The sequence below is a fragment of the Streptomyces sp. NPDC046712 genome (assembly GCF_040645695.1).
GTDB lineage: Bacteria > Actinomycetota > Actinomycetes > Streptomycetales > Streptomycetaceae > Streptomyces.
In genome coordinates this window covers 1-112088 of the sequence record NZ_JBEYYW010000006.1, presented here as the reverse complement: position 1 = coordinate 112088, position 112088 = coordinate 1, and the positions used below count along the sequence as shown (strand labels likewise).

Here is a 112088-nt window from a genome sequence, read left to right as displayed (position 1 = left end):
GCGGGCGTGGCCTCCAACAACGGCACGAAGGCCACGCCCGCGCTCTCCGGCGACATCCTCGGCGACTGGCGCGAGGAGGTGGTGTGGCGGACGAGCGACAACACCGCGCTACGGATCCACTCGACGCCGTACGAGACCGGGACGCGGATCACGACCCTGCTGCACGACACCATGTACCGCACGGGCCTTGCCTGGCAGAACACCGCCTACAACCAGCCGCCACACCCGAGTTTCCACATCGGCAGCGGTATGCGAACCGCCCCGCGGCCGCTGATCACGACCCCGTAGTGGCGAGGTGGAGGCCTGATCGGGCGCGAAGGAGCGCGCTCCGGCCGGCGGTAGGGGTGCTCCGGCCGGAGCGCGCGGTGTGGGGGGACCCGGGTGGCTACTTGTAGGCGGCGAACGCCTTGGTGAAGGCCAGCGGCTGCTGGAGGATCGAGGAGCAGGTGGCGTCCGCGTAGTTCACCGCGCCGGCCGCGCACTGCTTGTCGCGGGTCGAGGACCACATCGACAGCCAGCCGATGCCCTTGGACTTCGCGAACTCCACCAGCTGGGTGGCGTCGTCGACCTTGAAGATCTCGGTCGTGACGTCGTTGACACCGATCATCGGCGTGACGGCGACGGCCTTCCAGGCCGCCGCGTCGGTCAGACCGAGGACGCCCTTGATCTGGGCCTGGGTGGCGGTCGCGGCCTGGATCGCGTACTGGCCCATGTCACCGCTGTAGGCCGGTCCGTAGTCCATCGCCATGATGTTGACGGCGTCGACGCGGACACCGTTCCTCTTGGCGTCGGCGAGGAGGTCCACGCCCGGCTGGGTCAGGCCCTCGGGCATGACCGGCAGGGTGAAGGAGACGTTCAGGCCGGGGTGGGACTTCTGGAGCTGGGCGATGGCCTGCGAGCGGCGGGTGTTCGCGGCGGTGTCCGGCAGGGCCGCGCCCTCGATGTCGAAGTCGACCTTGGTGAGCTTGTACTGGTCCACGACCTTGCCGTAGGCGGCGGCGAGTTCGGCGGAGGACGAGCAGTTCAGGGCCAGCTCGTGGCCGGCCGCGCCGCCGAAGGAGACCCGGACGTCGCCGCCCTTGGCCCGCAGGGCGCCTATCTGGGAGGCCACCTTGTCACTGGCGAGGTCGGTGACACCGCCCCACAACGGGGCGCAGGAGCCGCCGGAGGTGATGAAGGCGAGGTTGAACTCCTTCACACCGGTGGCGTCGGCGGTCGCGAGCATGTCGTACGACGGGTAGAGGGAGGTGTCGATGTAGGGCGCGTACTTCGCGGTGGCGCCCGGGGTGCCGGTGGCGGTCGCCGTCGGGGTGGGCGTCGTCGGCGTGGAGGTCGGGGTCGCCGTGGCGGTCCGGCTCGGAGTGGCCGTCGCGGTGGGGGTCGCGGTGGCGGTGGGCTGCTCGGTGGGCCGGCCGCTGGGCGTCGGCGTGGCGCCGCCGACGGAGCAGGTGGCCTTGTTGATAAGGCAGTTGGCCGGGTCGCCCGCCTGGCCGGACGCCGAGGTCACGAAGCCGACGGTGACGGACTGGCCGGGGGCGAGCTCCTTGTTCCAGCTGGCGGGCTTCACGGTGACGTGCCGGCCCGACACGGTGTGTTCGCCGTTCCACAGGGAGCCGATGGTCGTCCCGGCGGGCAGGTCGAACTCCAGCGTCCAGCCCCCCGACTGGACGCTGGAGGTCTCATTGGTGACGACGTACTGACCGGTGTAGCCGCCGTCCCAGGAACTGGTCCTGGTGTACGCGGCGCCGACGGCCGCGGCCTGGGCGGTGCCGGTGAGCGCGAATGCCGCGCCTCCGATCACCGCGGCCGCGACGACCGCGCCGATGACCTTGGTTCTGCCGCTCGCCCTGCGCCGGTGCGAAGTCGTGCCCATCGCGTGCCTGCCTCTGTGTGCCGGGGGTGGGGTGGGGTGCGGCAGCACGTTAGCGAGCGAGAAACAGACAAATGCTCACAAGGAGGCCCGGGTTGAGGATTCTTAGGCTCCGCTTAAGGAAGCCATCGGAACGAGGAAAGGTTCAGACGTCCGCGGCCCGCCGGGAGCCCTGGCCGCTCCGCTTGCGGCGGCCCCGCGGGCCGCGGCGGGCACCCGCCCCGCCGGAGCGGCGGCCGTCCAGGCCGATCCAGATGCGGACCTCCGTGCCGCCGAGCACCGAGTGCCCGATGGCGACGTCGCCGCCGGTGGACTCGGCCATCTGGCGCACGATGTCGAGGCCGAGGCCGGTGGAGCCGTCGCGGTGGCCGCTGTTGCCGCGGGCCAGCGCGGCCGCCGGGTCGGCGATGCCGGGCCCCGCGTCGGAGACCAGGACGATGACGGCGTCGTCGCCGTTGTGGACGTCGACCGAGAAGGCCGTCCCCTCGGGCGTGTGGCGGAAGACGTTGCCGAGCAACGCGTCGAGCGCGGCCACGAGTTCGGGACGGGCGACCGGGATGCGCACCGGGCGTTCGATGCCCGCCACCCGTACCTTGCGGCCCTCGTCCTCGGCGAGCGCGGACCAGAAGTCCATCCGCTCCCGGACGACCTCGGAGGCGTCGCAGCCGGCGCCCGGGCCGACGGCCTGGGTCTGCGGCTTGGCCTCCCGCGCCGTGCGGATGATGGTGTCGACCTCGCGTTCCAGCTGCTCGACGGCGGCCCGGGTCTGCTCGGCCGCAGGACCGGATCCGAGCGAGGCCGCGTTGAGGCGGAGCACGGTCAGCGGGGTGCGCAGCCGGTGGGAGAGGTCCGCGGCCAGCTCGCGTTCGTTGGCGAGGAGCTGGACGACCTGGTCGGCCATCGAGTTGAAGGCGATCGCCGCCGACTTGAGCTCCGGCGGCCCCTCCTCGGGGACGCGCGCGCCGAGCCTGCCCTCGCCCAGATCGTGGGCGGCGCCCGCGAGCCGCTGGGCGGGCTGGACCATCCGGACGCCGAGCCGGTCGGCGACGGCGACGGAGCCGATGATCAGGGCGATGCCGACGCCTGCCAGGACCAGCCAGGCGGTCGCGACCCCGTTGCTGACCTCGCCCTCGGGGACGAAGAGTTCGACGACGGCGACCTGGCCGGAGCTGAGCGCGGTGGGCTGGAGCAGCACGGAGCCGCCCTCCACCTCGGCGATGGTGGCCCGTCCCAGCTCCCGGGTGGTCCGCAGATCCTCCTCGTCGGCCCGGCGGGTGCCGATCTCCAGGGCCTTCGCGCCCGGTTCGTCGGCCGAGGCGGCGGCCGGGACGTGGACGGCCATCCGCCCGGCGGCCCCGTCCTCGGTGGTGGCCACCGCCCGGTCGAGTTCGCCGCGGTCGGTGGTGATCGCGAGCACGGGCGCGAGTCCGGCGGCGCGCCGTTCGGCGTTGGAGAAGGCCCGGTCGCGCGCCATCTCCTTGACGACGAGGCCGAGGGGTACGGCGAAGGCGACGACGACCATGGCGGTGACGGCCAGCGACACCTTGACGAGAGCCCATCTCACGGCTGCTGCTCCCGCGGCGGTTCCAGCTTCACGCCCACCCCGCGCAGGGTGTGCAGATAGCGGGGGTTGGCGGCCGTTTCGCCCAACTTACGACGCAGCCATGACAGATGGACGTCGATGGTCTGATCGTCCCCGTAGGACTGCTGCCACACCTCGGCGAGCAGCTCCTTGCGCGGCACGACCACCCCCGGCCGCCCGGCGAGGAAGGCCAGCAGGTCGAACTCCCGGCGGGTCAGGTCGAGACGGGTCCCGTCGAGCTCCGCCTGCCGACGCAGGGGGTCGATCGACAGGCCACCGACCTGGATCACCCGGGACGGCGGGGCCTCGCCCGCCGCGGCCCGCGAGCGCCGCAGCACGGCGGCCATCCGCGCCGACAGGTGCTCCACGGAGAAGGGCTTGGTGAGGTAGTCGTCCGCGCCGTCGTTGAGGAGCCGGACGATCTCCGTCTCGTCGTCCCGGGCGGTCGCGATGATCACCGGTACGTCGGTGATGCCGCGCAGCATCTTCAGCGCCTCGGACCCGTCCAGATCGGGCAGTCCGAGGTCCAGGATGACCACGTCGAAACGGAAATGGGCGACCTCGCGCAGCGCCTCCAGGGCCGTGCCGACGCTCCGTACGGTGTGGGAGGCCTCGGTCAGATGCCGGATGAGGGCGGAGCGCACGAACTGGTCGTCCTCGACCACGAGCACACTTGCCATGGCCCGCACCGTACGCCATACGGGGGAAAGCGAGGGAAGGTCCACCCTGTCGGAGGCGGTTGGGCGCCGTGGTGCAGTATGGCCCGGATGCGTAGAGGACTTGTTCACGCCATGGCGTGGTCGCTCGCCACGGGCGCGGCGGTCACGCTGTCGTGGTGGGGTGTGCACACCGTGCTTGCCGGCACGGTCTACGACCCGCCGCGCGCGCTGCCCATTCCGGCCGGCACCACTGTCGTACCGGCCGCCGAGGGCAGTGATCCGCTGGCCTCCTCCACGCAGCAGCCGAAGGCCCCGACGTCCTCTCCGTCGGCCACGCCCGGGAAGACCGGCAGCCCTGCGACTTCCCCGCCCGACCCGTCCCCGACTCCCTCGCACAAGCCCACCGCCACGAAACAGCCCGACAGCGGCGGCAATGTGAAGAGCTACACCGTCGACGGCGGCCGGGTCGTGTTCGACCTCGGCGAGACCTCCGCGGAGCTGGTCTCGGCGACGCCGTCCTCGGGCTGGCAGATGCAGGTCTGGAAGCAGCCCACCTGGATCCGGGTCACGTTCACCCAGGACGGCCGCGAGCTGTCGGTGTTCTGCGTCTGGCACGACACCGCGCCCCGGGTGGAGATCGAGGACCGCTAGGGCCTGTCCACCGGGCCTAGGGCCTGTCCGGCCCTAGCGGAAGACCGATGCCGGCGGTACGGGTGAGGGCTTGGCGCTGGCGTCGGTGACGGGGGCCGCTCCTCCGGTGAAGTCGGCGAGCGCCCGGCCGTGTTCGACCCGGCCGGCGTGCGGGTCCGTCGCCACTCGGCGGGTCAGCTCGGCGACGGGCAGCTCCCGGTCGGAGGCGAGCAGCACGGCGTTGCCGAAGCGGCGGCCGCGCAGCACGGTCGGGTCGGCCGTCAGCGCCAGCTCGGGGAAGACGTTGGCGGCGGTGGCGATCTGGCCGCGCAGATGGGTCAGCGGCGGGCCGTCGGCCAGGTTGGCGGCGTAGAACCCGCCGGGCCTCAGCACGCGGCGGACCTCGGTGAGGAACTCGGTGCTGGTCAGATGCGCGGGGGTGCGCGCCCCGCTGAACACATCGGCGATGATCAGGTCCGCCCAGCCGTCCTGGACCTTGGCGAGCCCGGCGCGGGCGTCGGTGGACCGGACCCGTATGCGGGCGGCCGTGTCGAGGGGCAGTTCGCGGCGGACGAGCTGGACCAGCTGGCCGTCGAGTTCCACGATCTGCTGCGTGGAGCGTGGCCGGGTGGCGGCGATGTAGCGCGCGAGGGTGAAGGCACCGCCGCCGAGATGCACGACCTGGAGGGGCCGGTTCGGCGGGGCGGCGAGGTCGGCGATGTGGCCGAGGCGTCGCTGGTACTCGAAGGAGAGATGGGCCGGGTCGTCGAGGTCCACGTGCGACTGCGGGGCGCCGTCGATCAGCAGCGTCCAGCCGCGGGGCCGCTCCCGGTCGGGTATGAGCTCCGCGAGTCCGCCGTCGACGGTCTCGACGACGGCGACGGCGGCTGCCGCCCTCTCACGCGTTCTGTTCCTGGCCACGAGCCCCATTATCGGCGCTCGCGGCAGTGCCTCGCCCGCTCAGCGACAGCCGTCGGCCGCCTCGATCAGACGGGCCGCCTGGCCGAGCGCCTCGCGCAGCACCGCGGGGTCGGTGACCTGGCCGGTGTCCCCGGGCGGCAGGAGCCAGCCGGCGGGGCGGGGAGTGTCACCGGCCGGTTCGGGGAGTTCCGGCAGTTCGGGGATGCGCAGGCCCCGCCCCGAGGTCTGCGTACAGGCGCTGCCCGGCATGTCCCAGCCCTCCGCCGTGCCGGGCGGGACCAGGAAGCCGAGGGTGTCGCAGGCCCCGTCGTGCAGCACGGGGCCGACGACGGGGGCCCCGCCGCGGCGCAGGATGTCGACGGCCTCCAGGCCCTGCCGGACCGGCACGGTCACCAGGTCGCAGGGGGTGTCGTGCGGGGCGCTGGCGTCCGGGGTGGGTACGTGGCGTGCGGTCGACTGCGATCCGATCTCCAACAAGGGACCCTCCTCGCTCCTGAGAAGACACGTTCCGTCTCTCCGCATGGTTCAACGCCCGTGCGCGTCAACGGCTACGGCGGCACGCCGCCGCAAAGGATGGCAGTTCATGGCAGATCGCGCGCGAGATATCCGATTTGTAGCAAAACTCTGCGTACGCGACCGGACACAGCAGGTACGTTCTTGCTCCGCCGGAACACCGGCAGCACCAGGAGAGGGCTCGGCCATGGCGATGTCACGGGCAGTTCCCAATCTCGCCTTCCGCCGGCTCCGCGGACAGCACTCGCCGGCGGAGTTCGCCGCGGCGGTCCGCCGGGCGGCGCGGGAGATCGGCGAGCAGGTCGCCTGCGACGCCCGCTACATCGGACGCGTGGAGGCGGGCGAGATCCGCTGTCCCAACTACGCCTACGAGCGGGTGTTCCTGCACATGTTCCCCGGTCTCGGCCTGGCGGACCTGGGCTTCTCGGCGCGGGAGGCGGTACGCGGCCGACGGCCCACCGCCTCGTCCGGGGCACCGCCCCCACCCGCCGTCACGACCCGGAACGATGAGGAGAGCGACGTGCTGCGTCGCGCATTCATGACGAGCGGCACCGCCACCGTGGCGGCCGCCTCGCTGGGATTCGGCGGCACCGCCGCGGCGATCCCGTCCCCTCGGGGAGCCCACCGGATCGGCGAGGCCGAGGTCCGGGCCGTCGAGGAAGCCGTACGACAGATCCGGCTGCTCGACGACCGGCACGGCGCCGACGGGCTGTACAAGTCGGCCGCTCAGCCGCTGCGGGCGGCGTACGCCCTGCTCGACGCGGGCACGGCGGCACGGCGCTCCACCGAGGACCGGCTGCACGCGGGCGCCGGCGAACTCGCGATCTCCGTCGGCTGGCTGGCCCATGACTCCGGCCGCTTCGACGACGCCCGCTCGCACTACGCGGAGGCCCTGGCCACCGCGCGCGTGGCCGGTGATCCGGCCCTGGAGGCGCACGCCTTCTGCAACACGTCGTTCCTGGCCAGGGACGCGGGACGGTACCGGGAGGCGGTCCGGGCGGCCCAGGCCGGTCTGCGGGCGGCGCAGCCGCTCTCCTCCGACCGGCTGCTCTCCCTGCTCTTTCTCCGGGAGGCGGGGGCCTGGGCCGGGCTCGGCGACCGGACCGCCTGCGAGCAGGCCCTCGGCCGCGCGCACACCCACTTCGCCCGGGGTCAGGCCGACGGGGACCCGGAGTGGATGTCCTTCTTCGGGGAGCCGGAGCTGGAGGCCCTGGAGGCCCAGTGCTGGTCGGCGCTGGGCGAGTGGAGCCGCGCGGCCCGCCACGCCCACCGCGCGACGGTGCTCCAGAACCCGCACTTCGCCCGCAATCTCGCCCTCTACCGCGCCCAACTGGCGAGCAACCTGGCCCACGCGGGCCGTCCCGACGAGGCGGCGGCGGAGGCCCGCCGGGTGGTGGACTCGCTGGACGGCGTGCAGTCCTCCCGGATCCGCACCATCCTCACGGAGACCAGCCGGGTCCTGGCGGCCCATTGACCCCCCGTGGGATGGGGCGACGGCTACTCCAGGTGCCCCGTGTCGTTCCAGCGCGCGAGGGCCGGCTGGCCGTACATCCAGCCCAGCACCGACAGGCTCGTCGGGTCGAGGCCGATGCGGGCGCCGAAGGAGACGTCCTCGCCCAGCCAGCGCGCCGCGATCGTCCGCAGGATGTGCCCGTGCGCGAAGACCAGCACGTCCCGGTCCGCCGACCGCGCCCACTCCACGACCTCGTCCGCCCGCGCCGAGACCTGCGCCAGGCTCTCCCCCTCCGGCACGGCGTCGCGCCACAGCAGCCAGCCGGGGCTGAGCTCCTGGATCTGGGGCGGGGTCAGCCCCTCGTACGCCCCGTAGTCCCACTCCATCAGCGCGTCCCACTCCTGGGCCCGCTCGCCGAAGCCGGCGATGTCGCAGGTCTCACGCGCGCGTGCCAGCGGACTGGTGCGGATCTCGAGGTCCGGCAGCCCGTTCCACGGCGCCCGGTGAAGCCGCTCGCCGAGCAGCTTGGCGCCGCGCCGGCCCTCGTCGAGCAGGGGGATGTCCGTCCTGCCGGTGTGACGGCCGAGCAGTGACCATTCGGTCTGACCGTGCCGGGCGAGCAGGATGCGCGGTGCCATGAAGGCTCCCTGGTTCTTCAACAGGACGACGAATCGGAGTGCACCTCCATCATCGCGCACGTGAATTCACGGCAACGCCCGGGCAACCCCGACCCCCTTCCCGGCGTCCCTCTCCTCGGTCGAAAACGAGGGGGAACCGGGCATGGGCAAGCCACGCTGGTGGACGGAACTGATACTCATCGGCGTCGTGTACGCCGCGTACTCCTGCGGCCGGCTGCTCGCCCGCGGCGATGTGCGGAGCGCCGTCGATCACGGCCTGGCGATCCTCGACCTGGAGAAGTCCCTCCACCTGAACGCCGAGCACCCGCTCAACCGGCTCTTCACGGAGACGCCCGCCCTGGGGGTCCCCGCCGACTTCGCGTACGCCTCCCTGCACTACCTCGTCACACCGGCCGTCCTGATCTGGCTCTACCGCCGCCGGCCCGGCCGCTACCGGGCCGCCCGCACCTGGCTGATGCTCTCCACGCTCCTCGGCCTGATCGGCTTCACCCTGCTGCCCACCTGCCCGCCCCGGCTCCTCGACGCCCGCCACGGCTTCGTCGACACGATGGCGCAGTTCAGCTCGTACGGCTGGTGGGGCGCCGAGGCCAGCGCGCCGCGCGGCATGGGGGCGATGACGAACCAGTACGCGGCCATGCCGAGCCTGCACGTGGGCTGGGCCCTGTGGTGCGGGGTGATGCTGTGGCGGTACGGGCGCACGCCGCTGCTGAAGGCCCTCGGCGTCGCCTACCCGCTGCTCACCACGCTGATCGTCATGGGCACGGCGAACCACTACTTCCTCGACGCGGTCGCGGGGGCCGCCGTGATGGGGCTCGGACTGCTGCTCACCGCGCCCGCGTTGCGCCTCGCGCACCGGGTCCGGACGACCGTGCGCCCCGAGAGGCACGCGCTTGTCAGTGGCGGATGGGAGACTTCCGCGGGTGAGCGAATCCCTGGGCAGCGGAGCTCCTCTCCCTCCGCAGACGACACTCCGGCACCGGCTCGCTGAGCTGCGCGGACCGGCCGCGGTGCCGCATCCGCTGGACGCGCGGGCACTGGCGGCGCTGGCCGCCAACCCCGGCTGCCGGCGGCGTGCGCTGCTCGACGGCGCCGGGGTGGACAAGGCCGCGCTCGCCTCGAAGCTGGGCTCGCCGGCGGCGTTCGGGCAGTCCCAGTTCGCGTTCATGCGGGGCAACGCCTTCGAGGCGAAGGTCAAGGCGGACGGCGGGCGGGAGCTCCTGCGTCTGCTCGGCATCGAGGAGCCCGGGACGGTACGGCTCCCGGATCTGGCCGCGGCCGGCCCCGAGGGCCGCGCGGCCCGCACGGCCCTCGCGCTGCGCGAGGCGACCGCGGCCGGCCAGTGGGCGCTGCTCGACCATCCGATGCTGGCCCTGGAGGTGGCGGGCTCCCCCGCCTATCTGGAGCCCGACGCGGTGGTGGTGCACCCCGACGGCCGGTGGACGGTCGTGGAGATCAAGTCCTTCCCGATGATCGACGGTGCTGCGGACGCCTCCAAGGTGGGCGCGGCCGCCCGCCAGGCGGCGGTGTACGTCCTGGCCCTTGAGCGGGTCGCGGCCCTCACGGAGGGCGCGGAGGTGGCGCACTCGGTGCTCCTCGTCTGCCCGAAGGACTTCTCCAACCTGCCGACGGCCTCGGTCGTCGACGTACGCAAGCAGCTGTCGGTGACCCGCCGGCAGCTGACCCGGCTGACCCGCGTCGAGGACATCGCGGCCGTCCTGCCTGAGGGCGTCACGTTCGATGTGGAGACGTGCTCCGCGGAGGAGCTGGCGTCGGCGGTGGAGTCGGTTCCGCACGCGTACGCGCCGGAGTGCCTGTCCGCGTGCGAGCTGGCCTTCCACTGCCGGGAGCGGGCCCGGCTCGCGGGTGCGGTGGAGGCGCTCGGCCGGTCGGTACGGGGCGAGCTGGGCGGACTGACCACGATCGGGGACGTCCTGGCGGCGGCGCGCGGCGAGGACGGCGACGCGGAGGACCCGACGGTCGACGCGCTGCGCCGCGCGCAGGCGCTGCGGACGGAGGCGCTGGCATGTCGCTGATCTCCACCCTCGCCCGGCTGGAGGCCGTCGAGGCCGGGCGGGCGCAGCCGCTGGCCACGGTGCGGCACCGGCATCTGTCGGACCGGCCGCTCGTGCTCGTTCCGCTGACCACGGCCGGCGAGGCGGGCGCACCGCTCGGCGCATTGGTCGGGACCGATCCCGAGGAGCCCCGGCTCCTGGTCGTCGCGCAGCCGCGCGACCGGGATCTGCGGTTCGCGTTCCTCGCCGACCTGGCCGAGGAGGTCCTGCCGTACATCGACTCGTTCACCGACGTGGTCGAGGCCGCCGAGAAGAACGAGACCGACCCGGAGACGGGCAAGAAGGTCAAGGTCGAGGTCGAACTGTGCGCGGACGCCCCGCAGTTGATCGTTCCGAGCCGGGCGGGCATCGAGTACGTACGGCTCCTCGGGCGCTCGATGCGGTTCCGGCGGACGGCCGAGCAGGATCCGGAGACGCCGTTCCCGGCGCCGCCCCGGGTGCCGCTGCTCGGCCGCTGGCTGACCCACTTCGGTGAGCGGGCCCGGGTGCCGGGATCCTCGCTGCTGCTCGGGGCGACCGATCTGCTGAACCGGCACTGGGCGACGGGCCAGTCCTCCCTGGAGGACCAGCATCTGGGCGCGCTCCTGTCCTGGATCGACCCCCCGGAGGGAGAGTCCGGGGCCGAGGCGGCGCTGCGTGCCGAGCTCGGCCGGGACCGCGACGGGCAGTTGCTGTGCCCGCCCGCCGGTCCCGCGACCGACCCGGCCTTCGACAACCGGCTGCTCGCGCCCGCGATCGAGCGCTTCGACCGGGCACGGCAGGCGCTGGCCGCGGCCGAGGACGGCGAGAGCGCCGACGAGCGGCTCGGCGAACTGCACCGCGCCGAGCGGGAGATCCGCCGGCTGATCGTCTCGCAGCTGAAGCCCACCTGGTACGCGGTGTGGCGCTCGCTCGACCTGCTGCGGGAGCTGCCGGAGGGCGCGCGGGTAGCGGACCGCTGGACCCGCGACCGCTGGTCGTTCACCGGCCACCGCGACCGGGTCGTGGCCGGCGAACCGCCGCAGCCGCGCCGCGACGACGCGGTGACGGCGGCCCAGAAGCTGGCGGCACGGGAGTCCGCGCAGGGCCAGCTGGAGGCGCAGGAGGCGCTGGACGATCCGCTGGTGCTCGCGGGTCGGCGGCTCGCGGGCGAGGCGTTCGTCGCGGAGGTGGTGGAGGTGACGATGGCCTGGTCGGAGTCGAAGCGGCCCTCGCCGCGCCCGCTGCTCACGGTCCGCACGGACGACCGGCCGCACCTGGGCGAGCGGGTGAAGGTGTACCGCTCACTCGAAGGCAAGCCGCAGACGGCGGAGTTCGTACGGTACGAGGAGGACGGCTCGCTCGTGCTGCGGGTCACCGACCGGATGGGCCGGTCCAAGGAGCCCGCGGAGGGCTCGGTGCCGGAGAAGGGTGAGCGGATCGCCTGGACGCTGTTCGAGCACGACCAGCGGGTGGGCGCGAAACTGCCGGACCCGGAGGAGACGCCCTGGACGCACGGCGGGCCCCCGCGCTCCGACGTCGCCGAGCTGCCCGACGCCGTGACCACGGAGGACCTGCTGTGACCGCCGATGTCTTCGATCCCGGCGCCGAGGCCGCGCGGGCGACGCGCGAGATCCTCGAGGACACCCTGCACGGGAACGCCCGGGGCGTCGTCGTCGACTCCCCGCCGGGCGCCGGCAAGTCGACGCTCGTCGTGCGGGCCGCGCTGGAACTGGCCGCCGCGGGGCGGCCTTTGATGGTCGTCGCGCAGACGAACGCGCAGGTGGACGACCTGGTACTGCGGCTCGCGGAGAAGGAGCCGGACCTTCCGGTGGGCCGGCTGCACTCCAACGACAGTGATCCGTACGACAAGGCGCTCGACGATCTGGAGAACGTACGGAAGTCGTCGAAGGCGGGGGACCTGGCGGGCCTGGACGTGGTCATCTCGACGGCCGCGAAGTGGGCGCATGTGAAGAACGTCGAGCCGTGGGCGCACGCGATCGTGGACGAGGCGTACCAGATGCGCTCGGACTCACTGCTCGCGGTGGCCGGGCTCTTCGAGCGGGCGCTGTTCGTGGGCGACCCGGGGCAGTTGGACCCGTTCTCGGTGGTCGGCGCGGAGCAGTGGGCGGGCCTTTCGTACGACCCGTCGGCGAGTGCGGTCTCGACGCTGCTCGCCCACAATCCGGACCTGCCGCAGCACCGGCTGCCGGTGTCCTGGCGGCTGCCGGCCTCGGCCGCGCCGCTGGTGTCCGACGCGTTCTATCCGTACACCCGCTTCCGCAGCGGCACGGACCACGGCGACCGGCGGCTGGCCTTCGGGGTGCCGTCGGACGGCTCGGGCCCGGACCGGGTCCTGGACGAGGCCGCCGAGTCGGGGTGGGGGCTGCTCGAACTGCCGGCCCGCCACACGCCCCGCACCGACCCTGAGGCCGTCGGTGCGGTGGCGCTGGTGGTGCGCCGTCTCCTGGACCGGGGTGGGGCGGCCGTCTCGGAGCGTTCGCCCGATCCGGTCCCGCTGACCCCCGACCGGATCGCGGTCGGCACGGCCCACCGCGACCAGGCGGCGGCGGTCCGCGCGGCGCTCGCGGAGCTGGGGGTCTCGGGCGTGACGGTGGACACCGCGAACCGTCTGCAGGGCCGCGAGTACGACGTGACGGTGGTCCTCCACCCACTCTCGGGCCGCCCGGACGCCACGGCCTTCCACCTGGAGACGGGCCGCCTGTGCGTCCTGGCCTCCCGCCACCGCCACGCCTGCATCGTGGTCTGCCGCGCGGGCGTGGCGGACCTCCTGGACGACCACCCGTCGACGGAACCGATCCAGCTGGGAGTGACGGTGAAGTTCCCTGATGGTTGGGAGGCGAACCACGCGGTGCTCTCCCACCTGGCGGAGCACCGGGTCAGCTGGTCACCGGCCTGACGGGGTGGCGCGGGGCGGGGCGGGCCGCGGAGGCGTGGGCGAGGAGTTCGTCGACCGACCACTGGTCGTCGAGGTGTTCGCCGTACTTCGCGGCGACGATCCGGCCGTCGGTCCCGATCAGGAAGTCTCCGGGCAGTCCCAGCCGTCCGCCCTGCGGGCGGAGCACCGGCGGGCGTTCACGACCGTGCAGCATCTCCCAGGTGCCGACGACCACGGCCCGGACGATCGGCCCCCACGCCCTCGGGCTGAGCAGCGCCCTGGGTGAGGACTCGACGCCGAACGCGGTGTAGAGCCGCTTGCCGGGATCGGCGACGACCGGGAACGGCAGGCCGTCCAGGTGCGGGGCGAGTTCCTCGGGCGGCGAGTGGAAGACGACGACCTCCCGGATGCCGGCCGCCTCGATCTCCTCGTGCCGTCGCGCCACGGACCGCAGGTGCAGATGACAGACGGGGCAGCCGGCGAAGCGCCGGAACTGCAGGTGGACGAGTCGTTCGGGGTCCGGGACCGCGACCGGCGGCCCGAGGAGCGGGTCGAGTGTGCGGACGGGGGCCGAAGAGCCGGGCTGCAGCTGCTTTCCGGGCAGGGCCATGGAACACCTCCACGTAGGCGTACGGTGTACTCCTAACAGCGTAGGCGTATGGCGTACGCTGTCAACCCATGCCACGCCCCCGCTCCCTCACCCAGGACCAACTGGCCGCCGCCGCCCTCGCCGTCATCGACCGCGACGGACTCACCGGCCTGTCGATGCGCACCGTCGCCAAGGAACTCGGCATGAGCACCATGGGGCTCTACCGGTACGTGGCCGACCGCGACGAACTGGAAGGGCTCGTCGCCGAGCGCGTCCTGAGCACCGTCGACCCGACCCCGCCCGCCGCCGGCACGCCCTGGCCGGAGCGGATCGAGGTCATGGTCCGCCGGCTGCGCGACAGCGTGGGCGCGCACCCCGCCGCCGTCCCGCTGACCGTCACCCACCGGCACCGGCTGCCCGGACTGCTGCGCTGGTCGGAGTCGCTGCTCGGGATCCTGGCCGAGGCGGGCATCGAGGGCGAACAGCGGGTCGTCGCCCTGCGCGGCCTGATCTCGTACGTCGTCGGGGCGATCCAGCTCGAACACCTCGGGTCCCTCGCCGGCGCGGGCACGACCGCCATCGCGGAACTACCCGTCGACCGCTACCCGTACATGACGGACGCGGCCCACCACGCCCCCGGCATCGACGCCGAACGGGAGTTCTTCGGCGGGCTCACGGTCTACCTGCGCGGCCTCGGCGACTGAGCGTCCCCGCCCCCTTGCGCGAAGCGGGACAATGGAAGACGGCCCGGGTGTCCGGGCCGCGTGTGTGCGAGGAGGAGAAGGACGATGGCGGAATCCGCGGAGCGGAACGAGCAGCGGCGCCTCCGGCCCGCACCGCTGATCTTCGAGCCTGCCGAGGCGACCGCCGACCCGGAGCACTTCTTCGACCTGGAGTCGATCGAGGACCCGCGGGAGCTGCTGTCCCGCGCGACCGAGCTGACGCTCGCCTTCCGGGCGGCGACGGACCGGGCGATCGAGTTCCAGGCGATCGCGGCGGCGCAGCTCGCCGACCCCCGCCGGTTCGACCGGCTGACGCCCGCGGACGTCGCCGAGCGGGCGGAGTGGACCGAGGACTACGCGCGCCGGATGATCGAGTTCGGCCGAGACCTGATCCGTACGGGCGGTACGTCCCAGGAGGACTGAGCCATGGCCCGGGCGACCACCCCGGGCCACACGGCACAAGGGGCACTGCCACCACCCCGGCCGACGCGAGGGGCACTGCCACCACCCCCGGCCACTCGGCACGAGGGACGCCGCCACCGACCCCCGGCCACACGCCGCGCGGGCGCCATCACCCCCTGGCATATGCCGGGGCGAAAGATACTCCTCCGGCACCCGCCCTGTCCCGGTTTCCGGCAACCCTCGGAAACGGAGCCGTCACTCCCGGTAGATCTGGCTCCATGAGCGCATGGCTGCGAGACGAGACCCCCCTGAGCCCGGCCCAGAGCGACACCGACGAGTGGCGGACGGACCGGCCGGACATCTTCCGCTCCCTGCGGGACCGGGACGAGGGGCGCCATCACACGGCGCACGTCACCTCCGCCGGGGCCGACTGGCTCGCCTCCGCCGCCGCATATCCGCGCTCCACGCTGGCGCTCTGGGAGGCCCGGCCCGCCGCGCCCGCCGTCCTCCCCTGCGGGACCGTGTTCGACGTCGTGAACGTGGACACGATCTTCGGGCGCCGGATGCTCGACCGACTCTGGGAGGAGGGGCCGGGCACGGGCCCCGTCGCCGTGTACCGGGGCCGGATGCTGCTGTTCGCCGCGCCCGGAACGGCTCAGCGGTTACCGTCCCTGCTCGAGTGGGAGGAGTGGGGTGACACCGTCCCGCCGCCGCTCTGTCACGGCACCGGCGACGCCGTGACCATCCCTCCGCTGACCCCGCTCGAGCCCACCGGCCCCCGCTGGGTCGTCGCACCCGACACCCGCCACCCCTGGCTGCCGGGGCCCGAGGTCATGCTCTGGGCCTGCGTCCGGGCGGTCCGGGCCGCATCCGCCGCCGACGTGCGGATATCGATTTTTCCTCCCGCCGATCAGGATGCTAAGGTCTACGACGTCAGCAGGCGCCGCTAGCTCAGTTGGTTAGAGCAGCTGACTCTTAATCAGCGGGTCCGGGGTTCGAGTCCCTGGCGGCGCACAGACGGAAGAAGCCCCTCGCGCAAGCGGGGGGCTTCTTCGTGTGCGCGGTACGGCACGGCGGTGTGCGCGTACGGGCACCTCAGGGGCTGTCCGGCAGCGTCACCTTCACCGTCCACACGCCCGCCCGCGTCCGGTCCGCCACCTCCACCCGCGTGCCCTCCCCCGGCACCGTGAACGTCTCGCCGACCCCCAGCGGTGCGTCCGCGAGCGGCGGGTACACCGAGCGGTCCCAGCAGGCCTCGGTCCGCGGATGGGTGTCCACGACCTCGACCGGGCCGTCCCCGGACGCCGCCTCGTTCCGTACGCGGTAGATCAGCACACCCTCCGTACACGTGTCCCGGTCGTTGCCGGTCGAGCCGCGCGCCTCGATCGCGAGCGCGGTGCCCACTCCCGTCCGTACGACCGCGAGCCGTTTGCCGACCGTGCCGCCGGCCTCCGGCGCCGCCGCCAGGGGCTCCAGGCTGAGCACCCGGGTGCCCGGTCCCTGCACACAGGTCACCTGGCTCCGGTCCAGCCAGCCCAGCTTCCACTTGTGCCAGCCGAAGAGGTCCGGGGCGAGGCCGAACTGGCTGCCCATGACGTCCCAGTCCCCCACATGGGTGTCCCAGTCGCCCTTGCCGTCCGTCGGCCGGTGGTAGAGGTCGGGCAGGTCGAAGACGTGGCCGGTCTCGTGGGCCAGCACGTTGCGGTCCGGCGGATGCCGCTCGAAGACGGTCACGACCCGATCGATCTCCGTGCCGTCCACCGTGAGCGGGTGTTCCAGGTTGACGACCTTCGTGGCGTCGGAGTCCACGCCCGGCGCGTCCGGGTCGGCGACCAGGTAGACGATGTCGTACCGCGAGAAGTCGACCTTCTCGTTCGCCGCCGCGACCGCGTCCCGCAGATACGCCGTGCGCTTCCCCGCGTCCCAGTCGCGCTGTATGGCGTACGAGGTGGAGGCCTTCGGCATCCGGGTCCATTCGCGCTGGGTGTCCGGGCGGAGCGTGAAGCGGCCGTACGAGGCGCGCCGGAAGAACTCGCTCGTGCCCGGGAAGTGGTCGGCGGCCAGCGCGTCGGGGCTGGTCAGCGGGGCGGAGTCGGGGAAGGACAGGAAGATCATGACCGCGTCGAGGGAGCGGACGGGCTGCGGGTAGGAGCTGTTCCAGGTGTCCAGACCCAGGGAGTGATGGGCGGCGGTGCGCGGCAGGGCGCAGGGACCGGCCGCGGGGGCGCCCGCGGCGGGGCCCGCCACGAGCCCGGTCGCGGCGAGCGCCACCAGGGAGGTGAAGGCCGCCGCGGAGGAACGCAGCCGCGGACGTTCCACTCCCTCGGGTGTCTGCTGACCCCTCACGTAGACCTCCGGCTCCGTAATGTGGGACACCTCATCCACCTTGTGATGGTTTGGGAGGTTTCGCACTTTTCCGCTGCCCCAGTCGGGTGAGCGGGCGACATGGCGTCGACGCGACACGCGCGCTCAACGGCTCACGGAACGTCACAATCGGTCAGGCCGCCGCAGTCCCATGTCAGACCCGCGCAGAAACGATCGGCCAGGGGTCCGCGGCAGAGGGACTCACGGCCCCGTCGGGCGGGAGGGCGCCCATGGAGCTGGAATGACCCCCGTGGCTGCCCCTATGATCGGCACACTTTCCAGGCCGACCCCCATCCCGACCACGTCCGTACGACCAACTGCACTACGGGAGCGAGCGGTGAGCGGAACCCCCGAAGGACCGGTGCACACCCAGCTCTCGCCCGCACGGGAGCCCGCGCCTCCGATCACGGAGCGTCATCACGACCCCCAGGTCGACGCCGAACTCCGCGACTACCGCGCCGCCTTCCGGGCCGCCCAGCTCGCCATGGCGGTGGTCGACCAGAACGGCCTCGTCGTCTCCGCCAACGAGGCACTCGGCACCCTCCTCGGCACCGAGACCGACGCGCTCACCGAGCAGGCCGCAGCCGACCTCGTCGACCTCGCCTCCGACGGCCGCACCTGGCACGCGTACCGCGAGGTGCTGCGCGGCCGCCGTTCCCGCTTCCGCTGCACACGCCGGCTCAAGCACCCCGACGGGCGCTCGCTCTGGGCCGAGGTCACCGTCTCCCCCGTGCCCGACAGCCGGCGCGTCCTCCTCTCGATCGCCGACATCAGCGACCGGCGCGAACTGCAGGCACGGCTCCGCCACCTCCAGATGCACGACCCGGTGACCCGACTGCCCAACCGCGCGCTGTTCTTCGAGCGGGTCTCGGCGGCCCTGGAGGCGGCCTCGCAGGAGGAGGAGTGCCCGGACATCCGATCGTCCTACGAGTCCTACGAGTCGTACGGGCATGGCGGAACAGGGCGGATCGGTCTCTGCTATCTCGATCTCGACGGCTTCAAGGCGGTCAACGACACCCTCGGGCACCGGATCGGGGACCGACTACTCGCCGCCGTGGCCGCCCGCCTGACGGAGTGTGCGGACAACGACGGGTACACCAGGAGCGGCGGGCACCTGGTGGCGCGGCTCGGCGGCGACGAGTTCGCGATCCTCGTCGAGGACTCCACGGGGACCGAACAGCTCGCGGATCTGGCCCAGTCCGTCCTCTGCGCGCTCCAGCAGCCCTTCGACCTGGCCGGCCAGCGGCTCTCGGTCTCGGCCTCGATCGGGGTGGTGGAGCGGGGCGCCCACGGTACGACCGCGACGGGGCTGATGCAGGCTGCGGACACCACGCTGTACTGGGCGAAGGCCGACGGCAAGGCCCGCTGGACCCTCTTCGACCCGGAGCGCAACGCGCACCGGATGACCCGGCAGGCACTGTCCTCCACGCTCCGCCCGGCCGTGGAGCGCGGGGAGTTCGCGCTGGAGTACCAGCCGCTGGTGGGTCTGGCGGACGGGTCGGTGCACGGGGTGGAGGCGCTGGTGCGCTGGAACCACCCGCAGTTCGGCTCGCTCCCGCCGAATCGGTTCATCGGAATTGCGGAAGAAGACGGCTCGATCGTCGACCTGGGGCGGTGGGTGCTGCGGACGGCGTGCCGCCAGGCCCGGCAGTGGCAGAAGGACCATCCGCGCGAGCGGCCGCTGTTCGTGAGCGTCAACGTGGCCGTACGGCAGGTCTGGGACTCGGACCTGGTGGCGGACGTGGCGGGCATCCTGGCGGAGACCGGGCTCGCGCCGCATCTGCTCCAGCTTGAGCTGACCGAGTCCGCGGTGATGGGCTCGGCGGGCCGGCCGCTGCAGGCGCTCCAGGCGCTGAGCGACATGGGGGTGCGGATCGCGATCGACGACTTCGGCACCGGCTACTCGAACCTGGCGTATCTGAGCCGGCTGCCCGTCTCCGTGCTCAAGCTGGACGGATCGTTCGTCCGCGGCTTCCAGGACGAGGCGCACGCCAACCCGGCGGACGAGCTGATCGTGGAGGCCCTCGTCCAGCTCGCCCACCGGCTGGGTCTGACGGTCACCGCCGAGTGCGTGGAGACCTCGGGGCAGGCGACCCGGCTGCGGCGCATCGGCTGCGACACGGGGCAGGGCTGGCTCTACTCGCGCGCGGTGGCCCCGGACCGTATCGCCGAGCTGATCGGTTCGACGCCGATGCCCGTCTGAGACGGAGATGGAACTGCCCCCGGCCGGAGGGACATCCGGGCGGGGGCAGTGGTCATTTCAGCGGGGGATCAGCAGGCGCCCTGGTCCTTCCACACGCCCCACTCGCCGGTCGTGCCCGGCTCCTCGTTCTGGGTCCACCACTGGGCGAGCCACTTGTGGCCCTTGTGAGAGACGACCGTTCCGCCGGTGTAGACGGTGCCGGCCACGTACGCCGGGACGGTGCCGCAGCCCGTGGGGGGCTGGGTGGTCGGGGGCGTGGTGGGCGGGGTGGTGGTCGGAGGCGTGGTGGTGGGAGGCGTGGTCGGCGGGACGGTGGTGCCGCCCAGCGCGTCGTTGATCTGGTTCAGCAGCGTGGTGTTGGTGTCCAGGCCGAGGAGCGAGTACATCATCGCGCCGGCCAGACCGCGCTGCTTGCCGTACGCCACCCGGGCCTGGATGGTCCGCTGGTCGAGGCCGGTGAAGAACTCGCCGTCCTTGTAGAAGTAGGCCGACTTCGCCTGGTCGTCCCAGAACGTCGTGGCCGCGTTGTCGACGATGCCGCCGAGCTCCTTGTAGTGCGCGATGCCCGCCTGCTGGCTGACCGGGCGGGCCGCCGAGGCGCCGGTGGCCGGCTGCGCGAGGCCGTTGGCCGAGCCGGCCGGGACGCCCTTCCAGCCGCGGTAGTAGAACTCGTAGCCCAGCGTCAGCTTGTTCGCCGGGAAGCCGCCCGCGATGCCGTAGGCCGGCTTGCCGTCGATCCAGGAGTCGATCGCGTTGTCGATCGAGTACTTCTCGGTGCCCGGCGCGATGGGGTCGGTCGGGTCGTTCGAGCCGGAGTACAGCGGGGACTGGTGGTACGTCGGCCCGTCGCCGTCCCAGGCGCCGTGCATGTCGTACGTCATGATGTTCGCGTAGTCGAGGTACGCGCCGATCTTGTCCGTCTCGATGTTCTTGATCTTGTCCTGGCCGGCCGGGAGGGCCGCGGTCAGCAGGTACTTCTTGCCACCGTTCGCCGCGCCGTGGGCGTCGAGCTGCTTGCGGAACTCGGCGAGCAGGAGGGTGAAGTTGGCCTTGTCCTCGGGGCCGTAGTGGTTGCCGAGGTGGCCGTCGGGCGAGCCCGGGTACTCCCAGTCGATGTCGATGCCGTCGAAGATGCCGGCGGCGGTGCCCGGACCGCCGTAGCCGCCCTCGACCGGCAGGTCGCCCTGGATGTACTGCTTGATACAGGAGGCCACGAACTTCTTGCGGCTCGCGTCCGTCTTGGCCGCGTCGTGGAAGTACTTGGAGTACGTCCAGCCGCCGAGCGAGATGTTGATCTTCAGGTGCGGGTACTTCGCCTTCAGCTCCTTGAACTGGTTGAAGACACCCACGATCGGCTGGTCCCACTTGTCGGCGACACCGTCGACACTGTCCGCGGCCGAGAAGGAGCGCTGGTAGTCGGCGTACGAGTCGCCCGCCCCGTCACCGGCGTTCGGGTTCGCGTCGTCACCGGCCGCCTTGTTGGCCTCGAAGCAGGTGAGTTCGGTCGGGTGGATGTTCCCGAACGAGTAGTTGATGACGTCCAGTTTGCCCGCGATGCCCCGCGTGTCGAGGTGCTTGGGGTAGAAGGCGTTCCCGTACACGCTCCACTGGTCGTAGTACGCGATCTTCACGCCACCGGCCGAGGCGGTGGTGGCGGTGCCGGCCGCCTGGGCGGAGCCGAGCCCGACGGTCGCGGCGAGCGCGCCTGCGGCGAGGGCCGAGCTGACGAGCGCGGCGATCAATGGCTTACGGGGGTGCACGTGCGGCCTCCGAGGGGGTACGAGGGGTGCGCGGTACAGCAGTTGGAGAAGTGATAGCCGCCACGTGAACAGCGAGTCAATGGTCTGAACCAGATTGAGGACTAGACCAATTGACGGATGAAAGCCCTTGTCAGAGCGGTGCAGCACAAAGCGGAACCGCCCGCCACCATTGGTGACGAGCGGTTTAAGGTTCACTTAGGGATGGCGAAGTCGGTGGTTCCGGGGTGAACCAACCGGCCGCGGAAACCCAGGTTTTACTCCGCCGGGCCGACCCCGTCCGGCATCCCGTACGCGTCGGCTATCAACTCGTAGCTCCGCAGCCGGACATCGCCGCCATGCGCGTTGGCCGTGATCATCAGTTCGTCGGCGCCGGTCCGCTTGCGCAGATCGTCCAGGCCCGTCCGCACCTCGTCCGCCGTGCCGTAGTGGATGGTCGCCAGCCAGTTGTTCACGAAGTCCCGCTCCGTCGGGCTGAACGGGTAGGCCTCCGCCTCCTCCGGGGTCGGGATCAGGCCCGGCCTGCCGGTGCGCAGGCGCAGCATCGACAGCGCGCCCGTGAGGACCTGTCGGTGGGCCTCCTTCGGGTCCTCGTGCGCGAGTGCCGCGACGCCGATGAGCGCGTAGGGCGCGTCGAGGACCTGCGAGGGGCGGAAGGACTCCCGGTAGAGGTCGAGCGCGGGGATCGTGTTCTGCGCCGAGAAGTGGTGCGCGAAGGCGAACGGCAGGCCGAGCATCCCGGCGAGGCGCGCGCTGAAGCCGGAGGACCCGAGCAGCCAGATCGGCGGCCGGGCGGAGGACCCCTGCACCGGACCGGGCACGGCGTGGATCCGGGCGTACGGGTGGCCGTCCGGGAAGTCGTCGTCCAGGAAGCGGGTCAGCTCCGCCAACTGCTGCGGAAAATCGTCCGCGCCCTCGTTCAGGGTCTGCGTACGGCGCAGGGCGGCGGCCGTGGCGCCGTCCGTGCCGGGCGCGCGGCCCAGCCCCAGGTCGACCCGGCCCGGGGCGAACGCCTCCAGCGTGCCGAACTGCTCGGCGATGACCAGCGGGGCGTGGTTGGGGAGCATGACACCGCCCGAGCCGAGCCGGATGCGGCGGGTGTGGGCGGCGAGATGGGCCAGGATCACGGCCGGCGAGGAGGAGGCGACGCCGGGCATGGAGTGGTGCTCGGCCACCCAGTGGCGGTGGTAACCGCGCCGCTCGGCGAGTTTGCTGATCTCGACGCTGGTGGCCAGCGCCTGGCTCGCGGTCCGGCCGCTGCCGACGGTCACCAGGTCCAATACGGACAGCGGTACGGGCGAGTCCCCGTGTGCCGTGCCCCGAATCGCGTCGCTCACCGTTGACGACCCTTCTGCCCAAAGACGTACGTACGGAGAAGAAGAACAGGAGGCTGTCTCCGGTTATTCCGCGGGTCCGCAGGAATGACCTGTTCGGCTTCGGGTAGCCGCGCGCCCATGCCTCGAACAACGCAACAGATACGGCGGCGGACGATGCTGTGGGGAACGGCAGCCGCGGCGGCGGTCGGTGCGGCCGGCTGCGCCCGCGTCGCCTCCGGCGACACGCTCGGCCGCCTCAGATCCCAGGGCACCGTCCGCCTCGGCATCGCGGGCGAGGTGCCGTACGGCTACGTCGACGAGCAGGGCGCCTTCACCGGTGAGGCCCCCGAGCTCGCCCGGGTGATCTTCGGACGGCTCGGCATCACGGACGTCCAGCCCGTGGCCACCGACTTCGCCTCGCTCATCCCCGGGCTCAACTCCCAGCAGTTCGACGTCGTCTCGGCCGGGATGTACATCAACAAGGACCGCTGCGCGCAGGTGCTCTTCGCCGACCCCGAGTACCAGATGCTCGACTCCTTCATCGTCCGCAAGGGAAACCCGAAGAAGCTCCGCTCCTACGAGGACGTGGTGCGCGCCAAGGCGCGCTTCGCGACCGGCAGCGGATACGCCCAGATCGCGCACGCGGTGGCCGCCGGGTACCCGGAGAAGGACATCGTGGTCCTCCAGGACCAGGTCGCCGGGCTGAACGCGGTCGAGTCCGGCCGCGTCGACGTCTTCGCCGGCACCGCGCTGACCGCCCGCGCGGTGGTCCGCAAGTCCGCCAAGGCCGAGTCCACCGAGCCTTTTGCGGCCGTCGCCGACGGGAAGCGGAAGATCGACGGGGGCGGCTTCGCCTTCCGCCCCACCGACAAGGCCCTGCGGGACGCCTTCAACACCGAGCTGCACCGCATGAAGAAGAGCGGCGAACTCTTCCGGATCATGCGGCGCTTCGGCTTCACCGAGGCCGAGATGACCACGATGACCGCCGAGGAGCTGTGCCGATGACCGCAGGACTCTGGCAGAACTGGGTCCTGCCCGGCATCTGGATCACCCTCCAGCTCCTGATCGCCTCCGCCGCGCTCGCCGCGCTGGTCGCCTTCACCGTCGGCACCGCCCGTACCCACCGCTCCCGCGTCGTCCGCTTCCTGGCCGGGTTCTACACCGAGGTCTTCCGCGGCACCTCCGCGCTGATCCTGATGTTCTGGCTCTTCTTCGTCCTGCCGCCGCTGGTGGGCTGGCAGCTCGTCCCGATGTGGGCGGCGATCCTCGCGCTCGGCCTCTCCTACGGTGCGTACGGCGCCGAGATCGTGCGCGGCGGCCTGAACGCCGTACCGAAGGCGCAGCGCGAGGCGGGGGTCGCGCTCAGCTTCACGCCCTGGCAGCGGCTGCGGCTCGTGCTGCTCCCCCAGGCCGTGCCCGAGATGATCCCGTCCTTCTGCAATCTGCTCGTCGAGCTGCTCAAGGGGACCGCCCTGGTCTCGCTGCTCGGTGTCGGGGACGTCTCCTTCGCCGCGTACCTGGTGCGGCTCGCGACCCAGGAGAGCGGCGCGATCTACACCGTGACCCTGGTCGTCTACTTCGTCATCGCGCTGGTGATCACCCGCTCGATGAAGGCTCTGGAGCGACGCGGCAAGGCGAACCTGGGGGTGATGGCCAAGTGAACTGGGACTGGTCCGCGGTGGCGGACTTCATGCCGCGCTTCTGGGACGGCCTGCTCGTCACGCTCCAGGTGCTGGTGCTCGGCTCGCTGATCTCCTTCACGCTGGGGCTGGTGTGGGCGCTGGGATTCCGTGCCCGCAGCCGGTTCGTGCGCTGGCCGGTGAACGCGGTCACCGAGTTCGTCCGCACGACTCCGCTGCTCGTGCAGCTCTTCTTCCTCTTCTTCGTGCTGCCGGAGTGGGGCGTGCAGTTCTCCGCCCTGGCCACGGGCACGCTCGCGATCGGGCTGCACTACTCGACGTACACCGCGCAGGTCTACCGGGCCGGCATCGACGCCGTACCGGCCGGGCAGTGGGAGGCGGCGAAGGCTCTCAGCCTGCCGCGCCACCGGACCTGGCTGACGGTGATCCTGCCGCAGGCCCTGCGCCGGATCGCGCCGGCGCTCGGCAACTACGTCATCGCGATGCTGAAGGACACCCCGCTGCTGGCCGGAATCAGTGTGCTGGAGCTCCTCCAGCAGTCCCGGCTGGAGTCGGCCGCCACCTTCCAGTACACCGAGCCGCTGACGGTGATCGGTGTGGCCTTTGTCCTGATCGCGTATCCCGCTTCCCTGCTCGTCCGCACTCTGGAGCGCCGCCTTGCCCACTGAAGCCACTGATTCCGACCACCCCCTGATTCGATTCGAGAACGTCACCAAGCGTTTCGGGGAGCAGACGGTCCTCGACGATCTCAATTTCTCGGTCCGCCCCGGCCGTCACGTCACGCTGATCGGACCCTCCGGTTCCGGTAAGACGACGATCCTGCGCCTCCTGATGACCTTGGAGAAGCCCGACGCGGGCACCATCCGGGTCAACGGCGGAAAGCTCCATCCGGCGGGCGAGAAGCACCGGCGTGAGGTGCGGAAGAAGATCGGGATGGTCTTCCAGCACTTCAATCTCTTCCCGCACATGTCCGTGCTGCGCAACATCACCGAGGCGCCGGTCCGGGTCCTGGGGAAGAGCCGCGAGGAGGCGGAGGCGCGCGGGCGGGAGCTGCTCGACATGGTCGGTCTGGCCGACAAGTACGAGGCCAGGCCCGCGCAGCTGTCCGGCGGCCAGCAGCAGCGGGTCGCCATCGCGCGGGCGTTGGCGATGGAGCCGAAGGTGCTGCTGCTCGACGAGGTGACATCGGCGCTCGACCCGGAACTCGTGGCGGGTGTGCTGGATCTGCTCCGTGAGATCGCCGGGACGACCGACATCACCATGATCTGTGTGACGCACGAGATGAACTTCGCCCGGGACATCTCCGACGAGGTCCTGATGTTCGACGAGGGAAGGGTGATCGAGTCCGGTTCTCCGGAAAAAATCTTCTCGGCTCCCGAGCATCCGCGTACCCGCGAGTTCCTGGGCGCGGTGCTCTGACCTCAGGCTCTATGACGGTGCTTTGACCATGGCATATGCCAGGGTGGTGCGCCCCAGCGTATGGCGCTGGGGCGCCGCCATATTCTCGCCAACAGCCGCCCCGAAAAGGGAGCTTGACGGCTATCGTGGTACGGAAGCTTGCGGTCACAACCTGGTAGGGGGAAACCGTGGCGCTGAAGCCCGAGCCCACTGCGCCGTTCCACTCGGTGCAATACGCCCTGCGCGTCCTTGAGACGGTCTCACGGCACGGTGGCGGGGTGACGGACGTCCAGATCGCTCGTGAGACCGGTCTGCCCGTCGCCCATCTGTCCTCGCTGCTGCTGATGCTCCGTCGCGAGGGATACGTCGAGCAGGTCGCCGACGGCGCCTATGTCATCGGCGACTCCTTGGTCCTCCTCGGTTCCGGTCTGACCCGCCGCGAAGCGCTGGAGCAGAAGCTGCAGGAGACGCTCACCGAACTGCGCGACTCCGTCGGTGCGGCGGTCTACATCAGTCGGTACATCGACGGCGAGGTGAAGATCACCCAGTTCGCCGACGGCCCGCGCACGCCCAAGGTCAACGAATGGGTGGACTTCCGCTCGGCCGCGCACGCCAGCGCGGTCGGGAAGTGCCTGCTGACCCAGCTCGACCAGAACGGCCGCCGGGACCACCTCTCGCGCCACAAGATCGCCCGGCTGACCTCCCGGACGATCACCGCTGACCCAGCTCGACCAGAACGGCCGCCGGGACCACCTCTCGCGCCACAAGATCGCCCGGCTGACCTCCCGGACGATCACCAACGAGAAGGTGCTCTTCTCCAAGCTGGACAGCCAGCCGCCGACCGTCCCGGTGCTGGACCTGCAGGAGTACGCGGTGGGCACGGTCTGCGCGGCGGTGCCGCTGACGGCCGGTGCGGCCGTGGGCTGCCTGGCGCTCTCCCTTCCGATCGAGCATGCCCACCGACTCCGCTCGGCGGCCGACACGCTCAACCGCAGGGCCGCGCCGGTGGTGCTCTCGCTGGCGATCTGAGGCGATCCGAAAACGTGACCTGGTCCTCAGGGGTGGTGGTCGGAACCACCCCCGAGGACCAGGTAGTATTTTCTCTGTCAGCAGGCGCCGCTAGCTCAGTTGGTTAGAGCAGCTGACTCTTAATCAGCGGGTCCGGGGTTCGAGTCCCTGGCGGCGCACAGACGGAAGAAGCCCCTCGCGCAGGCGGGGGGCTTCTTCGTGCTTTCATGGGCCCGCCCTGTCCGGCGGACACCCCCTTACGCCCTCAGATAGGTGAGGACCGCGAGGACCCGGCGGTGGGTGTCCTCGGCGGGCGGCAGGTCCAGCTTCCCCAGGATGTTGCCGATGTGCTTGCCGACGGCCGCCTCGGTGACGACCAGCCGGCGGGCGATCTCCCCGTTCGAGTGCCCCTCGGCGACCAGCCCGAGGACCTCGCGCTCGCGCGGGGTCAGCGCCTCCAGCGGATCACGGTGCCGGCGCAGCAGCTGCCGTACGACCTCGGGGTCCACGACCGTGCCGCCGTCCGCGACCCGGGTGAGCGCGTCGAGGAACTCCTCGACCTGGCCGACCCGGTCCTTGAGGAGGTAGCCGACGCCGGTGCCGTCGCCCGCGTCCAGGAGGTCGGCGGCGTAGGTCCGCTGCACGTACTGGCTGAGCACGAGGACGGGCAGACCGGGGCGATCGGCCCGCAGGGCGACCGCGGCGCGCAGCCCCTCGTCCTGGAAGCCGGGAGGCATCCGGACGTCGGTGACGACGATGTCCGGATCGTGCTCGGTGACGGCAGCGCGCAGGCCGTCGGCGTCGCCGACCGCGGCGACGACCTCGTGGCCGAAGCGGGCGAGCAGCCCGATCAGCCCTTCCCGGAGGAGGACGCTGTCCTCGGCGAGGACGACGCGGAGCGATCGGGCAGTGCGGGACAAGGGATCTCCACTCGCAGGAGGGTCGGGCCGCCGGCCGGGCTGGTGATCGTCAGTGTGCCATCGAGGACGGCGAGCCGGTCGGCGAGTCCGGTGAGACCGGATCCGCCGGTGCCCGACGCGGAGCCGCTGATCGATGCGGTGGCGCCGCCGCGGCCGTTGTCCTCGACCTCGATGGTCAGGGAACCTGCGTGCCGGGCGGTGATCCGGGCCTTGGTGGCGCCGCTGTGCTTGCCGATGTTGGCGAGGGCCTCGCAGACGGCGAAGTAGCCGGCGCTCTCCACGGCGGTGGACAGCCGGGGCAGGTCGATGTCCGTGTCGACGGGGACGGCGGAGCGGTCGGCGGCGTCGGTGAGGGCCGCGCCGAGGCCGTAGTCGGCGAGCACCTGCGGGTGGATGCCGTGGATGAGTTCGCGCAGCTCGGTGAGGACCCGCCCGGCCTCCGCGTGGGCCTGGGCGAGCTGGTCGGCGAGCGGTCCAGGCGGGGCGTCGAGGCGGGCGAGCCCCAGGGTCATGGTCAGGGCGACCAGGCGCTGCTGGGCGCCGTCGTGGAGATCGCGCTCGATCCGGCGGCGCTCGGCCTCGAAGGCGTCGACGAGCCGGGCCCGGGAGGCGGTGACCTCGCCGATCCGGTCCCGCAGCTCGGCCTCGCGGGGTGCGAGCAGGGCACGGCTCAGGGCGGCGCGGGCACCCGCGAGGGCAGCGAGCGGATAGAGGAACGCGACCAGGAGTGCCGCCCCGAGGAGGGCGGCGGCGAACGCCTGCGGATAGGAGGTGACCAGGAACGCCTTGACGACCTTGGTCTCCTCACCGTCCAGAGCGAGTCGCAGCGGCGCGCTGATCAGGGCGGCGGGCAGGCCGAGGGTGATCGCGAGGACGAGCAGGTCGAGCGGCCACAGGACGGTGACGTGCAGGACGGCGTACGCGAGCTCCCGCCAGGTGGCCTGCTCCCGGACGCGGACCTGGAGCCAGGCGGCGAGGCCGGGGGCGTTGGGGACCCGGTGGGGATCCGTGGCCGGGTCGAGGTCGACGAGCCGGAGTCGGCGGCGCTCGATGCCGCCGAGGGCTACCCCGGCGAGGAGGAGGAGCGGGAGGCCGACGAGCACGAAGGAGAAGACGACAAGGAGGAGCAGGACGAGGAGAGCCGGCGCGCCGGTGATCACCCCGGTGGCGAGATAGCCGGCGGACCGCCACGGCCAGTCGCTGCGCGGGAAACGGGGCCGGGTGAGGGCCTGCCAGGGGGTTCGGGGCGCCATGGGGTTCACGGTAGGGGGCGGTTGCCGTGCCGGGCCATCGTGGTGGGGGGCGTCCCCGAGGTAGGGCTGGGCCTACCCCGTGGCGCCGGGACCTCGGGGCGAGCGGCCGTGGACGGCGTACGCGGTGTCGAGGGCGGTGACGGCCTCCGGCGTCAGGGGCTCGTACGGGCTCCCCGGCTCCGGGCGCCACCAGACCGGGTCGTCACAGAGGAAGGACTCCCGGCGGAGGGACACGCGGTGGATCTTGTTCGTGGCGGTCAGCGGGAGTGCCGGCACGAGGCGGACGAAGCGCGGGGGCATCTTCGTGCCCAGGTCGGGCTGGGCGGTGAGGAACTCCTGGAAGGCGACCGGGTCGAACGTGGCGCCCTCGCGCAGGGCGATCGCCGTCATCACCTGGTCCCCCGCGACCGGATCGGGTATCGCGTAGACGGCGACGCCCGCCGCGCGTTCCCAGCGGGAGAGGATCTGCTCGATCACGGCCGCGGCCAGGTTCTCGCTGTCGACCCGCAGCCGGTCGTCGTCACGCCCCGCGAAGTACAGGAAGCCGTCGGCGTCCCGGTAGAAGAGGTCGCCGGTCCAGTACCAGCCGCCCCGCAGCCGGGCCGCCTCCGCCTCGGGGTTGCGCCAGTAGCCCTCGAAGGGGCTCCGGCCGCGGTTGACCAGTTCGCCGATCGCCGCGGAGGCGTTGAGCAGCCGGCCCGAGGGTGAGAGGACGGCGCGCTCGCACTCCTCGCCGGTCGCCGGGTCCACCACCGCGAGGTCGTCCCCCGGCGCCGCCCGGCCGATGGCCCCGGTCGGGGTGTCCGGGGTCCGCTGGACGGCCGCGCCGCCCTCGGAGGAGCCGTACCCCTCCACGAGCCGGGCCCCGAACCGCTCCTCGAAACGGGCCGCGTCCACCGCCCCCGCCTCCGTGCCGAAGCCGAGGCGCAGCCGGTGCTCGCGGTCGTCGGGGCGCGGCGGCGTCGCGAGCAGGTACTGCACCGCCCGCCCCACATAGGTGAAGTACGTCGCGCCGAACTCCTGCACGTCCGGCAGGAAGCGGGAGGCCGAGAAGCGGGCGCGCAGAGCCACGCCCGCGCCGGCGGCGAGCGCCGGGGCCCAGTCCGCGATGACCGCGTTGCCGTGGAACATCGGCATGCAGATGTAGTGCACGTCGTCGGGCCGTATCCGGAAGTGGGCGACGAGCGAGGCACCCGCGGCAGCGAGGCGGCCCTGGCTGCAGATCGCCGCCTTGGGCGCGCCGGTCGAGCCGGAGGTGAAGTAGAGGAGCAGCCGGCTGTCGGGGCGCACCGGGCGGGCCACGGCCTCGCCCGGCTTCGCGCCCTCGAAGGGAATGAGGAGTTCCCGGTACGCGTCGGTGTCGGTCACCAGCACCCGTACGCCCGGCAGGGGAAGCCCGTCGAGCAGGGGAAGGTACGCGCGCTGGGTGACCAGGACACGGCAGTCGGTGTGGACGATGTCGCGGGCCAGTTCGGCACCCCGGCGGGTGGGGTTGATGCCCGCGACGGCGGCCCCGGCGAGGGCCGCCGCGCTCAGCCAGAGCGGGAATTCCGGCGTGTTGTCGAGGAGCACCCCGAGGTGCGGCTCGGCACCCCGGGGCAGCAGATCGACGAGCAGTGCGGCCCGCGCGGCGGCTCCGGCGGCGATCCCGTGGTGGGTGAGGACCGTGTCATGGCTCCTCAGTCCGACCCTGTGATCGCCCCACTGACGCTGCACGAGCTCCGCCACGGTCATACGCCGGACGATAACTGACTACCCGTCAGAACTGAACATCCGAGCAGGCGTAGAAGGCGTTCGCGGTGTCCGCGATCGTCCACACCGCCAGGATCAGGTGCCTGCCGGTCTTGCCCGCCGGGATGGTTCCGGAGTGCGAGAGCGTGGCCGGCGGCTGCTGGCTGTTGTACGGGACGGTGAGGAAGGGCTGCGGGTCGAGGGCGGCCCGCGTGAGCTTCTGGGTGCCGTTCCAGCCGTTCTTGGTGATGTAGTACTTGAAGTCGGTGGTGCGGTGACGGGCGGTGAACTGCCAGCGGAAGCTGTAGCTCTGACCCGCCGTGACCCTCGTGGTGGGCCAGGCGCCACCACGCGGATCGTCGAGCTGGGCGAACTGGGTGAGACCGGCGGAACAGATCTTCCCGTCGGCGGGACCGGCGGCCGGGAAGCCCTTGGGGCCCTCGACGGACTGCGGCTCCCACTGGATGGATCCGCAGTTCGTCACGGTGCCGTTGGCGCAGAGCTTCTGACGGCTGATCGGGGAGTCGGTGTAGCCATGGCTGGTCGCGGTGCTCGTGGCGAAGAGGGAGGCGCCGGCGACGCCGAGCGCCACCGCCGCCACACCTATTTTTTTGCGCATGCTGTCGCTCCAGGTGAACGTGGGGGAGTTCGGTGAGCTGTGCCGCACGCGTGCGGTGGTGCTTATTCCGGTCTAGACCAAGTATCAAGGTATGGCGGGAAGTTGAACATGTCCATACCAATCACGCGCCTTCCACGGGACCGGTACGGCCGGTGTAGAAGGCCACCGTCAGGTCCTTGACCAGCGCCTTGCGCTCGTAGTCGTCCAGCTCGACCAGACCACGCGTGGTCAGTCGGTGGACCACGTCGTCCACCGCGTCCACGACGGAGGTCAGCACGCTGTCCCGGTGCTTGGCGTCGATCGCGGCGATCCGGCGGCGCTGCATCGCGGCCGCGATCTCGGGGGCGTACTCGATACGGGTCGGCTGCGCCGAGAACACGTCGATCCCCACCGGGGCGCACTCCGCGGAGAGCATTCGGGTGAGCGCCTCGCCGACGGCCTCGGCGTCACGCAGGGTCGGGGCGTCCTCGTGGAAGGCGTCGGCCGGGAGCTGCGACAGGACCCGGGCCATCACGGCCTCGACCTGCTCGCGCAGGTACTCCTCGTGGCCGTCGACACCGAGCGCGGCGCGGACGGTGTCCCGGACGCGCCAGACGACGAGCACGACGACGTCGAGGGCCGTGCCCTTGGCGTCCACCGAGGGGAGGGGCTCGCTGCGCCAGTGGCGGAGGCGGATGTCGACACGGCGGCGCAGGAGGAGCGGGCTGACCCAGAGGAGACCGGTGCGGCGGACGCTGCCGCGGTAGTCGCCGAAGAGGGTGAGGACCCAGGCGTAGCCGACGCGGCCACGGCCCAGACCGCCGAAGGCGAAGAGGGTGGCCAGCACGCCGAGCGCGAGCAGGGCCCACTGGCCGAGGTGGATGCCGTAGTACGGACGCGGGGGCAGCCGGAGCATCCGAGCCGCCTCCTCGGGCACGGCCCCGACCCACCACACGATGGCCGCGCACCCGGCGAGCGCGAGGACCCCTCCGACGGCGCCGATCCACCCGGGGAGGACGGAGCCGGGGCGCTCGACGAGTTGGGGGTCGGCGGTGGGGGCGGGGCGGGAGGGCTCGGAACGGGTGGGAGCCGGGATGACGGTCTTGGCGGCGACCGGGGGTGCCATGGCGATCGTGGCGGGTCCGCCGTCGTCGTCCGGTTCGGGCTGGTCCCGGAAGAGCAGGTGCACGGGGATCGACCCGGTCGTCTCGGTCCCGATCACCGTCCTGCGTCGCCCGGCGGGACGGGACGCCTGGGTGGACGCCTGCGCCTTCGCCTCGGCGGCGACGGGAACGGCGATGACCCCGAAGGGCGCCCCGATGATCCGCCGAAGCTCACCGACCTGGCCGGCGGAGGCGTTGGGGGTGGTCGCCGACGCGGCCGGGGTGCCGGGCTTGGAGGCCGGGTCGGCCGCGGTGGTCGGCGCGGCGTGCCGGGCGGAGCCGCCCGAAGCCGACTTGCTCGGCGCGGCGTGTCGGGCCGAGCCGCCCGAAGCGGTAGCGCCCGGCGAACCCGTCCACGCGCCGGGCTGAGCGGCCGAGGTGGCCGGCGCGGCGTGCCGAGCCGAGCCGCGCGAAGCGGTAGCTGCGGGCGCACCGAGGAGGTTGCCCGTGGGCGCACCCGCCGGCGTACCGGCCCGGGCGGCCGGGCCAGCCGACGTGGTCGACGTGGCGTGCGGGGCCGATCCGCTCGGTGCAGTAGCGGCCGTCGTACCGGGGAGGTTGCCCGGGGGCCTACCGGGCCGGGCGGCCGGGCCTGCCGACGTGGCGTGAGCGACCGAGTCACCCGGTGCGGTAGCTGCCGGCGCCCCGGGGAGGGTGCCCGTGGGCGCGCCCGTCGGCGTACCGGGCCGGGCGGCCGGGCCACCGAGTTTGTCGGTGGCCGGATCCGTCGACGCGCCGGCCTTGGCCGTCGGGTCACTCGAAGTCGTCGGAACACCCGATGGAGTTGCCAAGCCGACCCGGGGCAGCTGGCCGGCGGCCGCTTCCGTGCGTTCCGGAGCCATGGCCACAGTGGCGTCCCCGGTCGGGGCCGGGCCGTCGGTGGGCGCCGAAGAAGCCCCGCCCACGACGTCCGCGAGGCCTGAGCCGACTGCGCCCGGCGCGCCGTCCTTCCGCCCCTCGCCGGAGGCGGAACTGGAGACAACGGCCGCCTGGCCGCCATCAGCAGCCGGGACCGAGGAGGAAGCCGCGCTCTCCGCGAGCGGGAGCCTGACACCGGTCGAGCCGGGACCGGCCACGCCCTCGACCGGCGCCGGCCGCGCGAGGAGCGGGTCCGTTCCCACCGGCCGAGCGTCCGATCCCGAAGGGGACCCCGCCGTCCCGACCGACGCGGCCCGCGCAAGCAGCGGATCCGCACCCGCCGATCGGGCCTCCGGACCCGACGCCGACCCACCAGCCACGACCTGCGCCGCCCCCGCGAGCGTCGGGTCCGCGCCCCCCGGACCCTGAACGTCCGAGCCCGCAGCAGACCCACCCGACCCAACCGGTACGGCCCGCGCAAGCAGCGGGCCTGTCCCCGCCGACCGAGCCTCCGGGCTCCGAACATCCGAACTCAACGCCGACCCAACCGGCGCCGACCCCGCAAGCAGCGGATCCGCACCCGCCGGCCGAGGGGCCGAAGCGGCCCCTGCCGTCCCGACCGACGCGGACCCCGCAAGCAGCGGATCCGCACCCACCGACCGATCCTCCGGGCCCCGAACATCCGAGCCCGACGCCGGCCCAACCGACCCAACCGACGCGGACCCCGCAAGCAGCGGGTCCGCGCCCGCCGGTCCGGCCTCCGGAGGCCGAGCGGCCGACGACATCGGCGCGGCCGCGGCAACCGGACCAGGACCGCCCGCCCGCTCAGCCGACAAAGCGGCCCCGCCCGCGCCGACCGCACCCTCGGCCGGAGCCCCGGCAACCGAACCAGCAACCTCAGCCCGCTCACCCGACCGACCAGCAACCTCCGCCCGCTCACCCGACGGACCAGAACCGTCCAACGGACCAGGACCGCCCGACGGACCAGATCCGCCCGACGAACCAGGACCGCCCGCCCTCGCCGGGGGGCCCTCCGGGTCTCGGTGGTCCGGGGTCGGGCCGCCGCGTGGGGGTGCGTCCGACGGCCTTGGTCTCGACGCGCGCGTCTCGTCCGTCAGGCGGATCGCCGACCGGGCCGCGTCGCGGCTCGCCGCCGCGCCCGAGTCGGGGTGTGGGGTCGAACGGGTCATGGGGTCCACCTCATGTTCTCGGGGTCATCGGAACAAGCGCCGCCAGGTCTCCGGGCCCGGGTAGCCGTCGGCCGCGCCGCCGCGCCATCCCTGCGCCCGCTGGAACGCCTCGACATTGCGACGGTCCGCCTCGCTCCAGCGCGGACCGGGACCCGACAGGTAGTGCTTGCCGTAGCCCCGCTTCACCAGCTGTTTGCCCAGCTTCTCCACATATGCGTTGGATTGGCCCGGACGGAAGTAGCCACGCCCGGGGAACACCGGCGCATTCGCGCGCGGACCGGCCGAACCACTCGAACCGCCGATGCTCCTGCCCTGGCCGGCCACCAGGAGTCGCCAGGTGTGCGGGCCGGGCAGACCGTCCGCCTCCTTGCCCCTCCAGCCCTGCGCCAGCTGGAACGCCCGGGTCGCACGGCGGTCCGCCTCGCCCCAGCGCGGACCGGGGCCCTGGCTGTAGTACTTCTTGCCGCCGCGCTGAACCAGCAGCCGCCCGAGCTGGGTGATGTACGCGTTGTTCGCGCCGGGGCCGAAGGACGCCGCGCCCGGGAAGGGGATCGCGGCCGCGGACGCGCCGCCGGTGCCGCCGCTGACCACGCCCCTGTAGCGGTAGGCCACATAGCGGTCCGAGTTGTTCCAGTACGCGAGCGGCGTGGCCTGTCGCCGCGTGCGCGGCTTGGCCTGCTCGTACGCGATGTAGGACGTGTGGGTGTAGTCCGTCCACCCGCCGAAGATCGTGACGTGCGAGCCCCTGGTCGGATTGGCGGGGTTGTGGAAGAGGAGGATGTCGCCGGGCTGGAGCTCCGTACGGCCGATCCGCTCGCCGAAGAGGTCGAGGCTGCCGGTCCATTCGTTGCCGCGGAGGTTCCACGCCATGGAGATGTAGCCGGAGCAGTCCTGGCGATAGCCGTCCGACCAGTACTTCTCCATCGAGTACGGGACCTGGGCGCTCACCCATCGCTTGGCGCGGTTGATGATCTCGGCGCGGCTGGTCTTCCGCAGGGACTGGGCGGAGATCTGACTGTTCGTAGGGGTGACGGTGGGAGACGGCTGCGGGCCGGGGGCTCCGTGCAGCGGGCCCGTACCGCCTTGAGGGGTGTCGGGAGCCGGGCCGGCCTCCGTCGCCCGGTCCGCCGGAGCGAGGTCCGCAGGAGTGACGGGCATCGCCGCGTCGGCGGGCCGGGCGAGCGCGCTCGCTCCCCCGCCGCCGAGGGCGACGCCCGCCGCGGCCACCAGGACCAGCGCGCGGCGCGCCCCGTGTGCCGCCGGGTGTCCGCCCGCCCGTACGGGCAGGCCAAGGGCAAGATCGCGCCGCTGCTGGGCGCAGCCCGCGCAGCCGCAGTCGGCCGCGGGCTCGAACTCCTCGAAGACCGGCACGCTCATGCGATTCCCCTCCACACTCGTCAAGATCTTTGGGCGCTGGTGCACGGGCGCCAGTGTCTCAACTGTCCGGACAAATCGCATTTTGACGGATCGAAGACCCGATACGACCATCCGACAGGCCGGAAGGGACCGGTAATGGTCAGGAGCACCCTCGGACGTCGGGTAGAGTTATGCAGGTCAGCAGGCGCCGCTAGCTCAGTTGGTTAGAGCAGCTGACTCTTAATCAGCGGGTCCGGGGTTCGAGTCCCTGGCGGCGCACGCACAGTCGAGGCCCCCTCACCATCGGTGAGGGGGCCTCGGTCGTCCCATGAGACTGCGGCATCCCTTTCGTCACAGCAGAACCAGAGCGCCCGGCTTTGGGCGGTAAACAGCTCGTTTCGCCCTTGCGATCAAGAAGCGGGGTCGTGGACTCTGGCTTGGTCCCTGGGGGGTTGGGGACACGGGTGGTCGCGTCGAGTGCGGGGTGGGGGCCCCGCCCGCGACCGCGCGCGGGGGGATGGACTCATGACGTCTGCATGGACGCCCGCCGGGGGTACTCGGCTCCGCTCCGTGACAGCACTGCCACGCTACGACTACGAGCACTACAGCCGGCTCGCCGGGCCACTGACCGAGCCCGATCCGGCGCAGCCCTACCGGGTGCGCTACCGCTCCCTGCTCTCCCAGGAGCCGCACCGGCTGCGCGCCGCGCTGCTCCTCGGCGCCGCGCCGCTCGTCTCGCTGGGCCTGTTCGTCTGGCTGATGCAGCCTCAGCACTGGACCGAGCGCGACCCGAACCTCGACAACGACCTGCTCCGCGCCCTCGACATCGTGATGCTGGTGTCGATCGGCCTGATCGAGCTCTTCCGCACCATGAACGTCCTGTCGAACGCGCACGCGACCCTGGTCGCCCGCGACCCGGTCCCGGTGGTCCCGGAGGCCGGCACCCGGGTCGCCTTCCTCACCTCCTTCGTCCCGGGCAAGGAACCGCTCGCCATGGTGACGAAGACCCTCGAAGCCGCCGTGAAGATCCGCCACCGCGGACCCATGCACGTGTGGCTGCTCGACGAGGGGGACGACCCCGAGGTCAAGGCGGTCTGCGCCCGGCTCGGGGTGCGGCATTTCTCCCGCAAGGGCGTGCCCGCCTGGAACCAGAGCAAGGGGCCGCACCGCGCGAAGACGAAGCACGGCAACTACAACGCCTGGCTGCAGGCGCACGGCGACGACTACGACTTCTTCGCCTCCGTCGACACCGATCACGTCCCGCTCCCCAACTACCTGGAGCGGATGCTGGGCTGGTTCCGCGACCCGGACGTCGGCTTCGTCATCGGGCCGCAGGTCTACGGGAACTACGACACCTTCGTCACCAAGGCCGCGGAATCCCAGCAGTTCCTCTTCCACGCCCTGATCCAGCGCGCCGGCAACCGCTACGGCGCGCCGATGTTCGTCGGCACGTCCAATGCCGTACGGATCCGGGCGCTCAAGCAGATCGGCGGGCTGTACGACTCGATCACCGAGGACATGGCGACCGGCTTCGAGATGCACCGGCACCGCAACCCCGCCACGGGCCGGAAGTGGCGCTCGGTCTACACCCCGGACGTGCTCGCCGTCGGCGAGGGCCCGACCGCCTGGACCGACTTCTTCACCCAGCAGCTGCGCTGGTCCCGGGGCACGTACGAGACGATCCTCAAGCAGTACTGGAAGGGCTTCGGGACGCTGCCGCCCGGCAAGCTCTTCAACTACACGATGATGATCATCTTCTATCCGATGTCGGCCCTCAACTGGATCCTGGCGGCGCTGAGCTGCGCGCTCTTCCTGGGCATGGGCGCCTCGGGCGTCCAGATCGACCCGGCGATGTGGATGATGCTGTACGGCAACGCCTCCGCGCTCCAGATCGGGCTCTACATCTGGAACCGGCGCCACAACGTCTCGCCGCACGAGCCCGAGGGGTCCGGCGGACTGGCCGGCATGGTGATGTCCGCGCTCTCCGCGCCGATCTACGCCCGCTCGCTGATGGACGCGGTGCTGCGGCGGAAGAGCTCGTTCGTGGTGACGCCCAAGGGCGACTCCTCGAGCCCCGACACCCTCTTCGGCACCTTCCGGATCCACCTTTTCTTCATCGTCGTCTTCGGCGGTTCGCTCGCCTCGTCGTTCTTCTTCGGGCACGACCACCCCGCGATGATCACCTGGGCCTCGCTCGCGCTGTTGATCACGGCGGCGCCGATCGCAGCCTGGCGGTACGGCATGCGGGTGGAGCGGCGGCGGACCGAGGCGCCGGCCGCCCCCGTCCACGTACCGGCGCAGCGGCCCCGGTGGGCCGAGCCCGCCGGGAAGGCCATGGAAAGCGCGCTGGGAGGGCGTAACGAATGATCGCCAACGCGCGTCGCAACCGGGTACGCCGGGTGGCGATCGGGGCCGCGGTGATCGTCGCGGTCGCCGGGATGAACGGGCCGGCGCTGTGGCGGTTCGGCTCGGAGCGGTACCACGAGTACGCGATCAACCGGCCCGAGTACAAGGCGGAGAACGGGCACTGGGACTACCTCGACGTGCCCGCCGACTTCCGGATCAACGCCATTCACGCGGCCCTGCTGCACACCGGGAAGGTGCTGCTGATCGCGGGCTCGGGGAACAACCAGAAGAACTTCGACGCGAAGAAGTTCGAGTCGGTGCTGTGGGATCCGAAGACGGGGAACTTCAAGAAGATCCCGACCCCGAAGGACATGTTCTGCGCCGGCCACACCCAACTGCCCGACGGAAAGCTGCTGGTGGCGGGCGGGACGAAGCGGTACGAGAAGCTGGAGGGCGATGTCACCAAGGCCGGCGGCCTGATGATCGTCCACAACGAGGACCCCGACAAGCCGATCACCCTGCCCGCGGGCACCCGATTCACCGGGAAGGCGAACGGCAGGACCTTCGTCTCCAAGGACCCGGTCCTGGTCGAGCGGGCCACCAAGGTCTTCGACAAGAGCACCGGGCGCTTCCTCCACAACACCCCGGGCCTCGGGCGCATCTACGTCGAGGCCGAGAAGTCCGGGACGGCGTACGAGACCGGCACCGAGGACAACTACCGGGTGGCCGGCATGAAGGGCTCCGACGCCCGCAACGTGTACGGCATCGCGCAGAAACTCGCCCTGGACAAGAAGGACTTCCAGGGAATCAGGGAGGCGTACGAGTTCGATCCGGTCGCCGAGAAGTACGTGACCGTCGACCCGATGAACGAGGCCCGCTGGTACCCCACGCTCACCACGCTGAAGGACGGCCGTGTCCTCGCCCTCTCCGGACTCGACGAGATCGGGCAGATCGTTCCCGGCAAGGACGAGATCTACGACCCGAGGACGAAGAAGTGGGCGTACACCGGGGTCGAGCGGCGCTTCCCGACCTATCCGGCGATCTTCCTGATGTCGAACGGGAAGCTCTTCTACTCGGGATCGAACGCCGGCTACGGGCCCGCCGACGTCGGCCGCGACCCCGGGATCTGGGACCTGGACACGAACACCTTCACCAAGGTCCCCGGGCTGAGCGACCCCGACCGGATGGAGACCTCCGCGACCGTGATGCTGCCGCCCGCCCAGGACCAGCGGTTCATGGTGATCGGCGGCGGCGGGGTCGGCGAGTCCGACAAGGCCAGCGCGAAGACCCGGCTCATCGACCTCAAGGCCCCCGGCCCGCGCTTCCGTGACGGCGCCACCCTGGAGAAGGGCACCCGCTACCCCAGCGCCTCGCTGCTCCCGGACGACACCGTGTTCGTCACCGGCGGCTCGGAGGACTACCGGGGCCGCGGCGGCTCCGACATCCTCCAGGCCCGGACGTACGACCCGAGGACGGGAACGTACCGGCGCGTCGCCGATCCGCAGGTGGGCCGCAACTACCACTCGGGCTCGCTGCTGCTCCCCGACGGGCGGGTCATGATCTTCGGCTCGGACTCGCTCTTCTCCGACCCGGCGAACACCCGGCCCGGCGTCTTCGAGCAGCGCATCGAGCTCTGGACCCCGCCCTACCTCTACCGGGAAGGCGGCCGGCCCGAACTCGGCGAGGGACCCCGCAGGATCGCCCGCGGCACCACCGGGGTGTTCCGTACGCAGCAGGCCGCGACGATCACCTCCGCGAAGCTGATCCGGCCGAGCGCCGTCACCCACGTCACCGACGTCGACCAGCGCACGATCGCGCTGACGCTCAAAAAGACTGCGGGGAAAGTCGAGTTGGGGGTGCCGAAGAACCGTTCACTGGTCCCTTCCGGCTGGTACATGCTCTTCGTGACGGACGCAGAGGGAACCCCCTCCGAGGCGGTGTGGGTGGAGGTGCCCTAGCGGCCAAAAGAGTCCTCAACCCCGACAACAGGAACCAGGCGTTCAAGGGCTTCAACCTGACCACCAAGGGCTCGAACAGCTGCAGCGACATCAACGTGGGCGGTATCAGGGCCGAGCGCGACTGATCCCGGACACGGGAACCCCCGGCTGCGGCCGGGGGTTCCACGCCTTCACCCCTGCTGTCACTCCGCCCCGCGGGCGAGGTCGAGCGCGTAGTTCTCGAACCACTCCCCCGCCTTCGGGCCGCCCTTGCAGTCGCCGTCGGACTCGCCCGGCCGCTTGATCCACAGATACGCCTTGACCAGCGGGTCGGCGGTGCGGACGGTCGGGGGCTCGCCCAGCGCGCGGCCGGGCGGGTTGCACCAGTTCTCCCGCGGATCCCCCTCGGTGTAGGGGCCGTTGCCGTTGCGGCTGGTGTCGACGACGAAGGGCTTGCCGCCGATACGGGACGACAGCTGCTTGCCGTAGGCCGTACTGGCCTCGGTGGTCTGGAAGTTGGAGACGTTGACCGCGAAGCCGTCGGCCTCCGCCACGCCCGCGCGCTGCAGCGGCTGGAAGATCTCCGCCGGCTTGCCCCAGCCCGCGTTCCCCGCGTCCAGGTAGACGGTGACGGCCGGCTGGCGCTTCAGCCGCTGGACGGCGGCCTTCAGGAGCTCGTACCGCTCCTCGTGGTACTGCTGCTCGGTGCAGCCGTCGACCATGTGCATCACCGCGTCCGGCTCCAGGACGACGGTGGCACGCCGCTCCCCGATGCCCCGGGCGACCTTCTCCACCCAGTCGCGGTAGGCGCCGGCGTCGGCCGCGCCGCCCGCGGAGTGCTGGCCGCAGTCACGGTGCGGGATGTTGTAGAGGACGAGCAGCGCCTCCCGGTCGGCCTTCCGGGCGGCCTCGGTCAGCGCTCTGGTCTCGTCCTCGGGCCGGTCCGTGCCGATCCACTCACCGGCCGGCTGGGATGCGATCTTCTCGATCAGCTCGGCGTCCGCGGCGCGGCCCGCCTTCACGTACGTGGCGAGCTGCAGGGCCGCCTTGCCCTGCGGGTTGACCCAGAAGGGGTCCGTCTCCTTGGGCTGCTGCTCACCGGACGGTGGTGGTGTGCGCGCCTCGCCCTTGTCCTTGCCGTCCCCCGAGCCGTTGGACGATGTGCATCCGGCGAGCACCAGGGCCGCGAGCCCCAGCAGCGCGATGCGACGTACGTACATCCACTCCCCCTTGGGTGTACGGAACCGTACCGAACCGGTCAGCTCCATCGTGGCACAAAGGAGGTCTGGGCCGGGGCCGGAAGAGCGTTCTACAGTTGCCGCACCCGAACCTCCCGCGGCGGCGCCGGGCTTCTCCCGCAGCCCGTGCGCCCGTGGTCGAGGACCGGCCCGGCCGTCGGGCGCGCGGTCCGCCGGGCGAGCCCGGTGATCAGGTGCCCGCCGGCCGGGCCCGGTGTTCAGTACCTGTCACGCCTTGCCCGTTCCCGTCAGGTACGCGGAGACGACCACGTTCGCCGTGTACGCACCCGCCTTGCGGTCGAAGGTGCCGCCGCAGGTGATCAGGCGCAGTTCGGCGCGATCGGCCCGGCGCTGCCCGTAGACCTTCCGGGCGTCGAACCGCTCCCGGGGGAAGACCTGGACGTCGTCGATGGTGAACTCGGCGACCGAGCCGTCCGTCCGGGTCACCCTGACCGTGGCGCCGGGGCGGGCCGAGCTGAGCCCGTAGAAGACGGCGGGCCTGGTCTCGGTGTCGACGTGGCCGACGAAGAGGGCGGCGCCCTTGGCGCCCGGCGGGGTGCCGGTGCGGAACCAGCCGACGGAGTGCGGCATCTCGAACGGCGGCGGGTCGACCGCGCCCGTGTCGTCCAGGCCGCGGCCGACGACCGGCGCCGCGATGCCGAGGGAGGGAATCTCCACGCGGCGCGGCTCGGCGGGGTGCAGGGGGCGGTGTGCCGGGGGGAGCGGGACGCCGTCGGGGCGGCCGACCGCGGCTATGTCTCCGGTGGTCGGGGCCGAGCTGCCGCCCGGCCCTTCGGTGATCTCGCGACCCCAGAGCCAGAGCCCCAGGAGGAGGACGGCCCAGGCCACACCGGTCAGCATCCGCCCGTTGCCGGACCCGGAGGACACCTCAGTCGCCCGTGCGGCGGCGCGCGGTGCGGAAGGCGACGGCCACCGCGGCGATCGCGGCCATGCCGAGACCGACGAGGGTGTACGGGGTGCCGAGGCCGCTCTCGGCCGTGGTCTGCGCGACGCCGGGCGCGGCGGGTACCGCCGGGACCGCCAGGGCCGCACCGCCACCGCCGGCCTTGACCGGGGCGATCGGGCTCGAGTGGTGGGTCGGCCAGTGGGTTGGCTCGTGCGTCGGCCTGTGCGTGGGTTCGTGCGTGGGGTGGTGGGTCGGCTCGTGCGTCGGCTTGTGCTTCTCGACGTGGACCGCGCCGACGTCACGGTGCTCGCGGCCGTCGCAGGTCACGCTGACCTTGTACGTACCGCTCTTCAGATGCGATTTGATCGTGGTGTCGCCGAAGAGGGGATAGTCGCCCCCGTCACGGCCGGTGAGCTCGGCGTCGGCGACGAATGCCTGGGACCTGGCGGCGCCGGTGGTGCCTTTGCAGCCCTGGACGCGGATGTCGACATCGGCGCCGGGCTTGGCGGTGGACGGGGTGACGGTGACCTTGACGGCGTCACCGGCGAAGGCGGTACCGGCCGTGGGTGCCAGTACCAGGACGGCGGCCGCCCCTGCGGCACGGAGAGCAATGGGACCTGAACGCATCGTGACCTCCTGGTACTGGCAGGTTCACCCGGTTCCGGTCGTTTCGCATCCGCAGGGGCCCGACCGAGGGGCTGACCTGGGGCCCTGGGGCCTACACCCGGTCCACGATGTCGGCGATCGAGTCGACGATCGTGGAGGGGCGGAACGGGAAGCGGTCGATCTCCACCTGCGTCGTCAGACCGGTCAGGACCAGGAAGGTCTGCATGCCCGCCTCGAGCCCGGCCAGGATGTCGGTGTCCATCCGGTCGCCGATCATGGCGCTGGACTCGGAGTGGGCGCCGATCGCGTTGAGGCCGGTGCGCATCATCAGCGGGTTGGGCTTGCCCGCGAAGTACGGCTCCTTGCCGGTGGCCTTGGTGATCAGCGCGGCGACCGAGCCGGTGGCCGGGAGCGGGCCCTCGAGGGAGGGGCCGGTCTCGTCGGGGTTGGTGCAGATGAACCGGGCGCCGGCGTTGATGAGCCGGACGGCCTTGGTCATGGCCTCGAAGGAGTACGTCCGGGTCTCGCCGAGGACCACATAGTCGGGGTCGTGGTCGGTGAGGACGTAGCCGATGTCGTGCAGCGCGGTGGTCAGACCGGCCTCGCCGATGACATAGGCGGTGCCGCCGGGGCGCTGGTCGTCGAGGAACCGGGCGGTGGCGAGCGCCGAGGTCCAGATGTTCTCCACGGGCACGTCCAGGCCCATGCGGGCGAGGCGGGCGTGCAGGTCGCGGGCGGTGTAGATCGAGTTGTTCGTGAGGACCAGGAACGGCTTCCCGGTCTCCCGCAGCTTCTTGATGAACGCGTCGGCGCCGGGGATCGGGACACCCTCGTGGATGAGGACACCGTCCATGTCGGTGAGCCAGGATTCGATCGGCTTGCGCTCTGCCATGTGCGGGGACTCCTGCCGTACAGAAATCGTGCGGGGTGCTGGGGGCGCCGCGACAGCGCTGTGGCGACGCCCCCAGCCTAATCAGGAAGTGCTGATCTTCACCCCGTCGATCACCCAGTACCAGTTGTTGGACCCGGTGTAGCGGAAGCGGAAGCTCACGCTGGACGCCCCGGCGGGAACGTTGACGGTGAGCGACTGGGGCTGGGAGACGACGTCGGAGGTGTAGCTCTTGACGACCGTCGGGGTGCCGCCGTTGAAGGAGGCGAGGACCTGGGCGGTCTGGCTGCCCTCCTGGCGGTAGAAGGTGGTGAAGTCCAGGGTGACCCGGGCGGCTCCGGAGACGCCGTACGCGGGGGTGACCAGGGTCGAGTCGTACGTACCGGAGAAGGACTTGTCGGCCCACTCGTCGGAGTCGGCGACGGCGAAGACCCCGCGGGAGCGGACGTTGAGCTCGCGGGACTGGTCGCGCTGGGTGCGGGACCAGAACTCGTCGGTGGCGAAGGCCCAGCCGCGCCACTCGGTCATGCCGCCGGTGCCCATGGCGTTGTTGATGACGGACCAGCCGCTGGGCGCGGTGTGGGTGAAGCCGAGGATGCCCGCGGGGATGCCGGTCTCGTCGACGCGGCCGGAGAGGGAGGAGTGCAGCGCGTCGAAGGGGTCGGTGGAGCGCTGCTGGATCGGCTTGCCGTCCAGGCCCCAGGAGGGATCGGGCACGATGCCGAGCTGGTGGAAGACGGTGGCGGCGACATCGACGAGGCGGGTGTCGATGGGGCGGGCACCGGCGGCGATGCCGGGCCCCTGGGCGAGGACGAAGGTACGGCGCTCCTCGATGGCGGAGCCGCCGTGGCCGCCGGAGTCGACATGGCCGTGGTCGGTGGTGACGATGACCGTCCAGCGCTCGGTGGCGTAGGAGGGGCGGGCCTTGATGGCGGTGAGGAGTCGGCCGAGGTAGCCGTCCTGGACGTCGATGGCGTCGAGGTACCTGCTGTGCGCGGCGCCGTAGTTGTGCCCGATCTCGTCGGTCTCGCCGAAGTAGACGAAGAGGACGTCCGGGTTCTGGTTCCGGAGGATGTCCTCGGTGATGTCGGTGATCACCTTGTCGTTGACGACGTAGTTGTTGTTGTAGACGATCTTGGCGTCGGCGCCGGGGGTGACCGTGCCGTGCGTGTCGAGCTCGGGCCAGTCGACGGCCGCGAAGAGCGACAGCTCGGGGCGTATCTGGTTCAACCGGGCCAGGAATCCGGGGTACTTGGCGTAGTTCTTGCCGGCGAAGGTGTTGTCCTTCACGCCGTGCTTGTCGGGCCAGACGCCCGTGGAGATGGTGGACCAGCCGGGGCCGGAGGAGGTGGCGGCCATCGGGTTGGCGTAGAGCAGCGACAGGCCGTACGTGCCGTTCGCCATCAGGGACTTGAGGTTCGGGGCCTTGGCCGCGTCGATCCTGTCGTACCGCAGTCCGTCCATGCCGACGACGAGCACCTTGTCCTTGCTGGTGCCGTTCGGGAGCGTGGGGGACGCGGCGTGGGCGGCCGGCGCGGTGGCCACGCCCGTGGCGGCGAGGGCTGCGGTGGCGCCGGCGGCGGCGAGCACGGTGCGGCGGGACATGCCGGTGATCGGCATCTTCGATTCCTCCGTGAATGGGGGCGGCGGCATGCCAACGCCCCCGATTCCTCGGGGGCGTTGGTCCGTACCCGTTATCTTTCCGCGATCATTCGCGGGTCGCCAGGGGCCGTGCGGTGAACTCTTGGAAGCGAGCGGTTAGCTTCCGGTGGCGCTCTTCCACGCGTCGACGTACGTCGTGAGGTTCTTGTCGATGTCGGCCCAGTCCGGCTCGAAGATCTCGACGCCGTCCATCAGCTTGGCGAGCTCGATGGCGTTGGCGTCGGTGGCCTTGACGTCCTTGCGGGCCGGGAAGCCGCCGCCGATCGCGCTGACCTCGCGCTGGGCCTGCTCGCTCAGCATGAAGTCGAGCAGCTTCTTGCCGTTCTCGCTGTGCGGGGCCTTGTTCACCAGGCCGGCGGCGTACGGCAGGGCGAAGCTGGTGGGCTTGCCGCCTTCCTTGGCCGGGAACCAGATGCCGAGGTTCGGCATGGACTTGGACTGGGCGAAGTTCATCTGGACGTCGCCGTTGGCGACGAGGATCTCGCCCTTGTCGACCTTGGGCGCGAGCTTGGAGGTGGAGGAGGACGGGCCGACGTTGTTGGCCTGGAGCTTCTTCAGGTACTCCATCGCCGGCTCCTGGCCGCCGAAGTCGTGCATCGCCTTGATGACCACGGCCGTGCCGTCGCCCGCGACACCGGGGGTGGAGTACTGGAGCTTGTTCTTGAACTTCGCGTCGAGGAGCTCCTCCCAGGTCTTGGGGGCGTCCTTCAGCTCCTTCTTGTTGTGGATGAACCCGAAGTAGTTGTTGACGACCGAGGTCCACTTGCCGTCGCCGGACTTGTCGGCGCCGTTGACCTGGTCGGCGCCCTTGGGCGTGTACGCCTGGAGCAGGCCCTTGGAGTCGGCCTGCTGGATGAAGGGCGGCAGGGTCACGAGGACGTCGGCCTGTGTGTTGTTCTTCTCGCGGACGGCACGCTGCACCATCTCGCCGGAGCCGCCCTCGACGTACTTGACCTTGATGCCGGTCTGCTTCTCGAAGTCGGCGAAGACCTTGTCGTACCAGCCGTCGCCCTTCTCGCCCTTGAGGCCGTCGGCGCTGTAGACGGTGACGACCTTCTCGTCGGAGGCGGCGGAGGAACCGCCGCAGGCGGTGAGGGTCGCGGCGAGGGCGAGGCTGCCGGTGACGGCGGCGATCGGCTTGATGAGCGTGGACGAGGTGCGCATAACGTCGTTCTCTCCTGAGGGACTTAGCGGTAGGACGCTTTGGTACGGATACGGGAGACGGCGAGCAGGACGAGCAGGGTCGCGGCCATGAGGACCACGGCGAGCGCCGAGCCGGTGAAGAGGGAGCCGCGATCGGTGGCCGTGAAGATCAGCACCGGGAACGGCAGCCAGTCCGGCGGGTAGAGCATCATCGTGGCGCTCAGCTCACCCATGGACAGGGCGAAACAGAGCCCGGCGGCCGCGTTCAGGGACGGCAGCAGGAGCGGCAGTTTCACCCGGAGCAGGACGTACGAGGGGCGGGCGCCGAGACTGGCCGCCGCCTGCTCGTACATCGGGTCGAGACGGAGGATGGCGGCCGAAACCGACTGGTGGGCGAACGCCGTGACAAGAATGGTGTGCGCGAGGATCACGATCCAGCGCGTGCCGTTCAGGAGCACGGGCGGCTGCGAGAAGGCCACCAGGACGGCGAGGCCGACGACGACCGAGGGCACGGCGACCGGCAGCATGAAGAGCGCGTCGAGGACCCTTCTGCCCTTGGTACGGAGGGCTGCCGCGGCGAGCGCCGCCCAGGTGCCGATGGTCAGGGCGAGCAGGCTCGCGGTGACGGCGGTGACCAGGCTGGTGGTCAGCGCCTGAAGCGACTCGCCTCGTACGGCCGCCGAGTAGTGCTCCGCCGTGGGCCCGGAGGGGAAGGCCCCGGACCAGTTCGTGGAGAACGAGGCGGCGAGGATCACGAGGAGGGGCAGGGCGAAGAGCGGCACGAACAGGACCGCGAACAGGGTCCAGGCCGTCCATCTGCCCGTACGGCTATGCACCAACACGCTTGCTCACCACCCGGTAGAGGCCGTAGAGGCCGACGGAGATCGCGACGTTGACGACGGCGACGACGCAGGCGGCGGCGTAGTCGGACTCGAGGATCGCCTTGCCGTAGACGAGCATCGGGAGGGTCGTGACGCCCTTGGCGCCGGTGAAGAGGACGATCCCGAACTCGTTGAGGCACATGACCAGGACGAGGCTCCCGCCGGCGGCGAGCGCGGGCAGCGCCTCGGGCAGGATCACCCGCCGGACGATCCGCAGCGGCTTCGCGCCGAGGGAGGACGCCACTTCCAGCTGGGCGGTCTCCATCTGCGAGAACGCGGCGAGGAGCGGGCGCATCACGAAGGGCGTGAAGTACGTGATCTCGGCGAGGAGGACACCCCACGGGGTGGTCAGGAACTGGAAGGGCCCGGAGCCCGACTCGGCGCCGGTGAGGTCCGTCCACACGCCGTTGGCCATGCCGACCGTGCCGTAGAGGAACAGCAGCGCGAGCGTGATCAGGAAGGAGGGGAAGGAGAGGAACACGTCGATGAACTTCGACACCGCCTTCCCCCCGGGGAACGGCACGAACGCGATGACGAGGGCGAGGACGAACCCGAGGACCAGACACCCGACGGTGGCCCCGACGGCCAGCCAGACGGTGGTGCCGAGCGCCTCACGGAAGGCCGCCGAGGAGAACACCTCGGCGTAGGCCCCGGGGGCGAGGGACTCCTGGACGACGAGGGCGAGGGGATAGAGAAAGACGAGCGCGAGCACGGCGACGGGCGGCAGGGCCCACAACATCGTTGTGGGCATACGTTCCGCAGGGGCGGAACGGGTGGGCACAACGGACGGCGCCTTTGCGGGCTCGTCCGCCCCATGTGCCCCGCCACGAGGCCGCTCAGCCGTCATGACCGGTGCGGACGGGTCACCCATCGGACACCCCGGCCCCGAGCAGCACCCCGTCCTCCGGCGCGAAGTGCAGGGTGACCTCGTCCCCGAGCGCCGGCGTCTCCCGCAGCTCCCGGACGTCCGCCTTGACGCGGTGCCCGTCGACATCGACGTACAAGCGATGCGTCGCCCCCCGCCACTGGACCTCGGCGATTCGGCCCCGCAGGGCATTCGGCCCCTCTCCGAGGCCGACCAGGTGCGGGCGGACGCACAGGGTGGCGCCCGCGCCCGGGGCCACGCCGGCGACCGGGACCTTGAGCGCGACGCCCCCGAAGGAGACCCCGTCCGCACCCACCACCACCGGCAGCAGATTCGCGTTGCCGACGAACGACGCCGTGAACTCCGTACGCGGACGCCGGTACAGGTCCTGCGGCGTGCCGCAGTCCTGAAGCCGGGCCTTGTCCATGACGGCGATCCGGTCCGCGAGCGTCAGCGCCTCGACCTGGTCGTGGGTGACGTACAGGATCGAGACGTCCGGCAACTCCCGGTGCAGCCGCGCCAGTTCCGCCAGCATCCCGGAGCGCAGCTGCGCGTCCAGCGCGGACAGCGGCTCGTCGAGCAGCAGCACGTTCGGTCTGATGGCCAGCGCCCGCGCGATGGCGACCCGCTGCTGCTGTCCGCCGGACAGCTCGCGCGGGTGGCGCTTCGCGAACGCCGCCATCCCGGTCATCTCCAGGGCCTCGGCGACCCGCCCGGGTATCTCGCCCTTCGGCACCTTCTGCGCCTTCAGACCGAAGGCGACGTTGTCCTCGACCCGCATGTGCGGGAAGAGGGCGTACTGCTGGACGACCATCCCGATCCCCCGCCGGTACGGCGGGAGTCCGGTGACGTCACGGTCGCCGATGAACACCCGTCCTGAGACGGGCTGCACGAACCCGGCGACCGCCCTCAGCGCGGTCGTCTTGCCGGAGCCGGAGGGCCCGAGGAGGGCCATGACCTCGCCGGGCTCGACGGTCAGGTCGAGCGCGTCGAGAACGATGTTGCTCCCGTACCTGACGGTGACCGCGTCGAAGCGGATCCCGCTGGTCATATCGCTTCCCCGGCGAGCAGACCGGGCAGCTCCGCGACCGACGCGAGGACGTGCGTGGCGCCGTGCTCCTTGAGCGCCGCCTCGTCGTGCGCCCCCGTCAGGACGCCCGCCACGATCCCGGCGCCCGAGCGGACCCCGCTGAGCATGTCGTACGAGGTGTCGCCCGCGGCCACCACCTGCCGGACGTCGTCCACGGCTCCCGTACGGAGGAAGGCCGCGAGGACCATGTCCGGGTACGGGCGCCCCCGGCCGCCCGCGTCCGCCGGGCAGAGGGTCAGCTCGACCAGGTCCCGCCAGCCGAGCGCGTCGAGGATCGCGTCCTGGGTGACCCGGGCGAAGCCGGTGGTGAGGACGACCGTCCGGCCCTGGTCCTTCAGTTCGGCGATCGCCTCGGCCGCGCCCGGGATCGGGGCGATGAGGCCACCGGCGACCAGCTCTCCGTACGCCGACTCGAAGGCGAGGTTGGCCTGCTGGGCGCGGGTCTCGTCGCCGCCGAAGAGGTGGCGGAAGACGGAGATCTTGGACTCGCCCATGGTGGCGCGGACGTAGTCGATCATCGTGGCCGGGTCTTCGCCGAGGCGCTCGGCGGCGGCCGTGAAGGCCTGCTCGACGAGGCCGCCGTCGGCGACGGTCGTGCCGGCCATGTCCAGTACGACGAGGTTCGTCGGGGTCATCGGGATCACCAGCCCAGTTCGTTCGCGGTCGTCTCGGCGATGGCGGGCGAGCAGGTCATGCCGCGCCCGCCAGGGCCGGTCACCAGCCACACGCCGTCGCGGACCTGCTGGCGGTGCACGACCCGGCTGGTGTCGGTGCACTGCGCGTACACGCCCGCCCAGCGCCGCCGGATCTTCGGCAGCGGGCGGCCGAGGAAGGACTCCACGACGCGGATGAGGTGCTCGTAGGGGTCTTCGAGGGTGTCGAAGGCGAAGGGGTGCTCGTACTCGTGGGTGTCGCCGATGGTCAGTCCGCCGTCGAGGCGCTGCACCATCAGGAGCTGCATCTTGTGCGCGACTGCGGTCGGGTCCTGCGCCTGCCCGGCGTTGAGGGCGTCCAGCGCCTCGGACCGGTACGCCGGGTAGTAACGGAAGGAGTCGGCGTCGGCGACGGAGGTGGTGAGCGGCTCACCGAGGGGGTCGGTCTGCATCATCTGCAGCCGGACGCGGCGGACCGGGATCTCGCCGGCGATCTCACGGACGAGGCCGGTGAGCGCGGCGCCGGTGCAGAGGACGACGGCGTCGCCGGTGTGGATCTCGCCGCGGTCGTCGCGTACGGAGTTCCCGCCGATGACGTCGCGCGCCTCGCGGTTCGGCAGGAAGGTGTACTTCCCGGTGGCCAGAAGGGCCTCACGCAGGGCGAGTTGGGCGGTGCGCGGCTCGACCGCGGCGTCCCGCTCGCACCACAGGGCGGCCTCGAACGTCCCGCGCAGGGCCGGGTTGACGGCGCGGGCCTCGTCGGCGGTCAGCAGCTTGTAGCCGCGGGCCGCGGCGTCGGGCCGGGCGAGGGCGGCCTCGGCGACGGCCAGCTCCAGGTCGTTGCGCACGGGGGTGAGCGAGCCGATCGCCCGGAAGCCGAGTCCGGGGACGCGGGCGCCGATGCCCTCCCACAGGTCGCGGGCGCGCAGCGCGGTGTCCAGCTCCTCTCCGCCCGCGCGGCCGCTCACCCATATCTGTCCGAAGTTGCGGAGGGAGGCTCCGCGCGCCTCGGCCTCGCGCTCGATGTGTACGACCTCGTGGCCGCGTTCCACTGCGTGCCAGGCGTGCATGGTTCCCACCACGCCGGCTCCTACGACGATCACCTTCATGCCGTTCACGGTCCTGGGGGTCGGTGACCCGGACGGATCCGGTGGGCAACGGGACGGTGAACGGCCCGACAAGGATGGCCTAGACCCGTTACCTTCTCGTTATCAACGGTGGAGTGGTTGTCCCCTGTCGCGGCTTACGGTCGGTCAGCCCTGGTGGCCCAGGTGCGCGGTGAAGCTGAAGCGGTCGCCGCGGTAGAGCGTGCGGACGCGTTCCAGGGGCCGGCCGGAGGTGTCCCGGGAGACCCGGTGGATCAGCAGCATCGGGAGCGCGGGCGGGGTGCCGATGAGCAGGGCCTCGCGAGGGGTGGCGAGGACGGTCTCGATCCGCTCGTCGGCGTCGCCGAACGTGATGCCGAGCTGCTCGCGGAGATAGGCGTAGAAGGAGGAGTCGGGGTCGAACTCGGTGTCCAGGCGCGGGGCGCGGGCCTCGGAGACGTACGTGCTCTCCAGACCGACCCGCTCGTCGTCGGCGAGCAGCACCCGCTCCATGTGCCAGACGGGCTCGCCGCGTCGGACCCCGATCTCGGGCGCGAGGGCGTCGGGGCAGGGGAAGCGGTCGAGGGAGATGAGCGTACGGCCGGGGCGGCGGCCCTGACGGCGTACGCCTTCGGTGTAGCTGGCGAGCGAGAGCGGCTGCTCCAGCTTGGGCCCGGCGACCACGGTCCCCCGCCCCTGACGGCGCAGCCGCCCTTCCAGCAGCAGCTCCCGCAGGGCCTGCCGGACGGTCTCCCGGGAGACCTCGTAACGGAGGGCGAGATCCCGCTCGGTGGGCAGGAGCCCACCCTCCCCCAACTCGTCGATCAGCGAGGCGACCTTGGCCTTCACCGCGTAGTACTTGGGGATACGGCCGTGCTCGGGGATGCCGGAGCGGATGGGGGCGCCAGGTGCCTGGTCGTTCGGGTAGTCCACGGGGGGATGCTCGCAGATGGGAATGAACGGGAGGGTGTACGGAGAGTGGAGCGGGGGCGCGCAGTTCAGGCGCCCGTGTGGGCAATCGTCCCGCTGGGGCGGGACGGGTGGGCACACGGGACGGCGCCCTTGCGGGCGCGTTCCGCTCATGGCCCCCGCACCCCGAGACCGCCGCACGCACAGGGTCCTCGGGGTGGACGTAGACCCACGAACGGAGGCGCCCGCCCGCTAGCCCGCGCCGTGGCGCCGCCTGCGGCGAGCGACGACGAACAGGCCGGCACCCGTGAGAAGCAGCGCACCCGACGCGGCGGCGACGACCGACTCAGCTCCTGTGAGCGCCAGTTCGGGACGGGTCGGGACGGGCGGGAGGCCCGTATCGCCCTTCGACGGGACCGGGACAGGGACAGGGACAGGGACCGGGACCGGGACCGGGACCGGGACAGGAGCCGGAACCGTCCCGCCGTCCTTGCGCCCGGGATCCCCGGGCCCGTCCGGCGCGATGGTCAGACGGAAGTCGTCGGACTCACCGACCCAGTCCCCGTCGTCGCCCCGGCGCTGCACGATCGCCGCGTTGGCGAGGACCTCGTTGGGGGCGGTGCCGGCACGGAACGCGAGGCGGACGCCGACCGTGACCGTGCCGCCCGCGGGGACGTCGAAGCCGGGGAAGTCGGCGAACACCCCGACGTTCTCGTCCTCCTCCGTCTTCTCGAACCGGACCGGGCGCCAACGGCTCGCCTCGGAGTCGTAGAAGTCGAGCTGGATCTGGTCGGGTTGGAGGACCCGGTCGCGGTCGGCGAGGGCCAGGACCGGGTGGATGCTGTGGCAGGGCTCGGTGGTGGTGTTGGTGAGGTCGACCTCGAAGGTACGGAAGCCGGCGCCCGGAACGTAGGGGCCGGGGCTGCCGTGGATCCTCGTGTCGAGGGGGAACTCGGGGTCGGTCGCCCTGCCGCAGGTGGGGGGTTTCTCCCGGCGCTCGGCTTCGGAGTCGGCACCGGATCCCGGGCTGGGACGGGAGCTCGGGGCGGCGCCCGGGCCTGGACTCGAGCGAGAGCTCAGGCCGCCACTGGAGCCGGAGCCCAGACCGGACCCCAGACCCGAACCCGAGCCGGAGCCCAGATCGGCGCCCAGCCCCGAACCCGAGCCGGAGCCCAGACCGGAGCTCAGACCGGACCCCAGCCCCGGATCCGAGCCGGACCCCAGCCCCGGACCCGAGCCGGAGCCCAGATCGGCGCCCAGGCCCGGACTCGGGCCACTGCCCGGGCCGGAGTTCGGGCCACTGCCTGGGCCGGAGTTCGGGCCGCTGAGCGGGGCGGGGTCCGCCGACGACGGGGCGACGGCGAGCGCGAGGACGGCGGTTCCGGTCGTCGCCGCGGTCACACCGAGGGCGAGGGCGTTGCGCATTCGCATGGGCGGGTGCCTTTGCTGCTCGCGGGCGTACGGGACGGCCGCGACGCTGCCACGCGGGCGCGGCCGAGCCGGGGAGCGACGCGGCGCGTGCCCCTGGACGCCCGCACATTCCGCCCGATCAGCCTATTTTCCGAAGATCGGAGCGAGGATCAGCTGCGCCGCCCCTTCGGCGACGACGTGCGGGGTGGCGGTGCCCGCGACCGGGGTGTCCCGGCCCGCTCCGGCGAGGACCGCGCCGACCCCGTGCGCGAAGACCTCGGGCGCGGCGGTGACGGCCCGGCCGCCGAGGACGACGCGGTCGATGTCAAGGAGCCGTACGAGGTTCGCGGCGCCGACACCGAGGATCCGGGCCGCCTCGGGGAGGTCGCCGCGGGCCACGGCCGCCAGGCAGAGGACCTCCAGGCAGCCGCGCCCGCCGCAGTCGCAGGGCGGCCCGTCGAGCTGGACGGTCTGGTGCCCGAACTCCCCGGCCCCGGTCCTCGCGCCCCGGTGGAGCGCGCCGCCCAGGACGAGGCCGGAGCCGAGCCCCGTACCGAGATGGAGGTACGCGAACGAGTCGGCGACCGGGGCGCGGAGGGCGAGCCCGAGGGCGGCGGCGTTGGTGTCCTTGTCGAGTTCGACCGGCAGCCCGAGCCGCCGCGTGAGCTCGTCCCGCAACAGGACCCCCTCCCACTCCGGGTAACCGGTGACCCGCCCGGGGGTGCCGGTGAGGTGATCGAGGGGCCCGGGCATCGCGACCCCGACGCCGAGCACGGCGGGGACCGGGGGTGCGGGGGTCGCAGGGGTCGCAGGGCCTTCAGGAGACTCAGCGGCCTCCGCCCCCGGCGTGGCGGTCTCCGACCCAGGCGCGACGGCCTCCACACCCGGCGTGGCGGCCTCCGCCCCCTCCGCGACGGCCTCCGCCCCCTCCGCTGCGATCGCCGCCCCCGGCGCGTAGCCCTCCCGTAGCGCCCCCACCTCCCGCTCCACCGCCTCGAACACCGCGTCCGCGCCCGCGCCCAGGTCCAGCGGGGCGCGGCGCAGGGCCACCCGTACCCCCGCGAGGTCCACCAGGACGGCCGTCAGCTCGTCGCGGTCCAGGTGCACCCCCACGCCGTGTGCCGCCGAGGGAACCAGCCGCAGGACGGTCCGCGGTTTGCCGCCGGTCGAGGCGCGGTGGCCCGCCTCCCGTGCCAGGCCCTCCGCCCGGAGCCGCGCCGTGATCTTGCTGACCGCCTGCGGGGTGAGTCCGGTGCGCTCCGCCAGCTCCAGGCGGCTGATCCCGGCCTCCCCCGCCGTACGCAGCAGATCGAGCACCAGCGCGGCATTGTGGCTGCGCAGCGCCGGCAGATTGGCTCCCGTCACACTCCTGTTCACGGCGCCATTGTCTCCCGCGCTTGCACTTTGGCAACAGCGTTGCTTAAGTACGGTTCATGACTGGCACCGACACCGCCCCCCTCCGCGTCGGACTCGTCGGCTACGGCCTCGCGGGCTCCGTCTTCCACGCCCCGCTGATCGCCGCCACCGAGGGCCTCGTCCTCGACACCGTCACGACCGGCAACCCGGAGCGCCAGGCGCAGGCTCGCGCCGCGCACCCCGGCGTACGGGTCGCGGACGCCCCCGAAGAGCTGTGGGCGCGGGCGGACGAGCTCGATCTGATCGTCGTCGCCTCCCCCAACAAGACGCACGTGCCGATCGCCACCGCCGCGCTCGAGGCGGGGCTCCCGGTCGTCGTGGACAAGCCGGTCGCCGGCACCGCCGCCGAGGCGCGTGCGCTCGCCGCCCTCGCCGAGGAGCGGGGCCTGCTGCTCTCGGTCTTCCAGAACCGCCGCTGGGACAACGACTTCCTCACCCTGCGCGCGCTCCTCGCGGACGGCACGCTCGGTGACGTGCAGCGTTTCGAGTCGCGCTTCGAGCGCTGGCGTCCGCAGCTCAAGGGTGGCTGGCGCGAGTCCGGCGCACCGGAGGAGATCGGCGGGCTGCTGTTCGACCTCGGCAGCCATGTCGTCGACCAGGCTCTCGTCCTCTTCGGGCCGGCCGTGCGGGTGTACGCGGAGTCGGACGTCCGCCGCCCCGGCGCCGAGGCCGACGACGACACGTTCTTCGCCATCACGCACGCGAACGGTGTCCGCTCCCATCTGTACGTGAGCGCCACGACCGCCCAGCTCGGCCCGCGCTTCCGGGTCCTGGGCTCGGGCGCCGGCTTCGTGAAGTACGGCCTCGACCCCCAGGAGGCCGACCTGCGCGAGGGCCTGGTGCCGGCGCCCGGAGCGCCGTGGGGTGTGGAGCCGGAGTCGATGTGGGGCACCCTCGGCGCCGGGGAGTCCCCGCTGACCGGCGGCGGCGCCCCGGTCGAGACGCTGCCGGGCGACTACCCGGCGTACTACGCGGCCGTCGCCGCCGCCCTCCGCGGAACCGGTGAGAACCCGGTCACCGCCCACGAGGCCGCCGCCGCCCTGGACGTCCTCGAGGCGGCCCGGCGCTCGGCCCGCGAGGGAATCGTGGTGTCCCTGTGAGCGAGGTCGCCACGCTGGAGGCGCAGGAGCGGAACCTGACCCTCCCCCACTTCACATACGAGGACGCGTGGGCGCTCGGCACGCTCCTCGTCGGCCTGGCGCGCGAGCGCCGCGCGCCCGTCGCGATCGACATCCGGCGCGGCGCGCAGCAGCTCTTCCACTGCGCGCTGCCGGGGTCCAGCGCGGACAACGACGCCTGGATCGATCGCAAGCGGCGGGTCGTCGAGCGGTACGGCGAAAGCTCGTTCCTCGTCGGTGCCCGGTTCCGGGCCAAGGGCACGACGTTCGAGCAGTCCTCGCGCCTCGACCCCGACCGGTACGCCGCCCATGGCGGCTCGTGCCCGATCGCGGTCGAGGGCGCGGGGGTGATCGGCTCGGTCACCGTGTCGGGGCTGCCCCAGGCCGAGGACCACGCGATGGTCGTCGAGGCCCTGGGCCGGCTGCTCGTCGACCTCGCCGACAACGGCGTACACGACGACCACGACAGCCACGACGGAGACGACGTCCGCGACAGCCACGACCGTACGGACTGACCGCTACGCGTCCTTGAGCTCCTGGCGCTGGCGGCCGAGACCCTCGATCTCCAGCTCCACGACGTCACCGGCCCGCAGGTACGGCTTCGGCTCCGGCTGTCCCATCGCGACGCCCGCCGGCGTACCGGTGTTGATGATGTCGCCGGGGTACAGGGTCATGAACTGGCTGACGTACCGCACGACCTCCGCGACCGGGAAGATCTGGTCGGAGGTGTGGCCGTCCTGCTTCAGCTCGCCGTTGACCCAGAGCTTGACCGACAGCGCCTGCGGGTCCGGGACCTCGTCGGCGGTGACCAGCCACGGGCCCAGCGGGTTGAACGTCTCGCAGTTCTTGCCCTTGTCCCAGGTGCCGCCCCGCTCGATCTGGAACTCGCGCTCCGAGACGTCGTGGGCGACGGCGTAGCCGGCGACGTGCGCGAGGGCCTCCTCGTCGGTCTCCAGGTAGCGGGCGGTGCGGCCGACGACGATCGCCAGCTCGACCTCCCAGTCCGTCTTGGTGCTGCGGCGCGGTACGAGCACGGTGTCGTCGGGGCCCACGACCGTGTCGGCGGACTTCAGGAAGACGACGGGCTCCTCCGGGGTCGCGGCACCGACCTCGGCGGCGTGGCCGTGGTAGTTCAGCCCGATGCACACGACCTTGCCGATCCGGCCGACCGGCGGGCCGATCCGCAGCCCGGTCGCGTCGAGCGCGGGCAGCACCCCGGCCGCGACGGCGGCCCGGATCCGGTCGAGCGCGGACGCGTCGGCCAGCAGGCTGCCGTCGACGTCGTCGACCAGGGCCGACAGGTCGCGCAGCGTCCCGTCCTGGTCGAGCAGGGCGGGGCGCTCGGCACCCGCCGGCCCGACTCGCAGCAGCTTCATGGTCTTCTCCCTGTGGTCGAGGTGGGCCCGGGGTCGGGCCCTGGTGAGCCCCGGCCGATGGAGTGCGGCCATCGGAGATATCGGAGGGTTGGTCGATCCTCCAAGAGAACCGACCACTCTGCAAGACCCCGTTCACGGACTGGACCCTTACGCCTGAGTAGCAAGGACCTTCGTCGGCGGCTGCTCGGGCGGCTGCTCCCGGAAGAGAAGGGCCCGCTCGAAGACGGTCCAGGTGGTGCTGGTGACGACGTAGAGCGCGGCGGCGAGCGGGACGACGGCGACCGTGATCAGGGTGGCGAAGGAGAGCAGCGGCATCACCTTGTTGATCGTGTCCGCGCCCGGTGTCGCCGGGAGTCCGGTGTCCAGGGGCTGCGCGGCGAGCTGCCGCTTCGTACGGCGGTAGTTGAACGCCGCCACGGCGGCGACGATCGCGAAGAGCACGAGGTAGACCTGGCCGGCCGGGCCGAAGGCGCCGCCGTGGCCGAGGGCGTCGGCCCAGTGGTCACCGAGCGGGGCCGCGAAGAGGGTGTGGCCGGCCATCCGATCGCCGGAGAACAGGTGGTACATGAGGAGGAACGCCGGCGCCTGGAGGAGGCTCGGCAGGCAGCCGGCGAAGGGCGAGACCTTCTCCTTCGCATGCAGCTCCATGACCGCCTTCTTGAGCCGCTCGGGGTCCTCGGCGTGCTTGGTGCGCAGCTCGGCGAGTTGCGGGGCGATACGGGTACGGGCCTTCTGGCCGCGGGCGGCGGCCCGTGAGAGCGGGTGGATCGCGAGCCGGACGAGCATCGTGAACAGGACGATCGCGGCGGCGGTAGCGGTGGTGGCGAAGAGCGGCTGGAGCAGGTCGGCGAGCTGCTCGACCAAGGAGGCGAAAACGGACATGGGAGCCCTCCGGGGGGTCTCGTCGTGCCGGGAGATGTACGGATCGGCATGACGGAACCGCGCGGGCTGGTGTGTGCAGTCTCCCTACGCGGCCGTCGGGAGGGGACGGCCGGGTGCTCGGGGCCTTCGGCGGCCGGAGGCGTCGGGATCGCGCTGCGGCAGGAAGGCGGTGCGCCGCTCGCGGTCGCGCAGGGCGGTGCGTACCCGGGTGGGAGCCACGGGCGGGGCCGCGGGGGCGCCGAGCAGGGCGCAGACGACGGTGGTCGCGGCGAGGGCGACGGCGGCGGAGACGCTCGAACCGTCGGAGAGGAGGAGATCGGCGAGGGCGAGCAGGAAGAAGAGCGGAGCGATGACACGCGGGAACAGATCCCTGATCATCTCCGCCTCCTTTCGCACCCGTTCACGTCTCTCAGCCGTTATACACGATCGGCTTCGAGCGGGACGAGAAGGCGGCGGGGCCGGAGCAGGGCGCGGCTGACCGGATCGGCGGGGGCCGGATCGAGCCCGGCGCCGGGCCGCATCTCGACCTCGGCGGGCGGTACGGGGATCCGGCAGGTGGGGCATTCGCCGTACGAGCCGAGTTCGGTGCCGCAGGCGGCGTGGTGGAAGTGGCGCAGGACGGGGGAGCCGGGCACCTCCTCGCGCCCCCAGAGTCCGAGCGAGCGCACGACGGGCCAGAGGGCGAGGCCCCGGTCGGTCAGGACGTACTCCTCGCGCGGCGGCGCGTCCTGGTAGCGGCGCTTGTCCAGGACGCCGGCCTCGACGAGGGCCTGGAGGCGGGCGGCGAGGACGGCGCGGGGCAGGCCGAGGTGAACGAGGAAGTCGTTGTAGCGGCGGACGCCGTAGAAGGCATCGCGGACGAGGAGCAGGGTCCAGCGTTCACCGACGACTTCGAGGGCGCGGGCGATGGAGCACTGCTGTGCCGCGTAGTCCTTTCCGAGGGCCATGGGCCGAGCGTACCGCGCGTGGGTTCATTGACCGAACCTAGGAGGAGAGGGTTCAATGACTGAACTGACACGTCACTGACGCCCGTCGGTGGCACCCGCCACCGATGCACGCCACCGTCACTCGTCACCGATGCACGCCGCTGACACCCGCTCCCGCCACCCGTCACCGATGCACGCCAACTGACACCCGCCCCCGCCACCCGTCACCGATGCACGCCAACTGACACCCGCCCCCGCCACCCGTCACCGATGCACGACCACTCATGCACGTCACTGATGCACGTCACTGATGCACGTCGAGACGATTCGCAGAGGTCCCGCATGCCCACGCCCCAGCTCGCGTCCGTCACCACCCCCGCCCCTTCGCACCCGCGCCCCGGGGCCACCCTCGCCGTCACCAGCGCCGCCACGACGGTCGCGCTGATGAACTACACGGCCCCGATGCTCACCCTCCCGGACATGGCCGCGTCCTTCGCCACCCCGGCCTCGGCGCAGGCGTGGCTGCTCAACGGCACCCCGCTCGGCCTCGCCGTCGTCCTCCTGCTCGCCGGCAGCCTCGCCGACGACCACGGCCGGCGCCGGGTCTTCGTGCTCGGCACCCTCGCCCTCGGGCTCACCACCGGACTCGGCGCCTTCGCGACCTCCACGCTCACCTTCACTCTCGCCCGTGTCGCCCAGGGCGCGGCGAGCGCGGCCGTCCTGGCGAGCAGCCTGGGGCTCCTCGCCCACGCCTTCCCGTCCGGCCGGGACCGGGTGCGGGCGACCGGCGTGTGGGGCGCGTTCGTGAGCGCCGGAATCGCGCTCGGCCCGCTGCTCGCGGGCGGACTGAGCCTGATCGACTGGCGCCTCGCGTACGACGTGCTGGCGGTGGCCGCGCTCGTGGTCGCCGCGCTGGGCACGCGTACCCTCACCGAATCCCGCGCTCCGCGCGGCGGCCGGCCCGACATCGCCGGCGCGCTCGCCCTCGGCCTGGCGCTCGCCGCCCTGCTCACCGCGCTCACCCTGGGCCGGGACGGCTGGCTGCGCGCGCCGGTGGGCCTGCTCGCGGGCGCCGCGGTGGCGCTGGGCGCAGTCTTCGTGGCGATCGAGCGCCGGAGCTGTACGCCGATGATCGACCTGGCGCTGTTCCGCCGCCCGGCGTTCCTCGCGGCCACGTCCGGGGCGCTGTTCACCGGCCTGGCGGTGATCGGCCTGTTCAGCTTCCTTCCGGCGCTGCTCCGGCGCGGTCCGGGGATGTCGCCGCTCGGGGCGGCGTGGATGTTCGTGCTGTGGTCGGGCACGGCGTTCGTCGTGGCCCTTCAGGCCCGCCGCCTGGCGGGCAGGCTGTCTGCCGATAACCAGCTGGCGGCCGGCTTCGCCCTGTCGGCGGTGGGAGTCCTCGGCCTGCTGGGCTCCTTCTCCGCCGGCGGCTCCTGGCTCCGCCTCCTCCCCGGGCTGTTCGTAGCGGGCGTGGGCAGCGGTCTGCTGAACGCCGCTCTGCCGCGCCTGGCCGTCGACTCCGTACCGCCGGAGCGTGCGGCGATGGGCTCGGGGGCCAACAACACGGCCCGCTACATCGGTTCGTCGGCGGGCGTGGCTCTCACGATCGCGCTCTCCACGGCGGGGGCGGACACGGCGCTGCTCGTGTCGGCGGCGCTGGCGCTGGTGGGGGCGGCCGTCACCGTACGAGTCTCGCCCACACGACGAGCCGGTACGCGGAGCTGAACTCAGGGGTGCAGGTCGTCAGGGTGAGGTAGGAGTCGGGGTCGGAGTACCCGTAGGAGGGCTTGACGAGGGAGCGGGGTACGGGCTGGATGACGCCGGTGTCGCGGGGAGCGGTCTGACCGAGGACCTGATCGACGACGTACGTGTAGCGGCGCTCGCGGGTCTGTATCTCGATCCGGTCGCCCTTCCGGAGCCGGTTGAGGTACCGGAAGGGCTCGCCGTGGGTGTTGCGGTGCCCGGCGAGCGCGACGTTGCCGGGGCGGCCGGGTGAGGCGGTGCCGGGGTACTGCCCCACGTACCCGCGGTCGAGAACGGACCTCTTGCCGACACCGCGGGCGACGGGGGCGGTGAGGCCGATGCGGGCGATGCGGATGATGGCGTAGGCGGAGGAGAGGGGCGGCGCCGCGGACGACGGTTGCGTGCCGGCCGGCGGCGTATCGCGTACGGAGGGCGATACCGAGGGGGAATCCGAGGGCAGTACGGCGGGGGGCTCGGAGGAGGATTCCGAGGGCGGTACGGCAGGTGATCCCTCCCACTCCCGCTCCAGGGCGCGGACCTGCTGGGTGGCCTGCGCACGGGCCTGCTGGTTGGTCCACCAGAGCTGGTGTACGACGAGAAGCAGCAGGACAACCCCGCAGGTGACGACGGCCTCGGCACCCACCCACAGCACGCGGGCGGGTGTGCTCCGCACCCCGCGTGTCTGGACGACGACCGGCACCCTGTCCCGCACGCGGGGCACGATAAGCGCTGACGCGCCAACTCTCCAGGGCCGTACAGCAGTACGGTGGTCGACATGCGCCCCGACACGCCTGCCGCCCACGCCACCGAAGCCGAGCGTCTGCTGCGCACCGCCGAGCGGTACCCGGAGGACCAAGAGGCCCTGTTTCTCCAGGCAGCGGCCCATCTGGAACTGGCGGGCGAGCGCGCGCGAGCGACAGCCCTGTACGACACCCTCCTGTCGTCCTCCGCCCTGTCGAACCCCCACCTGATCCGCTCCCTCAAGGCGGCGAACCTGTGGGAGTACGGCCACGAGGCGGAGGCGCGGGCGATCATCGAGGGCGTCCGGGCGGCGCGCCCGGCGGAGGCGTCCCCGTGGGAGATCATCGCGGAGACGCTGGAATCCCACGACGAGCTGGAACTGTCGGAGACGGTGGCGACGGAGGCGGCGACGCTCCTGGCACCGGAGTCATCGCCGGGGGACCTCCCCCACCCCACCCGCTCCCTGCTCACCACACGCCACCGCATCCGCCGGATGCTGGCGCTCCCGCACGACCACTGGGACACCCTGGCGGACGCCCTCCACCCGGCGGAGGTCCCCCTGGACGAGCTCCACGACCCGAAGCGCCTGTGGTCCCTGGGCTCCTCGGACCCGGCGGAACTCCAGGCCGAGATCACCCGCCTCCGCAGCGAACTGGGCTCCTACCGCACGGCCCTCTCCCGCCCCTTCCCGGTGGCGGTCCTGCACTGGCCGGAGGCGGAACTGGACGAACTCCTGGCGTCGTACCCGGAACTCGAATCCGAGTACCCCACCTACCGCGCCCACCTCACGGACATCGAAGCCTCCCTCCGCGAACTCTCCGCGGCGGGCACCCCGAACCTGGGCATCGTCCCGGCGACGGTCCCCTCCTACGAGGCCTTCGCCGCCTCCGAATCCACCTCCCCCGCCAACGCCTCCCTCCTCCCCCAATACGCCACCACCCTGGCCGCCCGCGGCCGCGCGATGGAGTGGCCGCCGGCGAGGGGGGCGGAGTGCTGGTGCGGCTCGGGCCGGACGTACGGGGAGTGCCACGGGGCGGACTAGGCGCCTGCGAAAGCGAGGCCTGGACCGTGCTGTGTTCTGGGGCCTGTTGGTGCCCTGATAAGCCAGTGTTACGAACGGACTGTCTGTGACGCCTGGTATGACTGGGAGGGTCTGAACGGGGAGGGGACGACAGTGGCTAGTCCGATCGACGCCAACGAACCGATCGCGGGGCTCTACGAACAGCTCATCACGTTGCGTCTCGAGCACCAGCTCAAGGGGCTGACCGATCAGGGCTGGCATGCGATCGACGAAGCCATAGGGGCCGAGTCGGCGCCCCATGTCATCGCTCGGCATGTCGCGGAGACAACGCGGCGCATCCTGGAGCGTCTGCCGTCGGCTGAGCGCGTTCACGCGGCCAACCACATCCTTGAATCGATGAGCAGCATCGAAGGCGCTCGCGAGTGGGTCGACCTCGTTTCCGAGGGCCCTCGCCAGCTACTCGCCATCGCCGAGCAGGAGGCCAAGGGGGTCTACAAGATCAGGCCTGCGACTCCACTCTCCGATACCGCGCTCATCACCAACTCCCCTGAAGACCCGAGCCTGGGCTTTGAGCTCCGTGCCGAGCTCGCCACGGCAGATCGAGTAGACCTCCTCTGCGCCTTCGTGAAGTGGCACGGCCTTCGCGTCATCGAGCAGTCACTCGAAGCCGCCCATGCACGAGGCGTTCCGATCAGGGTCATCACCACGACCTATATCGGTGCTACTGAGCGCAGAGCCCTGGACCGTCTCGTCCAGAGGTTCAACGCACAGGTGAAGGTCAACTACGAGCTGCGCTCCACTCGACTCCACGCCAAAGCGTGGCTCTTCCGACGCAACAGCGGCTACGACACGGCATACGTCGGCAGTTCCAACCTGTCCAAGGCAGCCCTCCTCGATGGTCTGGAGTGGAACGTCCGCCTCTCATCCATTGCCACCCCGGACGTCCTCCGTAAGTTTGAAGCCACGTTCGACTCCTACTGGAGCGATTCGGCCTTCGAGCTGTACGACCCGGACCACGACTCGGTGCGCCTCGACGAGGCGCTCCAGCAGGCCGGACGCGGTACCAGCAACGTTGCTGGACGCCACATCACCCTCTCGGGACTCGAGGTGCGTCCCTACCCCCACCAGCGCGACATGTTGGAACGCCTCGAAGTCGAGCGTGAGGTCCGCGACCGCCACCGCAATCTGCTGGTCGCGGCCACCGGCACGGGTAAGACCGTCATGGCCGCGCTCGACTACAAGCATCTGCGGAAGAAGCTCGGGAGCGACCTTCGGCTGCTCTTTGTCGCCCACCGGCAAGAGATACTTCGCCAGTCACTGCGGACGTACCAAGACGTTTTGGTGGATGCCAACTTCGGCGAGGAGATGCACAGCAGCATCGTTCCGGAGGAGTGGAGGCACGTCTTCGCAAGCGTTCAGTCGCTCAACGCTCGCGCTCTGGAACGGTTCGCCCCTGACCACTTCGACGTCATCGTCATCGACGAGTTCCACCACGGTGTCTCCCCCACCTACCGGAAGATCATCGACCACTTCACGCCCCGCGAGCTCCTCGGACTCACTGCCACCCCGGAGCGGATGGACGGCCGCAACGTCCAGGACGAGTTCTTCGACGGACGCATCGCGGCGGAGATGCGGCTGTGGGAGGCGTTGGAGAACGACCTGCTGAGCCCCTTCCACTACTTCGGTGTCACCGACAACACCGACATGAGTGCCATCACCTGGAAACGTGGGGCGTACGACGCCACAGCCCTGAGCAACCTGTTCACTGGCAACGATGCCCGCGCCCGACTCGTCGTGCAGGCGGTGATGGACAAGGTCACCGACCCGGGCTCCATGCGTGCACTCGGCTTCTGCGTCTCGGTCGCCCATGCCCGCTTCATGGCGGACTTCTTCTGCCGTGCCGGCCTCAAGGCGGTGGCGCTCTCGGGTGAATCGCCGCAGGACGAGCGCAAGGGCGCCCTCGCCGCGCTGAGCTCGGGGGAGATTCAAGTCATCTTCTCCGTCGACCTCTTCAATGAGGGCTTGGATATCCCTGACGTCGACACGCTCCTCCTGCTGCGCCCCACGTCGAGTGCCACGGTCTTCTTGCAGCAGTTGGGGCGCGGGCTTCGACGCAGCGAAGGCAAGGCGGTCCTCACCGTTCTGGACTTCATCGGCCAGCACCGCAAGGAGTTCCGCTTCGAGGAACAGTTCCGCGCCCTGACCAACCTGACGCGGAACCGCCTGCTCGCGAACATCGAGCACGACTTCCCCCAGCTTCCGTCTGGCTGTCAGATCATCCTTGAGTCCAAGGCCAAGGACCTGATCATCGACAACATCCGCAGCCAGATCAGCGTCAACGTCACGCAGCTCGCCCGCGAGGTTGGTCAGTACGGCGAGTCCCGACTCTCTGACTATCTCAGGGAGAGCGGACGCGAGCTCAAAGAGATCTACCGCGGCAACGGCAACTCCTGGACTGGCCTCCTTCGCCGTTCGGGCTTGCTCCCCAGCGCCGGCCCCGACGGTGAGGAGACGCTCCTCAAGCGTGTTTCCGCGTTCCTTCATGTCGACGATCCCCTGCGGGTCGAGACCTACACGAAGCTCCTTGCGGACAACGCCCCTCCCTACAGCGAGCTCAACGGGATCGAGCGCGCCTACGCCCGCATGCTCTACTTCTCGCTGTGGCCCCTGGGTGGTGGCTTCTCCCAGTACCAAGAGGCGCTGGACTCGCTACGCCCGCAGCATGCCTTCCGTGACGAACTCCGCCAGGTCCTGGCCTACTCCCTTGCCCGGACCGATCACATCCCGGTGCCGCTTCTCGGCCCCCTGGCCGACCTCCCCCTGACGGTCCACGCCTCCTACAGCCGGGAAGAAATCCTCCCTGCCCTGGGCCAGTCGTTCATCGGCGGCTTCATGCCGGGTCACTTCCGTGAGGGCGTAAAGTGGTGCGAGGACGTCCAGACAGATGCGCTGCTGATCACGTTGGAGAAGGACGAGAAGGACTTCTCTCCGCAGACCCGCTACCGGGATTACGCGCTGAACGACAGCCTCTTCCATTGGGAGTCCCAGAACCAAACGTCGGAGTCGTCCCCCACGGGCATCCGATACCAGACCCACAGAGAGAACGGCTCCCACGTCCTCCTCTTCGTCCGCCGCTACAAGAAGACGGACATAGGCGGCCCCCAGCCGTGGATGCTCCTGGGCCCGGCTGACTACGTCGAGCACAAGGGCAGCAAGCCCATGGGCATCACGTGGAACCTCAGGCACGAGCTTCCCGCCGACGTCCTGACCTACTCGGCAATCGCCGCAGGCTGAGACGGAGGCGGGCCGCCACGCCACGGTAGGACAGAAGACCGGGACAGTGGCGGCGTCCGCTCTCACTCGGCGGAGTTGGTGACGCCGTCCACGACTTGAGTGATCTCCTTGACCACACTGGTGCCGGCCTCGAGCGCAGTTTGCACCTGGGTGGCACCTGCCGTGAACACGACCGATGCTGTCACGAGACCCAGGAACGCCCTCTTCCATCTGCCACCGGCTTGGGCATCGACGCCCGTCAGCATCGTCGATGCTTGGGTAAGGGAGCCCAGCACCTGATTGGTTTCGCGCGAGACCCTCGCCACCCCGAAGAGCTCAGCGTGCTCGATGAGCCAGAGAAGGTGGGTGATCTGGGCACCGATCTCGTTCTTGAGAGCGGCAGGCAGCTCAGAGTCTGACGTATCAGCAAGAATCTCGAGCCAAGAGCGACAACTCTCGGCGAGCTCCTCCAAGTTAGTCCCACTCGGTGCGGCGCCCGTGCCGCTCATCGCGGTCTCCAGCAGGTCTGCTGCTGAGGCCAAGTGGTCGAGTGTCTCTTGCCCCACCAACACGCTCGCCGGGCGCCCCCTATCGGACCAGCTCAGATCCGGCTGCATCACAGCGGTCCACCACTGGGGGAAGTAGCGCGAATATCTGGTCCTCTGCGCCTCGGGCAGCGCATGAATCTGCTGAATCGTCTCCGAGAGCAGAGCAGCGACTTCGGCATGCCGTCGAGCAAACTCGCCGGAACCCCACTCCGCCTCAAGCACTGCGACCCATCCATCGCGAAAGTTCCGAGCGCCGGAACCACATACCCGCGACAGAATCTCGTACAAGCCATGCGGGCTCGTAACGGCAGGCGTATTCCCCATCCCCCCACCTTGCAACTTGAGCGTCAGTAACTAACGAATTTATCAGACCGCACATGCAAGCTCCGGCAGACGCACCGCGCCCCGGGGACAACCCCCCTCGCACATACCGGACAGATCGACAATTAAACCACCATTCCGCCTGAATCGATCGATTGACAAGCTCAGAATCCGGCACATTCGCGCGAAGGCGCCCATCGAGCGCTATTCTCTTCCGAAACTCGGGGAGGAAAGCTCATGGCCATCATCAAGCACGCCGCCCGCCAGACGCTCGGGCAGCTCATAGGCGCGAATAATCCGCCGGTTGAAGTGCCGGACGACAGTCAGCGTCAATACGCTTGGGGAAAGCGTGAGGTCGACACATACTGGGATGACATTCAGAAGTTCATGCGAGCGCGCCGGACAGGAACCAAGGCGTCCTCGGAGTACTTTATCGGCCCGATCGTCACCATTACAGATGACAAAATAACCAGCCGCTCTCTCCTGGATGGGCAGCAGCGTCTGACCACCTCAACCATTCTCATCGCAGCCATCAGGGACACTCTAGGGACAATGGCCTCAACAGAGGCTCGAGTGATGGCAAATAACATCCAACGCGACTACATAGCCCGCAAGGACGGGCGTCACTCGCAGCCTCAGTACTTCCTCACCCTATCCCTCTTCGACCGAGATTTCTTCAAGGACTTCATTCAAGACTGGAATGAAGCCACGGGGAAGGTTGCGCAAACAGAGCTGCCTTCTCGCCCCTCACACAAGCTCGTCCAGGACGCCTATTCTCTATTCGAAGGTCACATAGCGTCAGCCCTCGCCCCACTCATTTCGGATGACGAACGGATTGACTGGCTCGAGGAACTGAGGGATTGCCTCGTCAAAGGTCTCGTGTTCGTCGAGGTGCAAACACCTACTTCCAGTGATGCCAACGAGGTGTTTGAGACAATCAACTCTCGCGGAAAGGACCTGTCTACCGTCGACCTCGTCCGCAACTTCCTCATGGAAAAGAGCAGAGGTGACGATGAGAAGGCGCGCGTTAATAGCGCGTGGCGCTCACTTCTCGACGGCTTTGAGCGACGGGAAGATATTGAGAAGTTTTTGCGCCATTTCTGGGTAGCTGGACATGGCGACGTAAGGTCGCACAGCCTGTACACCACCATTAGACGAGAACTTACTGAGCGCTTCGACAAGGAGCTTCCCCGGTACGAGGTCAGGACCTTTGCCGCAGAACTTCAGAACGCGTCCGGAAGGTATATCGAGCTGATCACCTCTGGAACTGGACTCGAAGCACTCGATAGCCTGCTGGACGAGTTCAAATCACTGGGGGCTGATGCCGCATACCCGCTACTTCTTGCTGTATCGAGGAAGTACGACTACAGCGAGCTCGTACGAATCACCCAGGCGCTCATCAGCTACTACGTTCGATGGACGGTGGTTGGGCGCCGCGAGTCGACCCTGCTCGAAGAGAAGCTTTTCGACCTCGCCAAGCAGGTGAGTTCTGGCCTTTCCCTGTCGGACGCGCTCCAACAGATCATCAACTGGACGCCCGACGACGCAGCGTTCCAGGCCGACTTCGAGCAGGCCCCCATCCCGAGGAGCACGCAGGCGCGCTACCTACTCACTGCGATCGAGCGCCACTTGCGACAGCGCGATGGGGTAGACGATGTCGTTGTCGCGGGTGCGAGTACCGTGCACGTCGAGCACATCTACCCCCAGGCTCCAGAGGCCGACTATCGCCTTGGAGACCACGGGGCATGGGTCAACCGACTCGGAAACCAGACCTTGCTCCACGGGAGAAAGAACCGCATAGCCTCCAACAAGGCCTACCCAGAGAAGGTCGAAGCGTACGCATCGTCGTCTTTCCTCATCACGCAAGGGACTGGCATTAATCGGCTCTGGGATGCCGATCAGGATGCCTGGCGCACCCAAGGCATCGAAGAGCGCCAGATTGACCTCGCAAAGATCGCAATTGAGGTGTGGCCGATTGGCGCGCGAGACTCAGGCGATGTCGTGGCCTAGCAACGCGGGGCCGCTGACCCCGAGTCATATCAGGGCTGATGTCCGGGAGTTGTCCTGGTGATCACTGATGGTGGGGAGGGGTGGGGCGGCGGCAGGGTTGAGGGTATGACAGAGCGAGCAGCACTCACCCGGGTCTCCTTCTTCGCCGCGCCCCTCCTCCTCATTGCCTATGGGTCCGTACGGCTCTTCGTGCCCGGGTCCAAGGCGCCCGGCTTCGGGTGGACCTTGGGGCACTTCGCGTTTCTCTTCGGGGTGATGTTCTTCGGGGTGGCGTGTGTGGGGTTGTGGCGGATGGCCGTTGCCGGCGGTGGGGCTGTGCGGCGGCGCATTGGGGCCGTCGGCTTGGTCGCCGGGCTGATAGGGGTGGGGGCCGCGTTCGCGCAGGCCGTGATCGACCTCGTCGTCGGGTTCCACGCGGTCGACAAGGCCGAGATGAAGGAGTTGTTCGCCCAGGTGCAGGAGTATCCGGGCGTGATGCCGGTGGTGTACACCGTCGGGCCCGTCTTCCTCTACATAGGCCTGATCGCCCTCCTCGCCACGCTCACCGGGCGGCACGCCGTCCGGGCGCTCGTCCTGGTCCTGCTCGGAACGGTCGCGATGGCGGCCAGCCTGGATCTGATGCCGATCGGCGGGCTCTGCTACCTGCTGGCCCTCGCTCCGCTGGGCGGGCGTAGCGTGGCCATCGGCAGCAGCACAGTGTGAAGAATGAAGGGATACCGAGCCATGGCGAAGATTCCGGCATCGGTTGTGGCGGCGAGTGGGCTCGTCGGTGGTTACGCCATCGCCCGGTGGACCAAGAAGCGGCCCCTCGGGGGCGTCGTGCTCGCCGGGGCCGGGGCGCTCGCCGCGCGGGAGTGGCAGCAGGTGGCGGGCGGGAAGACTGCCGCCGGGCTCACGGCGGCCTACGTCGCCGCTTTCGCCGGGTCGCATCCGCTCGCGAAGAAGGTCGGGGCCTGGCCCGCCGTGTTCGGGGTCGCCGGGGCCATGGCCGGCACCTCGTGGGCCGTTACCCGTAGCAAGGGCTGAAGTCCCGCGTCACGCGCTGAACGGCCCCGCCGTTCCGTACGTACTACCAAGTGCCCTCCCCATGAGCGCTGGGCGGGCAGGTTCCCCTACCCCCTTGCCCGCCCAGCGCACCCCTACGAGGCACAGAAGCCCTGTCCCGGCCCCTAGGCCCAATCACCCGGCCCAGCACCCGACCAGCGCACCCGCCCAGCCCCCGCCTTTCAAGCGCAGCGCCCGTCCCTACCCGCCCACCGCGTGGCTCACCGTGTAGATCAGTAGGCCCGCCAGGGCGCCCACCACCGTGCCGTTGATGCGGATGAACTGAAGGTCCCGGCCGATGTTCGCCTCGATCTTCTTCGAGGTCTGGTCGGCGTCCCAGCCCGCCACCGTGTCGCTGATCAGGGACGTGATCTCGTCCCTGTACGTCGTGACCACGTACGCCGCCGCGTCCTCGACCCAGCCCTCGACCTTCGCCTGCAGGCGGCTGTCCGTCACCAGCCGGCCGCCCAGGGAGATCAGCGAGGCCCGCGCCCGCAGGCGCAGCTGGCTCTGCTCGTCCTCCGCCGCCGCGATGATCAGGCCCCGCACCGACGCCCACGCCGAGGCGATGATGTCCTGGATCTCCGGGCGGGCCAGCAGGTCCGCCTTCAGGCGTTCCACCCGCGCCCGGGTGTCCGTGTCCGCCTGGAGGTCGGCCGCGAAGTCCGTCAGGAAGCGGTCGATCGCGCCGCGCGCCGGGTGCGACGGCATGTCCCGCATCTCCGTGACGAAGCGCAGCAGTTCCTTGTAGACGCGCTCGCCGACCCTCCGGTCCACGAAGCGCGGGGTCCAGCCCGGCGCCCCGCCCTGGACCGCGTCCATCACCGAGTCCGCGTGGAACACCAGCCAGTCGTGCGCCCGGGCGCACACCAGGTCCACGGCCCGGTGGTGCGCCCCGTCGGAGACGATCTTCTCGAGGGTCTTCCCTATCCCCGGCGCGATCTCCGCCGCCTCCGCCCGCCGGGTGATCGCCTCGCCGACCACCGCCTGGACGTCCGAGTCCCGGAGGACCGTCAGGGCGCCGCGCAGGGCCGTCGCGAGCTCATGAGTGGTCCGGTCCGCATGCCCCGGCTCGGCCAGCCAGGCCCCGAGCCGGCCCGCGATGCCCAGCGCGTGCAGCCGCCCCCGTACGACATCGGCCGACAGGAAGTTCTCGCCGACGAAGGAACCCAGGGTGGCGCCCAGCTGGTCCTTCTTCGTCGGGATGATCGCGGTGTGCGGGATCGGCAGGCCCAGCGGGCGACGGAACAGCGCCGTCACCGCGAACCAGTCCGCCAGCGCGCCCACCATGCCGGCCTCCGCCGCGGCCGCCACATAGCCGGTCCAGGCGCCCCACCCCGCGTTCTCCGCCCATGTCGCCAGGGCGTAGATGATCGCCACGAAGACCAGCAGGCCCGTGGCCAGCATCTTCATACGGCGGACCCCGCGGTGCCTCTCCGCGTCCGCCGCCGTGTACGAGAACGCCACCAGGGGGCGCTTCGTATCAGTCGTCGTGTCGCTCATCACCTGACCTCCCTATCTCAGGGACTCTCCGCGCGCACCCCGAGTTCCCGTTCCCCGTACATCTTCGCGATCACGGCCTCGATGTCCGGCTCCCGCACCGACAGGTCCACCAGCGGATATGTTGCCGCCACCGCCGCCACGAGCGGCGCCGCCGACGCCGACGCCGGGAACGCCAGCACCTGCCGCGGGCCCTCCGCCCGTACGAAGCGGGCCCCCGCCACCTCGATCGGCGGCAGCTCCCGTTCCAGGTCCACCACCAGAAGGCGCTCGCTCTCCCCCACCTCGTGCAGGCCCGCCAGCTCGCCGTCGTACATCAGCCGGCCGTGGTCGATCACCATCACCCGCCTGCACAGCTGCTCGATGTCCGTCAGGTCATGGGTCGTCAGCAGCACCGTCGTGCCCCGCGAGGCGTTGAGCTCGCGCAGGAACTCCCGTACCCGCGCCTTCGAGACGATATCGAGGCCGATCGTCGGTTCGTCCAGGTACAGCACGTCCGGGTCGTGCAGGAGCGCCGCCGCGATGTCGCCGCGCATGCGCTGGCCCAGGGACAGCTGCCGGACCGGGACGTCGAGCAGCTCCCCCAGCTCAAGGAGCTCCACGCAGCGCGCCAGATTGGCGGCGAAGCGCTCGTCCGGGATCCGGTACATCCGGTGCATCAGCCGGTACGAGTCCTTCAGCGGCAGGTCCCACCACAGCGTCGTCCGCTGCCCGAACACCACCCCGATCCGGTGCGCGAGCCGTGTCCGCTCCCGCGACGGATCGATGCCCGCGACCCGCAGCCGGCCCCCGCTCGGGGTGAGGATGCCGGTCAGCATCTTGATCGTGGTCGACTTGCCCGCGCCGTTCGGGCCGATGTAGCCGACCATCTCGCCGCGCTCCACGCCGAAGCTGATCCCGTCGACCGCCCGGACCTCACGCTTCTCCCGGCGCACGAGCCCCGCCCTCCGGCGCACCGTGAAGACCTTCTCGACGTCGTCCAGCTCAATGAAGGCCATGCCTCAGCTCCCTGTACTCCGGTACGAACGAAGTCCCGCCCGCCAGGCGAGACCGGCCAGCCCGCAGCACACCGCCGCGACCAGCGGCGACCCGAACGCCGTCCAGGCCGGCACCCCCGACGGCGCCTCGCGCCCCAGGACGTACAGCCCCGGCAGCCAGTTCACGAACGCCAGCGGCACGACGTACACGACCCCGCGCACCAGGTCCTGCGCGAAGATCGCCGGCGGGTACTGCAGCAGCGTGTTCCCGCCGTACGTGAACGAGCTGGTCACCTCCGCCGCGTCCTGCGCCCAGAACAGGGCCGACGCGCCCACGACCATCACCGCAGAGAAGATCAGCGCGCCGCACACCACCATCACCGGCAGCAGCAGCACCTTCAGCACCGTCCACTCCACGGGCAGGATCAGCAGCGCCCAGACCAGCACGAAGACCCCCTGGGCCACCCGGCCCAGCCGCCGCAGCGCGAACTTGTCCGCCGCCACCTGCGCCAGAACCGGCGCCGGCCGCATCAGAAACATGTCGAGCGAGCCGTCCCGCACCCGCTTGCCCATCCGCTGCAGCGAGCCCATCGTCAGGTCCGCCAGTCCGAAGGACGTGCTGGTCGTCCCGTACAGGAACGCGACCTCGGCGAACGAGAAACCGCCGAGGCCCTGCACCTGACCGAACATCAGCAGGATCACGACGAAGTCGAAGAAGGTGACGGTGAAGGAGGTGACCAGTGTCAGAGCGAAGGACGTGCGGTACGTCATCGTCGAACGGATCCACATCCCCGCGACCATCCGGTACGTCCGCCAGGACTCCCCGAGCGCGGACTCACCCACCCTGCACCACCACCTTCCGCGTCGCCAGCGACTGCGCCAGCCGCCCCGCCACCAGCAGCACCGCGGCCCAGCCGAGCTGGAACGCGTACGCCCCGAGCAGCCCCCACCCCTCGTACTTCTCCAGATACACATCCGCCGGGATCTGCAGCATCGACGCCCACGGCAGCATCCGCGCCACCTCACCCAGCACGCCCGGGAACACGGTCAGCGGCAGCAGCATCCCGGAGAAGAACAGCCCGCCCAGCCATGCCACCTGCACCACCCCCTGACCGTCCATCAGCCAGAACGCGCTCATCGCGACCAGGTACCAGATCGCGAAGCTCACCGTCGAACCCAGCGCGACCGCCAGCAGGAACGCCGCCCAGGTCGACGCCCGCTCCGGCAGCCGGAAGTCGAACGCGAGCGCGCCGACCGCCATCGGGACCACTCCGCGCCCCAGCAACTGATACGCGCTCCGCCCCGCGTTGGCCGAGAACCACCAGCCCTGCAGATCGGCCGGCCGGTACAGATCGACGGCGATGTCACCCGTTCTGATCCGTTCGATGAGCTCATCCTCGAACCCGCCGCCCATCAGCCCGCAGACGGTGATCAGCCCCTGCCCGATCCACACATAGGCGAGCGCGTCGGCCATGTCGTAGCCGCCGAGCTGCGGGCGCTCGTCCCACAGGGCGATATAGGTGTACGACAGGATGAAGCCGAAGACGGTGTTGGTGAACACCCCCGCCGCCGTGGCCATCCGGTACGTCGCATGGCGCCGGAACCCACCCGCGGCCACCGTCGCGTACAGCCGCAGCATGCCGGTCCCCTCCTGTCCGTCCTGACGGCACCAAAGCGCACGACCCTAGCCCCCCGCATTCCGCCACCGCGAGTAGATTTCGAGTCGCATTCCTCAGGTTCTGTCCCGTTGCGTGCAGTATGGGGGAGCCATCCCCTTCATCCGGTACGGGAGCTCCACCATGAGCGACGACCAGCCACACCGCCCCGGCTGGGCGCCCAGGGACCCCACCGTCCCCGCCACACCCCCCAAGCGCCCACGGCGCTCCCGCCCCCGACGCATCCTGCGGGCGCTCCTCGGCACCTTCCTCTTCACCGCCCTGCTGCTCGCCGGCGGCCTCGTCGCCGGCTACCTGCTCGTCGACATCCCACCCGCCAACTCCGCCGCGATCGCCCAGTCCAACGTGTACCTCTACAAGGACGGCACCCAGATCGCCCGCGACGGCGAGATCAACCGCGAGAACGTACGGCTCTCACAGGTCCCCGCGACCGTCCAGCACGCCGTACTCGCCGCGGAGGACCGCGACTTCTACTCCGAACGGGCTGTCGTCGACCCCAAGGCCATGGTCCGCGGCGCCTGGAACACCCTCACCGGCAAGGGCAGACAGTCCGGCTCCACCATCACCCAGCAGTACGTCAAGAACTACTACCTGGCCCAGGAGCAGACCGTCACCCGCAAGGTGAAGGAGTTCTTCATCGCCATCAAGCTCAACCGCGAGAAGAGCAAGGACGAGATCTTCGAGGGTTATCTGAACACCAGCTACTTCGGCCGCAACGCCTACGGCATCCAGGCCGCCGCCCGCGCCTACTTCGGCAAGGACGCCGGACAACTCGACACCGCCCAGGGCGCCTACCTCGCCTCGCTGCTCAAGGCCCCCAGCGCCTACGACGTCGCCACCCACCCCGAGAGCATGACCAAGGCCCTCGCCCGCTGGAACTACGTCCTGGACGGCATGGTCAAGGAGAAGTGGCTCACCCCCGCCGAGCGGACCGCGACCGCCTTCCCCACCCCGCAGACCGCCCGCCCCGCCCATGGCCTCTCCGGGCAGCGCGGCTACCTCGTCCAGGCCGTCGAGGAGTACCTGACCAGCAACGGCGTCGTCGACGAGAACACCCTCGCCGGCGGCGGCTTCCGCATCACCACCACCCTGGAGAAGGAGAAGCAGGACGCCTTCGTCACGGCCGTCGAGGACCGGGTGATGTCGAAGCTCGACGCCGCCCAGAACCCCACCGACCGCTACGTACGGGTCGGGGGCGCCGCGATCGACCCCGCGACCGGCCGCGTCCTCGCCCTGTACGGCGGCATCGACTACACCAGGCAGTACGTCAACAACGCCACCCGCCGCGACTACCAGGTCGGATCCACCTTCAAACCCTTCGTCCTCACGGCGGCGTTCGAGCACGGCTCGTTCACCCAGGAGGGCGAACAGATCACCCCGAACACGTACTACGACGGCACCAACCAGCGCCCCGTGCAGGGCTGGCGCGGCGACTACTACGCCCCGGGCAACGAGGACGACGAGTCGTTCGGCGACATCACCGTCCGCACGGCCACCGACAACTCGGTCAACACGGTGTACGCGCAGATGGCGGTGGACGTCGGGCCCGCGAAGGTCAAGCAGACCGCCGTCGCCCTCGGCCTGCCCGCGAACACCCCCGACCTCAGCGCCTCCCCCTCCATCGCCCTGGGAACCGCCACCGCGAGCGTCCTCGACATGGCGGAGGCGTACGCCACCCTCGCCAACCACGGCCGGCACGGCGCGTACACCCTCGTCGACAAGGTCACCAAGGACGGCCAGGAGCTGTCTCTGCCGGCCACCGAGAGCCGGCAGGCGGTGAGCCGGGAGGCCGCCGACACGACGACATCGGTCCTGCGGAGCGTCGTGGAGTTCGGTACGGGTAAGGCGGCGCTGTCCGCGGGCCGGCCGGCGGCGGGCAAGACCGGCACGGCGGAGGACGACAAGGCCGCCTGGTTCGCGGGGTACACCCCGGATCTCGCGACGGTGGTCACGATGATGGGCCAGGACCCGGTGACGGGCCGACAGAAGTCGCTGTACGGGGCGCTGGGCCTGCCCCGGATCAACGGGGGCGGGCCGCCCGCGGAGATCTGGGGGCAGTTCACACGGGAGGCGCTGGCCGGGACGGAAGCACGGGAGTTCGAGCTGCAGGTCGGCGAGGGCGCGGTGGAGTCGTGGGGCCCGGTGGAGCCGACGCAGCCGGACATGCCGTACGAGGAGGAATGGGAGGACTGGGGAGACTGGGAGGAGTCGGCCGAGGGGATGGAGGGGCCGCCGCGGACGAACGGTCGCCCACAGCCACCGCACGCACCCCAGGCACCCCAGGCACCCCAGTCACCACAGCTGCCTCAGCGGCCCGTTCGGCCCGAGCCGCAACAACCGCAGCAGCCGCAGCCGCTCAAGCCGCAACCGGAGCCCACCGCCACCCAAGGAGGAACGGACGGCGACGGTACGGGCGGGGCAGAGGGCAGCACGCCCTCCACCACCGCCCCGGCACCCGCTCCCCCACCGTCGGCGCTGTCGCCGGCAGCCGCCTCGCCGAGCTAGGGCTGTCCGTGGATCAGCGTCGACCCGGCCCTGATCCGGCCTGATCGACGAGACACCCCCTAGTGACCCGAGGTCGCCTTCAGACCCACCACCGCGACCAGGAGCAGACAGACGAAGAAGATCCGCGCGGCGGTCGCCGGCTCACCGAGCACCACCATGCCGAGCACCGCCGCACCGGCCGCGCCGATGCCGACCCAGACGCCGTACGCCGTACCGATCGGCAGCGTCTTGGCGGCATGCGACAGCAGCATCATGGAGGCGACGATCCCGGCGCCCGTGAAGACACTGGGCCAGAGGCGGGTGAACCCGTCGGTGTACTTCATGCCGATCGACCAGCCGACCTCGAGCAGACCGGCGACGATGAGAAGAATCCAGGCCATGACGACAGCACCTCCGCGAGACGGAACAACAGGGGTGCGTCGTCTTTGCAGGTCGTGCGTGAAGCCCGGTACGGCGCGTCTCGTCGGGTGGCTCCAGGGTAGCAAAATCCATACAAAAGACCTGGTGACACCGGTCACCAGGTCTTCGCGTCAGGCAGGTCCGGAGGGCAGCAGGTCCAGAGGGCAGGTCTAGAGGTACGGGCCTAGAGGTACAGGCCGGTGGTGTCCTTGGAGCCCTCGAACCGGTCCGCGGCCACCGCGTGCAGATCGCGCTCCCGCATCAGGACGTACGCGACGCCCCGCACCTCGACCTCGGCGCGGTCCTCGGGGTCGTACAGAACCCGGTCACCGGTCTCGACCGTACGGACGTTCTGGCCGACCGCGACGACCTCGGCCCAGGCCAGCCGGCGTCCGACGGCGGCGGTCGCCGGAATCAGGATGCCGCCGCCCGAGCGCCGCTCCCCCTCGGGGGAGTCGGTGCGGACCAGCACACGGTCGTGGAGCATCCGGATGGGCAGCTTGTCGTGGGTGTTCTCGCTCACGACTCGAACCTACCTGCCCGGCCGCGCCCGCCGTACTCGGGAGCGGTCATCCCTTGCGCTTGCGCGTCGAGACCGCGAGCAGCCCGACGACGGCCGCGGCGGCGACCAGCGCCGCCGGGACGACCCGCTCCAGGCGGGGTGTGCCGTCTTCATGGGTGAAGCGTGCCTTCACATCGGACACGGTCCGATTGACGGCGACGAACGCTCGCCCGACGGTGTGGTCGACCGTGGAGGCGACCTTCGCCTTCGCGTCGCCGACGATCGTCTTCGGGTGCACCCGAATGCCGATCTCGTCGAGAGTGACGGCGAGCTGCTCGCGCCGGCGGACGATGTCCGCCTCGATCTGCGCAGGGGTCCTGGCCTCCGACACCGCGCTGCCTCCGTAGTCGTAATCGGTCGTTGACGGACAGTCTCTCAGTTTCGAGGCCCGAGGTCTGTCTCAGGCCCCCATTAGGCTCGAGTGTGTACGCGTACATACTCCGAGGAGAGCCATGAGCGAGCGACTTCAGCCCGGCGACACCGCCCCCGCCTTCACCCTGCCCGACGCGGACGGCAACGAGATCTCGCTCGCGGACCACAAGGGCCGCAAGGTCATCGTCTACTTCTACCCCGCCGCGCTCACCCCGGGCTGCACGAAGCAGGCCTGCGACTTCACGGACAACCTGGAGCTGCTGGCGGGCGCCGGCTACGACGTCATCGGCGTGTCGCCGGACAAGCCGGAGAAGCTGGCGAAGTTCCGTGAGAAGGAGGACCTGAAGGTCACGCTGGTCGGCGACCCGTCCAAGGAGGTCCTCGAGGCGTACGGCGCCTTCGGCGAGAAGAAGCTGTACGGCAAGACGGTCACGGGCGTGATCCGCTCGACGGTGATCGTCGACGAGTCCGGCAAGGTCGAGCGCGCCCTGTACAACGTGAAGGCGACGGGCCACGTCGCCAAGATCATCAAGGACCTGGGGATCTGATTCGGGTGCCCGGCCAGTAACATGACCGGGCACCAGGCGGCCGTGGTGGAATTGGCAGTCACGCTGGGTTTAGGTCCCAGTGGGGTAACACCCGTGGGGGTTCGAGTCCCCCCGGCCGCACTCAGCCCAGCAGCTCCCGCACCACCGGAACGAGCGCCCTGAACGCCTTCCCCCGGTGGCTGATCGCGTTCTTCTCCTCCGGGGAGAGCTGCGCGCACGTCACCTCGTAGCCCTCCGGCTGGAGGATCGGGTCGTAGCCGAAGCCGTTCGTGCCCACCGGGGCGTGGCGGAGGGTGCCCGGCATCCGGCCCTCGACCACGCGTTCCGTGCCGTCGGGGAGGGCGAGGGCCGCCGCGCAGGCGAAGTGGGCGGAGCGGTGGGCGTCGTCGATGTCGGCGAGCTGGGCCAGGAGCAGGTCCAGGTTCGCGCGGTCGTTGCCGTGGGTGCCGGACCAGCGGGCCGAGAAGATGCCGGGGGCGCCGTTCAGGACGTCGACGCAGAGGCCGGAGTCGTCGGCGACGGCCGGCAGGCCGGTGGCCTGGGCCAGGGCGTGGGCCTTGAGGAGGGCGTTCTCGGCGAAGGTGACGCCGGTTTCCTTGACGTCGGGGATCTCCGGGTACGCGTCCGCGCCGACGAGGTCGTGGGTGAGGCCCGCGTCGGCGAGGATAGCGTGGAGTTCGGTGATCTTTCCCGCGTTGCGGGTGGCGAGGATCAGGCGGGTCATGTCCCCAGTATCTACGGGGCTACGGGGTGCAGACCTTGCCGATCTCGGTGGCCGCGTCGGTGATCGGCTTGATGTCCGGGGTGGTGTCGCCGTTGTTGACGGCGGTCTTGACGGACTCGACGCCCTTGGTGAGGTCGTCGACGGCCTTGGACAGGTCCGCGTTGTCGGTCGTGTCCTTGAGCTTGTCGAGTTCGGTGGAGATGTCGTTCAGGGCCTCGTTGAGCTGCGTCGGGTCGTTGGAGGCGCTGGAGACGGCCTGCTGGAGCTTGTCGACGCTGGTGGCTATCGCGTCGGCGGTCGCGACGCAGTCCATTGCCTTGTCGAGGGCTCCGCAGCCGACGAGGGTGGTGGTGAGTACGGCTGCCGAGGCCACGGCGAGTGCGAGACGGCGCTTCAAGACTGGTCCTCCCCAGGGGATATGGATGTACGGGCGTACGGCTCAGGCCGTACGCCCGTGTTCAAGGAGACGCGGTGGCGCCCTACAGAGTTCCTTCGAGCGCCTTGCGCTGGATGTCGGCGAGGTCGGCGCAGCCGCCGGAGGCGAGGTCGAGGAGCGCGTTGAGCTCCTTGCGGTCGAAGGGCTCGGCCTCGGCGGTGCCCTGGACCTCGACGAAGCGGCCGTCGCCGGTGCAGACGACGTTCATGTCGGTCTCGGCGCGGACGTCCTCCTCGTAGCAGAGGTCGAGGAGGGGGGTGCCGTCGACGATGCCGACGGAGACGGCGGCGACGGTGCCGGTGAGCGGCTTGCGGCCGGCCTTGACGAGCTTCTTGCCCTGGGCCCAGGAGACGGCGTCGGCGAGGGCGACGTAGGCGCCGGTGATCGCGGCGGTGCGGGTGCCGCCGTCGGCCTGGAGGACGTCGCAGTCGAGGACGATGGTGTTCTCGCCGAGCGCCTTGTAGTCGATGACGGCGCGCAGGGAGCGGCCGATGAGGCGGGAGATCTCGTGGGTGCGGCCGCCGATCTTGCCGCGGACGGATTCGCGGTCGCCGCGGGTGTTGGTGGCGCGGGGCAGCATCGAGTACTCGCCGGTGACCCAGCCCTCGCCGCTGCCCTTGCGCCAGCGCGGGACGCCTTCGGTGACGGAGGCGGTGCAGAAGACCTTGGTGTCGCCGAAGGAGATGAGGACGGAGCCCTCGGCGTGCTTGCTCCATCCGCGTTCGATGGTGACGGGGCGGAGCTGTTCGGGGGTACGGCCGTCGATACGAGACATGCCTCGAGCGTAGCCGTACGGAAGGAGGGCCCGTTCCCCTGCCGGAACGGGCCCTCTCTCAGGTGCGGGAGTGGCTCACATCATGTCTTCGATGTCGGCGGCGATGGGGTCGGCGTCGGTGCCGATGACGACCTGGATCGCGGTGCCCATCTTCACGACGCCGTGGGCGCCGGCGGCCTTGAGGGCGGCTTCGTCGACCTTCGCGGGGTCGACGACCTCGGTGCGCAGACGGGTGATGCAGCCCTCGACCTCTTCGATGTTGTCGATGCCGCCGAGCCCGGCGACGATCTTCTCAGCCTTGCTGGCCATGTGTTTCTCCCTGTCCGTTCCGTTCAAGAAACGTGAGTCACGGCGCACCGATGGTCCGCTTTGTCACGGTAACCCACGGTTGGCCCAACTTCGCGAGCGATTGCCCTCGTTCTGCCCAATGATGACGATCACCGGCACCCTGCCCGCGGGGGGCCTCGGGGAGCCTATCGCAACTGGTCTACACCAGTGTGCAACGTGAGTCGGGCCCGGCTTGTTCCGGGTCAGGGAGGACGCCGATGAGCACGGAGAGTACGGACAGCGCCGCCGCCGCACCCAGGAAGTCGATGTGGGGCGGCCTCTTCCAGGGGCTGCAGAAGATGGGCCGCAGCCTCCAGCTGCCCATCGCCGTACTCCCGGCGGCCGGCATCATCAACCGCCTCGGACAGCCGGACGTCTTCGGACAGGACGGACTGGGCTGGGACAACGTCGCGAAGGTGATGGCGGGCGCCGGAGGCGCCCTGCTCGACGGCAACCTCGGCCTCCCTCTGCTGTTCTGCATCGGTGTCGCCATCGGCATGGCGAAGAAGGCGGACGGCTCGACGGCGCTTGCCGCCACCGTGGGCTTCCTCGTCTACTACAACGTGCTGCGCCAGTTCCCGGAGGACTGCCCGCCCGGAACGGCGGACATCGACGGCGGCTGCCTCGCGCCCGAGCAAGCGTTCAGCGGGTACACGTACCAGAACCCGGGCGTCTTCGGCGGCATCATCATCGGTCTGCTCACGGCCTGGTTCTGGCAGCGCTACCACCGGAAGAAGCTCGTCGACTGGCTGGGCTTCTTCAACGGCCGCCGCCTCGTGCCGATCATCATGACGTTCGTGGCGATCGCCTTCGCGTCCCTGTGTCTGTGGGTCTGGCCGCCGATCGGCGACGCGCTGGAGAACTTCAGCGACTGGCTGGTGGGCCTGGGCGCCTGGGGCTCGGGCATCTTCGGCGTCGCGAACCGGGCTCTGCTGGTCATCGGCCTGCACCAGTTCCTGAACGTGCCGATCTGGTTCCAGTTCGGCACGTACGAGAAGCCGGACGGGACGACGGTCCACGGCGACATCCCCATGTTCCTCGCGGGCGACCCGAACGCCGGCCAGTTCCTGACGGGCTTCTTCCCGATCATGATGTTCGCACTCCCGGCGGCCGCCCTGGCGATCACCCACTGCGCCAAGCCGCACCGGCGCAAGGAGGTGGGCGGCCTGATGCTCTCGGTCGCCCTGACGTCCTTCGTCACCGGCATCACCGAGCCGATCGAGTACTCGTTCCTCTTCATCGCCCCGGTGCTCTACGCGATCCACGCCCTGCTCACGGGCGTGTCGATGGCCGTGACCTGGGCGCTGGGGGTGAAGGACGGTTTCAGCTTCTCGGCGGGGCTGATCGACTACGTCATCAACTGGAACCTCGCGACGAAGCCGTGGCTGATCATTCCGATCGGCCTGGCCTTCGCCCTCGTCTACTACGTGATCTTCCGGTTCGCGATCACCAAGTTCGATCTCCCGACGCCGGGGCGGGAGCCGGACGAGCTGGGCGAGGAGATGGATCGGGACGTCACCAAGGCGTAGCCGATCCGGGGCTTTCGACCCCGCGCACGGAGCCCCTCAGGGCCCTCGGACCTCCTGGTCCGAGGGCCTTTCGTCGTTCACTCCCCGCTATGGCTCGGCCACACAGAATTCGCAGGTTCCTTATCTAAGTCTCACGTGCTAAAACAGGTCTACACCACTCATTGGTGTAGACCACGCGGTCCAGACCACCGCGTTCCCCGAGACGCCGCCGTCCCCCGTAACACCAGTCCCCTGGCGGCGCCTTGCCCTCCCCCAGCCTTCCGGCCGGGGGTACCCCCAGGAGGAAGTTGTGTCTACGGCCAGTGCCGCGCCCGCGGCCGACAAGAAGAAGGGCCCCGGCCCGATGGCTGTCATGCAGCGCATCGGTCGCAGCCTCATGCTGCCGGTCGCGGTGCTGCCCGCCGCCGCGCTCCTGGTGCGGTTCGGCCAGCCCGACATGCTCGGCAAGGAGTCGTTCCCGGACTTCATCAACAAGCTCGCCGGCTACATGGCGGCCGGTGGCGGGGCCATCCTCGACAACATGGCCCTGCTGTTCGCCGTGGGTATCGCGATCGGCTTCGCCAAGAAGTCGGACGGCTCCACCGCGCTCGCGGCGGTGACCGGCTACCTGGTCTTCCAGAAGGTGCTCGCCACCTTCACCGACGAGAACCTGCCGCAGGTCGCCTCCGTCGTCGACGGCAAGATCGTCATGAGCGACGCCCCGGTCAACGCCGGCGTCCTCGGCGGTGTCGTGATGGGCATCGTCGTCGCCCTGCTGTACCAGAAGTTCTACCGGACCAAGCTGCCCGACTGGGCGGGCTTCTTCGGTGGTCGCCGCCTGGTCCCGATCCTCTCCGCCTTCGCGGGTCTGATCGTCGGCATCGTCTTCGGTGTGATCTGGCCGGTCCTGGGCACCGGTCTGCACAACCTCAGTGAGTGGCTCGTCGGCTCCGGCGCCGTCGGCGCGGGCATCTTCGGTGTCGCCAACCGTGCGCTGATCCCGATCGGCATGCACCACCTGCTGAACTCGTTCCCGTGGTTCCAGGCGGGTGAGTTCGAGGGCAAGCACGGTGACATCGCCCGCTTCCTCGCCGGCGACCCGTCCGCCGGACAGTTCATGACCGGCTTCTTCCCGATCATGATGTTCGCCCTCCCGGCGGCCTGCCTCGCGATCGTCCACTGCGCCCGCCCCGAGCGCCGCAAGGTCGTCGGCGGCATGATGTTCTCCCTCGCGCTCACCTCCTTCGTCACCGGTGTGACCGAGCCGATCGAGTTCACCTTCATGTTCATCGCCCCGGTGCTGTACGCGATCCACGCGGTCCTGACCGGCGTCTCGATGGCGCTGACCTGGGCGCTCGGGATGAAGGACGGCTTCGGCTTCTCCGCCGGTGCGGTGGACTTCGCGCTGAACCTCGGTATCGCGAGCAACCCGTGGGGTCTGGCCCTGGTCGGCCTCTGCTTCGCGGCGGTCTACTACGTGATCTTCCGCTTCGCGATCACCAAGTTCAACCTGCCGACGCCGGGCCGCGAGTCCGACGAGGAGCTCGCCGAGCTGCAGAAGGCCGAGGCGAAGTAAGCCGGTACGCCGCGCACGCCGAAGCCCCCGCTCTTCCTCGGAAGGGCGGGGGCTTCGGTCGTTCCGTACTCAGATCTCGTAGACCGCGCCCGCGTATGCCAGCTCCGACGGCCCGTCGTACACCGCCCGCGCGTCCGCCAGGTTCTGCTCGCCGTCCGTCCACGGCGGGATGTGGGTCAGCACCAGCCGGCCCACCGACGAGCGAGCCGCCTCCGCGCCCGCCTCCCGGCCGTTGAGGTGGAGGGCCGGGATGTCCTCCTTGCCATGGGTGAAGGACGCCTCGCACAGGAACAGATCCGTGCCGTCCGCCAGTTCGTGCAGCGCGTCGCAGACGCCCGTGTCACCCGAGTACGTGAGCGAACGGCCGCCGTGCTCGATCCTGATGCCGTACGCCTCGACCGGGTGGCACACCTTCTCCGTACGGACGGAGAACGGGCCGACCTCGAAGGAGCCGGACTTCAGCGTCTGGAAGTCGAAGACCTCGCTCATCGACTTGTCCGAGGGGGTGTCCGCGTACGCCGTGGTCAGGCGCTGTTCGGCGCCCTCCGGGGCGAAGACGGGGATGGCGTCGCAGCGGCCGCCCTCGTGGCGGTAGTAGCGCGCGACGAAGTACCCGCACATGTCGATGCAGTGGTCGGCGTGGAGGTGGCTCAGGAAGATGGCGTCGAGGTCGTACAGACCGATGTGGCGCTGCAGCTCGCCCAGGGCGCCGTTGCCCATGTCGAGGAGCAGCCGGAAGCCGTCGGCCTCTACGAGGTAGCTCGAGCAGGCCGAATCCGCAGACGGGAACGACCCGGAGCAACCGACGACGGTGAGCTTCATGGAGCGTGAACCTCCGGGGGCGGAGAGCGGCGGGGGAGGTCTTGCGATGCGTCGAGCGTAAGGCGCGGCAGGGCTCGTCGCTCCTCCGCGGCGTCCCGTTGTGGGCGAACTCACGGGCTCTGTCACCGGTTCGGATGGACCTGGGGCGGGAGAGCGCGGGGTACGGGTCGCCGGTAACGTCTTGGGGTATGGACACGTCCTGGTGGCCGGCGCTCGTCGCGGTCGTGGTGATCGCGCTGGTCGTGGCGCTGGCGGACGGCTTGAAGCGCTCGGGCCGGCGGCCCGGTGGCCGGACGCGCCCGCCCGCGCGGCCCCCGGCCCGGCCGCGCGCGCCGGGGAAGGCACCCGCTCGGCTCCCCCGGGCGGGCGAGATCTGGTGGGCGAACGTGCCCTACGAGGACGGGCCACTGTCGAAAGGTGCCGCGCGCAGCGCGTCGGGTGGGGCGGCGGCGGGAGACGGGCGGGCCAAGGACCGTCCGTGCCTGGTGCTCTCGCTGCAGGGGGACTGCGTGCGCGTCGCCAAGATCACCAGCAAGTACCACGACGAGCGGCCGGGGGTGATCGCGCTCCCGCCGGGGTCGGTGGGGGACGCGCAGGGACGGCCGAGTTTCCTGGAGACGGACGAGCTGCGGGAGGTCCCGCTGTGGGAGTTCCGCCGCAGAGTGGGAACGGCGGACCCGGTCGTGTGGGACCAGGTCCGCCATCTTTCGTGACCCGGGTGCGGCTACGGGGCCGCGGTGCGGGCCGCGGCCGGCGCTACGCCCAGAGCTGGCCCTGGACCGTGGCGATCGCCTCTTCCGTGGTCGCCGCCGTGTAGAGGCCGGTCGACAGGTACTTCCAGCCGCCGTCCGCGACGACGAAGACGATGTCCGCGCTCTCGCCCGCCTTGACAGCCTTGTTGCCGACGCCGATCGCCGCGTGCAGCGCCGCGCCCGTCGAGACGCCGGCGAAGATGCCCTCCTGCTGGAGCAGTTCCCGGGTACGCGTCACGGCGTCGGCCGAGCCGACCGAGAAGCGGGTGGTGAGGACGGAGGCGTCGTACAGCTCGGGCACGAAGCCCTCGTCCAGGTTCCGCAGGCCGTAGACCAGGTCGTCGTAGCGCGGTTCGGCGGCGACGATCTTGACGTCCGGCTTGTGCTCGCGCAGGAAGCGGCCGACGCCCATCAGGGTGCCGGTGGTGCCCAGACCCGCCACGAAGTGCGTGATCGAGGGCAGGTCGGCGAGGATCTCGGGGCCGGTGCCCGCGTAGTGGGCGCCCGCGTTGTCCGGGTTGCCGTACTGGTAGAGCATCACCCACGAGGGGTTCTCGGCCGCGAGCTCCTTGGCGACCCGTACCGCCGTGTTCGACCCGCCCGCCGCGGGGGACGAGATGATCTCGGCGCCCCACATGGCGAGCAGCTGGCGCCGCTCCTCGCTGGTGTTCTCCGGCATGACGCAGACGATGCGGTAGCCCTTGAGCTTGGCCGCCATCGCGAGCGAGATGCCGGTGTTTCCGCTGGTCGGTTCGAGGATGGTGCAGCCGGGGGTGAGCCGGCCGTCCTTCTCGGCCTGCTCGATCATGTGGAGCGCGGGGCGGTCCTTGACCGAGCCGGTGGGGTTGCGGTCCTCCAGCTTGGCCCAGATACGGACGTCGTCCGAGGGCGAGAGCCGGGGCAGCCGGACGAGCGGCGTGTTGCCGACCGCCGCCAGCGGGGAGTCGTAACGCATGTGGATCAGACCATGCCGCCGGCCACGGCCGGCAGGATCGTGACGTTGTCGCCGTCGGTCAGCTTGGTGTTGATGCCGTCGAGGAAGCGGACGTCCTCGTCGTTGAGGTAGACGTTGACGAAGCGGCGCAGCTCGCCGCCCTTGGCCTCGTCCACGATCCGGGCCTGGATGCCCGCGTGACGGGTCTCGAGGTCGGTGAAGAGCTCGGCGAGCGTCGCACCGCTGCCCTCGACGGCCTTGGCGCCGTCGGTGTAGGTGCGGAGGATGGTCGGGATGCGGACCTCGATGGCCATGGCATGGGCTCCTGTCGGAAGTGGCGTGAAAGGCGCGCGGCTCTGAATGCCCCCGCGCGGGGGGTCGTGCTCCTGGGTGCGCTGGTGCGCCCCCGCTCACATCGCGCTGGCGAGGCGGCACAGGTCGACGTGCAACCGCGCCACGAGCAGCACGCTGCCCGGCGTCACTTCGCTCACGTCGTGGGAAACCATGCGGTCATCGTATCGATTCCCGGTCCGGGTTCCGGAATGTGATCTCACATGACGGACAGATCGCGCTCGACAGGCGGACCAGGGAGGTAGAGGACGGTCGGAGTACCGGTCCTCGGATGCGGGACGACCTCGGCTTCCACCCCGTAGACGGTCGCCAGCAGCTCCCGGGTGAGGACCTCGGCGGGCGGGCCCTCGGCGACCACCCGGCCTTGGGCCAGGACGTAGAGGCGGTCGCAGTAGAGGGCCGCGAGGTTGAGGTCGTGCAGGGCGAGGAGGTTGGTGGTGCCCAAGTCGCGGACGAGGCCCAGGACTTCCAGCTGGTAGCGGATGTCCAGGTGGTTGGTGGGCTCGTCCAGGACGAGGAGGGCCGGCTCCTGGACGAGAGCGCGGGCGACGAGGGCGCGGCGGCGCTCGCCGCCGGAGAGGGTGGGAAACGGGCGTTCGGCGAGTTCCGCGATGCCGACGCGGGCGAGCGCCGCCTCGGCACGTGCCCGGTCCTCCCCCGTGTCGCCCTCCCAGAAGCGCTTGTGCGGGGAGCGGCCGAGGGCGACCAGTTCGTGGACGGTCAGCTCGCACTCGGCCTCGCCGTCCTGCGGGACGGTGGCGATCCGCCGGGCACGCGCCTTGGGTCCCAGGGTGTGCGCGTCGACGCCGTCGAGGAGGGCGCGGCCGGAGGTGGGGGTGAGGGTGCCGTAGACGCAGCGCAGGAGGGTGGTCTTGCCACTGCCGTTGGGGCCGACGAGTCCGACGGTCTCGCCGGGGCGGGCGGTGATGTCGACCCTGTGCAGCCGTGTCCCGTACGAGAGCGCCTCGGTACGCAGCTCGGTCCTGCCGGTGTCGGTCATACCGGGCTCCCTTCCGCGCGGCGGCGCATGAGCCAGAGGAAGAACGGGCCGCCGGTCAGGGCGGTGAGGACGCCGACGGGGATGTCCTGCGGCGCGGCGACGGTACGGGCGGCCAGGTCGGCGAGGATCAGGGCGAGCGCCCCGCCGAGCGCGGCGACCGGCAGCAGCCGGCGGTGCGGGGCGCCGACCAGCATCCGGGCGGCGTGCGGGACCATCAGGCCGACGAAGCCGACGGCTCCGCTGACCGAGACCATGACGGCGGTGACGAGGGAGGCCAGGACGAAGACGGCGGCGCGGAAGCGGGCCGTGTCCAGGCCGAGGACGGTCGCGCCCTCCTCGCCGACGAGGAGCAGGTCGAGCGGGCGGGCGAGGGTGAGCAGGGCGGCGACGCCGAGGGCGAGGACGGCGGCCGGCAGGGCGAGGGTGTCCCAGCGGGCGCTGCCGAGGCCGCCGAGGGACCAGAACATCGCCTCCTGGAGGTGTTCGGGCCGGCCGGCGAGGACGAGGAGGAGGGTGGTCAGCGCGGACAGGATGTACGAGACGGCCACGCCGGCGAGGACGAGCCTCGAGCCGGTCATCGTGGAGCCGCGGCGGGCCAGGGCGTAGACGAGGACCAGGGCGAGCAGGGCGCCGGCGAAGGCCCCGGCGGGCATGGCGAGGGTGGTCGTCACGCCCCCTCCGATGCCGAGGACGAGGACGGCGACCGCGCCCGTCGACGCGCCGGAGGAGATCCCGAGCAGGAAGGGGTCGGCGAGGCGGTTGCGGACGAGGGCCTGCAGGACGGTGCCGACGACGGCGAGCCCGGCGCCGACGACCGCGCCGAGCAGGACGCGGGGCAGCCGGACGTCGAGGACGATCGTGCGGGCCGGGGAGGGTTCGGCGCGACCGGTGAGGATCGCGGCGACCTCGCCCACGGGTATCCGTACCGACCCCAGGGCGACCCCGGCGACGACGGCGAGCGCAAGCCCGCCGACCAGCCCGACAACGACCAGCACGTACCGCGCGGGGCGGTGCCTCGCGGGGCCGGACCCGGTGGGGCCGGACCAGCCGAAGCGGCGGGCTGCGGGCGCCGGATCGGACGCGGTACCGGTCGGCGCCGGGCCGGACGGGGTGCCCGTCGGCGTTGGGCCGGACGCAGTGCCCGCCGCCGCCAGGTCGGACGCGGTGCCCGCCGAGCCCGGGCCGGACGCGGTGCCCGTCCGGCTCGGGGCTGCCGCCGCCTCAGGCGGCGTCGCGGACGTCACCGCGTCGGGTGGAGCTGGGTCGCGAGCTTCTCGATCGCCGCCGGGACGCGTACGCCGAGGACCGCGTCCGAGAGGGGCATGACGGCGAAGCGCCGGTTCTTGATCGCCGGGACGTCCTTGAGGGCAGGGTCCTCCAGGAGGCGCTGCTTCTTCTGTTCGACGGTCGTCGAGCCGTAGTCGTAGATGACGATCACGTCCGGCTTGCGGGCGACGACCTGCTCCCAGGTCGCGTCGCCGAACGGCTTGTCGAGGTCGGCGAAGACGTTGCGTCCGCCGGCGCGGGTGATCAGCTCGTTGCCGATGCCCTTGCCTCCGGCGGTGAACGCCGTCTTGTCGCCGCTGTCGTAGACGAAGACCGACACCGGGGCGATCCCGGTCAGCTTCTTCTCGGTCGCCGCGACGGTCTTCCTCGCGTCGGCCGTCCACCGCGCGCCGCGGTCGGGGACGCCGAAGGTCCGGCCGACCTCGTCGACCTCCCGGTAGAGGTCGGCGAGGGAGGAGGCGCCCGAGGGGCAGTACTCCATGTTCAGGCGGGTCTCGACGCCCGCCGCCTTCAGGTCGTCCCGGCTGCGGCCGGCCTTGGCGTCGAACGCGGAGGCGTAGCCGCCGTAGACGAAGTCGGGGTTCGCGGCGAGCAGCGCCTCCTTGGAGGGGTACTCCTTCGCGAGGACCGGCACCGTGTCGTACGCCTTCTTGTACGCGGGCAGGATCCGGTCGTCCAGGTAGGCGGTGCCGGCCAGGGACTTCTCCAGGCCGAGGGCGAGCACGACCTCGGTGACGTGCTGGTTCATGGTGACGGCCCGCTTCGGCGGGGCCTGGAAGGTCGTCTTCACACCGCAGTTGGAGACGGTGTACGGGAATCCCGGTGCGGCCTTCGCCGCGGGGGCCTGTGCCGAGGGGGCCGAGCAGGCGGCCAGCAGTGGGACGAGGGCGGCTGCGGGCAGCAGGGTAGGGCGGCGCCAGGTCATGACGGACATGCCTCCTCCGGGGATTTCCACGTCCCCAGTCGGTGGTGAGAGGCGGCAGGTCAGTTCCTGGCTTCCGGCGCCCGAAGGCGCCGGTCACAGTGGCGGGACCGTGCCGGATTCGCACCGGCTTCCTGGGTCCTGCCGCCCTGATGTCCGGTCAGTCTCTCATTCGGGCAAGGCGCCGTCAGACCTCGTAGGCCTCGACGACCTTCACGTCCTCCTCGGTCACGACGCCTTCGACGATGGTGAAGGAGCGGAACTGGAAGGGGCCCGCGCCGTCGGTGTCGGCGGTGGAGACCAGCACGTAGTGGGCGTTGGGCTCGTTCGCGTACGAGATGTCGGTGCGGGACGGGTAGGCCTCGGTGGCCGTGTGCGAGTGGTAGATGATCACAGGCTCCTCGTCCCGGTCGTCCATCTCGCGGTACAGCTTCAGCAGGTCGGCGGAGTCGAACTCGTAGAACGTGGGCGAGCGCGCGGCGTTCAGCATCGGGATGAACCGCTCGGGACGGCCGGCGCCGACCGGACCCGCGACCACGCCGCAGGCCTCGTCGGGGTGGTCCGCGCGGGAGTGTTCCACGATCTGGTCGTACAGGGCCCGGGTGATGGTCAGCATGTCCGACAGGATAAACAGACGGGCCGTCCGGTACCGAGGAGTGGTACGGAACGGCCCGAATGCCGAGACGTGGCAGCTCAGGAGCGCTTGGCGAAGGCCGCGCCCTCCGGGTTGCGGGCCTTCAGGACCAGGTAGGCGACAGCGAGGATCAGGCCCCACAGCGGCGCGCAGTAGAGCGAGATCCGCGCGTCCTTGTCGATGCCCATCATCACGATGACCATGCCGATGAAGGCGAGGGCGAAGAGGCTGGCCCAGATGCCGCCCGGCGCCTTGAAGGACGACTGGGGCAGCTCGCCGCGGTCGGCCTTGAGGCGGAAGCGGACCTGGCAGATCAGGATCATGATCCAGGCCCACATGCCGGAGATGGTGGCGAAGGAGACGACGTAGTTGAAGGCGTCGCCGGGCCACTGGTAGTTGATCCAGACGCCGACCATCATCAGCCCGGCGGAGAACGAGGTGCCGACCAGCGGCAGGCCGTTCTTGGTGAGCTTGGTGAAGAACTTCGGGCCCTGGCCGTTGAGCGCGAGGTCGCGCAGCATGCGGCCGGTGGAGTACATGCCCGAGTTGCAGGAGGAGAGCGCGGCGGTCAGGACGACGAAGTTCACGATGGCCGCGCCGATGCCGAGGCCCATCTTCTCGAAGGCCGCGACGAACGGGGAGACGCCCGGCTGGAAGTGGGTCCACGGGACGACCGACAGGATCATGATCAGCGCGCCGACGTAGAAGACGGCGATGCGCCACGGCACGGTGTTGATGGCCTTGGGCAGGACGGTCTTCGGGTCCTTGGACTCGCCCGCCGTCACACCGACCAGCTCGACCGCGAGGAAGGCGAACATGACCATCTGCAGGGTCATCAGGGTGGAGCCGATGCCCTTGGGGAAGAAGCCGCCCTCGGACCACAGCAGGGTCATCGAGGCGGTGTCACCGGCGTCGGAGAAGCCGATGGTGAGGATGCCGGCGCAGATCAGGATCATGCCGACGATCGCGGTGACCTTGACCATCGAGAACCAGAACTCGAGCTCACCGAAGAGCTTGACCGAGATCAGGTTCGCGAGGAACAGGACGACCGTGAAGATCAGGGCGAACACCCATTGCGGCTGATTGAGCCAGCCGTCCGCGTTCTTGGTCCAGTACTGCATGTACTCGGACGCGGCGGTCACCTCGGTGATGCCGGTGACGACCCAGAAGAGCCAGTACGTCCATCCGGTCACGAAGCCCGCGAAGGGACCGATGAACTCGCGTGCGTACTCCGAGAAGGAACCGGACACGGGGCGGTACATGAGGAGCTCGCCGAGCGCCCGCATGATGAAGAAGATGACGAGGCCCGCGATCGCGTACGCGAGGATCAGGCTGGGTCCCGCCTTGGAGATGCCCTTGCCCGCGCCCAGGAAGAGGCCGGTGCCGATGGCGCCGCCGATCGCGATCATCTGGATCTGACGGGCGCCGAGTGCCCGGTGATAACCCTCGCCCGAGGCGGAGTCCGCGGCCTCACTGCCGTCGTGCTGCTTGTCGACCTGCACTGAGGTCATGGTGGTGCGCCTTTCTCCATGCTGATCCGCGCCGACTGCGTCTGGCTGCGGATCAGGTCCTGATCCCCCCGGATATGGATGGAGTGCTACCGGCGGTCAGCCGGCCAAAGCGCCCCCGGGAACAGGGGTGGCGTCCCCGGGCGGTCGTGAAGATTTATCACGGGGGAAACAGTGATCGAGGGGCGGCAATGTGGCGCACGCCACATGCAAAAGAGGGCAAAAGCCACTCAAGAGGACCAGCTAGAACACTTTGGTGACGTATTCGTTATCCGGATTTGAGTGTCCGCTGAGCGAACGGAACTCAAGCGCCGGGCATCAGGGTCTCGACGAGCGACTCCTGGAGCGCGCCGAGCCAGAGGTACGCCATCACCATCGGCTTGCGCGGATCGGAGTCCGGCAGCCGGTAGAGCGCCTCGCTCTCGTCCTCTTCGGTGACCTCGAGACGGGTCCCGATGGTCAGCCGGAGGTCGTTGAGGGCGCCGAGCCAGGCCCGGGACTCGTCGGCGGTGAGCTTGAGGATCGCCCCGCCCTCGCCTGACGAGGTGAGCGCGTCCAGGTTGCGGACGACCGCGAGGGCGTCCTCGCGCTTGCGCGCCCGCAGGTCGTTCTCGGTGTAGCGCCGGAAGTCGGCCGCCGCCGCCCGCAGCTCCTCGTCCTCGTCGCCGTACGCGTCCGGGAAGAGCCGCTTGAGGGCGGGATCGCTCGGGGGCTCGCTCGGACCTTCGGCGAAGAGCGCGGCCAGCGGGTCCTCGCCCTCGACCGGCTCGTCACCCGGACCGATCAGCTCCATGAGCTGGACGGCGAGGGAGCGCAGGATGGAGATCTCGACCTCGTCGAGCGCGACGGCCGCGCCGCCGCCGGGCAGCGCCTCGAAATGGCCCGCCATCAGCCGCGGTCCTGGGTGAGGGTCGCCCACAGCCCGTAGCCGTGCATCGCCTGCACGTCCCGTTCCATCTCCTCGCGGGTGCCGCTGGAGACCACCGCGCGGCCCTTGTGGTGCACGTCGAGCATCAGCTTGTGCGCCTTGTCCTTGGAGTAACCGAAGTACGCCTGGAAGACGTAGGTCACATAGCTCATCAGGTTGACCGGATCGTTGTGGACGAGGGTCACCCACGGCACGTCCGGTTCGACGACCGCGAAGGTCTCTTCGGCCGATTCCGTACGTTCGATCTCAATAGGCGCGACGCTCACTTACACCATGCTGCCACCTCGGGAGGGGGGTCGCACAAACGGGTCACCTCCCGACACGAGAAATCGTCACTCTGACGATTTCTCGTGTAGCATCGCTGACATGAACGCTGCGGACCTTGGGCTCCCGGTGGACGTGCCGTCGACCGCGCTCTTCACCGACCAGTACGAGCTGACCATGCTCCAGGCGGCCCTCCGGGGCGGTACCGCCGACCGGCGCTCCGTCTTCGAGGTCTTCACCCGGCGACTGCCCGAGGGGCGGCGCTACGGCGTGGTGGCCGGCATCGGACGCGTCCTGGACGCCGTCGAGAACTTCCGCTTCGACGCGGGCGTCCTCGGCTTCCTGCGCGACCAGGGCATCGTGGACGAGCCGACGCTGAAGTGGCTGGCCGCCTACCGCTTCTCCGGGGACATCTGGGGCTACCCCGAGGGCGAGGTGTACTTCCCCGGCTCCCCGATCCTGCGGGTCGAGGGCTCCTTCGCCGAGTGCGTGCTCCTGGAGACCGTGATCCTCTCGATCCTCAACCACGACTCGGCCATCGCGGCGGCCGCCTCCCGGATGTCGGCCGCGGCCGGCGGCCGGCGGCTGATCGAGATGGGCGCCCGGCGCACCCACGAGCTGGCCGCCGTCGCCTCCGCGCGAGCGGCCTACGTCGGCGGCTTCGACTCCACCTCGGACCTGGCGGCCGGCTTCCGCTACGGCATCCCGACCGTCGGCACCTCCGCGCACGCCTTCACCCTGCTGCACGACAGCGAGCGCGACGCCTTCCAGGCCCAGGTGGACACGCTGGGCCGGGGTACGACGCTGCTCGTCGACACCTACGACATCGCCGAGGCCGTCCGTACCGCCGTCGAGCTGGCGGGCCCGCAGCTCGGAGCCGTCCGGATCGACTCCGGCGACCTGCTGCTCGTGGCGCACCGGGTGCGGGCGCAGCTCGACGAGCTGGGCGCGAAGGACACCAAGATCGTGTGCACCTCGGACCTGGACGAGTACGCCATCGCCTCGCTGGCGGCGGCGCCCGTCGACGCGTACGGGGTGGGCACGCAGCTGGTCACCGGCAGCGGGCACCCGACCTGCTCCATGGTCTACAAGCTGGTCGCCCGGGCCCAGTCGGCCGACCCGAAGGCGCCGCTGATCGCGGTCGCCAAGAAGTCGCTCGGCGGCAAGACCTCGGTCGGCGGCCGCAAGTGGGCGGCGCGGCGGACGGACGCGGACGGGGTCGCGGAGGCGGAGGTCGTCGGCACGGGACCGGTCCCGGCCGAGCTCGCCGACCGCCAGCTGCTCGTGGAGCTCGTCAAGGGCGGCGACGTGGTGGCCCGCGAGCCGCTGGAGGCGGCCAGGTCGCGGCACATCGCGGCGCGGGCCGGGCTGCCGATGTCGGCGATCCAGCTGTCGCGGGGCGAGCCGGTGCTGCCCACGGAGTATGTGTAAGGAGTACGTGTAACACCCTCCGACGCCCCCTCCCGCGGGGAGGGGGAAGTCTCTAGGCTCGACGTCATTCCCCCTTCCGAGCCGTCCCTTCCCGCCATCCCGAGCCCCTCCCATCCCGCCGCCCCGAGCCCCTCCCTTCCCGCCATCCCGAGCCCCTCCCTTCCCACCGCCCCGCCCATCAAAGGACACCCGCCATGCACCGCGCATTGATCGTCGTGGACGTTCAGAACGACTTCTGCGAGGGCGGCAGCCTCGCGGTGGCGGGGGGAGCGGACGTCGCCGCCGCCATCACCGACCTGGTCGGGGAGGCGGCGGGCGCCGCGTACCAGCACGTGGTGGCCACCCGTGACCACCACGTCTCTCCGGGCGACCACTTCGCCCCGGCGGGCCAGGAGCCGGACTACGTCTCCTCCTGGCCGGTGCACTGCGTCGCCGGCACGGAGGGCGTGGGCTTCCACCCGAACTTCGCGCCCGCGGTCGCCAGCGGGGCGATCGAGGCGGTCTTCGACAAGGGCGCGTACGAGGCGGCGTACAGCGGCTTCGAGGGGCGTGACGAGAACGGCACGACGCTCGCGGAGTGGCTGCGGGAGCGGGATGTGCGCGAGGTCGACGTGGTCGGAATCGCGACGGACCACTGCGTGCGGGCGACGGCGCTGGACGCGGCGCGCGAGGGGTTCCGTACGCAGGTGCTCCTCGACCTGACCGCCGGGGTCGCCAAGGCGACGACCGAGAAGGCCCTCGAAGAGCTGAGGACGGCCGGGGTCGAGCTCACCGGGAAGCCCGTGGTCTAGGCCCTGATCGGCCGGCCCTAGGGCCAGGTCAGCGCGGCGCTCGTCGTCGGCTGGGCCCATCCGTCCCGGCCCCTGCTGTCGGCGGGGGGAGCAGCAGCGGGACGAATGCCCACAACGGGGGGTGGGGGTGGGATCGCCCCGGCGGGACGCGTGTCCGCGCCCGGCTCCTTCGGCAGCGAGCGTATGGAGTGCCAGAGCTCGTGGGGCGCCGTGCGCCACAGGAGGCCGTCCGGGTGGTGGAGGACCGCGGTGATCTCGTCCGGGGTCGGGGGTTCCGCGTTGCCGCGGAGATAGACCGCTCGCAGGCCCAGGTTCCGCAGCCTGGTCAGGGCGCGGGCGCGGTTCGCCGCGTGGACCAGGAAGCGGACCGTGGCGCCGTCGCCCGCGGGGCTCGGGAGCCCGATCGCGACCACCACGCTGCCTCCCGGCAACTTGCAGAACCCTCCACCGGGCATGCCGAAACCACTCCCCCTGTGAACCTGCTGTCAATAAGAACTCGGTCAGCTGCACCTAAACACGATCGGCCGCCGCCCGCTAGAGGGCGACGGCCGATCATGCCTTGACCTGCGACGATGCAGATTACTTCGTCGACGGACCCACCTGGACCGTGATCGTCTCGCCGTTCTTCGGCTCCTTGACGACCGTGATCTTGGTGTTGGTGTCAGTTACCTTCACACCGGCCCGCTCGGTCTCCTTGAACCAGTACGTGCCCTTGCGGTCGTCGAAGACCGGGTTGCCGGCCTGCGGCTTGATCCACACCGGGACGTCCGCCTTGTGGAGCTGGAAGGCGTCGGTGCGGTAGGTGCCGAAGGGCGCGTCGTGGGACTGGATGCGGTTGCGCATCAGCGTGCCGTCGGTCCACTTCAGCGGCGTCGGGTGCGCGTCGATCGGAAGGACGAGGCCCTGGCCCGGGTGGACGGCCGTGTTGTTGTCCTTCTGCGAGGTGTCCCACAGCCAGACGAGCAGACCGTTCTGGTACGGGTAGTGCTCGACCCAGCTCGCCTTGTCACCCGCGAAACCGAAGTTGTACGGGCCGACCTTGAGGGTCGCGTCGTACGAGACGTACTGGCGGTTCTCCGCGAGGTAGTACTGCTCGTACGCCTCGGTGAAGGAGCCGCCGATCCGCGAGAAGCCCTTCGGCGTCCAGCCGTTGTCACCGTTCTCGGCGTTGTCCGAGAAGACAGTGGCACCGTCGGCGGTCAGCGTGATGGCGTCGGCCGCGAAGCCCTTGCCGCCCGCGCCGCCGTCCGTCTGGTAGCGGAAGCGGAGGTCGAACTTCTTGCCCGCGTAGGCGTCCAGCGGGAAGGCCAGCGACTTGTACGCGCCGGAGACGTCGGTCAGCGCCGGGGCGCCGCTCGCGTCGCGCGGCAGCGGCTTGCCGTCCACCGTGCCGTCCAGAGCGGTCCAGTTGGCGCCGCCGTCCGTCGACACCTCGGTGTAGAGGTAGTCGTAGTCCAGCTCGATGTCGTACCAGCCCTTGAGCTCCAGGGCGGCCTTCGACTTGCCGGTGAGGTCGACCGAGCGGGTCAGGGTGTTCTTGAGGTCGTCACCCATGTCGCTCCACCACTGCGTGGCACCCTCGGCGGGGGCGACGACCTCGGTGGTGACCTGCTTCTTCGGCAGCTCGACGACGAGCGCCTGCGGGTTCTTGGTGTTGTACTCGGCCACGCCCAGCTTGTGGGTGGACTTCGTACCGCGCTGCTCGTTGCTCACCTTGGTGTAGTTGAGCCAGCCGAGCTGGAGCTTGTCCCAGGCGGTCATGTCGCCGGGCAGGTCGCCGATGGACTCCTTGCCCCGGCCGAGCCAGGAGCCGGAGGACATCAGGGACCAGAAGCCGGTCGAGTTCTCGGCGCCGGCCTTGCCCGAGGTGTCGTACAGGTCGGGCAGACCCAGGTCGTGGCCGTACTCGTGGGCGAAGACGCCGAGGCCGCCGTTCTCGGGCTGCATCGTGTAGTCGCCGACCCAGATGCCGGTGTCGCCGATCTGCGTGCCGCCGGACTTGTTGTTCGCCGGGCCGGTCTTGCCCGCGTCCGTGCCGTACGCGTACCAGCGGTGGGCCCACAGGGCGTCGCCGCCCTGGACGCCGCCGCCGGCCGACTCGTCCTCGCCCGCGTGGACGATCTGGAAGTGGTCGATGTAGCCGTCGGCCTCGTTGAAGTTGCCGTCGGCGTCGAAGTCGTACCGGTCCCACTGGTCGTACTGCGCCATGTCGGCCTTGATCTGGGCGTCGGTACGACCCTTGGCCTTCTGGTCCGCGGTCCACGCGGCCACACCGTCGCGGACGGCGTCCCAGACGTTGGCGCAGTTGCTGTTGCCGCAGTAGTTCGAGCCGTAACGGGCCTCGTTGTACTCGACCTTGACCCAGTCCGAGACGCCGCCCTCGACCGAGTACCGGCCCGAGGAGGTCTTCTCGTAGTAGGTCTTCAGGGACTGCTTCGGCTGGCCCTTCTTGTCCTTGCCGGTGCCGAAGTACAGGTCCTGGAAGTGCTGCTGGTTGTAGTCCTTCTGCCAGGCCGTCGAGTTGTCCTTCGCACGGTCCGGCTCGGCTATCTGGTTGTGCAGCGGGCCGGGCGTGCCGCCGAACTTCGGCTTCGGCTCGGTGGTGTCGTCGTCGGCGCGGTCCACCAGGGTCGTGTTGTCGACCTTGTCACCGAACTCGACGAGGATCGTGAAGATCTTGTCGGTCTTCTCGCGGCCCAGCTCGACGTACTTCTTGCTGTCGAGCTTGACGACCTGGGAGCCCCCGCGACGCTCGACCTTGGTCTCGCCGCTCAGCACCTGCTCGAGCGCGGCCTTGCGCTGCTGCTCCTGCTGCTTGCTGTACGGACCCTCGAGGTCGTGGTCGACCGCGGTCTTGTCCACGCCGGAGCCCGGAGCCGGGTCCTGGCGCTCGATGCCTGCCGGTGCGGTCGGACCCCTGTCCTCGGCCCATGCGGTGGCGAAAGTCGAGGCGGTGGCGGCGGTGGCCGCGAGCGCCACGACGACTGCGGACGCTCTGATCGCCCGTCGTCTGTTGGTCACTTGATGTGTTCCTCCCCGGCGCCCGCGCCCACGGACCGAAGGTGGGGTGTCCGCTCGGCGGGGGTCGCGCGTCACAAGTGACGACATTCGACCGGAGCTGGAGGAGAAAAGACAGATCTTGACTTGAACAGACCAACTGCACTATGTAGGAGTCCATTTCCGCTATCCGGACGGCCACCGGGCGCACCGAGGAGGGCGGTTGGCGGAATCGGTGACTCGATGCGCCCCCTGTGCATCCGTACCGTGGGTTAGGTCACGCTTACTACCCGTTTCGCTCGGGCATCCACCGTCGTAGAGTCGCTCGGGAGTGCGACCCGCCGATGCTTCGAGGGACGGTACCCGTCATGCCGCGTCCGAACGCCGCACAACTCGCCTATGGTTCGGCCACCGTCGTCTTCTCGACCGTCGCCCTGCTGCTGCTGTCCCGCACCACGACGCCGCTCGGGATCGTGGTGATCAGCGCCGCCGGACTGCTGCTCGGGCTGCTCGTCACGGTGACGATGCCCGTCCATCGCAAGGCGCCCGCGCCCGTGCCACCCCTCCCCCGGAACGACGAGATCCGGGTACCGGCCGCGCGCGTGGGCGCGGGGGCCGATACCCGGATCGGATCGAGCTCGTAGCCGCTACTGCGGGACGGACACCACCACGGTCTTGGCGGCCTTGTCGTGCAGGCCCTGCTTGTAGGGCTTGTCGACCAGGATCAGGATCAGCAGGAGCAGCGGCCACAGGCAGGCGCAGCAGATCAGCGCGGGCAGCCACAGCACGATGGCACGGATCAGCGAGGCGTTCATCGGCGGCGTGGAGCCGTCGTTGAGCATCGCGACCCGCAGCTTCATCCACTTCTTGCCGAGGGTCTGGCCGTTCTTCGCCACCATCACGGTGTCGTACCCGACGTACGCCACGATGGTGATGAGCTGGAAGACGAGACCGGTGCCCGTGCTGGTCGCGGTGATGGTGTCGCCGAAGTCGTCGCTGTCGGAGGCCCGGTCGTACACGTTGAACGGGATGCCGATGATCGCGAGCGGCACGGCGATGATCAGCCAGTCGACGATCCTCGCGAGGATGCGCTTGCCGGAGTCGGCGAGCGGCGGCATCCCGGCCAGCGGGTCCTGACCGCCGTAGCCGCCCCCGCCGCCGTAGGGCTGGGAGCCGTACGGCGGGGGCGGCGGCGGAACGTTGTCGTACGGGGAGCCGGGCGGCGGTCCCCCCGGCGGGGGCCCGCCCGGCGGCGGCCCTTCGGGGGGAGGCGGCTGGGAGCCGTACGGAGAGCCCGCCGACGGCGGCGTGGGCTCCTGCGGCTTCTTGAGGAACGGGTCGTCCTCGGGCGGCTGGCCGGGCGTCGGCTGGTCGTTGCTCATGGGGGCAGTGCATCCCGCGAGGCAGGGCCCCGCAAGGAATCGCCGCCCGTTCGGGGGACCGCCGTACGGGCGGCCCGTCGCCCCCGGTCGGCGAGCCGGGGCCTACCCGGCCACGAAGGTGTGGGCCGCCTTGTCGTGCCAGCACTGGCGCCAGGGGCGGTCGAAGAGGCACCACAGGACGTTGAGGACACCGAGGACCAGAAGCCCCAGGACGCTGTAGACGAGCCAGCGGCGCAGGGCCGCGCCGAACGTCGGCGGCTCGTGCGCCTCGATGTCCCGCACCTGGAGACCGCAGAGCTTCTTGCCGAGCGTGCGGCCCCACTTGGCGGTGGGCACCGCCTCGTACAGCACGCCGAGGACGAGGAAGGCGGCGAGCGCGATCCCGAACTGGAGGGAGGTCGTGCCGTCCAGGAGCCAGACCTGGACCGTGGTGCCGGACTGCTTGGCCGCCTCGATCTTGGCCTCGATGTGGTCGAGCGCCTGGGTGACGAAGGGGAAGGACGCCCCTGCGACGAGTGCGCCGAGGACGAGGGTGTCGACGAACCGGGCGACGAGGCGCTTGCCGAGACCGGCGGGGCGGGCGGCGGCCTGGGCCCGGGCGGCCCGGAGGAACGGGTCCTCGACGGGCGGCTTCCAGGGGAGGACGGGCTGCTCCGCCTCGCCGGCCTGGGGGCCGGCAGCGGCGGCGGAGGGCTGCGCGAGCTGCTGGACCTGCTGGGGCCAGGAGGGGGCGCCGCCGCCGGGGCCCGTGGTGACGGGAGCGGGAGCGGGGTTGGCGGCCGGGGTGGGGGCCGGTGCGGGCTGCGCCTGACCGGGCACGCGCGGGAGCGGCGCGTGCGGGGCGGCCTGCGGGGCCTGCGCGCTGCCTTGCGGCGCCCTGAGGGCCTGCGGGCCCTGCGGGCTCTGCGGGCTCTGCGGGCTCTGCGGGCTCTGCGGGCTCTGCGGCTGCGCCGCCGGTGTGCCCTGCCCGCCGGGCGTGCCCTTGGGCGGAAGGGCACGGATCGTCATGGTTCCCTCCGCCTGCGGCTTCGTCTGCCGTACGCCGGGCAGCGCGCCGCCCGTCGGGTCGGCCGCCGGAGCCGGGGTGACGGGCATGCCGCCGAGCCGGGCCGAGGACGTGGCCGCGGGGCGCGGGGCGGGAGTCGGTTCGGGCGCGGGCGAGGGCGTGGGTGCGGGCTCGGGGTTCGCGGTCCTGGCGGCGGCCACGCGGGGGTCCGGCGCGCCACCCGTCGGCGCGGCGGGCTCAGCCTCCGGCGCGCCCCAGGAGACCCGCTGGTCCCGGTCCCCGCCGAAGCCGGTCTGGCGGGAGACGTCCGCCTGCCACGCCGAGGCCGGCTCGGGCTCGGGCCGCGTCTCGGCGACCGGCTCCTCGTCCAGGAAGACGGGTCCCGTCTCCTCCACGGCGGGCACCGGAGTGGACGGAACCACGGGCGCGGGCGAGGGGTTCGGGGCCAGCGCCGGTCCCGCGGGCATCACCCCGGCCGGTGCGGTCGGCGGCGCCTCGCCCTCCTTGGGCGCGGGCCGACTCGTCCCGGGCACCCAGGCGCCCCCGTTCCAGTACCGGATGTATCCGGGAATGGACGGGTCCGGGTAGTACCCGGCCTGCGGTACCTCTCCGCCGGCTCCAGGAGGAGTAGCCACTGCCCCGACTCCGTTCCGTCACAACGCTTGTCTCAGGGAGGACAGTAACGAAGAACACGGCCCCGGGAACAAAGAGGCCGACAGAAACCCGCCTTCGAGCGACATACCCACAAAACCCGCCACTCACCGTCACGCTCGGGCCGACGGTCACCCGCGATCGGGGCCCCGAGAAACTTCCCGAAAAAACTTCTCGGAAGTCGCGTAATGGCCGGCCGCCACCCCGCTCTCTTCCTGTGCGGGCCCACCCGGGCCCCATACCGGAGAGGACGTCACCCCATGCAGAACACCGAGAACACCGTGGTCGAGCGCGAGCTGGAGCTGAAGCTGGTGCTCTCCCCCGAGCGCTCCATCCCCGTACCCGCCCGACTCGCCTACCGCACCGACGACCCGTACGCCGTGCACATCACCTTCCACGTCGGCTCGGACCACCCGGTCAACTGGACGTTCGCCCGCGAACTGCTCGTCGAGGGAGTTTTCCGGCCCTGCGGTCATGGGGACGTCCGTATCTGGCCCACCAAGGTCGAAGGGCGCAACGTCGTGCTGATGGCGCTCTCCTCCCCCGACGGCGACGCGCTGCTCGAAGCACCCTCGGCGCAGGTGTCCGCGTGGCTGGAGCGGACCCTGCGCGCGGTGCCGCCGGGCACCGAGTCCGAGCAGCTCGGCATCGACGACGGTCTTGCCGAGCTCCTGGCCACCACGTCGGTCGCCGACGACCTGTGGCTGCGCGACCCGTGGCCGTCGGACGAGTCCCAGGACGGTGAGGTGTGAGGGGGGTCGCTGCGCGGTCAGAACAGCTTTCCGGGGTTGAGGATCCCCAGCGGGTCGAAGGTCCGCTTGATGCCCTGCTGCAGCTCCACCCCCACCGGCCCCAACTCCCGTGCCAGCCAGTCCTTCTTGAGTACGCCCACACCGTGCTCGCCGGTGATCGTGCCGCCGAGCTCCAGACCGAGCGCCATGATCTCGTCGAAGGACTCCCGCGCCCGCCGGGACTCGTCCTCGTCCGCCTGGTCGAAGCAGACGACGGGGTGGGTGTTGCCGTCGCCGGCGTGCGCGCAGACGCCGATGGTCAGGTCGTACTTCTCCGCGATGGCGGAGGTGCCGTCGAGCATCGCGGCCAGTTTGGTGCGGGGCACGCACACGTCGTCGATCATCGTCGCGGACTTGATCGTCTCCAGCGCGGTCAGCGACAGTCGGCGCGCCTGGAGGAGGAGTTCGGACTCGGCGGCGTCCTCGGCCGGGACGATCTCGGTGGCACCGGCCGCCGTGCACAGCTCCCCGACGGCGGCCAGATCGGCGGCCGGATCCGGGGTGTCGAAGGCACACAGCAGCAGCGCCTCGGTGGTGTCCGGGAGCCCCATGTTCGCCAGCTTGTTGACCGCACGGACGGTGGTGCCGTCCATGAGCTCAAGAAGCGAGGGTGTGTGGCCGCGCTCCATGATCGCGCAGACGGCGTCGCAGGCGGCGGCCGCGGAGGGGAACTCGGCGGCGAGCGCGAGCTGTACGGGCGGCTGCGGACGGAGCGCGAGGGTCGCGCCGACGACGATGCCGAGACTGCCTTCGGAGCCGACGAAGAGCCGGGTCAGGTCATACCCGGCGACCCCCTTGGCGGTGCGCCGGCCGGTGGAGAGCAGCCGCCCGTCGGCGAGGACGACGTCCAGGCCGAGGACGTACTCCGCCGTCACCCCGTACTTCACACAGCACAGGCCGCCGGAGGCGGTGCCGATGTTCCCGCCGATGGTGCACTGCTCCCAGCTGGAGGGGTCCGGCGGGTAGTACAGGCCGTGCTCGTTCACGGCGCGGGACAGGACGGCGTTCACCACGCCCGGCTCGACGACGGCGATCCGGTCGACCGGGCTGATCTCCAGGATCCGGTCCATCTTGACCAGGGACAGCACGATGCAGCCCTCGGAGGCGTTCGCGGCGCCGGACAGACCGGTCCGCGCGCCCTGGGGGACGACCGGGACGCGCAGCGCGGTCGCGGTGCGCATGACGTGCTGAACCTGCTCGACGGTGCGCGGGAGCACGACGGCCGCGGGGGTGCCGGCCGTGCAGAAGCTCGCCATGTCGTGGGCGTAGGAGGCGGTGACGTCCGGGTCGGTGATCAGCGCCTCGGCGGGCAGCCCCGCGCGCAGGTCGGCGTGGAGCCGCGTCAGAAGATCGTCCATACGTCCAGCGTGGCACCCGGGGCCATCGGTGTGAACCCGCCGTGCGTTCGGCTTCGCCGAGCGGAGTGGACGCTTCGTGTGCTCTTCGTACTGGCCCAGAGTGAGCGCCATGAAGACGGAGAACATGTCGAGGACGGTCCTCGCGGCCGGGGTGGGCGCGGTGCTCGCGGCGACGGCTCTGCTGTACGCCCCCGATCTCGCCCCGGGCCTGTTCGACGACGGGCCGTCGCCCGCGCCAGGAGCCGCCGCGCGGGCGGCGATGGCGGCGAACGCGGGTGCGCAGGCCTCGCTGCCCGATCTGGCCGCGCTCATCGGCGACCGGGAGAAGTGGCTGGCGGAGCACCCGACTGATGACGCGTCATGGGCCGTGCTGGGCGCGGCTTATACGGAACGGGGTGCACGGCTCGGCGACGCCACGTACTACCCGCGGGCGGAGCGTGCGCTGAGGCGCTCGCTGGAGGTACGGCCGGCCGCGCGCGGGAACCTCGACGCGCAGCTGGGCCTCGCCGCCCTGGCGAATGCCCGGGGAGACTGGCGCACGGCGCGGACCTGGGGCGAGGCGGTGCGCAAGGAGGAACCGAAGCGCTGGGCGGCGTACCCGCTGCTGATCGACGCGTACAACGGGCTCGGAGAGTACAAGTCGGCCCAGAAGGCGCTCTCCACGCTGGAGGAGCTGCACACGGGCGGGGCGGTCAGGGCGCGGGCGGCGCAGATGTACCGCAACCGGGGCTGGCGGGAGGACGCGTCGGCGGCCGCGAGCGACGCGGTGGCGCAGGCGGCGACGGGTGCGGAGAAGGCGGCGGCGCTGGCCCGGCTCGGCGATCTGGCCTGGGAGCGGGGCGAGCCGGAGGAGGCGCTCGCGCAGTACGGGGCGGCGCTGGGGCTCGTACGGGACCACGGCCCGTCGCTGGCCGGCCGGGCCCGGGCGCTCGCGGCGCTCGGCCGTACGGACGAGGCGGTCGACGGCTACCGGGCGGCCCTGGCGCGGCTGCCGCTGCCGGAGTACGTCCTGGAGGCGGGCGAGCTCTACGAGTCGCTCGGCCTGGACGGGGACGCGCAGAACGAGTACGAGCTGCTGAGGACGCGGACGTGGGTCAACGCGGAGGCCGTCCTCGGTCTGTTCGAGGCGGACCACGGTGACGCGGTCGCGGCGGTGCGGCGGCTGAAGGAGGAGTGGGCGCGCGGGCACCGGTCGGTGCAGGTGGCGGACGCGCTGGGGTGGGCGCTGTACCGGGCGGGGCAGCCGAAGGAGGCGCTGCAGTACGCGAAGAAAGCGACGGACGAGGGGCTGCGGAGCGCCCTGTTCACGTACCACCGGGGCGAGATCGAGCGGGCGGTGGGGGACCTGGGCCCGGCGCGCCGCCATCTGGCGGAGGCGCTGCGTATCAACCCGTACTTCTCACCGCTGCTGGCCCCGGAGGCACGGTCGGCGGTGGCGGCGCTCGGGGACCCTCCGGACGAGCTGCCTCAGGAACTGCGCCCGGAGCCGACCGAGCCCCCGGAGCCGATCAAGCCCCCGCCCCCGCCGAACCCGACCGCCTCGGCACCGCCCCTCCAGGAGCCGCCGACGAGCCCGGAGCCGAGCTAACCGGAGAGTGCTCCGGGTTGTGCGGATGCGCGGCGGCAGCGCTGCGGCGCCAACCCCGCGGGCGCCGCAGCGTGCCGGCGCCCCGGGCGGGCCCGGGTGCTCGCGGCGACGGGCCCGGGGCGGTGGCCCCGGGCCCGTCGGTCTCGGCGGACGAGGACTACAGGTTGCCGCGCTTCTCCTGCTCGCGCTCGATCGCCTCGAACAGGGCCTTGAAGTTGCCCTTGCCGAAGCCCATCGAGCCGTGGCGCTCGATCATCTCGAAGAAGACGGTCGGACGGTCCTGGACCGGCTTCGTGAAGATCTGCAGCAGGTAGCCGTCCTCGTCGCGGTCGACGAGGATCTTCAGCTCACGCAGGGTCTCGACGGGCACCCGTGTCTCACCGGCCCACTCGCCAAGGGTGTCGTAGTACGAGTCCGGGGTGTCGAGGAACTGGACGCCGGCGGCGCGCATGGAACGCACGGTCGCCACGATGTCGTTGGTGGCGAGGGCGATGTGCTGGACGCCCGCGCCGCCGTAGAACTCGAGGTACTCGTCGATCTGCGACTTCTTCTTCGCGATCGCCGGCTCGTTGATCGGGAACTTCACCTTCAGGGTGCCGTCCGCGACGACCTTCGACATCAGCGCCGAGTACTCGGTCGCGATGTCGTCGCCCACGAACTCCTTCATGTTCGTGAAGCCCATGACCTTGTTGTAGAAGGCCACCCACTCGTTCATCTTGCCGAGCTCGACGTTGCCGACGCAGTGGTCGATGGCCTGGAAGGTGCGCTTGGCCGGCGGCTCGACGATCGGGTTCGCGGAGACGAAGCCCGGCAGGTACGGGCCGTCGTAGCCGGAGCGCTCGACGAGGGTGTGGCGGGTCTTGCCGTAGGTGGCGATGGCGGCGAGGACGACGGTGCCGTTCTCGTCCTTCAGCTCGTACGGCTCGGTGATGCCGGTGGCGCCGTGCTCGACGGCGTAGGCGTACGCGGCGCGCGCGTCGGGTACCTCGATCGCCAGGTCGACGACGCCGTCACCGTGCTCGGCGACGTGCTCGGCCAGGAAGCGGCCCCGGTCGGTGGCAGCCTTGATGACGGAGGTGAACACGAAGCGGGCGGCGCCGTTCGTCAGGACGTAACTGGCGGTCTCGCGGCTGCCGTTCTCCGGTCCGGAGTACGCGACGAGCTTCATGCCGAAGGCCGTGGAGTAGTAGTGCGCGGCCTGCTTGGCGTTGCCGACGGCGAAGACGACCGCGTCCATTCCCTTCACGGGGAAGGGATCGGCCTGCCGCGCCGTGGAAGGGGTGTGATCGATGGTCTCAGTCATGACGGCAGAGTCCCGCCGATCGGCAAGCTGCGCAATAGTTCGCCTCCCAGCTGGGCAATCTGCACAGTGACCAGCCAGTATGAGCGGGATACTTGTACAGGATGACCATGAGGAGGCCGGTGTGGCGATCGATCATCTGGACGGCAGGCTGATCGTGCTCCTTGCCCAGGAGCCGCGGATCGGGGTCCTGGAGGCCTCGCGCCGGCTCGGGGTGGCGCGCGGCACGGTGCAGGCACGCCTCGACCGTCTCCAGGCCAACGGGGTGATCCGCGGGTTCGGCCCGCAGGTCGACCCGGCGGCGCTCGGCTACCCGGTGACCGCGTTCGCGACGCTGGAGATCAAGCAGGGCCAGGGCGCCGACGTCCGGGGCCACCTGGCGACCGTGCCCGAGGTGCTCGAACTGCACACGACCACCGGCCACGGGGACATGCTCTGCCGCCTGGTCGCCCGCTCCAACGCGGACCTCCAGCGGGTGATCGACCGGGTCGTCGGCTTCGAGGGCATCGTGCGCGCCTCCACGGCGATCGTGATGGAGAACCCCGTACCCCTGCGGATCATCCCGCTGGTGGAACAGGCGGCGGAGGACGTCGACTGACTCCGGGAGAGGCACTTCCAAAGAAGTAGTTGCAAAGAATCCCTTGCAACTACTTCTTTGCAACTCTAGGCTCGACTCATGCCCGCACACGAGGAACGTGTCAGCCGCACACTCGACCCGCGCTCCCTGCGCGGGCTCGCCCACCCGCTCCGCATCCAGCTGCTGCGCGCCCTGCGCCACCACGGGCCCGCCACCGCCTCCCAACTGGCCGAACGGCTCGGCGAGTCCAGCGGCGCGACCAGCTACCACCTGCGCCAGCTCGCCGCGCACGGCTTCGTCGAGGACGACCCGACCCGGGGCAAGGGCCGGGAACGGTGGTGGAAGGCGGCCCAGCAGGGCACGTCCGTCGACGAGTCGCTGCACCGCAACGCGGACCCCGAGGTCCGGGGCGCCATGGAGGTCTACCTCCACGAGATCGCGACCATCCACACCCAGGAGCTGAACACCTGGCTCGGCACCCGCCACGACTGGGACGACGTCTGGGCCGGCGCCACCGACATGAGCGACTTCACGCTGCGCCTGGCGCCCGAGCGGCTGCGCGAACTCAACGCCAAGATCCACGAGTTGATCAACGAGTACGGGGAGAGCGCCGACCCCGACGCGCCGGGCGCCACCCGCGTGCGGATGCACCTGCACGCGTTCCCTCAGCGAGAGAACTGACGGAAGGGATCACGAAACCATGCACGCCGACATCCACCTTCAGCTCCACCGCCTGCACGCCGGCGAACTCCGGAACGCGGCGGCCCAGGCACCTCCCCGCACCCCGCTGCGTACCCAAGTGGGCTGGGCGCTCGTCGAGTTAGGGCTGCGCCTGGCCGTCCCCGCCTCCCCCCGACCGGTCACGCTCGCCGCATGAGCACACCGGAGGGACGTGCTCCACTGGCCACCGTCCTGGCCGCCAACGCCATTTCCATCACCGGGAATTCGCTCACCCTCATCGGAGTCCCGTGGTTCGCGCTCGACACCACGGGCAGCCCCGGCAAGGCGGGCCTGGTCGCCTTCTGCGCGGCCGTCCCCGTCGTCGTCTCCGCCATCGTCGGCGGCCCGGTCATCGACCGGATCGGGCGCCGCCGGATCAGCGTCGTCTCCGACCTCGTCTGCGCCCTCGCGCTGGCCGCGATCCCGCTCCTGCACGGCGCGGGCGTGCTGGAGTTCTGGATGCTGTGCGCGCTGATGGCCGTGACCGGCCTCTTCCACGCGCCCGGCGAGACCGCCCGCCACGTCCTCGTCCCCGACCTGGCCCGCCGCGCGGGAACCCCGCTCCCCCGTGCCGCGAGCCTCTACGACGCCGTCTCACGGGGCGCCCGGATGACCGGCGCCGCACTCGCCGGCGTCCTCGTCGCCCTCATCGGCGCGGACACCGTGCTGCTCCTCGACGCCGTCACCTTCGGCCTCTCGGCCCTGCTCGTCCTCGTCGGACTACGGGGCGTGCCGTCCGCCGCGCCCCAGCCGGACCCGGCCCCCTTCTCCCTGTCCGACTACCGCGCCGAGCTGCGCGAGGGATACACCTTCGTGCTCCGCTCCCCGCTGATGCTCGGCATCGTCCTGATGGTGATGGTGACCAACGGCCTCAACCAGGGCTGGAGTTCGGTCCTGCTGCCCGTCCACGCCCGGGAGAACCTCGGGGGCTCCGCCGCGCTCGGTCTGCTCGTCGCCGTCTTCGGCGGCTCCGCGCTGCTCGCGGCGCTGCTGTACGGGGCGGTCGGCCACCGCTTCCCGCGCCGGGTCGTCTTCACGGCCGGGTTCCTGCTGTGCGGGGCCCCGCCGTACGCGGTGGCCGCGCTCACCGACACCACGCTGCCGCTGCTCGTCACCATGGCCGCGGGCGGCTTCGGGGCCGGGCTCCTCAACCCGATCCTGGCCACCGTGGCGTACGAACGCGTCCCCGACGAGCTACGCAGCCGGGTCTCCGGAGTGACGATGGCCGGGGTGCTCCTGACGACCCCGCTGGGCGGCCTCGTCGCGGGGCAGCTGATCGAGAGGGCCGGCCTGGTGACGGCGCTGCTCACGCTCGGCGGAATCTACTTCCTGGCCACGCTCGCCCCGATCGTGTTCCCCTCATGGCGCGAGATGGATACCGCTCCTCGGACCGTCAGCAGCTCGGAATCTTCGCCTCCTGCCCCTGCTCCAGCGCCCGGAGCGAAGACACCGCGTCGTTGAGCGTGGAGACCGGGATCAGCCGCATTCCCTCCGGAAGCTCCGCCTGCGCGTCGGAGCACTCCGCCTTCGGTACGAGGAAGACGCTCGCCCCGTCCCGTCCGGCTGCCTGGGTCTTCAGGGAGACCCCGCCGACGGCGCCGACCGTGCCGTCCGGCTCGATCGTTCCTGTACCGGCGACGGTCCGGCCGCCGGTGAGGTCGCCGCCCGAGCCGTCGCCGTCGAGCTTGTCGACGATCCCGAGAGAGAACAGGAACCCGGCACTCGGCCCGCCGATGTCGGCGAGGTGGAGGGTGACCTTCACATCCTTCGGATCGAGCTTCAGATAGCCGAGGGCGGCCATGGTGGCGGCGTCCTGCGACTGCTTCATCTGGCCCAGGTTGTGCTTCTCGACCTCGGCGTCCGACTTCCCCGGAGGGTAGACGGAGTCGCGCGGCAGCACGGCCCGGTCGGTACGGAACCAGGCGTCGGCGACCTCGCCGAAGTCGTTGTCCACGCTCGGTCCGGTCGCCACGATCGTCGTCATCAGCAGCTTGCCCTCCGTCGGGCGGACCGGCGCGCCGCTGATCGTGATGACCTCACGCCCCTTGTCCTTGCCGAGCACATCGGCGGTCGAGCCGGGCTGCGCGATGGCGAACGGCAGCGGCGCGAGCCCGACGACCGCGAACAGCGCGGCGACGGGCAGGGCGCAGAGCGCGAGGGCACGGTTACGCGTGAGACTGGAGAGCACGCACCCAATCTACTGGGCGGCCCTGTGAGGGACGGTTCGGGCGAAGAACGAGCGGACGAGCCTGCGCACCGCGGGCACGGACGTCCTCGGTTCGATCGCGCCGACGAGCCGGACCCGGTCGGCCGTGGCCATCAGGCCGGCGGCGTTCAGCTGCGGCACGAGGGCGGCGTAGTCGGTGAAGGCCCAGTGCCCCGCGTCGTCGAGCTGTCGCCGGACGGTACGGCCCCCGGGGTGGGCGAGCATCGCGGACCACGAGCGGTCGAGCCGCGCGTCACGGAAGCCGTCCGTGCCGAGGAGGAGCAGCGGCCGGTCGACGCCGTCCCGGGCCACCGGGAAGAGCTCGCCGTCGGCCCGGTCCAGGTAGCCCTCCAGGTTCACGGCGGCGGCGATCCTCCGGTCGTCGTAGAGCGTCTGGGCGGCGGTGGTGCCGCCGGCCGAGTGCCCGTAGATCCCGACCCGCCCCAGGTCGAGGGCGCGGCCCAGGGGCCCCTCCAGGGCTTCGAGCCGGTCCAGGACGAACCGTACGTCCGCGAGGCGCGTGTCGATCATGGTGCGGAACTGCTCGGCGTCGGGCGGGCCGAGGAAGACGGTGGGGCGCACCTTGTCGCGTCCAGGCCGCTCGGTGGGGAAGTCCACCTCGCTCGCGTCCCCCGGGTGGTCGACGGTGACGACGACCCAGCCGTGGCTCGCCAGCTCCTCGGCGAGCGAGGTGCCCATGGTGCGGGCGTCGCCGCCACCGGGGCTGTAGACCAGCACGGGCCGGCGGCCGGGCGCGACCGGGGCGCCCGGGTGGGTGTGGGTGAGGGTGGCCGCCCAGTCGACGCCGGCCCTGGGCAGCCCCTGGCGGATCTCGGGGCCGAGGAGGGTGAAGAGTTCCGCGGCACCCGGGGTCAGCTGCGGTGCGCGCGGGTATCCGCGGACGGTCCGGGCCGGGTGGAGGACGGTGACCATCACCTCCCGTACGCCGATCTCCGGCTTCCACGGGTCGTTGCGGGAGGGGTCGACGAGGTGGAGGGTGGTGGCGCCGATCTTGTACGGGCCGGTGGGCGCGGGCAGCCGGAGGACGAGGTCGCGCGCGGCGGCGGCCCGGGCGGTGGCCGGGGTGAGGGCTAGGGCGGCGGCGAGGAGACCGGCCCTGGTGACGGTCCGTCGGCTCATGGGGGAAGGTGTCATGCGGACAGGCTGGCGCCGGGCAGGGGCTTCGGACGAAGGTTGAGGCTGTGATCGAAAGGCTTGTGCGGTGATCCGGATCCGTTTCACGGCGGAGGACTTCGCCCGCGTACGGTTCGCCGCCCGACCGGCCCCGGTGCCGGAGCTGAACGCGGCCTTCATGATGATGCTCGGCGGCGGCGACGAGCTGCTGTTCGGCCGCTGGCGACGACGGGTGCTGCGGTCCCTGCCGGACGCCGTGGCGCCGCTCGCGGACCTCGTCCCGGCGGGCGATCCCCCACTGTTCCTCGATGTGCTCGGCGAGACTCTGACGGAGGGCCTCGACCTGGTGGCGGGGGCCCCGCCGAAGCTGGTGCGCTCGGAGCTGGAGCGGGTGTACGCCGGGCGTCCGTCCCCGCGGTGGATCCGCGAGCTCCACGCGGGCGGGGCCGACGCCCTGCGCGTGCTGCGCCGCGCCCAGCGGGCGGCGTTCGAGACCGTCGTGGCACCGGTGTGGCCGCTGGTGCAGGACCTGCACCGGGCGGAGTTCACCCGGCACGCCCTGACCGTCGCCGAACACGGCGTCGGCGCGGCCCTGCCGGCCCTGGTGCCCGGCACCCGGCTGCGCGACGGCGTCTGGGAGTGGGCGGCGCCGGGTGTCGCTCACGAGCGGGAGATCACGCTCGGCGGGCGGGGGCTCGTCCTGCTGCCGACCTTCCATTGGACCGGCCGGCCGCTCGTCCAGGACCTGCCGGACCGGCCGGTGGTCGTGACGTACGCGGCGGGGCCCGGCCTGCCGCTCACACCGGGCGCGGCGCCCGGCACGGACGAGTCCCTGGCGACGGTCCTCGGGCGCACCCGCCTCGAACTCCTCCGCGCCCTCACCGACGCCCACACGACGACGACCCTGGCCCGCCGCCTGGGCATCAGCAACGCGACGGCGTCGGCACACGCGTCGGCACTCCGGGGCGCGGGCCTGATCACGACGTCCCGAGCGGGCAGAGCGGTGGAACACCGCCGGACGGCGCTGGGGACGCTCCTGGTCGGCGCGGTCGCCTGACGCGGCTCACCACCCCCGTTGTGGGCATTCGTTCCGCTGGGGCGGAACGGGTGGGCACAACGGACGGCGCCCTTGCGGGCGCCTCCGCCCCTCGTGCCTGCGCCCACCG

104 protein-coding genes, 4 tRNA genes, 3 pseudogenes and 2 riboswitches (1 of these 113 running past the window's edge) are annotated in these 112088 nt (G+C 71.0%); of the genes and pseudogenes, 45 read left to right on the top strand and 66 right to left on the bottom strand.

All coding sequences use genetic code 11. The features are described 5' to 3' along the window. Positions 1 to 288 (top strand): annotated as a pseudogene (locus ABZ939_RS10730) (rhamnogalacturonan lyase); its annotated part reaches 636 nt to the left of the window's first position; the annotation flags it as partial. 97 nt (positions 289 to 385) lie between these two features. Here ABZ939_RS10730 and ABZ939_RS10725 read toward each other — a convergent pair. The 3 genes from ABZ939_RS10725 to ABZ939_RS10715 all read right to left on the bottom strand — a co-directional run bounded on the left by ABZ939_RS10725 (position 386) and on the right by ABZ939_RS10715 (position 4132). Next, positions 386 to 1873 (bottom strand): cellulose binding domain-containing protein, encoded by a 1488-nt coding sequence (locus tag ABZ939_RS10725; RefSeq protein WP_361851555.1) that lies wholly within the window; start codon positions 1871 to 1873, stop codon positions 386 to 388. A 142-nt stretch (positions 1874 to 2015) separates the two neighbouring features. After that, entirely contained in the window at positions 2016 to 3434 is a 1419-nt protein-coding gene (locus ABZ939_RS10720) for a HAMP domain-containing sensor histidine kinase (protein ID WP_361851552.1), read from the bottom strand. Then, positions 3431 to 4132: a response regulator transcription factor gene (locus ABZ939_RS10715; RefSeq protein ID WP_361851549.1), complete on the bottom strand. Its 702-nt coding sequence runs from the start codon at positions 4130 to 4132 to the stop codon at positions 3431 to 3433. The genes ABZ939_RS10720 and ABZ939_RS10715 overlap by 4 nt, the downstream gene beginning before the upstream one ends. A 78-nt stretch (positions 4133 to 4210) precedes the next feature. On the opposite strand from ABZ939_RS10715, the gene ABZ939_RS10710 reads away from it, so the two are divergent. Beyond that, positions 4211 to 4762 (top strand): hypothetical protein, encoded by a 552-nt coding sequence (locus tag ABZ939_RS10710; protein ID WP_361851547.1) that lies wholly within the window; start codon positions 4211 to 4213, stop codon positions 4760 to 4762. Between the two features lie 33 nt (positions 4763 to 4795). Here ABZ939_RS10710 and ABZ939_RS10705 read toward each other — a convergent pair whose 3' ends face one another. After that, on the bottom strand, positions 4796 to 5671 hold the full coding sequence (locus ABZ939_RS10705; protein WP_361851544.1) for a fused MFS/spermidine synthase: 876 nt from the start codon (positions 5669 to 5671) through the stop codon (positions 4796 to 4798). A 30-nt stretch (positions 5672 to 5701) separates the two neighbouring features. After that, the gene (locus ABZ939_RS10700; protein WP_361851541.1) at positions 5702 to 6139 is read right to left on the bottom strand and encodes a hypothetical protein; all 438 of its coding nucleotides are present in this window, start codon (positions 6137 to 6139) and stop codon (positions 5702 to 5704) included. 223 nt (positions 6140 to 6362) lie between these two features. On the opposite strand from ABZ939_RS10700, the gene ABZ939_RS10695 reads away from it, so the two are divergent. After that, positions 6363 to 7649, top strand: a complete 1287-nt coding sequence (locus ABZ939_RS10695) for a tetratricopeptide repeat protein (RefSeq protein WP_361851538.1) — start codon at positions 6363 to 6365, stop codon at positions 7647 to 7649. 23 nt (positions 7650 to 7672) lie between these two features. Here the strand turns inward: ABZ939_RS10695 and ABZ939_RS10690 are convergent, their stop codons facing one another. After that, complete coding sequence (locus tag ABZ939_RS10690) at positions 7673 to 8266, bottom strand: histidine phosphatase family protein (protein ID WP_361851535.1); 594 nt, start codon at positions 8264 to 8266, stop codon at positions 7673 to 7675. A 142-nt stretch (positions 8267 to 8408) separates the two neighbouring features. Between ABZ939_RS10690 and ABZ939_RS10685 the strand changes: the two genes are divergently transcribed. From ABZ939_RS10685 to ABZ939_RS10670, 4 genes are read left to right on the top strand one after another with little or no spacing between them, the layout of a single operon-like run. Further along, a complete protein-coding gene (locus tag ABZ939_RS10685; RefSeq protein WP_361851532.1) occupies positions 8409 to 9254 on the top strand; it encodes a phosphatase PAP2 family protein in 846 nt (281 codons plus the stop codon). Then, the gene (locus ABZ939_RS10680; RefSeq protein ID WP_361851529.1) at positions 9187 to 10299 is read left to right on the top strand and encodes a hypothetical protein; all 1113 of its coding nucleotides are present in this window, start codon (positions 9187 to 9189) and stop codon (positions 10297 to 10299) included. The genes ABZ939_RS10685 and ABZ939_RS10680 overlap by 68 nt, the downstream gene beginning before the upstream one ends. Continuing rightward, positions 10290 to 11879 carry a hypothetical protein gene (locus ABZ939_RS10675; protein ID WP_361851526.1) on the top strand — a complete coding sequence of 530 codons (1590 nt, stop codon included), beginning with the start codon at positions 10290 to 10292 and terminating at the stop codon, positions 11877 to 11879. The genes ABZ939_RS10680 and ABZ939_RS10675 overlap by 10 nt, the downstream gene beginning before the upstream one ends. Continuing rightward, a complete protein-coding gene (locus tag ABZ939_RS10670; protein WP_361851523.1) occupies positions 11876 to 13216 on the top strand; it encodes an AAA family ATPase in 1341 nt (446 codons plus the stop codon). Before ABZ939_RS10675 ends, ABZ939_RS10670 begins: the two co-directional genes overlap by 4 nt. On the opposite strand, the gene ABZ939_RS10665 is transcribed toward ABZ939_RS10670, so the two are convergent. Next, the gene (locus ABZ939_RS10665; protein ID WP_361851520.1) at positions 13197 to 13805 is read right to left on the bottom strand and encodes a peroxiredoxin-like family protein; all 609 of its coding nucleotides are present in this window, start codon (positions 13803 to 13805) and stop codon (positions 13197 to 13199) included. The two genes, ABZ939_RS10670 and ABZ939_RS10665, sit on opposite strands and share 20 nt — an antisense overlap. Before the next feature lie 68 nt (positions 13806 to 13873). Between ABZ939_RS10665 and ABZ939_RS10660 the strand changes: the two genes are divergently transcribed. The 4 genes from ABZ939_RS10660 (at position 13874) to ABZ939_RS10645 (ending at position 15922) form a co-directional block, all read left to right on the top strand. Continuing rightward, entirely contained in the window at positions 13874 to 14488 is a 615-nt protein-coding gene (locus ABZ939_RS10660; RefSeq protein ID WP_361851517.1) for a TetR/AcrR family transcriptional regulator, read from the top strand. A gap of 84 nt (positions 14489 to 14572) precedes the next feature. Next, entirely contained in the window at positions 14573 to 14929 is a 357-nt protein-coding gene (locus ABZ939_RS10655) for a hypothetical protein (RefSeq protein WP_361851514.1), read from the top strand. 257 nt (positions 14930 to 15186) lie between these two features. Further along, complete coding sequence (locus tag ABZ939_RS10650) at positions 15187 to 15858, top strand: bifunctional DNA primase/polymerase (RefSeq protein WP_361851512.1); 672 nt, start codon at positions 15187 to 15189, stop codon at positions 15856 to 15858. Beyond that, positions 15849 to 15922 (top strand) — tRNA-Lys (locus tag ABZ939_RS10645). Before ABZ939_RS10650 ends, ABZ939_RS10645 begins: the two co-directional genes overlap by 10 nt. 81 nt (positions 15923 to 16003) lie before the next feature. On the opposite strand, the gene ABZ939_RS10640 is transcribed toward ABZ939_RS10645, so the two are convergent. Next, positions 16004 to 17254, bottom strand: coding sequence for a M6 family metalloprotease domain-containing protein (locus ABZ939_RS10640; protein ID WP_361851910.1), 1251 nt, complete (start codon positions 17252 to 17254; stop codon positions 16004 to 16006). Between the two features lie 355 nt (positions 17255 to 17609). On the opposite strand from ABZ939_RS10640, the gene ABZ939_RS10635 reads away from it, so the two are divergent. Then, positions 17610 to 19475, top strand: a complete 1866-nt coding sequence (locus ABZ939_RS10635) for an EAL domain-containing protein (protein ID WP_361851509.1) — start codon at positions 17610 to 17612, stop codon at positions 19473 to 19475. Between the two features lie 68 nt (positions 19476 to 19543). Here ABZ939_RS10635 and ABZ939_RS10630 read toward each other — a convergent pair whose 3' ends face one another. Further along, complete coding sequence (locus tag ABZ939_RS10630; protein WP_361851506.1) at positions 19544 to 21235, bottom strand: glycosyl hydrolase family 18 protein; 1692 nt, start codon at positions 21233 to 21235, stop codon at positions 19544 to 19546. A 254-nt stretch (positions 21236 to 21489) separates the two neighbouring features. Further along, a complete protein-coding gene (locus tag ABZ939_RS10625) occupies positions 21490 to 22569 on the bottom strand; it encodes an LLM class flavin-dependent oxidoreductase (RefSeq protein WP_361851504.1) in 1080 nt (359 codons plus the stop codon). Positions 22570 to 22722: 153 nt separating this feature from the next. On the opposite strand from ABZ939_RS10625, the gene ehuB reads away from it, so the two are divergent. The 6 genes and pseudogenes from ehuB (at position 22723) to ABZ939_RS10595 (ending at position 26773) form a co-directional block, all read left to right on the top strand. Next, the gene (gene ehuB, locus ABZ939_RS10620; RefSeq protein ID WP_361851501.1) at positions 22723 to 23553 is read left to right on the top strand and encodes an ectoine/hydroxyectoine ABC transporter substrate-binding protein EhuB; all 831 of its coding nucleotides are present in this window, start codon (positions 22723 to 22725) and stop codon (positions 23551 to 23553) included. Further along, positions 23550 to 24209 (top strand): ectoine/hydroxyectoine ABC transporter permease subunit EhuC, encoded by a 660-nt coding sequence (gene ehuC, locus ABZ939_RS10615; protein WP_361851498.1) that lies wholly within the window; start codon positions 23550 to 23552, stop codon positions 24207 to 24209. The genes ehuB and ehuC overlap by 4 nt, the downstream gene beginning before the upstream one ends. Next, positions 24206 to 24856: an ectoine/hydroxyectoine ABC transporter permease subunit EhuD gene (ehuD, locus tag ABZ939_RS10610; RefSeq protein WP_361851495.1), complete on the top strand. Its 651-nt coding sequence runs from the start codon at positions 24206 to 24208 to the stop codon at positions 24854 to 24856. The genes ehuC and ehuD overlap by 4 nt, the downstream gene beginning before the upstream one ends. Further along, a complete protein-coding gene (gene ehuA / locus ABZ939_RS10605; protein ID WP_361851493.1) occupies positions 24846 to 25607 on the top strand; it encodes an ectoine/hydroxyectoine ABC transporter ATP-binding protein EhuA in 762 nt (253 codons plus the stop codon). Before ehuD ends, ehuA begins: the two co-directional genes overlap by 11 nt. 167 nt (positions 25608 to 25774) lie before the next feature. After that, positions 25775 to 26615: pseudogene (locus ABZ939_RS10600) on the top strand (IclR family transcriptional regulator C-terminal domain-containing protein). An 84-nt stretch (positions 26616 to 26699) separates the two neighbouring features. Then, positions 26700 to 26773: transfer RNA gene (locus ABZ939_RS10595), tRNA-Lys, on the top strand. A 78-nt stretch (positions 26774 to 26851) separates the two neighbouring features. On the opposite strand, the gene ABZ939_RS10590 is transcribed toward ABZ939_RS10595, so the two are convergent. From ABZ939_RS10590 to ABZ939_RS10565, 6 genes are all read right to left on the bottom strand, one after another. Next, positions 26852 to 27514 carry a response regulator transcription factor gene (locus ABZ939_RS10590; RefSeq protein ID WP_361851490.1) on the bottom strand — a complete coding sequence of 221 codons (663 nt, stop codon included), beginning with the start codon at positions 27512 to 27514 and terminating at the stop codon, positions 26852 to 26854. Next, entirely contained in the window at positions 27445 to 28767 is a 1323-nt protein-coding gene (locus ABZ939_RS10585; protein ID WP_361851487.1) for a sensor domain-containing protein, read from the bottom strand. Before ABZ939_RS10585 ends, ABZ939_RS10590 begins: the two co-directional genes overlap by 70 nt. A 72-nt stretch (positions 28768 to 28839) precedes the next feature. Continuing rightward, a complete protein-coding gene (locus ABZ939_RS10580; RefSeq protein WP_361851484.1) occupies positions 28840 to 30501 on the bottom strand; it encodes an AMP-binding protein in 1662 nt (553 codons plus the stop codon). Between the two features lie 25 nt (positions 30502 to 30526). Beyond that, a complete protein-coding gene (locus ABZ939_RS10575; RefSeq protein WP_361851482.1) occupies positions 30527 to 31117 on the bottom strand; it encodes a lytic polysaccharide monooxygenase in 591 nt (196 codons plus the stop codon). A gap of 121 nt (positions 31118 to 31238) precedes the next feature. Next, positions 31239 to 33380 carry an SPFH domain-containing protein gene (locus ABZ939_RS10570; protein ID WP_361851479.1) on the bottom strand — a complete coding sequence of 714 codons (2142 nt, stop codon included), beginning with the start codon at positions 33378 to 33380 and terminating at the stop codon, positions 31239 to 31241. 951 nt (positions 33381 to 34331) lie between these two features. Beyond that, positions 34332 to 35684 carry a peptidoglycan-binding protein gene (locus ABZ939_RS10565; protein WP_361851476.1) on the bottom strand — a complete coding sequence of 451 codons (1353 nt, stop codon included), beginning with the start codon at positions 35682 to 35684 and terminating at the stop codon, positions 34332 to 34334. Positions 35685 to 35868: 184 nt separating this feature from the next. Here ABZ939_RS10565 and ABZ939_RS10560 point away from each other — a divergent pair. The 3 genes from ABZ939_RS10560 to ABZ939_RS10550 all read left to right on the top strand — a co-directional run bounded on the left by ABZ939_RS10560 (position 35869) and on the right by ABZ939_RS10550 (position 39967). Beyond that, positions 35869 to 35942 (top strand) — tRNA-Lys (locus ABZ939_RS10560). 291 nt (positions 35943 to 36233) lie between these two features. Further along, the gene (locus ABZ939_RS10555; protein WP_361851473.1) at positions 36234 to 38030 is read left to right on the top strand and encodes a cellulose synthase catalytic subunit; all 1797 of its coding nucleotides are present in this window, start codon (positions 36234 to 36236) and stop codon (positions 38028 to 38030) included. Continuing rightward, entirely contained in the window at positions 38027 to 39967 is a 1941-nt protein-coding gene (locus ABZ939_RS10550; protein WP_361851471.1) for a kelch motif-containing protein, read from the top strand. The genes ABZ939_RS10555 and ABZ939_RS10550 overlap by 4 nt, the downstream gene beginning before the upstream one ends. 182 nt (positions 39968 to 40149) lie before the next feature. Here the strand turns inward: ABZ939_RS10550 and ABZ939_RS10545 are convergent, their stop codons facing one another. The 14 genes from ABZ939_RS10545 to ABZ939_RS10480 all read right to left on the bottom strand — a co-directional run bounded on the left by ABZ939_RS10545 (position 40150) and on the right by ABZ939_RS10480 (position 54661). Next, the gene (locus ABZ939_RS10545) at positions 40150 to 41166 is read right to left on the bottom strand and encodes a glycoside hydrolase family 6 protein (RefSeq protein WP_361851468.1); all 1017 of its coding nucleotides are present in this window, start codon (positions 41164 to 41166) and stop codon (positions 40150 to 40152) included. A gap of 246 nt (positions 41167 to 41412) precedes the next feature. Further along, positions 41413 to 42045 (bottom strand): class F sortase, encoded by a 633-nt coding sequence (locus tag ABZ939_RS10540; protein WP_361851907.1) that lies wholly within the window; start codon positions 42043 to 42045, stop codon positions 41413 to 41415. Between the two features lie 28 nt (positions 42046 to 42073). Next, entirely contained in the window at positions 42074 to 42718 is a 645-nt protein-coding gene (locus ABZ939_RS10535; RefSeq protein WP_361851465.1) for a PT domain-containing protein, read from the bottom strand. 91 nt (positions 42719 to 42809) lie between these two features. Beyond that, complete coding sequence (locus ABZ939_RS10530; protein ID WP_361851463.1) at positions 42810 to 43589, bottom strand: HAD-IIA family hydrolase; 780 nt, start codon at positions 43587 to 43589, stop codon at positions 42810 to 42812. Between the two features lie 81 nt (positions 43590 to 43670). Then, on the bottom strand, positions 43671 to 45206 hold the full coding sequence (locus ABZ939_RS10525) for an alkaline phosphatase family protein (RefSeq protein WP_361851460.1): 1536 nt from the start codon (positions 45204 to 45206) through the stop codon (positions 43671 to 43673). Positions 45207 to 45344: 138 nt separating this feature from the next. After that, entirely contained in the window at positions 45345 to 46412 is a 1068-nt protein-coding gene (locus tag ABZ939_RS10520) for a 2-aminoethylphosphonate ABC transporter substrate-binding protein (protein WP_361851457.1), read from the bottom strand. A 23-nt stretch (positions 46413 to 46435) separates the two neighbouring features. Next, positions 46436 to 47233 carry an ABC transporter permease subunit gene (locus ABZ939_RS10515; RefSeq protein WP_361851454.1) on the bottom strand — a complete coding sequence of 266 codons (798 nt, stop codon included), beginning with the start codon at positions 47231 to 47233 and terminating at the stop codon, positions 46436 to 46438. Then, complete coding sequence (locus tag ABZ939_RS10510) at positions 47220 to 48023, bottom strand: 2-aminoethylphosphonate ABC transporter permease subunit (RefSeq protein WP_361851451.1); 804 nt, start codon at positions 48021 to 48023, stop codon at positions 47220 to 47222. Before ABZ939_RS10510 ends, ABZ939_RS10515 begins: the two co-directional genes overlap by 14 nt. A 112-nt stretch (positions 48024 to 48135) precedes the next feature. Next, positions 48136 to 49188, bottom strand: a complete 1053-nt coding sequence (locus tag ABZ939_RS10505; RefSeq protein WP_361851448.1) for an ABC transporter ATP-binding protein — start codon at positions 49186 to 49188, stop codon at positions 48136 to 48138. Continuing rightward, positions 49185 to 49862, bottom strand: coding sequence for a phosphonatase-like hydrolase (locus tag ABZ939_RS10500; protein WP_361851446.1), 678 nt, complete (start codon positions 49860 to 49862; stop codon positions 49185 to 49187). Before ABZ939_RS10500 ends, ABZ939_RS10505 begins: the two co-directional genes overlap by 4 nt. Before the next feature lie 5 nt (positions 49863 to 49867). Then, on the bottom strand, positions 49868 to 50989 hold the full coding sequence (locus ABZ939_RS10495) for a TIGR03364 family FAD-dependent oxidoreductase (protein ID WP_361851443.1): 1122 nt from the start codon (positions 50987 to 50989) through the stop codon (positions 49868 to 49870). Between the two features lie 144 nt (positions 50990 to 51133). Beyond that, positions 51134 to 51898, bottom strand: a complete 765-nt coding sequence (locus tag ABZ939_RS10490) for a GntR family transcriptional regulator (RefSeq protein ID WP_361851441.1) — start codon at positions 51896 to 51898, stop codon at positions 51134 to 51136. 228 nt (positions 51899 to 52126) lie between these two features. Continuing rightward, positions 52127 to 53305, bottom strand: coding sequence for an LPXTG cell wall anchor domain-containing protein (locus tag ABZ939_RS10485; protein WP_361851438.1), 1179 nt, complete (start codon positions 53303 to 53305; stop codon positions 52127 to 52129). 123 nt (positions 53306 to 53428) lie between these two features. Beyond that, positions 53429 to 54661: an ROK family transcriptional regulator gene (locus ABZ939_RS10480; RefSeq protein ID WP_361851435.1), complete on the bottom strand. Its 1233-nt coding sequence runs from the start codon at positions 54659 to 54661 to the stop codon at positions 53429 to 53431. 56 nt (positions 54662 to 54717) lie between these two features. Here ABZ939_RS10480 and ABZ939_RS10475 point away from each other — a divergent pair, with 56 nt between their 5' ends. Then, positions 54718 to 55800, top strand: coding sequence for a Gfo/Idh/MocA family oxidoreductase (locus ABZ939_RS10475; protein WP_361851432.1), 1083 nt, complete (start codon positions 54718 to 54720; stop codon positions 55798 to 55800). After that, positions 55797 to 56333, top strand: coding sequence for a heme-degrading domain-containing protein (locus tag ABZ939_RS10470; protein WP_361851429.1), 537 nt, complete (start codon positions 55797 to 55799; stop codon positions 56331 to 56333). Before ABZ939_RS10475 ends, ABZ939_RS10470 begins: the two co-directional genes overlap by 4 nt. A gap of 3 nt (positions 56334 to 56336) precedes the next feature. Here the strand turns inward: ABZ939_RS10470 and ABZ939_RS10465 are convergent, their stop codons facing one another. From ABZ939_RS10465 to ABZ939_RS10450, 4 genes are all read right to left on the bottom strand, one after another. After that, positions 56337 to 57194 carry a fumarylacetoacetate hydrolase family protein gene (locus ABZ939_RS10465; RefSeq protein WP_361851426.1) on the bottom strand — a complete coding sequence of 286 codons (858 nt, stop codon included), beginning with the start codon at positions 57192 to 57194 and terminating at the stop codon, positions 56337 to 56339. A 147-nt stretch (positions 57195 to 57341) separates the two neighbouring features. Continuing rightward, positions 57342 to 58076 (bottom strand): membrane protein insertase YidC, encoded by a 735-nt coding sequence (gene yidC, locus ABZ939_RS10460; RefSeq protein WP_361851423.1) that lies wholly within the window; start codon positions 58074 to 58076, stop codon positions 57342 to 57344. An 84-nt stretch (positions 58077 to 58160) separates the two neighbouring features. Continuing rightward, positions 58161 to 58454: a DUF6412 domain-containing protein gene (locus ABZ939_RS10455; RefSeq protein ID WP_361851420.1), complete on the bottom strand. Its 294-nt coding sequence runs from the start codon at positions 58452 to 58454 to the stop codon at positions 58161 to 58163. A gap of 38 nt (positions 58455 to 58492) precedes the next feature. After that, positions 58493 to 59023, bottom strand: coding sequence for a helix-turn-helix domain-containing protein (locus ABZ939_RS10450; RefSeq protein WP_361851417.1), 531 nt, complete (start codon positions 59021 to 59023; stop codon positions 58493 to 58495). Between the two features lie 321 nt (positions 59024 to 59344). On the opposite strand from ABZ939_RS10450, the gene ABZ939_RS10445 reads away from it, so the two are divergent. Next, a complete protein-coding gene (locus ABZ939_RS10445) occupies positions 59345 to 60727 on the top strand; it encodes an MFS transporter (protein ID WP_361851414.1) in 1383 nt (460 codons plus the stop codon). Here the strand turns inward: ABZ939_RS10445 and ABZ939_RS10440 are convergent. Next, a complete protein-coding gene (locus ABZ939_RS10440) occupies positions 60681 to 61457 on the bottom strand; it encodes a class E sortase (RefSeq protein WP_361851412.1) in 777 nt (258 codons plus the stop codon). The genes ABZ939_RS10445 and ABZ939_RS10440 overlap by 47 nt on opposite strands. Before the next feature lie 63 nt (positions 61458 to 61520). Here ABZ939_RS10440 and ABZ939_RS10435 point away from each other — a divergent pair, with 63 nt between their 5' ends. Together ABZ939_RS10435 and ABZ939_RS10430 are read left to right on the top strand one after the other, a co-directional pair. After that, entirely contained in the window at positions 61521 to 62528 is a 1008-nt protein-coding gene (locus ABZ939_RS10435; RefSeq protein ID WP_361851409.1) for an SEC-C domain-containing protein, read from the top strand. A gap of 132 nt (positions 62529 to 62660) precedes the next feature. Beyond that, entirely contained in the window at positions 62661 to 65801 is a 3141-nt protein-coding gene (locus ABZ939_RS10430) for a DUF3427 domain-containing protein (RefSeq protein WP_361851406.1), read from the top strand. A 62-nt stretch (positions 65802 to 65863) separates the two neighbouring features. Here ABZ939_RS10430 and ABZ939_RS10425 read toward each other — a convergent pair whose 3' ends face one another. Beyond that, a complete protein-coding gene (locus ABZ939_RS10425; protein WP_361851403.1) occupies positions 65864 to 66550 on the bottom strand; it encodes a hypothetical protein in 687 nt (228 codons plus the stop codon). Between the two features lie 336 nt (positions 66551 to 66886). Between ABZ939_RS10425 and ABZ939_RS10420 the strand changes: the two genes are divergently transcribed. The 3 genes from ABZ939_RS10420 to ABZ939_RS10410 all read left to right on the top strand — a co-directional run bounded on the left by ABZ939_RS10420 (position 66887) and on the right by ABZ939_RS10410 (position 69685). Beyond that, a complete protein-coding gene (locus ABZ939_RS10420; RefSeq protein WP_361851400.1) occupies positions 66887 to 68659 on the top strand; it encodes a DUF262 domain-containing protein in 1773 nt (590 codons plus the stop codon). 105 nt (positions 68660 to 68764) lie between these two features. After that, positions 68765 to 69361, top strand: a complete 597-nt coding sequence (locus tag ABZ939_RS10415) for a hypothetical protein (RefSeq protein ID WP_361851397.1) — start codon at positions 68765 to 68767, stop codon at positions 69359 to 69361. A gap of 21 nt (positions 69362 to 69382) precedes the next feature. Continuing rightward, complete coding sequence (locus ABZ939_RS10410) at positions 69383 to 69685, top strand: hypothetical protein (protein ID WP_361851395.1); 303 nt, start codon at positions 69383 to 69385, stop codon at positions 69683 to 69685. A 219-nt stretch (positions 69686 to 69904) separates the two neighbouring features. Here ABZ939_RS10410 and ABZ939_RS10405 read toward each other — a convergent pair whose 3' ends face one another. From ABZ939_RS10405 to ABZ939_RS10390, 4 genes are read right to left on the bottom strand one after another with little or no spacing between them, the layout of a single operon-like run. Then, positions 69905 to 71206 carry a DUF445 domain-containing protein gene (locus ABZ939_RS10405; protein ID WP_361851393.1) on the bottom strand — a complete coding sequence of 434 codons (1302 nt, stop codon included), beginning with the start codon at positions 71204 to 71206 and terminating at the stop codon, positions 69905 to 69907. Between the two features lie 17 nt (positions 71207 to 71223). After that, positions 71224 to 72201, bottom strand: coding sequence for an ATP-binding cassette domain-containing protein (locus ABZ939_RS10400; protein ID WP_361851391.1), 978 nt, complete (start codon positions 72199 to 72201; stop codon positions 71224 to 71226). Between the two features lie 3 nt (positions 72202 to 72204). Continuing rightward, a complete protein-coding gene (locus tag ABZ939_RS10395) occupies positions 72205 to 72981 on the bottom strand; it encodes an ABC transporter permease (protein ID WP_361851904.1) in 777 nt (258 codons plus the stop codon). A 34-nt stretch (positions 72982 to 73015) separates the two neighbouring features. Next, on the bottom strand, positions 73016 to 73816 hold the full coding sequence (locus ABZ939_RS10390; RefSeq protein ID WP_361851902.1) for an ABC-2 family transporter protein: 801 nt from the start codon (positions 73814 to 73816) through the stop codon (positions 73016 to 73018). A gap of 163 nt (positions 73817 to 73979) precedes the next feature. On the opposite strand from ABZ939_RS10390, the gene ABZ939_RS10385 reads away from it, so the two are divergent. Further along, positions 73980 to 76361 (top strand): transglycosylase domain-containing protein, encoded by a 2382-nt coding sequence (locus tag ABZ939_RS10385; RefSeq protein ID WP_361851389.1) that lies wholly within the window; start codon positions 73980 to 73982, stop codon positions 76359 to 76361. 59 nt (positions 76362 to 76420) lie between these two features. Here the strand turns inward: ABZ939_RS10385 and ABZ939_RS10380 are convergent, their stop codons facing one another. From ABZ939_RS10380 to ABZ939_RS10370, 3 genes are all read right to left on the bottom strand, one after another. After that, positions 76421 to 76741, bottom strand: a complete 321-nt coding sequence (locus tag ABZ939_RS10380; RefSeq protein WP_361851387.1) for a multidrug efflux SMR transporter — start codon at positions 76739 to 76741, stop codon at positions 76421 to 76423. A gap of 33 nt (positions 76742 to 76774) precedes the next feature. Continuing rightward, positions 76775 to 76849, bottom strand: a riboswitch (guanidine-III (ykkC-III) riboswitch). Positions 76850 to 76944: 95 nt separating this feature from the next. Then, complete coding sequence (locus ABZ939_RS10375; protein ID WP_189600978.1) at positions 76945 to 77283, bottom strand: co-chaperone GroES; 339 nt, start codon at positions 77281 to 77283, stop codon at positions 76945 to 76947. 46 nt (positions 77284 to 77329) lie between these two features. Next, the gene (locus ABZ939_RS10370; RefSeq protein WP_361851385.1) at positions 77330 to 77653 is read right to left on the bottom strand and encodes a DUF3618 domain-containing protein; all 324 of its coding nucleotides are present in this window, start codon (positions 77651 to 77653) and stop codon (positions 77330 to 77332) included. Between the two features lie 121 nt (positions 77654 to 77774). Here ABZ939_RS10370 and bcp point away from each other — a divergent pair, with 121 nt between their 5' ends. Together bcp and ABZ939_RS10360 are read left to right on the top strand one after the other, a co-directional pair. After that, positions 77775 to 78242, top strand: a complete 468-nt coding sequence (bcp, locus tag ABZ939_RS10365; RefSeq protein ID WP_361851383.1) for a thioredoxin-dependent thiol peroxidase — start codon at positions 77775 to 77777, stop codon at positions 78240 to 78242. Between the two features lie 36 nt (positions 78243 to 78278). Next, positions 78279 to 78362, top strand: a tRNA-Leu gene (locus ABZ939_RS10360). A gap of 1 nt (position 78363) precedes the next feature. On the opposite strand, the gene rdgB is transcribed toward ABZ939_RS10360, so the two are convergent. From rdgB to ABZ939_RS10340, 4 genes are all read right to left on the bottom strand, one after another. Then, positions 78364 to 78966: an RdgB/HAM1 family non-canonical purine NTP pyrophosphatase gene (rdgB, locus tag ABZ939_RS10355; RefSeq protein WP_361851381.1), complete on the bottom strand. Its 603-nt coding sequence runs from the start codon at positions 78964 to 78966 to the stop codon at positions 78364 to 78366. 19 nt (positions 78967 to 78985) lie between these two features. Beyond that, positions 78986 to 79363 (bottom strand): hypothetical protein, encoded by a 378-nt coding sequence (locus ABZ939_RS10350; RefSeq protein WP_361851379.1) that lies wholly within the window; start codon positions 79361 to 79363, stop codon positions 78986 to 78988. 82 nt (positions 79364 to 79445) lie between these two features. Then, positions 79446 to 80177, bottom strand: coding sequence for a ribonuclease PH (gene rph / locus ABZ939_RS10345; protein ID WP_361851377.1), 732 nt, complete (start codon positions 80175 to 80177; stop codon positions 79446 to 79448). A 75-nt stretch (positions 80178 to 80252) separates the two neighbouring features. Beyond that, positions 80253 to 80486 (bottom strand): PTS glucose/sucrose transporter subunit IIB, encoded by a 234-nt coding sequence (locus ABZ939_RS10340; protein ID WP_033308152.1) that lies wholly within the window; start codon positions 80484 to 80486, stop codon positions 80253 to 80255. 236 nt (positions 80487 to 80722) lie between these two features. On the opposite strand from ABZ939_RS10340, the gene ABZ939_RS10335 reads away from it, so the two are divergent. Further along, positions 80723 to 82033 (top strand): PTS transporter subunit EIIC, encoded by a 1311-nt coding sequence (locus ABZ939_RS10335; protein WP_361851374.1) that lies wholly within the window; start codon positions 80723 to 80725, stop codon positions 82031 to 82033. Positions 82034 to 82322: 289 nt separating this feature from the next. Beyond that, a complete protein-coding gene (locus ABZ939_RS10330) occupies positions 82323 to 83588 on the top strand; it encodes a PTS transporter subunit EIIC (protein WP_361851372.1) in 1266 nt (421 codons plus the stop codon). A 69-nt stretch (positions 83589 to 83657) separates the two neighbouring features. Here ABZ939_RS10330 and ABZ939_RS10325 read toward each other — a convergent pair whose 3' ends face one another. After that, positions 83658 to 84410 carry an MBL fold metallo-hydrolase gene (locus ABZ939_RS10325; RefSeq protein WP_361851370.1) on the bottom strand — a complete coding sequence of 251 codons (753 nt, stop codon included), beginning with the start codon at positions 84408 to 84410 and terminating at the stop codon, positions 83658 to 83660. Between the two features lie 188 nt (positions 84411 to 84598). Between ABZ939_RS10325 and ABZ939_RS10320 the strand changes: the two genes are divergently transcribed. Then, complete coding sequence (locus ABZ939_RS10320) at positions 84599 to 85123, top strand: type II toxin-antitoxin system PemK/MazF family toxin (protein ID WP_361851368.1); 525 nt, start codon at positions 84599 to 84601, stop codon at positions 85121 to 85123. A 43-nt stretch (positions 85124 to 85166) separates the two neighbouring features. Here ABZ939_RS10320 and ABZ939_RS10315 read toward each other — a convergent pair whose 3' ends face one another. The 10 genes from ABZ939_RS10315 to clpS form a co-directional block, all read right to left on the bottom strand. Then, entirely contained in the window at positions 85167 to 86117 is a 951-nt protein-coding gene (locus tag ABZ939_RS10315) for a cysteine synthase (protein ID WP_361851366.1), read from the bottom strand. Between the two features lie 5 nt (positions 86118 to 86122). Beyond that, complete coding sequence (locus tag ABZ939_RS10310; RefSeq protein ID WP_329120102.1) at positions 86123 to 86410, bottom strand: MoaD/ThiS family protein; 288 nt, start codon at positions 86408 to 86410, stop codon at positions 86123 to 86125. 96 nt (positions 86411 to 86506) lie between these two features. Then, positions 86507 to 86602 (bottom strand): putative leader peptide, encoded by a 96-nt coding sequence (locus ABZ939_RS10305; RefSeq protein ID WP_329120100.1) that lies wholly within the window; start codon positions 86600 to 86602, stop codon positions 86507 to 86509. Between the two features lie 44 nt (positions 86603 to 86646). After that, positions 86647 to 87447, bottom strand: a complete 801-nt coding sequence (locus tag ABZ939_RS10300) for an ABC transporter ATP-binding protein (RefSeq protein WP_361851364.1) — start codon at positions 87445 to 87447, stop codon at positions 86647 to 86649. Further along, on the bottom strand, positions 87444 to 88442 hold the full coding sequence (locus ABZ939_RS10295; RefSeq protein WP_361851899.1) for an iron ABC transporter permease: 999 nt from the start codon (positions 88440 to 88442) through the stop codon (positions 87444 to 87446). Before ABZ939_RS10295 ends, ABZ939_RS10300 begins: the two co-directional genes overlap by 4 nt. Before the next feature lie 245 nt (positions 88443 to 88687). Further along, on the bottom strand, positions 88688 to 89659 hold the full coding sequence (locus ABZ939_RS10290) for an ABC transporter substrate-binding protein (RefSeq protein ID WP_361851896.1): 972 nt from the start codon (positions 89657 to 89659) through the stop codon (positions 88688 to 88690). Positions 89660 to 89719: 60 nt separating this feature from the next. Further along, positions 89720 to 89793, bottom strand: a riboswitch (cobalamin riboswitch). Positions 89794 to 89843: 50 nt separating this feature from the next. Continuing rightward, positions 89844 to 90272: a M67 family metallopeptidase gene (locus ABZ939_RS10285; RefSeq protein WP_361851362.1), complete on the bottom strand. Its 429-nt coding sequence runs from the start codon at positions 90270 to 90272 to the stop codon at positions 89844 to 89846. A 77-nt stretch (positions 90273 to 90349) separates the two neighbouring features. Then, complete coding sequence (locus ABZ939_RS10280) at positions 90350 to 91801, bottom strand: amino acid permease (RefSeq protein ID WP_361851360.1); 1452 nt, start codon at positions 91799 to 91801, stop codon at positions 90350 to 90352. Positions 91802 to 92102: 301 nt separating this feature from the next. After that, on the bottom strand, positions 92103 to 92687 hold the full coding sequence (locus ABZ939_RS10275; RefSeq protein ID WP_361851358.1) for a DUF2017 domain-containing protein: 585 nt from the start codon (positions 92685 to 92687) through the stop codon (positions 92103 to 92105). Next, entirely contained in the window at positions 92687 to 92992 is a 306-nt protein-coding gene (clpS, locus tag ABZ939_RS10270; protein WP_260229635.1) for an ATP-dependent Clp protease adapter ClpS, read from the bottom strand. The genes ABZ939_RS10275 and clpS overlap by 1 nt, the downstream gene beginning before the upstream one ends. Positions 92993 to 93092: 100 nt before the next feature. Here clpS and ABZ939_RS10265 point away from each other — a divergent pair, with 100 nt between their 5' ends. Both ABZ939_RS10265 and ABZ939_RS10260 read left to right on the top strand, forming a co-directional pair. Beyond that, complete coding sequence (locus ABZ939_RS10265) at positions 93093 to 94421, top strand: nicotinate phosphoribosyltransferase (RefSeq protein ID WP_361851356.1); 1329 nt, start codon at positions 93093 to 93095, stop codon at positions 94419 to 94421. Between the two features lie 194 nt (positions 94422 to 94615). Beyond that, positions 94616 to 95212, top strand: coding sequence for an isochorismatase family protein (locus ABZ939_RS10260; protein ID WP_361851354.1), 597 nt, complete (start codon positions 94616 to 94618; stop codon positions 95210 to 95212). Positions 95213 to 95367: 155 nt separating this feature from the next. Here ABZ939_RS10260 and ABZ939_RS10255 read toward each other — a convergent pair. Then, positions 95368 to 95667, bottom strand: a pseudogene (locus ABZ939_RS10255) (hypothetical protein); the annotation flags it as partial. Between the two features lie 124 nt (positions 95668 to 95791). Then, entirely contained in the window at positions 95792 to 98233 is a 2442-nt protein-coding gene (locus ABZ939_RS10250; RefSeq protein WP_361851352.1) for an immune inhibitor A domain-containing protein, read from the bottom strand. Between the two features lie 344 nt (positions 98234 to 98577). Between ABZ939_RS10250 and ABZ939_RS10245 the strand changes: the two genes are divergently transcribed. Continuing rightward, entirely contained in the window at positions 98578 to 98853 is a 276-nt protein-coding gene (locus ABZ939_RS10245) for a hypothetical protein (RefSeq protein ID WP_361851350.1), read from the top strand. 3 nt (positions 98854 to 98856) lie between these two features. On the opposite strand, the gene ABZ939_RS10240 is transcribed toward ABZ939_RS10245, so the two are convergent. Further along, positions 98857 to 99591: an RDD family protein gene (locus ABZ939_RS10240; RefSeq protein ID WP_361851348.1), complete on the bottom strand. Its 735-nt coding sequence runs from the start codon at positions 99589 to 99591 to the stop codon at positions 98857 to 98859. A 102-nt stretch (positions 99592 to 99693) separates the two neighbouring features. Then, positions 99694 to 101232: an RDD family protein gene (locus ABZ939_RS10235; protein ID WP_361851346.1), complete on the bottom strand. Its 1539-nt coding sequence runs from the start codon at positions 101230 to 101232 to the stop codon at positions 99694 to 99696. A 276-nt stretch (positions 101233 to 101508) separates the two neighbouring features. Between ABZ939_RS10235 and ABZ939_RS10230 the strand changes: the two genes are divergently transcribed. Further along, on the top strand, positions 101509 to 102000 hold the full coding sequence (locus ABZ939_RS10230) for an SsgA family sporulation/cell division regulator (RefSeq protein WP_361851344.1): 492 nt from the start codon (positions 101509 to 101511) through the stop codon (positions 101998 to 102000). Positions 102001 to 102017: 17 nt separating this feature from the next. Here ABZ939_RS10230 and ABZ939_RS10225 read toward each other — a convergent pair whose 3' ends face one another. After that, positions 102018 to 103397 (bottom strand): FAD-linked oxidase C-terminal domain-containing protein, encoded by a 1380-nt coding sequence (locus ABZ939_RS10225; protein ID WP_361851342.1) that lies wholly within the window; start codon positions 103395 to 103397, stop codon positions 102018 to 102020. Positions 103398 to 103506: 109 nt separating this feature from the next. Here ABZ939_RS10225 and ABZ939_RS10220 point away from each other — a divergent pair, with 109 nt between their 5' ends. After that, positions 103507 to 104985, top strand: coding sequence for a hypothetical protein (locus tag ABZ939_RS10220; protein ID WP_361851340.1), 1479 nt, complete (start codon positions 103507 to 103509; stop codon positions 104983 to 104985). Between the two features lie 157 nt (positions 104986 to 105142). Here ABZ939_RS10220 and hppD read toward each other — a convergent pair whose 3' ends face one another. Beyond that, positions 105143 to 106288 (bottom strand): 4-hydroxyphenylpyruvate dioxygenase, encoded by a 1146-nt coding sequence (gene hppD / locus ABZ939_RS10215; RefSeq protein WP_361851338.1) that lies wholly within the window; start codon positions 106286 to 106288, stop codon positions 105143 to 105145. A gap of 121 nt (positions 106289 to 106409) precedes the next feature. On the opposite strand from hppD, the gene ABZ939_RS10210 reads away from it, so the two are divergent. The 4 genes from ABZ939_RS10210 (at position 106410) to ABZ939_RS10195 (ending at position 109043) form a co-directional block, all read left to right on the top strand. After that, the gene (locus ABZ939_RS10210) at positions 106410 to 106883 is read left to right on the top strand and encodes an Lrp/AsnC family transcriptional regulator (protein ID WP_137989086.1); all 474 of its coding nucleotides are present in this window, start codon (positions 106410 to 106412) and stop codon (positions 106881 to 106883) included. 78 nt (positions 106884 to 106961) lie between these two features. Further along, positions 106962 to 107543: a winged helix-turn-helix domain-containing protein gene (locus ABZ939_RS10205; RefSeq protein WP_361851336.1), complete on the top strand. Its 582-nt coding sequence runs from the start codon at positions 106962 to 106964 to the stop codon at positions 107541 to 107543. Between the two features lie 19 nt (positions 107544 to 107562). Next, the gene (locus ABZ939_RS10200) at positions 107563 to 107739 is read left to right on the top strand and encodes a hypothetical protein (protein WP_361851334.1); all 177 of its coding nucleotides are present in this window, start codon (positions 107563 to 107565) and stop codon (positions 107737 to 107739) included. Beyond that, positions 107736 to 109043, top strand: coding sequence for an MFS transporter (locus tag ABZ939_RS10195; RefSeq protein ID WP_361851332.1), 1308 nt, complete (start codon positions 107736 to 107738; stop codon positions 109041 to 109043). The genes ABZ939_RS10200 and ABZ939_RS10195 overlap by 4 nt, the downstream gene beginning before the upstream one ends. Here ABZ939_RS10195 and ABZ939_RS10190 read toward each other — a convergent pair. After that, positions 108976 to 109770 carry a S16 family serine protease gene (locus ABZ939_RS10190; protein ID WP_361851330.1) on the bottom strand — a complete coding sequence of 265 codons (795 nt, stop codon included), beginning with the start codon at positions 109768 to 109770 and terminating at the stop codon, positions 108976 to 108978. The genes ABZ939_RS10195 and ABZ939_RS10190 overlap by 68 nt on opposite strands. 9 nt (positions 109771 to 109779) lie before the next feature. Beyond that, positions 109780 to 110928, bottom strand: a complete 1149-nt coding sequence (locus ABZ939_RS10185) for an alpha/beta hydrolase (RefSeq protein ID WP_361851328.1) — start codon at positions 110926 to 110928, stop codon at positions 109780 to 109782. An 82-nt stretch (positions 110929 to 111010) separates the two neighbouring features. Between ABZ939_RS10185 and ABZ939_RS10180 the strand changes: the two genes are divergently transcribed. Next, entirely contained in the window at positions 111011 to 111979 is a 969-nt protein-coding gene (locus tag ABZ939_RS10180) for a winged helix-turn-helix domain-containing protein (protein ID WP_361851326.1), read from the top strand. Positions 111980 to 112088 lie beyond the last annotated feature (109 nt).

Coding starts and splice junctions, on each gene's coding strand:
- ABZ939_RS10405 (WP_361851393.1), bottom strand. CDS start 71,206: ATGAGCGACACGACGACTGATACGAAGCGCCCCCTGGTGGCGTTCTCG.
- ABZ939_RS10410 (WP_361851395.1), top strand. CDS start 69,383: ATGGCGAAGATTCCGGCATCGGTTGTGGCGGCGAGTGGGCTCGTCGGT.
- ABZ939_RS10475 (WP_361851432.1), top strand. CDS start 54,718: ATGACTGGCACCGACACCGCCCCCCTCCGCGTCGGACTCGTCGGCTAC.
- ABZ939_RS10530 (WP_361851463.1), bottom strand. CDS start 43,589: ATGGCAGAGCGCAAGCCGATCGAATCCTGGCTCACCGACATGGACGGT.
- rdgB (WP_361851381.1), bottom strand. CDS start 78,966: ATGACCCGCCTGATCCTCGCCACCCGCAACGCGGGAAAGATCACCGAA.
- ABZ939_RS10535 (WP_361851465.1), bottom strand. CDS start 42,718: ATGCGTTCAGGTCCCATTGCTCTCCGTGCCGCAGGGGCGGCCGCCGTC.
- ABZ939_RS10565 (WP_361851476.1), bottom strand. CDS start 35,684: ATGAGCGTGCCGGTCTTCGAGGAGTTCGAGCCCGCGGCCGACTGCGGC.
- ABZ939_RS10240 (WP_361851348.1), bottom strand. CDS start 99,591: ATGAGCAACGACCAGCCGACGCCCGGCCAGCCGCCCGAGGACGACCCG.
- ABZ939_RS10500 (WP_361851446.1), bottom strand. CDS start 49,862: ATGACCCCGACGAACCTCGTCGTACTGGACATGGCCGGCACGACCGTC.
- ABZ939_RS10520 (WP_361851457.1), bottom strand. CDS start 46,412: ATGCGCACCTCGTCCACGCTCATCAAGCCGATCGCCGCCGTCACCGGC.
- ABZ939_RS10550 (WP_361851471.1), top strand. CDS start 38,027: ATGATCGCCAACGCGCGTCGCAACCGGGTACGCCGGGTGGCGATCGGG.
- ABZ939_RS10665 (WP_361851520.1), bottom strand. CDS start 13,805: ATGGCCCTGCCCGGAAAGCAGCTGCAGCCCGGCTCTTCGGCCCCCGTC.
- ABZ939_RS10335 (WP_361851374.1), top strand. CDS start 80,723: ATGAGCACGGAGAGTACGGACAGCGCCGCCGCCGCACCCAGGAAGTCG.
- ABZ939_RS10690 (WP_361851535.1), bottom strand. CDS start 8,266: ATGGCACCGCGCATCCTGCTCGCCCGGCACGGTCAGACCGAATGGTCA.
- ABZ939_RS10195 (WP_361851332.1), top strand. CDS start 107,736: ATGAGCACACCGGAGGGACGTGCTCCACTGGCCACCGTCCTGGCCGCC.
- ABZ939_RS10705 (WP_361851544.1), bottom strand. CDS start 5,671: ATGGGGCTCGTGGCCAGGAACAGAACGCGTGAGAGGGCGGCAGCCGCC.
- ABZ939_RS10205 (WP_361851336.1), top strand. CDS start 106,962: ATGCCCGCACACGAGGAACGTGTCAGCCGCACACTCGACCCGCGCTCC.
- ABZ939_RS10290 (WP_361851896.1), bottom strand. CDS start 89,659: ATGACCTGGCGCCGCCCTACCCTGCTGCCCGCAGCCGCCCTCGTCCCA.
- ABZ939_RS10585 (WP_361851487.1), bottom strand. CDS start 28,767: ATGGCGCCCCGAACCCCCTGGCAGGCCCTCACCCGGCCCCGTTTCCCG.
- ABZ939_RS10675 (WP_361851526.1), top strand. CDS start 10,290: ATGTCGCTGATCTCCACCCTCGCCCGGCTGGAGGCCGTCGAGGCCGGG.
- ABZ939_RS10400 (WP_361851391.1), bottom strand. CDS start 72,201: ATGGCCTTCATTGAGCTGGACGACGTCGAGAAGGTCTTCACGGTGCGC.
- ABZ939_RS10455 (WP_361851420.1), bottom strand. CDS start 58,454: ATGATCAGGGATCTGTTCCCGCGTGTCATCGCTCCGCTCTTCTTCCTG.
- ABZ939_RS10310 (WP_329120102.1), bottom strand. CDS start 86,410: ATGGCCATCGAGGTCCGCATCCCGACCATCCTCCGCACCTACACCGAC.
- bcp (WP_361851383.1), top strand. CDS start 77,775: ATGAGCGAGCGACTTCAGCCCGGCGACACCGCCCCCGCCTTCACCCTG.
- ABZ939_RS10185 (WP_361851328.1), bottom strand. CDS start 110,928: ATGAGCCGACGGACCGTCACCAGGGCCGGTCTCCTCGCCGCCGCCCTA.
- ABZ939_RS10660 (WP_361851517.1), top strand. CDS start 13,874: ATGCCACGCCCCCGCTCCCTCACCCAGGACCAACTGGCCGCCGCCGCC.
- ABZ939_RS10465 (WP_361851426.1), bottom strand. CDS start 57,194: ATGAAGCTGCTGCGAGTCGGGCCGGCGGGTGCCGAGCGCCCCGCCCTG.
- ABZ939_RS10575 (WP_361851482.1), bottom strand. CDS start 31,117: ATGCGCAAAAAAATAGGTGTGGCGGCGGTGGCGCTCGGCGTCGCCGGC.
- ABZ939_RS10340 (WP_033308152.1), bottom strand. CDS start 80,486: ATGGCCAGCAAGGCTGAGAAGATCGTCGCCGGGCTCGGCGGCATCGAC.
- yidC (WP_361851423.1), bottom strand. CDS start 58,076: ATGTCCGTTTTCGCCTCCTTGGTCGAGCAGCTCGCCGACCTGCTCCAG.
- ABZ939_RS10325 (WP_361851370.1), bottom strand. CDS start 84,410: ATGAAGCTCACCGTCGTCGGTTGCTCCGGGTCGTTCCCGTCTGCGGAT.
- ABZ939_RS10245 (WP_361851350.1), top strand. CDS start 98,578: ATGCCGCGTCCGAACGCCGCACAACTCGCCTATGGTTCGGCCACCGTC.
- ABZ939_RS10435 (WP_361851409.1), top strand. CDS start 61,521: ATGCGCCCCGACACGCCTGCCGCCCACGCCACCGAAGCCGAGCGTCTG.
- ehuB (WP_361851501.1), top strand. CDS start 22,723: ATGCTGTGGGGAACGGCAGCCGCGGCGGCGGTCGGTGCGGCCGGCTGC.
- ABZ939_RS10485 (WP_361851438.1), bottom strand. CDS start 53,305: ATGCGAATGCGCAACGCCCTCGCCCTCGGTGTGACCGCGGCGACGACC.
- rph (WP_361851377.1), bottom strand. CDS start 80,177: ATGTCTCGTATCGACGGCCGTACCCCCGAACAGCTCCGCCCCGTCACC.
- ABZ939_RS10275 (WP_361851358.1), bottom strand. CDS start 92,687: ATGGCGGGCCATTTCGAGGCGCTGCCCGGCGGCGGCGCGGCCGTCGCG.
- ABZ939_RS10695 (WP_361851538.1), top strand. CDS start 6,363: ATGGCGATGTCACGGGCAGTTCCCAATCTCGCCTTCCGCCGGCTCCGC.
- ABZ939_RS10685 (WP_361851532.1), top strand. CDS start 8,409: ATGGGCAAGCCACGCTGGTGGACGGAACTGATACTCATCGGCGTCGTG.
- ABZ939_RS10415 (WP_361851397.1), top strand. CDS start 68,765: ATGACAGAGCGAGCAGCACTCACCCGGGTCTCCTTCTTCGCCGCGCCC.
- hppD (WP_361851338.1), bottom strand. CDS start 106,288: ATGACTGAGACCATCGATCACACCCCTTCCACGGCGCGGCAGGCCGAT.
- ABZ939_RS10260 (WP_361851354.1), top strand. CDS start 94,616: ATGCACCGCGCATTGATCGTCGTGGACGTTCAGAACGACTTCTGCGAG.
- ABZ939_RS10655 (WP_361851514.1), top strand. CDS start 14,573: ATGGCGGAATCCGCGGAGCGGAACGAGCAGCGGCGCCTCCGGCCCGCA.
- ABZ939_RS10715 (WP_361851549.1), bottom strand. CDS start 4,132: ATGGCAAGTGTGCTCGTGGTCGAGGACGACCAGTTCGTGCGCTCCGCC.
- ABZ939_RS10395 (WP_361851904.1), bottom strand. CDS start 72,981: ATGGTCGCGGGGATGTGGATCCGTTCGACGATGACGTACCGCACGTCC.
- ABZ939_RS10525 (WP_361851460.1), bottom strand. CDS start 45,206: ATGCCGATCACCGGCATGTCCCGCCGCACCGTGCTCGCCGCCGCCGGC.
- ABZ939_RS10230 (WP_361851344.1), top strand. CDS start 101,509: ATGCAGAACACCGAGAACACCGTGGTCGAGCGCGAGCTGGAGCTGAAG.
- ABZ939_RS10420 (WP_361851400.1), top strand. CDS start 66,887: ATGGCCATCATCAAGCACGCCGCCCGCCAGACGCTCGGGCAGCTCATA.
- ABZ939_RS10320 (WP_361851368.1), top strand. CDS start 84,599: ATGGACACGTCCTGGTGGCCGGCGCTCGTCGCGGTCGTGGTGATCGCG.
- ABZ939_RS10300 (WP_361851364.1), bottom strand. CDS start 87,447: ATGACCGACACCGGCAGGACCGAGCTGCGTACCGAGGCGCTCTCGTAC.
- ABZ939_RS10305 (WP_329120100.1), bottom strand. CDS start 86,602: ATGGTTTCCCACGACGTGAGCGAAGTGACGCCGGGCAGCGTGCTGCTC.
- ABZ939_RS10710 (WP_361851547.1), top strand. CDS start 4,211: ATGGCCCGGATGCGTAGAGGACTTGTTCACGCCATGGCGTGGTCGCTC.
- ABZ939_RS10280 (WP_361851360.1), bottom strand. CDS start 91,801: ATGACCTCAGTGCAGGTCGACAAGCAGCACGACGGCAGTGAGGCCGCG.
- ABZ939_RS10725 (WP_361851555.1), bottom strand. CDS start 1,873: ATGGGCACGACTTCGCACCGGCGCAGGGCGAGCGGCAGAACCAAGGTC.
- ABZ939_RS10545 (WP_361851468.1), bottom strand. CDS start 41,166: ATGTACGTACGTCGCATCGCGCTGCTGGGGCTCGCGGCCCTGGTGCTC.
- ABZ939_RS10540 (WP_361851907.1), bottom strand. CDS start 42,045: ATGCTGACCGGTGTGGCCTGGGCCGTCCTCCTCCTGGGGCTCTGGCTC.
- ABZ939_RS10450 (WP_361851417.1), bottom strand. CDS start 59,023: ATGGCCCTCGGAAAGGACTACGCGGCACAGCAGTGCTCCATCGCCCGC.
- ABZ939_RS10220 (WP_361851340.1), top strand. CDS start 103,507: ATGAAGACGGAGAACATGTCGAGGACGGTCCTCGCGGCCGGGGTGGGC.
- ABZ939_RS10380 (WP_361851387.1), bottom strand. CDS start 76,741: ATGGCCTGGATTCTTCTCATCGTCGCCGGTCTGCTCGAGGTCGGCTGG.
- ABZ939_RS10225 (WP_361851342.1), bottom strand. CDS start 103,397: ATGGACGATCTTCTGACGCGGCTCCACGCCGACCTGCGCGCGGGGCTG.
- ABZ939_RS10650 (WP_361851512.1), top strand. CDS start 15,187: ATGAGCGCATGGCTGCGAGACGAGACCCCCCTGAGCCCGGCCCAGAGC.
- ABZ939_RS10200 (WP_361851334.1), top strand. CDS start 107,563: ATGCACGCCGACATCCACCTTCAGCTCCACCGCCTGCACGCCGGCGAA.
- ABZ939_RS10385 (WP_361851389.1), top strand. CDS start 73,980: ATGAGCGACGACCAGCCACACCGCCCCGGCTGGGCGCCCAGGGACCCC.
- ABZ939_RS10265 (WP_361851356.1), top strand. CDS start 93,093: ATGAACGCTGCGGACCTTGGGCTCCCGGTGGACGTGCCGTCGACCGCG.
- ABZ939_RS10495 (WP_361851443.1), bottom strand. CDS start 50,989: ATGAAGGTGATCGTCGTAGGAGCCGGCGTGGTGGGAACCATGCACGCC.
- ehuC (WP_361851498.1), top strand. CDS start 23,550: ATGACCGCAGGACTCTGGCAGAACTGGGTCCTGCCCGGCATCTGGATC.
- ABZ939_RS10510 (WP_361851451.1), bottom strand. CDS start 48,023: ATGCCCACAACGATGTTGTGGGCCCTGCCGCCCGTCGCCGTGCTCGCG.
- ABZ939_RS10285 (WP_361851362.1), bottom strand. CDS start 90,272: ATGCTGACCATCACCCGGGCCCTGTACGACCAGATCGTGGAACACTCC.
- ABZ939_RS10445 (WP_361851414.1), top strand. CDS start 59,345: ATGCCCACGCCCCAGCTCGCGTCCGTCACCACCCCCGCCCCTTCGCAC.
- ABZ939_RS10315 (WP_361851366.1), bottom strand. CDS start 86,117: ATGCGTTACGACTCCCCGCTGGCGGCGGTCGGCAACACGCCGCTCGTC.
- ABZ939_RS10505 (WP_361851448.1), bottom strand. CDS start 49,188: ATGACCAGCGGGATCCGCTTCGACGCGGTCACCGTCAGGTACGGGAGC.
- ABZ939_RS10580 (WP_361851484.1), bottom strand. CDS start 30,501: ATGACCGTGGCGGAGCTCGTGCAGCGTCAGTGGGGCGATCACAGGGTC.